The sequence below is a fragment of the Brevibacterium sp. genome, from assembly GCF_031179145.1.
Taxonomy (GTDB): domain Bacteria; phylum Actinomycetota; class Actinomycetes; order Actinomycetales; family Brevibacteriaceae; genus Brevibacterium.
In genome coordinates this window covers 1-103,813 of record NZ_JAPSIB010000018.1, presented here as the reverse complement: position 1 = coordinate 103,813, position 103,813 = coordinate 1, and the positions used below count along the sequence as shown (strand labels likewise).

General features: G+C 64.8%; 94 protein-coding genes. 45 read left to right on the top strand and 49 right to left on the bottom strand.

Going from position 1 to position 103,813, the window contains the following annotated elements; genetic code table 11:
• Window positions 1-446, top strand: a 446-nt coding sequence (locus RIT73_RS13575; RefSeq protein ID WP_309132619.1) for a helix-turn-helix domain-containing protein, incomplete at its 5' end; no start/stop codon positions are given.
• Between the two features lie 63 nt (window positions 447-509).
• Here RIT73_RS13575 and RIT73_RS13570 read toward each other — a convergent pair.
• On the bottom strand, window positions 510-1,109 hold the full coding sequence (locus tag RIT73_RS13570; protein ID WP_309132618.1) for a TetR family transcriptional regulator: 600 nt from the start codon (window positions 1,107-1,109) through the stop codon (window positions 510-512).
• 118 nt (window positions 1,110-1,227) lie between these two features.
• Between RIT73_RS13570 and RIT73_RS13565 the strand changes: the two genes are divergently transcribed.
• From RIT73_RS13565 to RIT73_RS13555, 3 genes are all read left to right on the top strand, one after another.
• A complete protein-coding gene (locus tag RIT73_RS13565; RefSeq protein ID WP_309132617.1) occupies window positions 1,228-2,934 on the top strand; it encodes an amidohydrolase in 1,707 nt (568 codons plus the stop codon).
• 88 nt (window positions 2,935-3,022) lie between these two features.
• Window positions 3,023-4,429, top strand: coding sequence for an APC family permease (locus RIT73_RS13560; RefSeq protein ID WP_309132616.1), 1,407 nt, complete (start codon window positions 3,023-3,025; stop codon window positions 4,427-4,429).
• Window positions 4,430-4,511: 82 nt separating this feature from the next.
• A complete protein-coding gene (locus RIT73_RS13555; RefSeq protein WP_309132615.1) occupies window positions 4,512-5,609 on the top strand; it encodes an urea transporter in 1,098 nt (365 codons plus the stop codon).
• On the opposite strand, the gene RIT73_RS13550 is transcribed toward RIT73_RS13555, so the two are convergent.
• From RIT73_RS13550 to RIT73_RS13540, 3 genes are all read right to left on the bottom strand, one after another.
• Complete coding sequence (locus RIT73_RS13550; RefSeq protein WP_309132614.1) at window positions 5,582-7,747, bottom strand: iron ABC transporter permease; 2,166 nt, start codon at window positions 7,745-7,747, stop codon at window positions 5,582-5,584. The two genes, RIT73_RS13555 and RIT73_RS13550, sit on opposite strands and share 28 nt — an antisense overlap.
• Window positions 7,748-7,750: 3 nt before the next feature.
• Window positions 7,751-8,797, bottom strand: a complete 1,047-nt coding sequence (locus RIT73_RS13545) for an iron-siderophore ABC transporter substrate-binding protein (RefSeq protein WP_309132613.1) — start codon at window positions 8,795-8,797, stop codon at window positions 7,751-7,753.
• Between the two features lie 88 nt (window positions 8,798-8,885).
• The gene (locus tag RIT73_RS13540) at window positions 8,886-9,776 is read right to left on the bottom strand and encodes an ABC transporter ATP-binding protein (RefSeq protein WP_375295013.1); all 891 of its coding nucleotides are present in this window, start codon (window positions 9,774-9,776) and stop codon (window positions 8,886-8,888) included.
• 179 nt (window positions 9,777-9,955) lie between these two features.
• On the opposite strand from RIT73_RS13540, the gene RIT73_RS13535 reads away from it, so the two are divergent.
• Entirely contained in the window at window positions 9,956-11,089 is a 1,134-nt protein-coding gene (locus RIT73_RS13535) for a metallophosphoesterase (RefSeq protein ID WP_309132612.1), read from the top strand.
• Window positions 11,086-13,695 carry an AAA family ATPase gene (locus RIT73_RS13530; protein WP_309132611.1) on the top strand — a complete coding sequence of 870 codons (2,610 nt, stop codon included), beginning with the start codon at window positions 11,086-11,088 and terminating at the stop codon, window positions 13,693-13,695. Before RIT73_RS13535 ends, RIT73_RS13530 begins: the two co-directional genes overlap by 4 nt.
• Before the next feature lie 3 nt (window positions 13,696-13,698).
• Here the strand turns inward: RIT73_RS13530 and RIT73_RS13525 are convergent, their stop codons facing one another.
• Genes RIT73_RS13525 through RIT73_RS13510 form a run of 4 tightly spaced genes read right to left on the bottom strand, consistent with a single transcriptional unit; the run spans window position 13,699 to window position 18,560 of the window.
• Complete coding sequence (locus tag RIT73_RS13525; protein ID WP_309132610.1) at window positions 13,699-15,411, bottom strand: AMP-binding protein; 1,713 nt, start codon at window positions 15,409-15,411, stop codon at window positions 13,699-13,701.
• A gap of 36 nt (window positions 15,412-15,447) precedes the next feature.
• Complete coding sequence (locus RIT73_RS13520; RefSeq protein ID WP_309132609.1) at window positions 15,448-16,653, bottom strand: acyl-CoA dehydrogenase family protein; 1,206 nt, start codon at window positions 16,651-16,653, stop codon at window positions 15,448-15,450.
• 33 nt (window positions 16,654-16,686) lie between these two features.
• Window positions 16,687-17,541 (bottom strand): SDR family NAD(P)-dependent oxidoreductase, encoded by an 855-nt coding sequence (locus RIT73_RS13515; protein WP_309132608.1) that lies wholly within the window; start codon window positions 17,539-17,541, stop codon window positions 16,687-16,689.
• Entirely contained in the window at window positions 17,538-18,560 is a 1,023-nt protein-coding gene (locus tag RIT73_RS13510) for a phosphotransferase family protein (protein ID WP_309132607.1), read from the bottom strand. The genes RIT73_RS13515 and RIT73_RS13510 overlap by 4 nt, the downstream gene beginning before the upstream one ends.
• A 119-nt stretch (window positions 18,561-18,679) precedes the next feature.
• On the opposite strand from RIT73_RS13510, the gene RIT73_RS13505 reads away from it, so the two are divergent.
• Window positions 18,680-19,651 carry an NADPH:quinone oxidoreductase family protein gene (locus RIT73_RS13505; RefSeq protein WP_309132606.1) on the top strand — a complete coding sequence of 324 codons (972 nt, stop codon included), beginning with the start codon at window positions 18,680-18,682 and terminating at the stop codon, window positions 19,649-19,651.
• Between the two features lie 6 nt (window positions 19,652-19,657).
• Here RIT73_RS13505 and RIT73_RS13500 read toward each other — a convergent pair whose 3' ends face one another.
• Window positions 19,658-21,274, bottom strand: a complete 1,617-nt coding sequence (locus RIT73_RS13500; protein ID WP_309132605.1) for an NERD domain-containing protein — start codon at window positions 21,272-21,274, stop codon at window positions 19,658-19,660.
• Window positions 21,275-21,352: 78 nt separating this feature from the next.
• Between RIT73_RS13500 and RIT73_RS13495 the strand changes: the two genes are divergently transcribed.
• Together RIT73_RS13495 and denD are read left to right on the top strand one after the other, a co-directional pair.
• Complete coding sequence (locus RIT73_RS13495; RefSeq protein ID WP_309132604.1) at window positions 21,353-22,354, top strand: NADP-dependent oxidoreductase; 1,002 nt, start codon at window positions 21,353-21,355, stop codon at window positions 22,352-22,354.
• A 5-nt stretch (window positions 22,355-22,359) separates the two neighbouring features.
• Window positions 22,360-23,322, top strand: coding sequence for a D-erythronate dehydrogenase (denD, locus tag RIT73_RS13490; RefSeq protein WP_309132603.1), 963 nt, complete (start codon window positions 22,360-22,362; stop codon window positions 23,320-23,322).
• Between the two features lie 35 nt (window positions 23,323-23,357).
• Here denD and RIT73_RS13485 read toward each other — a convergent pair whose 3' ends face one another.
• The 5 genes from RIT73_RS13485 to RIT73_RS13465 all read right to left on the bottom strand — a co-directional run bounded on the left by RIT73_RS13485 (window position 23,358) and on the right by RIT73_RS13465 (window position 28,461).
• Window positions 23,358-24,866: a tripartite tricarboxylate transporter permease gene (locus RIT73_RS13485; protein ID WP_309132602.1), complete on the bottom strand. Its 1,509-nt coding sequence runs from the start codon at window positions 24,864-24,866 to the stop codon at window positions 23,358-23,360.
• A 10-nt stretch (window positions 24,867-24,876) separates the two neighbouring features.
• On the bottom strand, window positions 24,877-25,491 hold the full coding sequence (locus RIT73_RS13480) for a tripartite tricarboxylate transporter TctB family protein (protein WP_309132601.1): 615 nt from the start codon (window positions 25,489-25,491) through the stop codon (window positions 24,877-24,879).
• On the bottom strand, window positions 25,481-26,548 hold the full coding sequence (locus tag RIT73_RS13475) for a 4-hydroxythreonine-4-phosphate dehydrogenase PdxA (protein ID WP_309132600.1): 1,068 nt from the start codon (window positions 26,546-26,548) through the stop codon (window positions 25,481-25,483). Before RIT73_RS13475 ends, RIT73_RS13480 begins: the two co-directional genes overlap by 11 nt.
• A gap of 96 nt (window positions 26,549-26,644) precedes the next feature.
• On the bottom strand, window positions 26,645-27,622 hold the full coding sequence (locus tag RIT73_RS13470) for a tripartite tricarboxylate transporter substrate binding protein (RefSeq protein ID WP_309132599.1): 978 nt from the start codon (window positions 27,620-27,622) through the stop codon (window positions 26,645-26,647).
• Window positions 27,623-27,720: 98 nt separating this feature from the next.
• A complete protein-coding gene (locus RIT73_RS13465; protein ID WP_309132598.1) occupies window positions 27,721-28,461 on the bottom strand; it encodes a GntR family transcriptional regulator in 741 nt (246 codons plus the stop codon).
• Window positions 28,462-28,561: 100 nt separating this feature from the next.
• Here RIT73_RS13465 and RIT73_RS13460 point away from each other — a divergent pair, with 100 nt between their 5' ends.
• Together RIT73_RS13460 and RIT73_RS13455 are read left to right on the top strand one after the other, a co-directional pair.
• The gene (locus RIT73_RS13460) at window positions 28,562-29,749 is read left to right on the top strand and encodes a CoA transferase (RefSeq protein WP_309132597.1); all 1,188 of its coding nucleotides are present in this window, start codon (window positions 28,562-28,564) and stop codon (window positions 29,747-29,749) included.
• Between the two features lie 14 nt (window positions 29,750-29,763).
• A complete protein-coding gene (locus RIT73_RS13455; RefSeq protein ID WP_309132596.1) occupies window positions 29,764-30,555 on the top strand; it encodes an enoyl-CoA hydratase in 792 nt (263 codons plus the stop codon).
• A gap of 52 nt (window positions 30,556-30,607) precedes the next feature.
• Here the strand turns inward: RIT73_RS13455 and RIT73_RS13450 are convergent, their stop codons facing one another.
• From RIT73_RS13450 to RIT73_RS13410, 9 genes are all read right to left on the bottom strand, one after another.
• Window positions 30,608-31,594, bottom strand: a complete 987-nt coding sequence (locus tag RIT73_RS13450; RefSeq protein ID WP_375295012.1) for an NAD(P)-dependent oxidoreductase — start codon at window positions 31,592-31,594, stop codon at window positions 30,608-30,610.
• Window positions 31,575-32,342: an SDR family oxidoreductase gene (locus RIT73_RS13445; protein ID WP_309132594.1), complete on the bottom strand. Its 768-nt coding sequence runs from the start codon at window positions 32,340-32,342 to the stop codon at window positions 31,575-31,577. The genes RIT73_RS13450 and RIT73_RS13445 overlap by 20 nt, the downstream gene beginning before the upstream one ends.
• Window positions 32,339-33,271 (bottom strand): TIM barrel protein, encoded by a 933-nt coding sequence (locus RIT73_RS13440; RefSeq protein ID WP_309132593.1) that lies wholly within the window; start codon window positions 33,269-33,271, stop codon window positions 32,339-32,341. The genes RIT73_RS13445 and RIT73_RS13440 overlap by 4 nt, the downstream gene beginning before the upstream one ends.
• On the bottom strand, window positions 33,268-33,987 hold the full coding sequence (locus tag RIT73_RS13435; RefSeq protein ID WP_309132592.1) for a GntR family transcriptional regulator: 720 nt from the start codon (window positions 33,985-33,987) through the stop codon (window positions 33,268-33,270). Before RIT73_RS13435 ends, RIT73_RS13440 begins: the two co-directional genes overlap by 4 nt.
• Entirely contained in the window at window positions 33,984-34,805 is an 822-nt protein-coding gene (locus RIT73_RS13430) for a triose-phosphate isomerase family protein (protein ID WP_375295011.1), read from the bottom strand. Before RIT73_RS13430 ends, RIT73_RS13435 begins: the two co-directional genes overlap by 4 nt.
• Window positions 34,796-35,251, bottom strand: a complete 456-nt coding sequence (locus tag RIT73_RS13425) for a ribose-5-phosphate isomerase (protein WP_309132590.1) — start codon at window positions 35,249-35,251, stop codon at window positions 34,796-34,798. The genes RIT73_RS13430 and RIT73_RS13425 overlap by 10 nt, the downstream gene beginning before the upstream one ends.
• Window positions 35,248-37,098 carry a dihydroxyacetone kinase family protein gene (locus tag RIT73_RS13420; RefSeq protein ID WP_309132589.1) on the bottom strand — a complete coding sequence of 617 codons (1,851 nt, stop codon included), beginning with the start codon at window positions 37,096-37,098 and terminating at the stop codon, window positions 35,248-35,250. The genes RIT73_RS13425 and RIT73_RS13420 overlap by 4 nt, the downstream gene beginning before the upstream one ends.
• Window positions 37,099-37,230: 132 nt before the next feature.
• Window positions 37,231-37,482, bottom strand: coding sequence for a hypothetical protein (locus tag RIT73_RS13415; RefSeq protein ID WP_309132588.1), 252 nt, complete (start codon window positions 37,480-37,482; stop codon window positions 37,231-37,233).
• Complete coding sequence (locus RIT73_RS13410; RefSeq protein ID WP_309132587.1) at window positions 37,479-38,132, bottom strand: sigma-70 family RNA polymerase sigma factor; 654 nt, start codon at window positions 38,130-38,132, stop codon at window positions 37,479-37,481. Before RIT73_RS13410 ends, RIT73_RS13415 begins: the two co-directional genes overlap by 4 nt.
• A gap of 232 nt (window positions 38,133-38,364) precedes the next feature.
• On the opposite strand from RIT73_RS13410, the gene RIT73_RS13405 reads away from it, so the two are divergent.
• Window positions 38,365-38,787: a hypothetical protein gene (locus RIT73_RS13405; protein WP_309132586.1), complete on the top strand. Its 423-nt coding sequence runs from the start codon at window positions 38,365-38,367 to the stop codon at window positions 38,785-38,787.
• Here the strand turns inward: RIT73_RS13405 and RIT73_RS13400 are convergent.
• The 9 genes from RIT73_RS13400 to RIT73_RS13360 form a co-directional block, all read right to left on the bottom strand.
• Entirely contained in the window at window positions 38,771-39,400 is a 630-nt protein-coding gene (locus RIT73_RS13400) for a LysE family translocator (protein WP_309132585.1), read from the bottom strand. The two genes, RIT73_RS13405 and RIT73_RS13400, sit on opposite strands and share 17 nt — an antisense overlap.
• The gene (locus tag RIT73_RS13395; protein WP_309132584.1) at window positions 39,400-39,963 is read right to left on the bottom strand and encodes a CGNR zinc finger domain-containing protein; all 564 of its coding nucleotides are present in this window, start codon (window positions 39,961-39,963) and stop codon (window positions 39,400-39,402) included. Before RIT73_RS13395 ends, RIT73_RS13400 begins: the two co-directional genes overlap by 1 nt.
• A gap of 66 nt (window positions 39,964-40,029) precedes the next feature.
• Complete coding sequence (locus tag RIT73_RS13390; protein ID WP_309132583.1) at window positions 40,030-40,755, bottom strand: DeoR/GlpR family DNA-binding transcription regulator; 726 nt, start codon at window positions 40,753-40,755, stop codon at window positions 40,030-40,032.
• A 67-nt stretch (window positions 40,756-40,822) separates the two neighbouring features.
• Complete coding sequence (pdxA, locus tag RIT73_RS13385; protein ID WP_309132582.1) at window positions 40,823-41,869, bottom strand: 4-hydroxythreonine-4-phosphate dehydrogenase PdxA; 1,047 nt, start codon at window positions 41,867-41,869, stop codon at window positions 40,823-40,825.
• Window positions 41,870-41,937: 68 nt separating this feature from the next.
• Window positions 41,938-43,359, bottom strand: a complete 1,422-nt coding sequence (locus RIT73_RS13380; RefSeq protein ID WP_309132581.1) for a four-carbon acid sugar kinase family protein — start codon at window positions 43,357-43,359, stop codon at window positions 41,938-41,940.
• On the bottom strand, window positions 43,359-44,834 hold the full coding sequence (locus RIT73_RS13375; RefSeq protein WP_309132580.1) for an SLC13 family permease: 1,476 nt from the start codon (window positions 44,832-44,834) through the stop codon (window positions 43,359-43,361). Before RIT73_RS13375 ends, RIT73_RS13380 begins: the two co-directional genes overlap by 1 nt.
• Before the next feature lie 118 nt (window positions 44,835-44,952).
• Window positions 44,953-46,242, bottom strand: coding sequence for a HAMP domain-containing protein (locus RIT73_RS13370; protein WP_309132579.1), 1,290 nt, complete (start codon window positions 46,240-46,242; stop codon window positions 44,953-44,955).
• Window positions 46,243-46,301: 59 nt separating this feature from the next.
• Entirely contained in the window at window positions 46,302-47,828 is a 1,527-nt protein-coding gene (locus RIT73_RS13365; RefSeq protein ID WP_309132578.1) for an SLC13 family permease, read from the bottom strand.
• The gene (locus RIT73_RS13360) at window positions 47,825-49,069 is read right to left on the bottom strand and encodes a glycerate kinase (RefSeq protein WP_309132577.1); all 1,245 of its coding nucleotides are present in this window, start codon (window positions 49,067-49,069) and stop codon (window positions 47,825-47,827) included. The genes RIT73_RS13365 and RIT73_RS13360 overlap by 4 nt, the downstream gene beginning before the upstream one ends.
• Window positions 49,070-49,410: 341 nt before the next feature.
• Here RIT73_RS13360 and RIT73_RS13355 point away from each other — a divergent pair, with 341 nt between their 5' ends.
• The 8 genes from RIT73_RS13355 to RIT73_RS13320 all read left to right on the top strand — a co-directional run bounded on the left by RIT73_RS13355 (window position 49,411) and on the right by RIT73_RS13320 (window position 58,396).
• Window positions 49,411-50,646 (top strand): amidohydrolase, encoded by a 1,236-nt coding sequence (locus tag RIT73_RS13355; protein WP_309132576.1) that lies wholly within the window; start codon window positions 49,411-49,413, stop codon window positions 50,644-50,646.
• A gap of 276 nt (window positions 50,647-50,922) precedes the next feature.
• Window positions 50,923-53,496: a hypothetical protein gene (locus RIT73_RS13350; protein WP_309132575.1), complete on the top strand. Its 2,574-nt coding sequence runs from the start codon at window positions 50,923-50,925 to the stop codon at window positions 53,494-53,496.
• 47 nt (window positions 53,497-53,543) lie between these two features.
• Window positions 53,544-54,530: a membrane dipeptidase gene (locus RIT73_RS13345; RefSeq protein ID WP_309132574.1), complete on the top strand. Its 987-nt coding sequence runs from the start codon at window positions 53,544-53,546 to the stop codon at window positions 54,528-54,530.
• 14 nt (window positions 54,531-54,544) lie between these two features.
• Window positions 54,545-55,357, top strand: coding sequence for an amino acid ABC transporter ATP-binding protein (locus RIT73_RS13340; protein ID WP_309132573.1), 813 nt, complete (start codon window positions 54,545-54,547; stop codon window positions 55,355-55,357).
• Window position 55,358: 1 nt separating this feature from the next.
• Complete coding sequence (locus tag RIT73_RS13335; protein WP_309132572.1) at window positions 55,359-56,003, top strand: amino acid ABC transporter permease; 645 nt, start codon at window positions 55,359-55,361, stop codon at window positions 56,001-56,003.
• Window positions 56,000-56,746, top strand: coding sequence for an amino acid ABC transporter permease (locus RIT73_RS13330; protein WP_309132571.1), 747 nt, complete (start codon window positions 56,000-56,002; stop codon window positions 56,744-56,746). The genes RIT73_RS13335 and RIT73_RS13330 overlap by 4 nt, the downstream gene beginning before the upstream one ends.
• Before the next feature lie 29 nt (window positions 56,747-56,775).
• Complete coding sequence (locus RIT73_RS13325; protein WP_309132570.1) at window positions 56,776-57,633, top strand: transporter substrate-binding domain-containing protein; 858 nt, start codon at window positions 56,776-56,778, stop codon at window positions 57,631-57,633.
• A gap of 73 nt (window positions 57,634-57,706) precedes the next feature.
• Complete coding sequence (locus tag RIT73_RS13320; RefSeq protein WP_309132569.1) at window positions 57,707-58,396, top strand: helix-turn-helix domain-containing protein; 690 nt, start codon at window positions 57,707-57,709, stop codon at window positions 58,394-58,396.
• Window positions 58,397-58,494: 98 nt separating this feature from the next.
• Here RIT73_RS13320 and RIT73_RS13315 read toward each other — a convergent pair whose 3' ends face one another.
• From RIT73_RS13315 to rraA, 3 genes are all read right to left on the bottom strand, one after another.
• Window positions 58,495-61,602, bottom strand: coding sequence for a hypothetical protein (locus RIT73_RS13315; protein WP_309132568.1), 3,108 nt, complete (start codon window positions 61,600-61,602; stop codon window positions 58,495-58,497).
• A complete protein-coding gene (locus RIT73_RS13310; protein ID WP_309132567.1) occupies window positions 61,599-62,132 on the bottom strand; it encodes a hypothetical protein in 534 nt (177 codons plus the stop codon). The genes RIT73_RS13315 and RIT73_RS13310 overlap by 4 nt, the downstream gene beginning before the upstream one ends.
• Window positions 62,133-62,219: 87 nt before the next feature.
• Entirely contained in the window at window positions 62,220-62,687 is a 468-nt protein-coding gene (rraA, locus tag RIT73_RS13305) for a ribonuclease E activity regulator RraA (protein ID WP_309132566.1), read from the bottom strand.
• Between the two features lie 118 nt (window positions 62,688-62,805).
• Between rraA and RIT73_RS13300 the strand changes: the two genes are divergently transcribed.
• Window positions 62,806-63,540, top strand: coding sequence for a DUF429 domain-containing protein (locus tag RIT73_RS13300; RefSeq protein WP_309132565.1), 735 nt, complete (start codon window positions 62,806-62,808; stop codon window positions 63,538-63,540).
• 85 nt (window positions 63,541-63,625) lie between these two features.
• On the opposite strand, the gene RIT73_RS13295 is transcribed toward RIT73_RS13300, so the two are convergent.
• Together RIT73_RS13295 and RIT73_RS13290 are read right to left on the bottom strand one after the other, a co-directional pair.
• Window positions 63,626-64,294, bottom strand: coding sequence for a response regulator transcription factor (locus RIT73_RS13295; protein WP_309132564.1), 669 nt, complete (start codon window positions 64,292-64,294; stop codon window positions 63,626-63,628).
• Window positions 64,295-64,349: 55 nt separating this feature from the next.
• Complete coding sequence (locus RIT73_RS13290; protein ID WP_309132563.1) at window positions 64,350-65,663, bottom strand: histidine kinase; 1,314 nt, start codon at window positions 65,661-65,663, stop codon at window positions 64,350-64,352.
• 369 nt (window positions 65,664-66,032) lie between these two features.
• Between RIT73_RS13290 and RIT73_RS13285 the strand changes: the two genes are divergently transcribed.
• Window positions 66,033-66,851, top strand: coding sequence for a DUF4352 domain-containing protein (locus tag RIT73_RS13285; protein ID WP_309132562.1), 819 nt, complete (start codon window positions 66,033-66,035; stop codon window positions 66,849-66,851).
• Window positions 66,852-66,973: 122 nt separating this feature from the next.
• On the opposite strand, the gene RIT73_RS13280 is transcribed toward RIT73_RS13285, so the two are convergent.
• A complete protein-coding gene (locus RIT73_RS13280; protein WP_309132561.1) occupies window positions 66,974-67,396 on the bottom strand; it encodes a VOC family protein in 423 nt (140 codons plus the stop codon).
• 138 nt (window positions 67,397-67,534) lie between these two features.
• Here RIT73_RS13280 and RIT73_RS13275 point away from each other — a divergent pair, with 138 nt between their 5' ends.
• From RIT73_RS13275 to RIT73_RS13235, 9 genes are all read left to right on the top strand, one after another.
• On the top strand, window positions 67,535-68,773 hold the full coding sequence (locus RIT73_RS13275; protein ID WP_309132560.1) for a DUF6361 family protein: 1,239 nt from the start codon (window positions 67,535-67,537) through the stop codon (window positions 68,771-68,773).
• Window positions 68,773-70,584, top strand: coding sequence for a phospholipase D family protein (locus tag RIT73_RS13270; protein WP_309132559.1), 1,812 nt, complete (start codon window positions 68,773-68,775; stop codon window positions 70,582-70,584). Before RIT73_RS13275 ends, RIT73_RS13270 begins: the two co-directional genes overlap by 1 nt.
• Window positions 70,581-73,781 (top strand): helicase-related protein, encoded by a 3,201-nt coding sequence (locus tag RIT73_RS13265; protein WP_309132558.1) that lies wholly within the window; start codon window positions 70,581-70,583, stop codon window positions 73,779-73,781. The genes RIT73_RS13270 and RIT73_RS13265 overlap by 4 nt, the downstream gene beginning before the upstream one ends.
• Before the next feature lie 332 nt (window positions 73,782-74,113).
• Complete coding sequence (locus RIT73_RS13260) at window positions 74,114-75,697, top strand: BCCT family transporter (RefSeq protein WP_309132557.1); 1,584 nt, start codon at window positions 74,114-74,116, stop codon at window positions 75,695-75,697.
• Between the two features lie 145 nt (window positions 75,698-75,842).
• Window positions 75,843-77,966: a CocE/NonD family hydrolase gene (locus tag RIT73_RS13255; protein ID WP_309132556.1), complete on the top strand. Its 2,124-nt coding sequence runs from the start codon at window positions 75,843-75,845 to the stop codon at window positions 77,964-77,966.
• Window positions 77,967-77,972: 6 nt separating this feature from the next.
• Window positions 77,973-78,908 (top strand): glycine betaine ABC transporter substrate-binding protein, encoded by a 936-nt coding sequence (locus tag RIT73_RS13250; RefSeq protein ID WP_309132555.1) that lies wholly within the window; start codon window positions 77,973-77,975, stop codon window positions 78,906-78,908.
• Window positions 78,909-78,939: 31 nt separating this feature from the next.
• Complete coding sequence (locus tag RIT73_RS13245) at window positions 78,940-80,019, top strand: ABC transporter ATP-binding protein (RefSeq protein ID WP_309132554.1); 1,080 nt, start codon at window positions 78,940-78,942, stop codon at window positions 80,017-80,019.
• On the top strand, window positions 80,016-80,735 hold the full coding sequence (locus RIT73_RS13240) for an ABC transporter permease (protein ID WP_309132553.1): 720 nt from the start codon (window positions 80,016-80,018) through the stop codon (window positions 80,733-80,735). Before RIT73_RS13245 ends, RIT73_RS13240 begins: the two co-directional genes overlap by 4 nt.
• Window positions 80,735-81,403, top strand: coding sequence for an ABC transporter permease (locus RIT73_RS13235; RefSeq protein ID WP_309132552.1), 669 nt, complete (start codon window positions 80,735-80,737; stop codon window positions 81,401-81,403). Before RIT73_RS13240 ends, RIT73_RS13235 begins: the two co-directional genes overlap by 1 nt.
• Here RIT73_RS13235 and RIT73_RS13230 read toward each other — a convergent pair.
• From RIT73_RS13230 to RIT73_RS13220, 3 genes are all read right to left on the bottom strand, one after another.
• Window positions 81,356-82,090: a DUF998 domain-containing protein gene (locus RIT73_RS13230; RefSeq protein ID WP_309132551.1), complete on the bottom strand. Its 735-nt coding sequence runs from the start codon at window positions 82,088-82,090 to the stop codon at window positions 81,356-81,358. The genes RIT73_RS13235 and RIT73_RS13230 overlap by 48 nt on opposite strands.
• 33 nt (window positions 82,091-82,123) lie before the next feature.
• A complete protein-coding gene (locus RIT73_RS13225; RefSeq protein ID WP_309132550.1) occupies window positions 82,124-83,107 on the bottom strand; it encodes a diacylglycerol kinase family protein in 984 nt (327 codons plus the stop codon).
• Between the two features lie 78 nt (window positions 83,108-83,185).
• On the bottom strand, window positions 83,186-83,713 hold the full coding sequence (locus tag RIT73_RS13220; RefSeq protein ID WP_309132549.1) for a DNA starvation/stationary phase protection protein: 528 nt from the start codon (window positions 83,711-83,713) through the stop codon (window positions 83,186-83,188).
• 245 nt (window positions 83,714-83,958) lie between these two features.
• On the opposite strand from RIT73_RS13220, the gene RIT73_RS13215 reads away from it, so the two are divergent.
• The 5 genes from RIT73_RS13215 (at window position 83,959) to RIT73_RS13195 (ending at window position 88,278) form a co-directional block, all read left to right on the top strand.
• Window positions 83,959-84,516, top strand: a complete 558-nt coding sequence (locus tag RIT73_RS13215; protein ID WP_309132548.1) for a hypothetical protein — start codon at window positions 83,959-83,961, stop codon at window positions 84,514-84,516.
• Window positions 84,517-84,582: 66 nt separating this feature from the next.
• Window positions 84,583-84,726 (top strand): GPGG-motif small membrane protein, encoded by a 144-nt coding sequence (locus RIT73_RS13210; protein WP_309132547.1) that lies wholly within the window; start codon window positions 84,583-84,585, stop codon window positions 84,724-84,726.
• Between the two features lie 68 nt (window positions 84,727-84,794).
• Window positions 84,795-86,306, top strand: coding sequence for an acetyl-CoA hydrolase/transferase family protein (locus RIT73_RS13205; RefSeq protein WP_309132546.1), 1,512 nt, complete (start codon window positions 84,795-84,797; stop codon window positions 86,304-86,306).
• 173 nt (window positions 86,307-86,479) lie between these two features.
• On the top strand, window positions 86,480-86,908 hold the full coding sequence (locus RIT73_RS13200; RefSeq protein WP_309132545.1) for a nuclear transport factor 2 family protein: 429 nt from the start codon (window positions 86,480-86,482) through the stop codon (window positions 86,906-86,908).
• Complete coding sequence (locus tag RIT73_RS13195) at window positions 86,905-88,278, top strand: cytosine permease (protein ID WP_309132544.1); 1,374 nt, start codon at window positions 86,905-86,907, stop codon at window positions 88,276-88,278. Before RIT73_RS13200 ends, RIT73_RS13195 begins: the two co-directional genes overlap by 4 nt.
• 77 nt (window positions 88,279-88,355) lie before the next feature.
• Here RIT73_RS13195 and RIT73_RS13190 read toward each other — a convergent pair whose 3' ends face one another.
• From RIT73_RS13190 to RIT73_RS13170, 5 genes are all read right to left on the bottom strand, one after another.
• Window positions 88,356-89,099: an MgtC/SapB family protein gene (locus RIT73_RS13190; RefSeq protein WP_309132543.1), complete on the bottom strand. Its 744-nt coding sequence runs from the start codon at window positions 89,097-89,099 to the stop codon at window positions 88,356-88,358.
• Window positions 89,100-89,140: 41 nt separating this feature from the next.
• Window positions 89,141-89,863: a DsbA family oxidoreductase gene (locus RIT73_RS13185; protein WP_309132542.1), complete on the bottom strand. Its 723-nt coding sequence runs from the start codon at window positions 89,861-89,863 to the stop codon at window positions 89,141-89,143.
• A 51-nt stretch (window positions 89,864-89,914) separates the two neighbouring features.
• The gene (locus tag RIT73_RS13180) at window positions 89,915-90,421 is read right to left on the bottom strand and encodes a flavin reductase family protein (protein WP_309132541.1); all 507 of its coding nucleotides are present in this window, start codon (window positions 90,419-90,421) and stop codon (window positions 89,915-89,917) included.
• A 117-nt stretch (window positions 90,422-90,538) separates the two neighbouring features.
• Entirely contained in the window at window positions 90,539-91,651 is a 1,113-nt protein-coding gene (locus RIT73_RS13175) for an Rv2578c family radical SAM protein (protein WP_309132540.1), read from the bottom strand.
• Window positions 91,652-91,721: 70 nt separating this feature from the next.
• Window positions 91,722-92,549, bottom strand: coding sequence for a hydrolase (locus RIT73_RS13170; RefSeq protein ID WP_309132539.1), 828 nt, complete (start codon window positions 92,547-92,549; stop codon window positions 91,722-91,724).
• 290 nt (window positions 92,550-92,839) lie between these two features.
• On the opposite strand from RIT73_RS13170, the gene RIT73_RS13165 reads away from it, so the two are divergent.
• From RIT73_RS13165 to RIT73_RS13155, 3 genes are all read left to right on the top strand, one after another.
• Complete coding sequence (locus RIT73_RS13165; RefSeq protein WP_309132538.1) at window positions 92,840-94,000, top strand: ImmA/IrrE family metallo-endopeptidase; 1,161 nt, start codon at window positions 92,840-92,842, stop codon at window positions 93,998-94,000.
• The gene (locus RIT73_RS13160; protein ID WP_309132620.1) at window positions 94,000-94,527 is read left to right on the top strand and encodes a DUF4411 family protein; all 528 of its coding nucleotides are present in this window, start codon (window positions 94,000-94,002) and stop codon (window positions 94,525-94,527) included. The genes RIT73_RS13165 and RIT73_RS13160 overlap by 1 nt, the downstream gene beginning before the upstream one ends.
• A gap of 99 nt (window positions 94,528-94,626) precedes the next feature.
• Window positions 94,627-96,147 carry an MFS transporter gene (locus RIT73_RS13155; protein WP_309132537.1) on the top strand — a complete coding sequence of 507 codons (1,521 nt, stop codon included), beginning with the start codon at window positions 94,627-94,629 and terminating at the stop codon, window positions 96,145-96,147.
• Window positions 96,148-96,188: 41 nt separating this feature from the next.
• On the opposite strand, the gene RIT73_RS13150 is transcribed toward RIT73_RS13155, so the two are convergent.
• Window positions 96,189-97,235 carry a gluconolaconase gene (locus RIT73_RS13150; RefSeq protein WP_309132536.1) on the bottom strand — a complete coding sequence of 349 codons (1,047 nt, stop codon included), beginning with the start codon at window positions 97,233-97,235 and terminating at the stop codon, window positions 96,189-96,191.
• A 174-nt stretch (window positions 97,236-97,409) separates the two neighbouring features.
• Between RIT73_RS13150 and RIT73_RS13145 the strand changes: the two genes are divergently transcribed.
• The 3 genes from RIT73_RS13145 to RIT73_RS13135 are packed head-to-tail and all read left to right on the top strand — an operon-like array spanning window position 97,410 to window position 99,794.
• Entirely contained in the window at window positions 97,410-98,627 is a 1,218-nt protein-coding gene (locus RIT73_RS13145) for a sensor histidine kinase (RefSeq protein WP_309132535.1), read from the top strand.
• A complete protein-coding gene (locus RIT73_RS13140) occupies window positions 98,624-99,259 on the top strand; it encodes a response regulator transcription factor (RefSeq protein WP_309132534.1) in 636 nt (211 codons plus the stop codon). The genes RIT73_RS13145 and RIT73_RS13140 overlap by 4 nt, the downstream gene beginning before the upstream one ends.
• A gap of 25 nt (window positions 99,260-99,284) precedes the next feature.
• On the top strand, window positions 99,285-99,794 hold the full coding sequence (locus RIT73_RS13135) for a nucleoside deaminase (RefSeq protein WP_309132533.1): 510 nt from the start codon (window positions 99,285-99,287) through the stop codon (window positions 99,792-99,794).
• Between the two features lie 29 nt (window positions 99,795-99,823).
• On the opposite strand, the gene RIT73_RS13130 is transcribed toward RIT73_RS13135, so the two are convergent.
• Both RIT73_RS13130 and RIT73_RS13125 read right to left on the bottom strand, forming a co-directional pair.
• Window positions 99,824-100,528: an ankyrin repeat domain-containing protein gene (locus RIT73_RS13130; protein WP_309132532.1), complete on the bottom strand. Its 705-nt coding sequence runs from the start codon at window positions 100,526-100,528 to the stop codon at window positions 99,824-99,826.
• The gene (locus tag RIT73_RS13125) at window positions 100,525-101,226 is read right to left on the bottom strand and encodes a GntR family transcriptional regulator (RefSeq protein ID WP_309132531.1); all 702 of its coding nucleotides are present in this window, start codon (window positions 101,224-101,226) and stop codon (window positions 100,525-100,527) included. Before RIT73_RS13125 ends, RIT73_RS13130 begins: the two co-directional genes overlap by 4 nt.
• A gap of 265 nt (window positions 101,227-101,491) precedes the next feature.
• Here RIT73_RS13125 and RIT73_RS13120 point away from each other — a divergent pair, with 265 nt between their 5' ends.
• The 3 genes from RIT73_RS13120 to RIT73_RS13110 all read left to right on the top strand — a co-directional run.
• Window positions 101,492-102,919 (top strand): MFS transporter, encoded by a 1,428-nt coding sequence (locus RIT73_RS13120; RefSeq protein ID WP_309132530.1) that lies wholly within the window; start codon window positions 101,492-101,494, stop codon window positions 102,917-102,919.
• On the top strand, window positions 102,909-103,562 hold the full coding sequence (locus RIT73_RS13115; protein ID WP_309132529.1) for an aspartate/glutamate racemase family protein: 654 nt from the start codon (window positions 102,909-102,911) through the stop codon (window positions 103,560-103,562). Before RIT73_RS13120 ends, RIT73_RS13115 begins: the two co-directional genes overlap by 11 nt.
• A gap of 35 nt (window positions 103,563-103,597) precedes the next feature.
• The coding region (locus RIT73_RS13110) for a PhzF family phenazine biosynthesis protein (RefSeq protein ID WP_309132528.1) at window positions 103,598-103,813 on the top strand (216 nt) is incomplete at its 3' end.

The window sequence follows — 103,813 nt, the reverse complement described above, 5'->3', positions numbered from 1 at the left end:
GCGACACGACGATCCCCGCCGCCGCCTGGTTCCCCACATCCGATGACCTGGCCGGCCTGGACGATCTCACCACCGCCGCCGAGGCGCTCGACCGGTGGCTGCTGGCGTACGAGCCGGAGATGACCGAGAGCTACTGCCGGTTCCGGCGCACCCTCGAGGTGATGGAGGATCCGGAGGTGACCCACCTCGGCGAGCTGGCGCAGCGGACCGGGATGGGTGAGCGAACACTGCAGCGGATGTTCCAGGAGCACTGCGGAGTCGGCGTCAAACGCCTTCTCGTGCGGGCGCGGGTGAGGGACGCTGTCGCGGCCCTTGACCGCGTGTGGGACGGAACATTGGCCGAACTCGGGGCGAGCCTCGGCTGGTTCGACCAGTCGCACTTCAGCAATGACTTCCGCCGGGTCACCGGGTACCGGCCGGGGGAGTACATCAGCCGGGGAGGGTGAGACGCGACAAGCCAACCTGCGAACTACTTAGTAGGAGTACATCAGCAGGGGAGAGTGAGACGCTTATGACGGCGGGGCGCCCAGGCCCGCGGCCGCCGCACGCATCGCCGACTCCGCCGAGGCGACGTCGATGAGACTGTTGCCGCCGACGATGTGCAGACCGTACGCGTCCTCGAGTGCGACGAGATTCATCGCCAGCTGTTCGAGCGGGATCGTCGGGGTGAACGCCCCTGCCGCGACTCCCGATTCGAGCACCTCGCGGTAGATCCGCAGCTGCCGGGTGTAGAGGTTCTCGACCAGCTCGTCATGGATCTGCGACGTGCCGGCGAGGACGTCGAACTCGTAGAGCAGACGCATGAGGGCATCGTCAGGACCGCTCGGCAGCCCCTCCCGGATCGCAGCTCGCAGCTGCTCGCGCGGATCGGCGAGGGCGGCGATCACCTCGTCGCGGCGGTCGCAGAACCGGGCCACACCCGCGCGGTGCGTCTCGACGAGCAGATCGTCGAGGTCGTCGTAGTAGTAGAGGATCGCGCCCCTGGTCAGCCCGGCTCTGCGGGCGACATCGGCAAGCGACAGCGACCTCAGCCCCGACTCACCGACCGTCTGAAGAGTCGCGGCGATGAGCGCTTCCCGACGCTGCGCCTGATTCTTGGTACGTGCCATGCCTTGACAATAGCGCGTGCGCAGTGTGACAGTTGAACCAATTCTTTGACGCTTCTGTCAAAGAATGGAACCGCTCACTGCAACGACGCTTCGTACGCAACGATGCACGGATACGAGGATGACCATGCTTGACCTCCTGCTCACCGGCGCCAGAGTGCGCACCTTCGATCCCGCCCGGCCCTGGGCGGAAGCCGTCGGAGTCCTCGGTGGACGCATCGCCTACGTCGGCCCCGCGAGCGAGGCGCCAGATGCCAGGGACACCCGTCACCTCGGCGGCAATCTCGTCACACCGGGGATCATCGACAGCCACAACCACCTGCTGCTCGGGTTCGACCCCGATGCCGTCAGCCTCGAAGGAGCCGAGACTCTGACTCAGGTGCGGACTCGGATCGCCCGGCTCGCCGAGGAGCGCCCCGACCTCGACTGGGTGTGCGCGGAGAACGCCGTCTACTCGATCGTCGAGAACCGCCGCCCCCAGGCCTCCGACCTCGAGGGGCTCACCGACCGCCCCATCTTCGTCACCACCTACGACCAGCACTCGGTGTGGCTCAACCACGCCGCACTGTCGGCCCTGGGGATCACCGCCGGGGCGGACATCGCCTGGGGCAACCCCGAATACGACCGTGACGGCCGACCCACGGGCTGGGTCACCGACTTCTACACCTCGGCGATGACGAGCGACGGACTGGCCGCGCTCCAGCGGGACATTCCGATGTACTCACCCGAACGCCGGTACAAGAAGCTCCTCGGCAGCCTCGAGATGGCCACCCGCTCGGGAATCACGACGATCGTCGAACCCCAGGTGCCGATCGCCGAGATCGACCTCTTCGGCAAGGCCCTGCGTGAGGGGAAGCTGAGCTCGCGCGTCATCGCCGCGCTCTTCCACCCCGTCGACTCCGCCCCCGAGTTCCGGCAGGACCTGCGCACCGCCGTCGACGACGGCCCGAAGAGCGACCGGCTCCGGTTCGGACCGATCAAGCTCTATGCCGACGACGTCATCGAACCCCACACCGCGTGGATGCTCGAGGACTACGCCAACCGGCCCGGCCACCGCGGACATCCCTCCGTGCCGGTCGGCGAGCTGAGCCGGATCGTCACCGAACTCGACCGACTGGGATTCCAGACTCACACCCACGCCACCGGCGACGGCGGAATCCGACTGGCGCTCGACGCCGTCGAGGACGCCCAGCGGACGAACGGCACCCGGAATCGCCGGCACGGCATCGTCCACGTCGAGTGCCTGGACCCCGCCGATCTGCCGCGCTTCGCCGAACTCGGCATCACGGCGGCCATGCAACCCCGGCACGCCTCCCCGGACCTCATCGAAGGCACGTGGATGGACAACGTCGGTGAGCACCGCTGGGACCGCGCCTGGCGAGTGCGGTCACTCATGGAGTCCGGCGCCCATGTCGCACTCTCGAGCGACTGGCAGGTGGGGGAGATGGATCCCCTCGTCGGCATGTACTCCGCGCTCACCCGCGCCGGGCTCGACGGAGGAAGCGCCTGGACCCCGGGGGAGATCATCACCCTCGATCAGGCTCTGGCCGGCTACACCCGCGAAGGCGCGTGGGCCTGGCATGCCGAGGACAGCCTCGGCGTCATCAGCGTGGGCGCTCAGGCTGACCTCGTCGCCTGGTCGGCCGATCTCTACCAGCTCGACCCGGCCGGTCTGCTCGATCAGCAGGCGGAGCTGACGATCGTCGGCGGTGAGATCGTCCACGACGTGCATGCCACGGACACGGCGCTGCTCGGCCAGACCCGGATCGACGTCGCCGCGAAGACACTCAACCACGGGCACAGCTGCTCGGGACACTCCCACAGCTGAGCCGCCCGGGCGCCGTCGCTTCCGGCGGCGCCCGACCGGTGGCGGGCACCGATGCCCGTCACCGACATCGCAAACCGAAAGGTCAGTCATGCGAACCGATTCGACGAAGAACAGTTCGACCCACCTCAGCGAGGACGACGCTGTCGATCTCGACCACGGCGGCACCGGACGAGTGCTGCGCAGGCGACTCAAGCTGCGGCACATCGTCTTCCTGGGGCTCGCCTACATGGCTCCCCTGGCGGTGTTCGACACGTTCGGCATCGTCGCCGAGGCGACCGCTGGCCGGGTCCCGCTCGCCTACATCCTCATCCTCATCGCGGTGGCGATCACCGCATTCAGCTACGCGAAGATGTCGCGGTACTACCCGAAGGCGGGATCCGCCTACACCTACGCCAGGGAGACCATCAATCCGCATGTCGGGTTCATGGTCGGGTGGGCGGCAACGCTGGACTACCTGCTCCTGCCGATGCTCAATGCCCTGCTCGCGGCGATCTACATGGGCGCGGTCCTGCCCGCGGTTCCGGCCTGGGTGTGGGTGCTGTCGACCATCGTCATCTGCACCGTCCTCAACGTCGTCGGCGTCAAGCTCGCGGCGCAGGTCAACGTCATCCTCGTCGTCGTCCAGATCGTCGTGGCCGTGGCGTTCCTGTTCTTCGCCATCCGCAACATCGCGGCCGGAATCGACGGCGCAACCGTGAGCCTGCTGCCGTTCGACCCCAGCGGAGTGCCGACCGGAGCGCTGCTGGGCGGCGCGTCCCTGCTGGCTCTGTCGTTCCTCGGCTTCGACGCGGTGACGACGATGTCGGAGGAGGCGATCCACCCGAAGACCGACATCCCGCGGGCGATCATGATCATCGTCGTGGCCGCGGGCGTCTTCTTCATCGCCATCACCTACACGATGCAGGTGCTGTTCCCCGACGTCGCCGAGGTGGGAGACATCGTCGGCGCCTCACCGGAGATCGCGAAGTACATCGGCGGGGCCCTGTTCCAGGCGTTGTTCGTCGGCGGCTACATGTTCGCCGTCCTCGGCTGCGGGCTGACCCAGCAGATGAGCGCGGCCCGGCTGCTCTACGCGATGGGCCGTGACGGCACCCTGCCGAAGCGGATGTTCGGACGGGTCAACGCCCGCACCGGTGTGCCCATCATCAACGTCGTGTTCATCGCCGTGCTGGCCTGTTCGGCACTGTTCCTCGATCTCGCCTCGGCGGCCTCGCTCATCAACTTCGGCGCCTACATCGCCTTCGGCGCCGTCAACCTGTCGCTGATCTTCGCCACCGTGAAGTACCTTCGCCCCGCCGGGCGGATCGGGGTCTTCGCCGGGATCGTGCTTCCGGGACTCGGTCTGATCATCAACTTCGCCCTGTGGCTGAGCCTCGATGCGAACGCGAAGATCGTCGGCCTCGTGTGGGCCGTGGCCGGACTCGTGTTCCTGCTCGTGCGCACCCGCATGTTCCGCGAGCCGGCACCGGCGATGGCCGAACCCGACATGGACTGATCTCCCTCGCCGAGGTGGGACGGGTTACCATTCGTCAGTGGCTGTTCGGCCGCATCGAGAACTGGACAGACGAGGGATGGAAGTGATTCGGCGACCCGCTGCGTTCGACACCTACTCCGGCACTTTCGAGGCCACGGCGGCCATCGACCGGAGGAGTTCGCTCATGGGAGCCATCGACAGCTCCCTGCGCGGGATCGGCCAGGTCATCCTCATCAACAACCCCGTCACCGGCCTCATCTTCGTCCTCGGCATCTGTCTCCACTGGCCATGGGCCGCCGTTCTCACTCTCGCCTGCGCCGTCGTGTCGACCCTCGTGGCCACGATGCTGCACTACGACCACGAAAGCATTCGCAAGGGGCTGTACTCCTTCAACGGGACACTGTTCGGAGTGCTCGGGGCGGTGTTCCTCCTCGGCGAATGGGCGATCCATGCGGTCGTCATCTCCCTCTTCGCCGCGGCACTGTCGGTTCCGGTCATGAAGATCACCGTCGAGATCCTCGTCGTCAAGCTCGACGCCCCTGCACTCACCCTGACCTTCGCCCTGCTCGGCTCCCTCACCCTGCTGCTTCTGCCCGCCACCGCCAACGGCCGGGCCAACCTCGCCCTTCTCCAACCGGTGACACGGTCGGAGGCTCCCACCGATCCGGGCCTGCGCGAACAGCTCACCGGTCCGTCCGTCGGCCTGCTCGAGGGCCTGTTCCATGCGACGTTCCGGGGGATCGGGCAGGTCATGCTCATGGACTCCGTGCTCGTCGGCGTGTTCATCGTGCTCGGCATCGCCGCGGCCAGCCGCATCGGCGCAGTGATGGCGGTGCTCGGATCGTTGGCAGGAGCCCTGGCCGGCCTCGGCATCGGTGCCGACGGCTACTCCATCTACCACGGGCTGTGGGGCTACAACGGAGCGGTCGTGGCGGTCGGGCTCTTCGGCGTCGTCCTCGAAGTCCGGCGGATGACGTTCGTCGCGTCGATCGTCGCGGCCGCGGTGTCAGGACTGCTCTACGGCGCGCTCAGCCAACTGATGGCCCCCTGGGGCATCGTGCCGCTGAGCTTCCCGCTCGTCCTCGCGATCCTCGGCACCGTGTTCGCGCTCAGAGGCCTTCCGGACGTCATCGTGCCCCTCGGCGAGCACTCGACGGCGGAGACCCGGCGGGCCTACGCCTTGGAGCGGGCGAGGAGGTAGACGAAGTATGGGGCGCCGATGAGGGCGATGATGAGACCGGCCGGGATCTGCGCGGGGGCGATGACCGTCCGGCCGAGTGCATCGGCGAAGACCAGCCCACCGGCCCCGAGCAGCATCGCGACCGGGATGACGCGGGCATGCCGACCGCCGACGAGGGCGCGCGCAGCATGCGGCGCGACCAGGCCGATGAAGCCGACCACTCCGACAGCGGAGACGCTGAGTGCGGCGAGCAGGGCGGCGGTGACGAGCACCGCGAAGCGCACGGGTTCGCGGGCGACGCCGACGAGCTTCGGCGTGTCGTCGTCGAGGGCGAGCAGGTCGAGCTCGCGCGTCCACACGATCGCCAGCGGAATCGCGAGGACGAGGACGGCGAAGACCGGGACGACGTCGGCCCACACCCGTCCATAGGTGGAGCCGGACAGCCACGTGAAGATCTTCGGCGTGTCCCAGGGGTTGACGCTGACGAGCAGCATGGTTGTCAGCGCCGTGAAGCCGTACCACAGCCCGATTCCGATGAGCACGAGCCGGTCCGTGTTCATCCCGCCGCGCCAGGACAGGCCGTAGACGATGCCGAAGGCGAGGAAGGCGCCGATGACCCCGGCCACCGACACCATCGCGACGCTGGGTCCTGACACGAAGGTGACGACGATGACCGCGCCGAGGCCGGCCCCACCGGTGATGCCGAGCAGACCCGGCTCAGCCAGAGGGTTGCGGGCGCTGGCCTGGACGAACGTTCCCGACAGAGCCAGGGCCGCACCGGCGCACAGGGCGGCCGCGACGCGAGGGGCACGGGAGTCGAAGGCGAATGTGATGACCGGTGCCGCCTGGTCGCGCCACCACAGGACAAGGTCGCCGAGGAGATAGAATCGTTCGCCGGACAGCAGCGCGAGCAGTGCGACGGCGACGAGCAGCACGGTCCCGGTGGTGACGACGACGATGAATCGGAGCCGGCCGCACACCGTCCCGCGCGCCGCGGAACCGGGCTGAGCCGGGCCCGAGGAGCGCATGGTCCGGGCGAGTGCCACGAGAACGATGGCGCCGAGGATCGTCGTCGTCACTCCCGAGGGCAGGGTGATCGCCTCGTCGGCGCCGAGGATGGCCCGCAGCACAGCATCGGCGCCGATGACGATGATGGCTCCGACGAGCGCGGTCGCCGGGATCATCACCGCATGCCGGCCGAGGGCGGGAATCAGGCGGCAGAGGAGACGGGTGACGACGGGCGCGCACAGCCCGACGAACCCGATCGGCCCTGCCAGCGTCACTGCGGTCGCCGTGAGCACCACGGCCAGCAGGATCCCGATCGCGCGCGTCGAGCGGATCGGCACCCCGAGCACGGAGGCCGCATCGTCGCCGAGGCTGAGCAGGTCGAGGCGTCGGGAGAGGAGGATCGCTGAGAGGACGATGACGGCGATGACCGGGATGCTGCGCACGGCGGCGGTCCCGTCGAGCTGGTTGAGGGTGCCCGAGCCCCAGGCGAAGAGGCTCTTGGTCTCCTCTGCGAAGAGGATGAGCAGCGCCGAGGTGGCCGACTGCAGCGCCAGTGCGGTGGCGGTGCCGGCGAGGACGAGGCGGGTCGTCGAGGAGGCCGCACCCCCGGCCAGGCTCATCACCAGGGCGGCGGCGAGCAGTCCACCGACGAAGGCGACCGCTCCTGACGCCCACACCGGGATGGCCAGCCCGAAGGCGGCGACGGCGGTGACCGCGAAATGGGCACCGCCGGTCACGGCGAGGGTGTCGGGGGAGGCCAGCTGATTGCGGGCCAGCGGTTGGAACAGGGCCCCGGCCACGCCGAGGGCGACGCCGACGAGGATGCCGGCCCCCACGCGCGGGAGCCGGGATCCGAGCAGGACATCGAGGGCCGAGGGCCCCACCTCGGCGGGGGAGGCGCCGGTGAGCAGACCGAGCAGGTCCCGGAATCCGATCGCCGAGGTGCCCTGGGTGATGTGCCAGGCGGAGATGAGGGTGAGGGCGGCGAGCAGGACCACGAGTACGCCGGCCGCGGATGCGGCCCCGCCGAAACCGAGACGGCGCAGTGGCGGGGCCGAGCCGAACTTCGCCGAGGCGACCGTGTCCGAGAGTGCGGAACTCGAGGTTCTCGCGGTGCGGGCGGTCGCCTCGGCGGAGTCGTGTGCGGGCATGGATTACTTGGTCAGTGCGTCGACATAGGCGTCAAGGGCCTGCTCGGAGGACTTCGGTCCGCCGAAGGTCCAGATCCCTTCCGGGAACGCATGGGTGCGGTCCTCCTTCACGGCAGGGATGTTGGCCCAGATGTCGTTCTTCTTCAGCAGTTCGACGTAGTTCTCCGACTCCGGGTCCTCGGTGCCCGTGTAGAAGAGCATGCCGTTGCCGACCTCGGCGAGACCCTCGATGTCGGTCTGCCCGAGACCATAGGCCGGGTCGACCTCGCCGGTCCAGGCGTTCTTCAGGCCCAGCGACTCGCCGAGCTCGCCCATGAGCGATCCCTGACCGAAGGGGCGCAGAGCGACGTTGGCGCCGTCGACGTAACCGTCGAAGTAGACGAACTCCTTGTTGGGGAGGTCGGCGGCGGAGACCTCCTTCTTCGATTCGGCGAGCTTGGCGTCAAAGCCCTTGAGTACGCTCTCGGCACGTTCGGTGCGCCCAGTGGCCTCACCGATCAGGGAGAAGGCGTCCTTCATGTACTTGATCGGGTCCTCGGCGTTCGCACCCTGGAGCGCGAGCACCGGCACACCCTGATCCTCGATCTGCTTGACGACCTTGTCGTTGCGCGAGGCCACCTCGGCGATGACGAGGTCCGGGTCCGCGGCGAGGATCGACTCGACGTTGGGCTCCTGGCGGGTGCCGACGTCGGCGACGCCTTCGGGCAGCTTCTCCGCGCTCACCCACGTGCTGTAGCCCTTGGCGTCGGCAACGGCGGAGGGGCTGACGCACAGGGAGAGCAGGTCCTCGGTGAACTGCCATTCCAGGGACACGACCTTGGCGGCCGGCTTGTCGAGTTCGACCTTCTCACCGAGGTCGTCGGTGACGGTGACCGGCTCGGTCGACGTCTTCGTCGAATCGTTCTCGCAGGATTCCGAGGCGGCGGCGGTGGCGTCTCCGGCGGGCTTCTCGGTGGAAGTGGTGCCGCAGCCGGCAAGCGTCAGGGCGCAGACGGCCGTCGCCGAGGCGACGGTGAGCAGAGAGGTGCGTGGCAGAGTCTTCAGTGACATGAGCTTCTTTCCTATTGGCAATTGGGCAGGAGGGAGGAACGGGTATGACGTGCTGTGATTGCTGTCGTGCGCTCGGTTGCGCGGACTCTCAGACCGCTGTGGCGACCTGCAGCCGGGACCCCGACGAGGCCGCGCGTTGTCGGCGCCGGGGCACGGCTTCGATGCGGACCAGTCCCGTGGCCTCATCCACGCGGCTCGTGATGGGCAGACCGTACACCTCGGAGAGATCGCTCGAGGTGAAGACCTCCTCACAGCTTCCGGCGGATCTCACCCGGCCGTTGCTGAGGAGGACGACGTGGTCGGCCACGGACGCGGCATGGTTGAGATCGTGGAGGACGACGCCGACGGCGGTCCCGTGCTCATCGGCGAGATCGCGCATGAGGTCGAGGATCTCGACCTGGTAGCGCAAGTCGAGATGGTTGGTCGGTTCGTCGAGGAGCAGGATGCCGGTGTCCTGGGCCAGGCAGGTGGCGAGCCAGACGCGCTGGAGCTCACCGCCGGAGAGCTGGTCGACGGACCGCTCTGCCATCGCAGCGGTCCCGGTCAGTCTCAGGGCCTTGTCGATCGCGGCCCGGTCGGCCTCGGTCAGCGAGGCGAAGCGGCGGCGGTGCGGGTGACGGCCGTAGGCGACGACTTCACGGACGCTGACACCGGAGGGATGCGGCCGGGACTGGGAGAGCAGAGTGACGGCGCGGGCGAATTCGCGCGCTGTCAGGGTGTGCGAGGACGTTTCGGAACCGTCGGCACTCAGGTGCACGGTACCCGAGGCGATCGGATGCAGCCGTGCCAGGGAGCGCAGGACCGTCGACTTGCCGCTGCCGTTGGGACCGATGAGGGCGGTGACCTGACCGGGAGCGATCGTCAGGGACACGTCGCCGACGACAGGGGTGCCGTCATAGCCCAGCGACAGGCCGACCGCACGCAGAGCGGTGGCCGTTCGGGACTCTGTTCCGGTCGGAACTGTTCGAAACGCATTCACGAAACATAGCCTAACCTAAGTCAGCGCGTCCTCGCTTGACAATCTTCCGCCAGATCTCTACTTCGGGTGAAGTTTCGGCAACCGCCTCGTCCGGCATGACCTGCGTCACGGCTCATGTCAGGGCCTGTCCGTAGGGTGGGAACCGCTACGTAGGATGGGTGCGAGCCAAGGAGGAGACCATGAGGTTCATCGCCACCGCGGACTGGCAGCTGGGCATGACGGCCCACTATCTCAGTGCCGAAGCACGTCCCCGATTCCACCGGGCCCGCCTCGACGCGGTCAGGCGGATCGGCGAGCTCGCGAGCGAGCACGGAGCAGAGTTCGTCGTCGTCTGCGGCGATGTGTTCGAGTCCAACCAGCTCGACCGGGCGATCATCTCCCGGACCTTCGAGGTGCTCAGCTCGTTCACCGTGCCCGTCGTGCTTCTGCCCGGCAACCATGACCCGCTCGACGCGGCGTCGATCTACGATTCCCCGGTGTTCGTCTCCCGCAGACCCGAGCACGTCCACGTCCTCCGTGATTCCACTCCCACCGAGGTGGTTCCCGGCACCGAGATCGTCGGCGCTCCGTGGTTCTCCAAACGTCCCCAGGGGGACCTCGTCGCCGAGGCGACCGGGGACCTCGCCGAAGTGCCGGCCGGAACCGTGCGCATCATCGCCGGGCACGGGGCGGTGAGCACCCTCAATCCCGACCGGGACTCGCTGGCGACGATCGACGTCGACCACCTGCGCAGGGTGCTCGGTGAGGGCCGGGCGCAGTTCGCCGTCCTCGGCGACCGGCATGCAACCTATCGGGTTGACGAGCGGATCTGGTACCCGGGGTCCCCGGAGGTGACCTCCCGCCGGGAGGACGATCCCGGCAATGTCCTCCTCGTCGACGTCGACGCCGAGACCCATGCCTGCTCTGTGGAGAAGCTGCAGGTGGGACAGTGGTCGTACCGAGTCCTCGATGCGGACCTCAACTCGATCGAGGACGTCGGCCGCTTCGAACAGCGGCTGGCCGAGCTGCCCGACAAGGACCGGACTGCGGTCTGGCTCATCCTCAGGGGAACCCTGTCGACGGCAGCGAAGACCAGGCTCGACGAGGTGATCGACCATGCCCAGGACCTCTTCGCCCTCGTCTCCCTGTGGGAGAGGCACACGGACATCGCCGTCATCGCCGCCGACGAGGACTTCGCCGGACTGGGCCTGAGCGGCTTCACCCAGCAGGCGCTCGACGACCTCTCTTCAATGGCCGTGGGCGAGGACGGGACCGCCCGGGCCGCCCAGGATGCGCTGGGACTGCTCTACCGATTTGCCAGGAGCGGATCATGAGACTCCATTCCATCAGGCTGCAGAACTATCGCGGCATCACCGATGCAACCGTCGAATTCTCCTCCGGTGTGACGGTGATCGAGGGCCCGAATGAGATCGGCAAGTCCTCGATCGCGCAGGCGATCAAGCACCTGCGAGAGGACAAATCATCCTCGAAGAAGCAGGGCATCAAAGATATCCAACCGGTCGGTTCCGACGTGGGGCCCGAGGTGGAGCTACACCTGACGACCGGCGCGTACGAGCTCAAGTACCGCAAGCGCTGGCTGCGGCAGCACACCACCGAACTGGGGATTCTGCGTCCGAGCCCGGAGCAGTTGGCCGGGGATGAAGCCCATGATCGGTTCCTGTCGATCCTCGCCGAGACGGTCGACGTCGACCTGCTCGTCGCTCTTGACGTGGCGCAGGGTGAGAGTCTCGAGCAGGCGTCGCTGGCCCAGATCAAGGCCCTGCACAATGCGCTCAGCGAATCCGGCGCCGAGGTGGGCGACCACGACGAGTTCCTCGAGCGGATCGAGGCGGAGCACTCGAAGTACTTCACGAAGTCGGGGAAGCCCACCGGTGAATACCGCGAGGCGATCGAAGCTCTGCCCGAGGCCGAGGCTGAGCACCAGGAAATGGTCGACCGCAGCCGGGGCATGGACGATCTGGTCGAGAACCATGCGCGTGCCCTCGCCGGCTTGGGGTCGGTGCGCGCTCAGCTCGCGGAGGCGACTGCAGACCTGGAGGAGGCAGAGAAGGCGGAAGCTGCTGTGGCCGAACTCAAGGACATGTTCGACACGGCCGCCGCTCGAGCGGCTGCCGTCGAGCGGGACCTGCAGATAGCGCGCGATGCCCTGGCCAGGCGCGAGAAGCTCGCCTCGGACTTCAAGGAGAGCGAGAACAGCCTGCTCCTCGCTCGTGAGGCCCTGACTTCCGTGGAACCTGACCTGACCAGGTACGAGGCGGAGTTCGCCGCCGCTCAGGATGAGCTCGAGGCGGCACAGCAACGACTCGACGAGTCACGTGAGGAGGAGAAACGCGCAGGCCGGCGGGTGGCTCGAGCCCGAGCGCGAGCCCAGAGGACGGTGCTCCGAGACCGTCTCGACGAGATCCGGATTCATGACGAGAAACGGGCCCAGGCGCAGGCGACGATCGGATCGATCGCTGTCACCGGGACCGATGTGGACCATCTGCGAGCCCTCGAGACGGATCTGCGCATCGCCGAGAACGCGAGGACATCCGCAGCAGCTCAGGTGTCGGTCGTCCGTCTGGGGGAGCGCGCCGTGCTCGTCGACGGAGCAGAGATCGGCACGGGCGCAGGCACTGACTTCGCCGTGACCAAGGATGTCCGGATCGGCGTCGACGGGATCCTCGATGTCACCGTCCGGCCGGGTGTGTCACCACGAGAGCTCGATGCTGCTGTGGAGAAGGCGCGGGCCGCCCTCGACGCCGAGCTTGACCGCCTCGACGTCGACTCTCTTGCGCAGGCGCGTGAGCGTGCACAGGAGCGTGCGGACGCGGAGGCGAAGCTGTCCGAGACCGATGCGACGCTCAAGGTGCTGCTCGGCAAGGACAGGCGACACGATCTCGAAGCCGCCCTCGCGAAGGCCGAACAGCTCCTGGGTGACGGTCCGGCCGCCCCCGAGTCGGACACAGTCGACGTCGAAGAGTTGGAGGCGGCCCAATCTTCTGCTGCGCAGAGATCGGAGGAGCTGCAGTCTGCGGTTGAAAGCCTCCGGACCCACATCGAACAGAAGCGGTCGGTACGCGACCGCGCTCGCGTCGACCTGGTGCGGGCACAGACCACCGAGCAGGAAGCAGCGACCCAGTTCGAGCGTCTGCAGGCAGCAGTGGCCGAAGCCCGCCGAGCCGAATCGGACGAGGTGCTGTCAGCTGCGGTCGAGATGCTGGTGTCGCGATCGGAGAGCGTAGGGGAGGAACTCGCCGAGGCGCGCGCCGCATATGAAGCGGCTGATCCGGAGTCGCTTGCGATGCAGTTGGAGAACGCCCGCCAGCTGGTCGTTCGCAGAGAGCGACAGCGCGAAGAGGACCGGCAGAGGGTTGACCAGTTGGCGGCGCTCATCGACGATCGCGCCAGCGAAGGCATCTACGAGAAACGCGCGGCCGCTGAGCAGCAGCTCGAGCACGCGCGATCGACCTTGGTTCGCCTGGAGCGGCAGGCGACGGCGATCGACCTGTTGCGGACGACTGTGCTCACCCGGAAGAACGAGGCGCAGCGGAAGTATGTGGCGCCGTTCCGCGAGCAGATCGAACGGTTGGGGAGGCTGGTGTTCGGTCCGGGCTTCAGCGTCGAGGTGTCGGAGGACCTGGAGATCGTCTCCCGCACTCTCAACGACCGGACGGTGCCCTTCGAATCACTCTCGGGTGGAACGAAGGAGCAGCTCTCCCTCATCGGACGCCTCGCGGTGGCCACTTTGGTCGACGCCGACACCGGTGCACCGGTGATCGTCGACGACGGATGCGGCTTCGCCGACCAGGAGAGGCTCAAGGCCCTGGGCGTCATCCTCAACGAAGTCGGCCGCAGCGCCCAGGTCATCCTGCTCACCTGCCAGCCCGAACGCTTCGCCGGCATCGGCGGCGCGATGAGCGTGAGCCTGGGGCGGTGAGGGTTACCGCGCCGCCCTTGCAGCCTCGAGCGCATCGGCGCGGATGGTGCGACGGAGGATCTTGCCCGAGCTCGTCTTCGGCAGTTCGTCGATGACCTTGACCAAGTGGGGTGTCTTGTAGGAGGCCAGACGCTGGCGGCAGTGGTCGACGATCTCCTCCGGGGTCACCTCGGCGCCAGGCTGCAGGGTGACGAATGCGCTCACGTCCTCACCTCGGTACTCGTCGGGGATGCCGACGACGGCCGCCTCCTGGATCGCCGGGTGAGTGTAGAGGACGTCTTCGACCTCGCGGGGCCAGACCTTGAACCCGGAGGCATTGATCATGTCCTTCTTCCGGTCGACGATGAACAGCCACCCGCCCTCGTTCATGTACCCGACGTCGCCGGTGCGCAGCTCACCATCCGGGATCTGCTCCTGGGTCGCCTGCCGGTTGTTGATGTACTCGCTGACGACCTGGGGGCCTGAGATCGCGACCTCCCCGATCTCGTTCGGTCCCACCGGTTCGCCGTGGTCATTGAGGATTCTGACCATGGTGTCCGGCTGGGGGAGTCCGCAGGAGAGATTGCCGCTCTCCGGATCAACAGGGGCCCGGAGGCCATGCGGCACGGTGACCGCCTGCGCACATGTCTCCGTCAGTCCATAGCCTTGTCCGACGTAGACGCCGACCTTGTCTTCGAACTTGTCGACCAGACCCTCCGGCAGAGGCGCACCTCCCGACATGAGCTTCTTGAAGGAGGCGACATGGTCCTGGCGGAAGTCGGGGTGGGCCATCATCGCCGTATAGACCGTGGCCGGACCGACCATGTACGTCGGCTTCTCCCGGGCGCTCAGGTCGAGGAGAGATCCGGGCTCGAATCGGCAGTTGAGGATCAGACGTGCCCCTCCGGCGACTGCGGCGAGGAACTGGCAGACGAAACCCGTGATGTGGAACAGCGGAGCGAGCGAGACGAATCCATCTCCGGGCTCGAAGTCAGGTCCACGCGTGACATAGCGGGAGTTGCTCGACAGAGCCGAATGAGCGGCCGCTGCACCCTTGGCCTTTCCGGAGGTTCCCGATGTGTAGGCGATCAGGGCGATGTCGTCGACGGAGGGACTGGCCGGCGCGAAGTCCTTGTCCAGGTGTTCTTCGATGACAGCCTGGAAGTCGGGAAGCACCGTCGCCGAGGCAGCTTCGACGGGTCCGCTGACGCCTGGTTCTCCTGGGAGCTGGTCGAACATCGAGAAGATCGCGTCCGGACCGTCGATCTGGAAGCTGCGGTCATCGCTGAGGACGACGACCGGCAGGTCAGCGGCATAGGGAGCTGCGCGGCTGAAGAACGCGGCCTTCGAAACGACGAGCCCCTTCACCGCGGAGTCGGAGAAGATATGCCGAAGCTCGTCCCGATACATGGGGTTGAGGGGGACGACGACCCCGCCGGCCTTCCAGATCCCGTAGGTCGCGAGGACGAAGGCCGGCGTGTTCTGGTCGTAGATGCCGATCTTGTCGCCTGGGTCGATGCCCTGGGATTCGAGGTACGAGGCAAACGCGGTCGAGTACCGGTCGAACTCCGCCCAGGTGAGGTGGTAGCCGTAGTAGGTGATCGCCTCCTCATCGCCGTAGGCGTCGACGGTCGCGGCCAGATCGGCCAAGGGTGTCGAGGAGTCCAGAGTGTACGGTTTCGGGGCGATGTCACCCCATGTGCTCAACCAGGGGCGGGTGTCGAACCAACTGCTCATTGCTCAATCCTCTTTCCGGAAGGACGACAGGGACGGTCAGGAGAGATGCTTCTTGATCTCATTGCGGGCGATGGACCGCTTGTGCACCTCATCCGGTCCGTCAGCCAGCCGCAGCGTGCGCATATGGGCCCAGAGCCGGGCCAGGGGAAAGTCCTCGGTGACTCCGGCAGCGCCATGGACCTGCACCGCGCGGTCGAGGACCTTCAGTGCCATCGTCGGAGCGACGACCTTGATCTCTGCGATCTGGTTCTTCGCGACCTTGTTTCCGTGCTTGTCCATCATGTCTGCGGCATGCAGGGTCAGCAGCCGGGCCTGATCGATCTCGATCCGGGCCTCGGCGATCCAATCCTGGATGTTCGCCCGCTCGGCCAGCGGTGTGCCGAAGGTGACGCGGGAGACGGCGCGCTTGACCATGAGCTCCAGGGCGCGTTCGGCCACCCCGATCGCCCGCATGCAGTGGTGGATGCGGCCCGGTCCCAGTCGGGCCTGGCTGATTGCGAACCCTTCGCCCTCGCCCTTGAGTACGTCCTTGAATGGGACACGGACGTCCTCGAAGGTGATCTCGGCGTGGCCTTCACGGTCGTGGTAGCCGTAGACGGGCAGATTGCGCACAACGGTGATACCGGGAGCGTCGATCGGCACGACGAGCATCGATTGCTGCCGGTGCTTGGGCGCGGTCGGATCGGTCTTGCCCATGACGATGAGGACCCGGCAGTTGGGGTGCATTCCGTTGGAGGCGAACCATTTGCGGCCGTTGAGCACATAGCCGTCGTCGGTGCGCTCCATGCGCATCTGGATGTTCGTCGCATCCGAACTCGCGACATCCGGCTCCGTCATTGCGAATGCCGAAGCCATCGTCCCCGCGAGGAGAGGTCGGAGGTATTTCTCCTTGTGTTCGTCCGTGCCGTAGAGGGTGAGCACTTCCATGTTCCCGGTGTCGGGGGCATTGCAGTTGATCGCTTCGGGCGCGAGGTCCGGGCTGCGTCCGGTGATCTCCGCGAGAGGGGCGTACTCGAGGTTCGTCAGTCCCGGTCCCCACTCAGGATGCGGGTGGAAGAGATTCCACAGGCCCTGCCTCTTTGCTTCGGACTTGAGGTCCTCGAGGATCTGCGGCTGCACGTGCGGGGAGCCGGCCTCGGCCATCTGCGCCGCGTAGATCGGTTCGGCGGGGTAGACGAATTCGTCCATGAATGTCGTCAGACGCTCCTGGTAGTCGAGCGAGCGTTCAGTCGTCTCCAGCATGGGTCTCCTCGTTGGGTCTCGTGGGCTGTGGCGTCATAGCTCGGTGTCACTGCTGGTCAGAGTGCGCTGGTAGCGGCTCATGCCGTTGAGCCATCGCTCGTAGTCGGAGGCCTTCATCCGGTACATGTCGAGCACTTCGGGGTGGGGGAGGATGAGGAACTCATCGGCCTCGACGGCGCCGAGGGCGACCTCGGCGACCTTGGCCGGTTCGAGCACGCGCCCCGCCGAGGTGACTGCCCGTTGTGCAGCCGACCTTCCATCCGATGGTGGGTGGTGGGGATCGCCGGTGGGAGTGACGGCAATGCTGCCGCCGTCGGTGTCGCCGATGCCGCGGAGCAGGTCCGTGTTCACTCCCATCGGACAGATCACCGAGGCGCGGATCCCGTCGTCGCGGTATGTGATGTCCAGCCATTCGGCGAAGCCGACCGCGGCGTGCTTGGTCACCGAGTACGCCGCCGACCCGATCTGGGTGAGCAGCCCCGCCGCCGAGGCGGTCGCCACGAAGTGCCCCTCTCCGGCGGCCTGCCAGTCGGGAATGAGCGCCTGGGCGGCGCGGATGTGAGCGCGCAGATTGACGTTGAGGATCCGGTCCCAGTCCCCGTCGCTGCTCCCGAGGCCGGGCGGCCCGGTGACGCCGGCGTTGGCGAAGTAGAGATCGACGCCGCCGAGGTCCGTCCGAGCGAAGTCGAGCAGGGAGGCGATCCCGTCGACGGAGGACACGTCGCCTGTCCAGCTGTGCTGATCGAGTGTCGATGCCGTGTGCTCGACCGCGGAGGAGACATCGGCGAGAACGACGCGAGCACCTCGGCGGGTGAGCTCGGCCGCGAGGGCCGCCCCGATTCCCTGCGCCGCGCCCGTGACGACAGCTGCCCGGCCGGCGACCTTCATGACTTCTCCAGCAGGTTCAGTGCCTGTCGGGCGAGGTCCTCGACTCCGGCCCCGGCGGCGACCGGATCCAGGTCGAGGTCGCCCATCGTCCCGGTGAGCAGGCGGGTGTAGACGCCTTCGCGGATGCAGGCGAGCTTCCACACGGCGAAGGCGGCGTAGTAGTTGACGTCGTGGACTTCGGTGCCAGTGCGGTCCTGATAGTGGTCGATGAGCTCCTCAACGGCGGGGAATCCGACTTCGGGCCCGGGCGTCCAGATGCTCGTGTACGTCTCTGGCACAGTGAGCATGGCGACGAAGTAGCCGAGGTCGGTGAGGACCTCTCCGACGGCGGTGAGCTCCCAGTCGACGACGGCGGTGACAGCGCCAGAGGGGGAGCAGATCATGTTGTTGGGCTTGTAATCGCCGTGCGCGAGACCCGTCGGGCTGCCGCCTGGGTCGGGCATCACCTCGACGAGGACGTCATGGACCGACCTGATGACCGGCAGGTCGCGAGTGGTGATGGCGTCGAACTGGCCGAGCCATCTGCGGAGCTGGCGTTCCACCAGTCCTCCGGGGCGGCGCAGATCACCGAGGCCCACCTCGTCGATGTCGACCTGATGGATCGCGGCCAGGGCATCGATCATGGCGAAGGCACACCTTGGGCCGTCGCCCGGAGCCAGTCGGGACCAGTCCTCAGGAGAGTCGATGACGAATCCGGGACAGTGCTCCATGAAGACGAACGGGACGTCCATCACCGCTGGATCGTCGACGATGTCGATGACGCGGGGGACGGGGACGACGCTGTCCCCGAGAGCCTGCATGATCCTGCCCTCACGGGCGACGTCATGCGCGTTGCCACCCGTGTGCCCCAGCGGCGGCCGGCGCAGCACCCACTGCGGCTGTCCGTCAACGCTGATCGTGTACGTGAGGTTGGAGCGGCCCACGGACATCGCCTCGACGCTGAACTCGGACACCCCGAAGTGTTCGCGCAGCCACGTTCCCAATGCGTTCGCGTCGATTCCCGCCGGCGCTGTGGTCAACCTCGACCTCCCGAGTGAACAGTCGTTCAGTTACAATCACAGTACCAAGGACTGCTGCCGAGTCAAGCCGAAATCGTGATGTGTGTCACCGACCGCCTGCCACAGTGAAGTGAGGAACGATGAAAGCCATCCATGTCACCCAGTTGACCGGTCCCGATGATGTCAAGCTCGCCGAGGTGGACCCTCCGGTTCCCGGCGATCGCGAAGTGCTCATCGAAGTCGCATACGCCGGGGTGACGTTCCCCGAGCTGCTGCAGACGCGAGGAATGTACCAGGTCAAGCATGACCTGCCGTTCGTCCTCGGATCCGAGGCCGCCGGCACGGTCGTCGACGCAGGGCCGGGTTCGCGCTTCTCCGTCGGGGACGGGGTGGCGGCGATCACCGGCAAGGGCACGTTCGCTCAGTACCTCGTCGCCCCCGACGCGCAGACCGTTCCGGTGCCGGGCGGAGTGGAGCTCAGGCACGCGGCGGGGATGCCGATGAACGTGCTCACCGCCGACTTCGCGCTGCGGCTGCGAGCGAAGGCTCAGCCGGGCCAGAGCGTTCTCATCCACGGCGCCGCCGGCGGTCTCGGGTCGGCAGCGGTGCAGCTCGGACTCGCAATGGGCCTCGACGTCGTCGGAGTCGTGTCAACGGGGGAGAAGGCCGAGATGGTGCGCTCGCTCGGCGCCCGCCATGTGGTTCTCGCCGAAGGGTTCAAGGACGCGGTCAAGGAGATCTTGCCGGATGGCGTCGACTTCGTCTTCGACCCCGTCGGCGGTGACCGGTTCACGGATTCGATCCGCAGCCTCGCAACCTACGGCCAACTCCTGGTGCTCGGCTTCACTCCCGGGCAGATCCCCGAGGTCAGGGTCAACCGGCTGCTGCTGAAGAACGCCTCCGTCGTCGGCGTCGCCTGGGGCGCGGCCACTCGCGACGATGACGCGTACATCGCCCGGCAGTGGGAGGCTGTGAGCGAGCACGTGGCTGCGGGCCGGCTCAACCCGCACATCCACGCCATGTACCCCTTCGCCGAGGCAGCTGCGGCCATCGGCGAACTCGACCGCAGGTCGGTGCTGGGGAAGGTGCTGCTCGAGGTCGCGGGGGAGTAGGTCTGATCATCCTGCGTGCACCGAGTCGAGCACCGTGGTGTCCCCGACGATGACGAGTTTCGTCGTCGCCCGTGACATTCCGACGTAGAGCATGTCCAGGGCGCGGTCAGGATCCCGGAATCCATTGATGCACAGCACGACGACGGGTCGCTCCAGGCCCTTGAAACCGAGGACATGACCGTAGAACACGTCCTCGGCGGCGAAGAACTGATCCCAATACGCCGACTGCCCTTCGGCTGCGACGATCTCGCGCTGCACGGGATGTCTGCTGCCGGTGGTGAGCAGTGCGATGTCGCCGGGATTCCAGCCGGCGTCCATGAGCGATTCCACCTGTTCATCCGCCTCGGCGAGGGAGTCGTCGGGATCGACCTCGATCCACTCGATCTCCTCACCCGGCCCATTCCGGGCGATCGGCGGCTCCAGAGCGAGATCGGCGAACCCGGCCACGATCTGCTCGGAGTTCCGCAGATTCTCATCGAGTTGGATCGGGTTCATCGTGATCGGCGACTCGCCTTGCCTGGCGAAGATCCTCTGCCTCTCATCGGTGAATACGTACAGCGTCCCTTCGACCTGATTGCGCAGGCACGACTGCACGGCCTCCCACCACAGGAGGCTGAAATCCTGGCCTTCGTCGATGACGATCGCATCGAAGAGCTCCCGCCGCGGACGCTCATCGGCAAGGTCTTTGAGCTTCTTGGGCAGATTCTGCTCCCAATACTCCGAATCGTCGTCGCTGCCTTCGGCCGCGCCCCACAGCACCGGCATATCGTGGAACAGACCGACGAATGCAGGCCGATCCTCCTCGGGCCACTGCGCGGTGAAGAGCTGCAGGAACCTGCCCAGACCACGTGAGTAGCACATCAGCGCCACCTTTGCGCCGGATTGGGTCAGCGCCCGAGCCTTCATCAATGCCAGATAGGTCTTTCCTGAGCCGGCACCGCCGCTGATCTCCGCCCGGTTCTGATGGCGCAGGATTCGGATGAGCTTCGTCTGTTCCTGAGTCAAAGCGTCGGCTCTGTTCTCAATGGTGACCGCGCGCAGGCGCACATTCTCCACGGCCCGGTTGGTGCGCCGCAGGTTCTTCAGGACATACTCGTGCGGGGCGGTGATGTCATGCCGGTCCGGATCGAAATCAAAGCGGAGCAGACTGCTGACGACCCCGGCGAGGGAGTCGAGCTGTGTCGCATCGGCCAGGTGCCGACGCGGGGCATCGGGCTGATCCCAGTCGCCCGGAAGCTGCGTGTAAGGCAGCACCGCGAGGTGGCTGATCGGGCCGGGCAATGCTGAGACTCGTGGCCGGAGATAGTCGATGAGAGTGTGTTTGGCGATCATCGCCTGCTCGACAGGAGAGACTCTGAGCCGGTTCCGGTGGCCTCTGCCGTCCTGCGTGATCCACGTGCCGTCCTCGACGCCGACGCGTCCGCCCTTGACTTCGATGACTGCGATCCCGACGCCCGGCCACAGCAGCAGGACGTCGATCTCCACGTCTTTGTCGTGACCGGTCAGACGCTGACTGTGGACCAGGGTGGCATCCTCGGGCAGCTGTTCGCACAGGGCCTTCCACACAACTGCCTCGGCGTCGGAGTGGGAGAAATCCGGCTGCTGCGGAATCTGCGTGACCATGACCTGAGATTAGCCCACAACGCGAACGAGGCACCCGAGACACTGGCGATCGATGCCGAAACCCGAAAGGATGGGCTCATGAGCGAAGCGAAGACGGCCACTGCCACCGAAGCCGCGACCGATTTGACCAACCACGAGCCGACAATGCGCGCGATCAGCCAGGACCACCTCGGCGGTCCCGAAGTCCTCCATGAGATCGAGCTGCCCGTCCCCAAACCCGCCCCCGGTCAGATCCTCGTTCGCATCCGCGCCGCCGGGGTGAACCCGACCGACTGGAAGCACCGCAGCGGGGCCGGGTTCCTGCCCGCCCCGCCGTTCGTCCTCGGCTGGGACGTCTGCGGCGTCGTTGAGAAGGTGGGCGTGGGAGTGACCCTGTTCAAGCCCGGCGACGAGGTCTTCGGCATGCTCCCCTATCCCTACGGAGTCGGATCTCACGCGGAATTCGTCGTCGGTCCGACCAGGGCCTTCGCGTCGAAGCCGAAGAACATCGACGACGTCGAGGCCGGAGCCCTCCCGCTCGTGTCGCTGACTGCTTGGCAGGCCCTCGTCGACACCGCCGAGGTGGGCCAGGGCGACCGGGTCCTCATCCATGCCGCGGCCGGTGGAGTCGGGCATGTCGCGGTGCAGATCGCCAAGGCCCGCGGTGCCCATGTCATCGGCACGGCGAGCGCGCCGAAGCACGACTTCGTGCGGGAGCTCGGCGCCGATGAGGTGATCGACTACCGGGAGACGGATGTCGCCGAGGCGGTCAAGGACGTCGACATCGTCCTCGACACCCTCGGTGGCGACAACCAGCTGAAGTCGCTCGAGTCGCTGCGGACCGGAGGAGTGCTGGTCTCGACCCTGCCATTCCCCAAGCGCGGCCTCTTCGCTGAGGCGGCCACGCGTGACATCCGTGTCGAACTCATCCTCGTCGAGGCCGATCACACCGGCATGCTCGCGATCAGGGAACTCGTCGAGACTGATCGGCTCCGCGCGAGAATCGACAAGACCTTCCCCCTGTCCCGGGCGGCTGAAGCGCACCGAGTGGGGGAGGCGGGCCACACCACGGGGAAGATCGTGCTGACCATGGAGGAGTGACCCCTATGAAGGTCGTCGTCACCGGGGGAGCTGGATTCCTCGGCAGCGCCCTGACCCGGCGTCTGCTCTCCGCCATGGACGACGGCAGCTTCGCGCTGCCCGTGGATCGCATCGAGTCGCTCGACCTGGCAGCGAGCCCGGTCGCCGATCACAGGGTGACGTCGACGGTCGGCGACATCGCGGACCGCGGGCTCCTTGAGCAGGTCATCACGAAGGACGCGGCGATCGTATTTCACCTCGCTGCCGTCCTCAGTGGTGGGTCCGAGGAGGACTTCGACCTCGCCCATCGAGTCAACATCACGGCCACCACCGAGCTTCTCGAGGCGGCACGTCTCGTGGGCACGGCCCCACGGTTCGTGTTCACCAGCTCCGTGGCCGTGTTCGGCGGCCTGCTGCCGGCCGTCGTGGCCGAATCCCACGCTCCCCAGCCGGAATCGACCTACGGGACGATGAAGGCGATCGGGGAGCTCCTCGTCAACGAGTACTCGCGCAAGGGGTACGTCGATGGCCTGACCTGCCGGTTGCCCACGATCTCCGTTCGTCCCGGCTCCCCGAACAGCGCCGTGTCCTCGTTCGCGAGCGGGATCGTCCGGGAGCCGCTCAACGGGAAGCCGTCCGTCTGCCCGGTCCCGCATGACACCCGGCTGTGGCTGTCCTCGCCGGACACCGTCGTCGACAATCTCCTCCATGCCGCAGCTGTCGATGCCGACCGGCTCGACGGTTGGAGGGTGGTGAATCTCCCGGGAATCTCCGTCACCGTCGCGGAGATGCTCGAATGCCTCGAGCGCATCGGCGGAACCCGGGCTCGTCGACTCGTCGTCGACGAGCCCGATGAGAACGTCACCCGCATCGTCCGCTCATTTCCGGGAGCCCTCGCCGTGGACAGGGCCTTGCACGCGGGATTCGTCCAGGACGGCTCCTTCGCCGAGGCGGTCGAGCGGTTCCGCGCTCACCATGTCAACCCGTGAAGTCCTGCTCACACACCTGAGCGCTGAGCCGGGAGTCAGGAATCGACCGCGACCTTCCCCTGCCTGCGCACTTTGAGATTGCGGATGACGGCGGCGACCAGGGGGTAGCCCATCGCAATGATCGCAGCCACGGTGAGGACGGCCGAGATCGGCTGCTGGAACATGATGAGCAGACTTCCCTCACCCAAAGCTGACGTCTGCACGAGGTACTTCTCCAACAGCGGACCGAGCACGAGGCCGAGGACGAACGGGGCGGCCGGGAAGTCGAAGCGCTTCATGAAGTAGCCCAGGAGGCCGGAGAAGAACACGACCCACAGCGTGAATGAGTTGTTGCCCAAGGCGAACGCCCCGACGAGGCTGGTGAACAGGACGATCGGATAGAGGTAGGGGTAGGGGATCCGGAGGATCTGGGCGAAGACCGGAGCCAGCGGAAGATTGAGCGCGAGCAGGATGAGGTTGCCGAAGAAGAAGCTGACGAGCAGACCCCACACGAGATCCGGTTCCTGCGAGAACAGCAGCGGTCCGGGTTGCAGACCGAAGATGATGAACGCACCGAGAAGGACGGCGGTGGTGCCGCTGCCGGGGATTCCCAAGGCCAGCGTCGGGATGAAACTGGCATTCGCAGCGGCATTGTTGGCCGCCTCGGGGGAGGCCACTCCCTCCGGAGCGCCCTTGCCGAGGAGCTTCCTGTACTTGCTCACCTGTTTCTCCACGCCGTAGGCGAGGAACGTGGCGAGAGTGGCACCAGCGCCCGGCAGCACTCCGACGGCGAACCCGAGGCCGGTGCCCCGCGATGCGGCCGGAAGCGAACGGGCCAGTTCTTCCTTCGTGACGATGAGGTCCTTGAAACCGGCACGGATCGGCTTTTCTCCACCTCGGCGGATCTGATGGAGCACCTCGCCGACGGCGAATATGCCGATCATGATCGCGACGAAGTCGATCCCGCTGAGCAGGTTGACGCTGCCGAAGGTGAATCGAGCGGTGGAGAACCCGGAGGCGACACCGACCATCGAGACGAGCAGGCCCGCGGCGGCCATAGTGATGCCGCGCAGGATGTTCTCCCCGGCGAAGGACACGATCGTCGCCATGCCGAGCAGGATGATCGCGAGGTTCTCCGCCGGACCGAAGTTGAGGGCGAACCGGGCGATCGGTCCAGCCAGGGCGATGAGTCCGATGAGGGAGATGATGGCGGCGAAGAACGAGGCGAGGGCTGAGATCGCCAGGGCGGCCCCGGCTCGTCCCTTCCGTGCCATCTGATAGCCGTCGAGGGTGAGCACCACGCTCGAGGAGTCGCCGGGAGTGGAGATGAGGATCGAGCTGATGGACGAGCCGTACTGGGAGCCGTAGTAGATGCCCGCCAGCATGATGAGTGCGGTGACGGGTTCGAAGGCCAGGGTGACGGGAAGCAGGATCGCCACACCCGTCGTCGATCCCAATCCGGGCAGCAGTCCGATCACGGTCCCGAGAAGCACGCCGACGAAGCACCAGAGGAGATTCTCCGGCGACACCGCGGTTTCGAAACCGAGCAGAAGATTGTCAATCATTTCAGACCCTTCAGATCAATCCGAGGATGCCCGTGGGCAGGGGGATCGAGAGGACGAGGACGAAGACGGTGTACACGAACGCGGCCGCCCCCAGGGTGATGAGCGCCGAAACCCACCAGATGCGCTTCTCGATGACGACGAGGACGTAGAGGACAGCTAGTGACAGCGCGATGATCAGGCCGGTGACGGGCACCAGGGCGAGTGCGACTCCGAAAGTGAGGAAGATGTGGAACGGTGCGCGATTGCGTTGCTTCTCCGTGCGCCCGAAGGTGTCGAGTCCGCTCGTCTCCGCGCTCTCCTCGCTCGCATTCGCATGAAGTCCGACCGACTCCGCGGCGGTGGCCTCGATATTCCCCACAGTGCGCATGATCCGACCGTCCGTGGTCCCGGTGCGGGCGAGGAAGAGCCTCGCGATCTCGGCCAGGGAGGCGAGGAGGACGAATCCACCGGTGACCACGGGCAGGAAGCCGGGCCCGACCTGACCGTTCTCGACCGTCATCCCGTAACCGAAGCCGGCAACCATGGCGGCGAGCCCGATGATCGCGAGGACCGTGGTGCCGATGACGTCGGAGAGCTCGGGCCTGTTCCTCGGCGGGATGGTCTCCTCGATCACCTCAGGACTCATGGCTGCCACCTCCGGGGCTGCCTGCTCCCGCGCTCGCGGTGGCGGGGAGGCCGGTATGCGTCTTCGCTTCGGTTGCCGCGGCGTGCCCCCGTGCGCTCCGGCGATGCGCGGCCATGCTGGCGGCCAGGTCGAAGGCGTGCTGGGAGGGGCCGAGATCGGCTCGCCCCGTGCCGACGATCTCGTGCGCCGTGCCATGGGCGGGTGTGGCGATCGGGATGGGAAGCCCACCATGGACAGTGACTCCCTGATCGAAACCGAGCAGTTTCATCGCGATCTGTCCCTGGTCGTGATACATCGTCACGACCCCGTCGTAGTCGCCGCCCATCGCGCGGCCGAAGAGAGTGTCGCAGGGAAAGGGGCCTTCGACGTCGATCCCGCGGGCCTGCGCCAATTCGACGGCCGGGGCGATGTCCTCGATCTCCTCGCGACCGAACTTGCCGCCTTCGCCTCCGTGCGGGTTCAGGGCGCAGACCGCGATCCGGGGAGACGCGGTCCGCGTCTCCCGAAGCACCTCGTCGAGGAGGGTGATGGTGTCGAGCACGCGGGAGGCTCTGATGCCGTGCGCGATCTGCGAGACCGGCACATGCGAGGTGACTCGTGCGGTGACGAGGGAGGAGATGAAATTGAGCTCCGAGGTGAAGCCTTCATGGCCGAGTCGCTTGGCGAACCACCGCAGCTCGTCCTCCTCGTTCATTCCCGCCCGCCCCAGCGCTGCCTTGTTGAGGGGAAGGAAGAGCACTCCGTCGGCCTCGCCGCCGGCGCAGAGATCGAGGGCGGTGCCGAGATCCGTGAGTGCACGCTTCCCGGCTTCCTCGCTCACGACGCCGACGGGAATCGATTCTCCTGCCCACTGCGTGCCCAGGCACGCGACCTCGGCGGGAACGTCGACAGAGTTCTCCGCGCTCAGCCTGCGCACCTCATCGGGAGTCGCTGTCACGAGAAGATCGGCACGAGCGCGGTTGGCGGAATCGGCGAGCAGTCTGACCATGAGTTCTGGTCCGATGCCCGAGAAGTCTCCGGGGACCACAACCAATCGGGGTCGGATGTCTGTCGTCATTGCGATGGTTCTCCAGTGTCGAGGGGCACGTCCGCGGCCCGAGCAGGGATGCCGTGACCGCGGACGTGCGGTGGGTCGGGTGACGAGGATCGTCGGCTACTTGCCGACTGCCTCCCTGAGGTCTTTGTCGTTCTGATCGAGGTAGGTGGCGAACTCGTCACCGTAGGCCGTGTTCGGCTGCATCATGTTGTCCTCGATGTACTGCGAGTAGGCGTCGGTCTCGGCGAATTCCTTGGCCTTGTCGATCCAGTACTGCTTCGCGTCCTCCGGGATGTCGCCGGGGGCGATGACACCGCGGAACTGCGCGAACGCCACATCGATTCCCTGTTCCTTGGCGGTCGGGATGTCTTTGAGCGCCGGGTAGGAGTAGCGCTCCTCGGCGGCGGCGCACAGGGGTTTGAGGTCGCCGGACTCGAGCTGACCGGAGACCTCGCCGGGATTGACCGAGATCGCCTCAACCTGCCCGCCCATGACTGCGGAGATCACTTCGGCGCCCGATTCGAAGGGCACCCGGTCGAACTTGGACTGGGTGGCCTTCTCCATCAGCGTGAAGGTGATGTTGTCGAGTCCTGTGGCGCCGGAGATGGCGACGACGGTGCGCTCCTTCTTGCCCTTCTCCGTGAGGTCCTCACAGGTGTTGAGCGGCGAGTCCGATTTCGCGACGATGAGGGTGTAGTCGTCCCCGAGTTTCATGATCGGGGTGAAGCTCTTGTGGGTGAACTCGACATCCTGGGTCGCGGGGAGGGCGAGCATTGCGGTCTCCGTGGCCAAGAGGTAGTTCGGGTCACCGTTGCGGCCGAGGAACTCCGAGTAGCCGACCGCACCGGAGCCGCCGTCGATGTTCTGGACGGTGATCGTGGTGTCGGTGACCTGCTCGAGCCCCGACGCGGTGGCACGCCCGGCGATGTCGCTGCCGCCGCCGGCTGCGAACGGCACGATCATCGTGACTTTGTCGGGGGTGAAGCCCTCTTCCGAACCTGAACTCTCTGAGCCGCCGCCGCTGCAGCCGCTCAGCGCCAAGCCGAGTGCGCTCACTCCGGCGACCGAGGCCAGCAGTGCTTTCTGATGTTTCATCGCTATCTCCTTTGACAGTGTTTTTCACGTGTGGTCTTGTTCGCTCTCTCACGCAATGGTGCCGGTCGTGCATCGGCCTCCGACCAGCCTGAGCAGGTTCACTTGGGCAGCGATGCCCGCAGCTGCTCGAGCCAGTGGGTGGATTCGGCGGTGGAGCCTCCGAGCTGGTCGACGACCTCGACGAGGAACGAGAGGTTGCCGTGACTGTCGAACTCGGCTTCGATCTCCTCCGCATCTCCGCGCAGGATCACGTCGAGCATGCGGGTGTGCCTGGCGACGTTGCCGGCGAGGTCCTCCACCTGCCGACGGGCCTTGTTGTTGAGGGCCATGCACAGCTGCAGCTGCATCGCCATCGCCCGGTAGGTGCTCTCGATCCGTGTGTGACCGGCCAGGCCGACAACAGCGAAGTGGAACTCGAACCCGGCTGAGACCATCTCACCCTCGGTGCCGTTCTCCGCGATCGCCTCCATCGCGACGAGCGCGTCCCGGCAGCGCTGGACCCTTGCCTCGTCCAGCTGAGGCAGCATCAGCTGCATGGCCATCCGTTCGAGCTCGCGGCGCAGCGTCGCGATCTCGAAGACGTCGTGCTGGGTGATCGACATGACGCGCACACCCTTGCGCGGCACGTGTTCGACGATGCCGGTGTGGGCGAGTTCTTTGAGCGCCTCACGCAGAGGAGGGCGGGAGATCCCGAGCTCATCGCAGAGCCGCTCCTCGATGAGGCGCTCGCCCGGCAGGTAGTCCCCGGACAGGATCGCGCGCTCGATCGCCTGCCGGGCGTAAGTGGCGAGGCTGGTCGGTGCTGTCAGGGGCGCGGTGGAAATGATCCTTCTCCTCACACAGTGTTTTGTATACAGTAGTGTGAAGACTGTAACGTGGATCACGTCTCATTGCAACGGTCGACGTTGCTCGGATCGAAGAGATCAGAAGGAGAGAACTATGGGTGCGACGACTCCGGGACCCCTGGCCGGGATCACCGTCCTTGAGCTGGGGGTGTTCATGGCGGGACCCTTCGCCACGATGCAGCTGGCCGATCTCGGGGCGCGGGTGATCAAGATCGAGAACCCGGAGGGCGGCGACCAGACGCGATCGACGGCGCCGCACGTCAACGGGGAGAGCGCACCATTCATGCTGCTCAATCGGAACAAGGAGTCCATCACCCTCGACCTCAAGACAGTCCTCGGCAGAGAGGCGTTCATGCGCCTGGCGGAGAAGGCCGATGTCGTCGTCGAGAACATGCGGCCGGGAGTGATGAAACGGCTCGGCGTGGACTACGAGAGCGTGCGAGAGCGCAACCCGACCATCATCTACGCATCCGCCTCGGGATGGGGGCAGGACGGGCCGCTGGCGCCATTGGCCGGACTCGACATCATGGCGCAGGCCCGCAGCGGCCTGATGAGCATCACCGGATACCCCGACGGGGCGCCTGTCAAAGTCGGAGTCCCGATCTGCGACCTCACCACAGCTCTGTACGTCGCCCTGGCGATCACCGCGGCTGTCGTCGAGCGAAGCCGCTCGGGCGAGGGGCAGCACATCGACATCTCCCTGCTCGAAAGCGGTGTGTCCTACGCGGTATGGGAGGCCGCGGCCTATTTCGTCGAAGGCAAGGTCGGCCGGCCCAACGGCTCCGCTCACCAGAATCAAGCGCCCTACCAGGCAGTCGTCACCAAGGACGGATATGCGACGATCGGGGCCAACACCGCTCGCAATTGGCAGAGTCTGTGCAGGGCTCTGGGTCTGGATGGGCTTCTGGACGACGCGCGGTTCCAGACATCTCGCGACCGTCTGGACAACCGTGTCGAGCTCATCGAGCTGATCGAGGCCAAGACCACGACGATGACGACCGATGAGGTCATCGATCTGCTCAACGAGGTCGGGGTTCCCTGCGCACCGATCAGCGACTACGGGGAAGTCTTCACCGACGACCACCTGGAGGCGCGGGACTTCTTCTGGGATTCCGAGCATCCGGTCGCCGGAACGATCCGTCAGATCGGATCGCCGATGCGCTTCTCGCGCACCCCGGCCCGTCGCGGTCCGGCCGGACCCGTGCTCGGAGCTGACAATGACGAACTCGAGAGCCTCGGCTTCTCCGAAGCCGAACTCAGGACACTGCGATCCCAAGCGTGAGCGAAGGCGGAGCCATGAGCACAGAGACCACCACTGAGACCACCTCGGATCTCCTCGTCGAGGAGACTCCCGGCGTCCTCACCGTCACCTTCAACCGACCCCATGCCCGCAACGCGATGACCTGGGAGATGTACACCGGTTTGGCGGCGGCCTGTGACCGGGCGGATGCCTCCGATGACATCCGGGTCATGGTGCTGCAGGGCAGCGGGGAGAAGGCGTTCGTCGCCGGCACGGACATCAGCCAGTTCGCCACCTTCGACGGGCCACGCGGAGTCGAATACGAACAGCAGATCTCCGCCATCCTGTCCCGCCTGCGTGCGGTGAATGTTCCCGTCATCGCGGCGATCAAGGGCTACTGCGTCGGCGGTGGCCTGGGGATCGCGGCGTGCACCGACATCCGCATCGCCTCCGCCTCGGCGAAGTTCGGGGTGCCGATCGCCCGCACGCTGGGCAACTGCCTCTCCGTCGACACTCTGTCACTGCTCAGCGAGCTGCTCGGACGCGCCCGGGTCGTCGACATGCTCCTGCGCGCCCGCTTCATCGAGGCCGAGGAGGCACGGGAAGCCGGGTTCGTCGGACTCGTCACGGATGCCGTGGATCAGGCAGTCGCCGACTGGACGACCACTCTGCTCGGACACGCACCGCTGACGATGTGGTCCGTCAAGGAGTCGATGCGCCGCCTCTCAGGTGCCCGCGGACAGGTAGATGACCACGACATCGTCGAGCGCATCTACGGCTCCCAGGACTTCCACAACGCCGTCGAGGCGTTCGTGTCGAAAACGCCCTACGAGTGGCAGGGCCGCTGAGGCGGTGTCCGTCCGGCCCGCGCACCTCCGGGGCAGGCGGAGACCCTGAACCTCAGCCTTCGGTCAGGTAGGTCCGGATCACCTGAGAATCGTCGCGGTCGAGGAGACCGGCGGTCGCCGCCTCGGCGAACTTCTGCTCTGCCACCGGCAGGAGAGCGAGTTCGATGTCGAGATCGGCGGCCTCGGCCGCGACGAGGCTCGTGTCCTTGACGAAGATCCCAATGGCACTGCGCACCTCGGCGTCGAGTCCCTCAAGCATCCGCGGACCCCGGTCGCCGAGCATCCATGACTCAGCGGCGCCGGCCGTCATCGCGGCCAGAACATGCTGCTGATCGAGGCCGAGCCTCTGCGCCAGAGCCAGCGCCTCCGCGGCGGCCACGATGTGGACGGAGCACAGCAGCTGATTGACCACTTTGAACGCCTGCCCGTCTCCCACGGACGCACCGCAGTCGATGACCGTTCCCAGTGCGTCGAGCAGGTACCTGCGGGAGTCGAGAACATCCGGATCGCCGGATGCCAGCAGTCTCAGGCGCCCGCTCTCCACTCCCGACACTCCGCCGGTGACCGGGACGTCCAGACAGGCGATTCCCCGTTCTCGGGCTGACTGAGCTGCGGCCCGAACCGCAGCGGGGCCGACCGTGCTCATCACCACGAGCACGCTGCCCTCGGACATCCGCGACAGCAGTCCGGTGTCGCTCCTGCCCGCCGAGCCATGGAGCACGGCGTCGAGCTGGCTGCCGGTGGCGACCATGACGATGACCGTGGCAGCTGAGCCGGCCGAGTCCAGTGATGCTTCTGCTTTCAGCCCGAGGTCCTGCGCGCGCTGCCGACAGTCGGGCGAGAGATCCACTCCGGTGATCTCGATTCCGGCCTCGTGGAGGCGCTGGGCCATGGGCAGCCCGATGGCGCCGAGTCCGATGAACATGGTGGAGTGCTGGGACATGTCTCTCCTTCGAGAATGCCGGATCCGTTCGGTGGCCGACGATGCGCCGTGCGCAGTCGTTCCGGTGCTCAGCTCGTCAGTGGAAGTGAAGCCCACCGTTGATGCTCAACGTCTGCCCGGTGATGTGGCCGGCTTCCTCGCTGAGCAGGAAGGCGGTGGCCGCGGCGACATCGTCGGTCGTCGAGATCCGGCCGAGCACCGTGTCGGCCGCCATCGCGTTTCGGCGTCCGTCATCGAGAGTGCCGCCCATGATGTCGGTGTCGACGGGACCGGGAGAGATGGAGTTGGCGCAGACTCCGAACGGTCCGAGCTCCCGCGCGACACCGCGGATGAGGCCGATGATCCCGGCCTTCGAGGCAGCGTAGGCGGTCTTCGAAAAGGTGCCCCCTCCGCGCTGGGCGGTCACCGAGGAGAGGCCGACGATGCGACCGACCCCCGCGTCGGCCATGATCCGACCGAACGTCTGAGTGACGATGTGGGTGGCGGTGAGGTTGTTCGTGAGCACCCGCGTCCATTCCTCGTCGGTGATCTCCAGATAGGGCACCGCCGAGGAGACGCCGGCGAAGTTCGCCAGTCCGACGATCTGGGGGAGTTCGGCTTCGAACAGTCTCGCCACCTCGGCGACCTCGGACGAGACCGTGACGTCGGCACCGGCACCGAGTGCCTGCACCCCGTAGCTCGCGCTGATCTCCTGCGCCAGATCCTGCGCCTGCTCGTCGGTGCGGGCCATGAGTCCGAGGTTCCACCCTCGCTCGGCGAGGAGGTGGGCCGTGCGGCGACCGATCCCGCGAGGGCTGCCGACGCCGGTGAGGACCGCGGTCCTGGCTTCGGGAAACGCTGTCATCGTGCACCACTCTCCGAGGACACCGGCGTCCTCCCCAGGAGCCCTTCGAGGTAGCGCATGTTCATCGCGCACACCCCCAGGCTGTCTCCACCGTACTGTTCCATGAGATAGGGACCTGTGTATCCCAGTTCCACGGACCGCTTCACCACTGCTCGGTAGTCGATGAGTCCGAGCTCCAGGGTGCTCGGATGGGACGTGAACCAGGAGCCGTCACCGGCCTCGTCGCGCTGGTAGTTCTTCATGTGCCAATAGTTGGCGTAGGGCAATGTCTTCTCGTACATCTCCCGCCAGTCCTCGATGGGACGGTGGAGCCGGATGAGGTTGCCGATGTCGGGGTTGAGGCCGACGTTGTCGAGGCCGATCTGCTCGACCAGGGCCACCGCACTGTCCGCGGTGCCCAGATAGGTGTCCTCGTACATTTCGAGCGACATCCGCAGCCCCACGGACGCTGCGTGCTCGCCGAGCTCGCGGAACCGTGTGACGGCCAGTTCCCTCACCTCTGGGTCGTCCGGGTCGGTCCAGCCCGGCGTCGTCCAGAACCACAGGGCCCGCTTCTGCTCCTCGGAGAACGGTTGGTGCAGGCCGGTGGAGAACACCGTGCAGCCCAGTGCTGCGGCCGCGTCGATCGTGGCGTGGGCATAGGCGAGGTTGTCCTCACCGAGGCAGGGGTCGATGATGCTCTTGCGCTGGACATGGACGGCGACCGGTCGCACGCCCGCCGAGGCTGCGGCCCCGGTGAGCTCGGTCAGGCGGCGGACATCCAGGTGGCCAGGACGGATATGACTGTCGGCGATCTCGATGGCGGAGAAGCCGAGTCCGGCGGCTTCGGCGAAAACTCCCGCCCAGGTCTCGGCGGGAGCGTCGTGGAGCGCCAGGCCGGAGCGGTCGACGGGGGCGAAGCCGTGCATGCAGGTCGCGATCTCGTTCATGCTTCCTCATTCTCAGCGAGGGCTCTCGCTGCAACGTTGCGGATGTGGGTGCGCATCGCCTCTTCCGGTGCGTCTGGATCCGCCGAGGCGAAGGCGTCGATGATCGCCTGGTGCTCGGCAACGGCCTCGTCAACGTCGGTCACCCCATGGGGCAGGGTCTGCCTGAGGCGGTGGATCTGCGCACCGAGACCGTGCGACATCTGCACGAGGTAGCGATTGCCGCAGCGGGCGAGGATCGCCTCGTGGAAGTCCTGGTCCCGGTGGAAGTAGTCCTGGGCGTCGGCGATGAGGTGGTCCCGCTCGGCGTCGGCGGATGTCCGGGCGGTTGCGACGCGTCGTCCAGCCTCCTCGTGGGCGGCCTGCAGTGTGCGCAGCTGCGCGAGGAAGCCGGCGTCGGCGGGGGTGGCGAGTCGTGCGGCACGGGCCTCGACGGTCTCTCGTGCCTCGCAGAGCTCGGCGAGCTGCTCACGGTCCAATGGGGGAGCCACGCGGTAGCCCCGCAATGCCTCGCGCACGACGAGGCCGGTGCGTTCGAGGTCGACGAGCGCTTCGCGGATCGGTGTGGGTGAGACGTTGAGGCGGCGAGCCAGCCCGTCGATGGACACGCGTTCTCCGGGACTGATCTCTCCGGTGAGGAGGATCTCGAGGAGCCGGTCATGGACGAGGTCCCGGAGACCGAGACGGGTGATGTCCTCGGGGGACGTCGTCGTGCTCATGCCGCATCACCGATGAGGTCGGAGAGCTCGTCGAGGACCGCCGCCACCGCGGCCGGGTCGTGGGCGAAGCGTCCGAGGAACAGTCCGTCGACCTCGGTGCCGATGCCGGTGAGCAGTCCGGGACCGGCGCTGCCTCCGTAGATGATGCGCAGGTCAGTCGTGGGCAGTTGGGATCTCAGACGGTCGCGAAGGATTGAGCACACCCGACCAATGTACTCGGGCCGCGCCGGTCGTGGAGCACCGATCGCCCAGATGGGTTCGTAGGCGATGACGAGGCCCGGCGGACCCCCGGCGGCCAGTGCCGAGTCCGGGAGTGCGGAAGTCACCTCGGCGAGAACAGCCCTGGCGGCCTCGGCCGGGGATGTCTCCGCATCCTCTCCCACACACAGGACAGGGACGAGGCCATTGCGGACGGCGGCGTGGACTTTGGCCCGAACCACCTCGACGGTCTCCCCGAAATGACGTCGGCGCTCGGCATGCCCGACTTCGACGAGCCGACAGCCCAATTCGGACAGGACAGCGCCGGAGACCTCGCCGGTCCAGGGTCCCTCATCATCGGCGGCCAGATCCTGGGCGCCGATGAGGATGGGCCCAGCCGCGTCGAGGCAGGCGGGGATCGAGGGGAACTGCGGCATCAGGAAGAGCCCGACGGCACCGGTCGTGACCAGTGGGTGCCGTCCGGCGGTGGCCGCAGTCTCGACCGTCCAATCAAGAGTGCGGGCATGGCCGAAGTACATCTTCAGGCTCGTTCCGACGAGGTACCGGGGCAGTGCTGCGACACTGCTCGAATCCGGGTTCGAATTCGAGTTCACTGACATTCGTACGCACTGATCTCGGCGACCTTGTCGTTCGAGGCGCTGCGTGGGTCGAACGTGTAGCCCAGCCATTCGTCGACGAGCCGCCTGGCCAGTTCCCTGCCGATGACGCGCTGGCCCATGCACAGGATCTGGGCGTCGTTGGACAGGACGGAGCGTTCGACGCTGTAGGAGTCGTGAGCGGTGACGGCGCGGATGCCCCTGACCTTGTTGGCCGCAATGGCGACGCCGAGGCCGGTGCCGCAGATGAGGATGGCGCGATCGGCCTCTCCGCCGGCGACGAGCTCGGCCGCTCTGGTGGCGATGCTCGGATAGTTCGTGTGGGAGTCGGCGTCGACGCCGACGTCTTTGACCTCGGAGACGCGGGGGTCGGATTCAAGGTCGGTTCTGATCGCTTCTTTGTAGTCGAATCCGGCGTCGTCGGACCCGATGACGAGTGTCAGGCTCATGAGAGGGTTTTCTCCTGGGAGGTGAGGACGGCCGTCCGGGCGCCGTCGTTCGGATGCTGTGGTTGAGGGTGCGACGAGTGCGGTGGCGAGGTCTCCGTCAGGAAGTCGGCAAGAGTACGGGCGATGAGTGCGAGGGAGACGGCTCCGGGGTCGGGGGTGCCGAGGCTCTTGGCTCCGTGTGATCGAGAGCGGCCCTTCTTCGCGACGATGTCGGCCGTGGCCTCCGCCGCGGTGCCGGCGGCCCGTGCGCCTTCCCGGGTCGCCGCGGCGAGGGTGCGGCGGAGACTTCCCGAATCGGTCGCCTCGGTGCCGGGGAGCGAGCTCGTGAACGCATCCGCGAAGGGCACGAGCGCATCGACGAGGGTCTTGTCTCCCACCTCGGCGCCGCCGAACTCACGAACAGCGGTCGACACCTGCGCCACGGTCTCCGCGACGTCGTGCAGACGGGGGACCGACGAATCCTCGCACGCGGTGGCGAGACCGGAGATGATCCGTCCCCAGATCACTCCCGAGGTTCCGCCCCCGGCGTCGCTCCACGCCGCTGCCGCACGCATGAGGACGGTTCCGGCACCGGCACCATCGGCGATGAGCGACCGGGCAGTGCGGGCGGCGGCTTCGGAGCCGCGTTGCATTCCGATCCCGTGGTCTCCGTCGCCGGCGATCTGGTCGATTCGGCCGAGCTCGTCTGCGGCGTCGTCGAGAGTGTCCGCGATCAGGCAGACCGCCTCGGCGATGCGAGCAGCCAGCGCGCGGGACTCCGGGGTCGCTGAGGGAATCGCCTCGGCGGTGGTCCGGGCCGAGTCCTCGTCGGCGGCTGACAGCTCGACAGCGCTGTGTCCCGAGATGCTGCCACGGCGGAAGGCTGCAGTGTCGCAGGGCGCCGACCACAAAGGTTCGAGCTCATCGTCGAGCCACAGAAGTGTCAGGGAAAGTCCTGCCATGTCGAAGCTGGTGCAGAACTCGCCGACTTCTGGGCTGACGACCTCGAGACCGGCTCTGCTCAGGAGCGTGTCGATGTGACCGTAGAGCAGATAGAGCTCCTCGTACTTGATGGTGCCGAGACCGTTGAGGATCGGGACGACCCGCGCGCTCTGACGTCCGGCGCCGTCGGGAACCTCGTGGAGAAGCCGAGCGACGAGGATCTCTGCGAGCTCACCTGCAGTGGGCATGTCGATCTCGTCGATCCCAGGCTCTCCGTGGATGCCCAAGCCGATGGCCATGCGTCCGGGAGGCACCTCGAACAGGGGTTCGGCAGCGCCGGGCAGTGTGCACCCTGAGAATGCGACTCCGATCGATCGGGTGCGGTCATTGGCCAGGCGAGCCAAGCGTTCCACCTCGTCGAGGTCGGCTCCGGCCTCTGCCGCGGCTCCGGCGATCTTGAAGACGGTGAGGTCACCGGCGATGCCGCGCCGGTTCTCCGCCTCGGTCGCCGCTGCGCTGAAAATGTCATCGGTGACGACCACGGTGCGAGCGTCGATGCCTTCGCGGCGGAGGATGGCCTGCGCCTGGTCGAAGTTGAGGACGTCGCCGGCGTAATTGCCGTAGCTGAACAGGATTCCCCGGCCCTGCTGGCAGGCGCGGGCGACGCTGAGGATCTGCTGCGTCGAGGGAGAGGCGAAGACGTTGCCCATCGCCGCTCCGTGAGCCAGTCCAGGACCGACGAGTCCGGAGAAGGCGGGGAAGTGGCCGCTGCCGCCCCCGATGACGAGTGAGACGGTCGGCTCTGCGGCTCGGGTGGAACGCACGACTCCGCCAGGTGCTGCCCGGACCCACCGGGCTGAGGCCGCGGCGAATCCTCGGAGCATCTCCGCGACGAAGTCGTGGGGGTCATTGAACAATCGCGTCATTACGATCTCCGCTGCTGGAAGAAGTGTTTCAAAGATCCTATAGGATCTTTGGCCGGGAGGGAGGTCTCGGACGAATATTTCTCAGAGATGAGGGATTTTCACGGTCACTCGCTGTCCCGACCAGCTGTGGTATCAGCTCAGCAGCACGGTCAGTGTGCGGGCCTCCTCGGCGCAGGCCTCACATCCGGCGAGGTGGACCTCCATGAGCTCATCCCCGTAGTCGGGGTCGGCGATGCGCTGTTCGACGTATTCGTCGAGGCGGTCGAAGCAGTCGTCGCAGGACAGGTAGGGGCTGGTGTCGACGAGCATCCTCTCCGCCGCGTCGCGCGACAGGTCGCGGGACTGCTCGTCGGACTTCTCGCCGGGTCTCGGGATGCCGGTCATGACGTTCTCCTGCCGGACTGCGGCTCGAGGTGACCGGTGACGATGAGTGCGTGGCGCAGGCGCTGCCGGGCATCGTGGACGGTCTTGTACAGGGAATTGCGGGTGGTGCCGAGCCGTTCGGCGAGGACGTCGATGGGCACCTGCTCGACGAGCAGCGCGAGCATGATCCTGCGCTGATGGGGCGTGAGCGCGGACTCGATCGCTCGCCTCACAGCCCGCACCAGGTCATCGCCCTCGGCGACCTCACTGGGCAGGTGATCGTGGTCGACGACGGGCAGGGAGTCGGAGAGCATCACCTCGCGGTGCCGCCACGCCTGCCGGCGCACGGCGGCTCCGGCGTGCAGGACGCCGAACTTGTACACCCAGGTGCTGAACCTGCTGCGTCCCTCGAACGTGTCGAGCTTGCGCAGCACGGCAAGCAGGGCATCATCGGCGGCCTGCTGAGCGAGGTCCTCGAGATCCGTAGGCCCGGCTCCCGGCAGCTGACTGCGCAATCGCCAGACCTGCGTCCGGGTCGCCCGCACCAACATGTCGTGCAGGGTGCGCTGAGCCGCGGAACCCGCAGGATCCTGATCGCCGAGGTGGCGGAACCACTCGTCATCATTGACGACACCGCCGACGTCGGCAGAGACGTTGTCCACAATCGTCATTGTGTCACCGCCGGGCACCGCCGTGGAAGAGTCATACCTCTTTGGTGTCGGGGGAAGTGGAGTGTCTTACTTCGGGGGCGTGATTGTTCCTCCGGAGGTCACTGGCGCCGGTTCCTCGATTACGGAACGGGCACGGTCCGCGGATCCGGGTAAGAACCCGGGTTCGCGTCGACACAGAGCAGTCAAGGAATGCCCACCGGCATTCTCCGCTTTCTCTGCAAAGGACAACGCCATGCTCAACGCAACCCCGGCCTCGACATCGGCAGGAACAGGAGTCGGCGTCGAACGCGCCTACCTGCTGCTGCGCACCGTGTTCATCGTCGCGCCGATCCTGTTCGGCCTCGACAAGTTCTTCGACCTCCTCGTCGACTGGACGATCTACCTCGCACCCTGGATCGACTCGCTCCTGCCCGGAACCGCCCAGCAGGCGATGTATGCCGTCGGCGTCGTCGAGATCGTCGCCGGCATCGTCGTGGCGATCGCTCCGAAGTGGGGGTCCCTGCTCGTCGCGGCGTGGCTGTTCGGCATCATCGTCAACCTGGTGTCGATGGGGCAGTTCCTCGACGTCGCGCTGCGTGACTTCGGTCTGTTCGTCGGAGCGCTCGCTCTGGCAGCATTGGCCTGGGACCGTCCCAGCGTCAGACGAGCTGACTGAGGAGATCGACGATCACGGCCCCGGCCAGCAGGAGATAGACAGCACAGGCGATGATGCTCAGCACCATGCCCGCGCGGCCGTCTGCGGCGAGCCGTGTATGGAACCGTGCCGCGAACAGGCCCACCGCTCCGTAGAGCACCAGCTCGATGAGGACGTCGAGGATTCCGAGCATGGCCATCTGCACAGCGGGGCTGTCTGCATCTCCGATGAACTGGGGAAGGAAGGCGAGGAAGAAGAGGGCGATCTTCGGATTCGTCAGGCTGACCACAGCGCCCCTGAAGTACCAGTTCTCCGATGGCGGATGCTCACGGTCCGCGGCCGTCTGCTTCCCGCGCCGCAGGACGCTGACTCCCAGCCACAGCAGGTAGCCCGCACCGAAGATCTTCAGGGCGGTGAGCAGCCAGGGTTGGGAGCTGACGAGAGCCCCGAACCCGGCGACGACGGCAAGGACGTAGACGACCATGCCGGAGCACACACCGAGGATCGCCCTCACCGCAGCTCGTCTGCCGCCCTCGATTCCGACAGCGACCATGTAGGCCATATCGGGCCCCGGAGCGATGAGGACGAGGACAACCGCAGTGACGAATGTCGGCACCACGGTCCAGTCGATCATCACCGACCGTCCTCGCTCGGGGAGTTCCGCCGGTGCCGGTGGCGGTCGACTCGAGCGCGATTGCCGCATCCGGGGCTGCACCACCGTTGATTCGGCCGTGCCCGGTGGAAGAACTGTCCGCAGTCAGGAGCCGGGCAGACCGCGAGATTGGCGATGTTCGGTTGCGCGAGCAGATCGACGACTGCAGAAGCAAGCACTCCGGCCAGGGCGGGAAAGTCGTCGCCTGCCTCCAGTCGCGTCGATCCCACTGTCGCCCCGAGGACACGACTGATGCTTGAGGCCCGGACCGTGCGATTGATCGAACTGACGTCCTCGGTGTCCAGCGCCTCGCCGGCGGCGGCAGCGTGCAACAGGCGCAGGGCGACGTCGCGCAGGGTCCGAAGTGAGACGAGCTCGCTGTCGCGGATGTCGATGTGCGGCAGCGGCGCCGGTACGAGCTCGTACCAGCTGTTGAACTCCTCCCGAGTTCCTATCAGTTCGACGGTTCTGCCGTCGACGACTTTGACCGTGTTCGCGAAGTCGACGGCGAGATGATCACCGAGCCACACCCATGACGTGTTCATGGTTCGAGTCTGTGCGTGTAACGGATGATCTGTCAAAAACCATTACACCGGTCAGGTGAGAGGCACTCAGCCGAACGTCCGCGATCCCGTCTCGTCGATCCACACCCAGCCGTCCGGCATGGGCGCCCACGCGGCGACCTCCCGACCGGTCTTCGAGCTGTCGGCCATGACGATGACGGCACCCGCACGTTCGGCGACGAGCTCCTTCGTCCGGGCCTCCTCGAGCGTCGGCTCTCCCAGACCGGCAGCCGGGTCGACGGCATCGGCGCCGAGGAATGCGACGTCCACCCGGAGTCGGTCGAGGGCGTAGTCGCTGAGCGCCCCGGTCGTGCCGTGCGACATCGTCGAGACCCGGCCGCCGATCATCACGACCTCGGGGCCTGCGGGATGGGCGAGGGTGAGGGCGATCTCGAGACCGCGGGTGTAGACCGTGAGGTCGCGCCGGGAGCGGATCCTCTCGGCCAGGCGCACTGTCGTCGACCCCGCGTCGAGGAACACGGACCGGACTCCCGGATCGTCGAGGAAGCGCTGGGCGGTCGCCGCGATCGCGTCCTTCGCCTCGGCGTTCTGCTCCATCCGCTGACCCAGAGGAGGTTCGACATAGCCGGCCGCGGCGGCGCCGCCGATCGTGCGGATGATCGCTCCGGTCTCTGACATTTCGCGCAGGTCCCGGCGGATCGTCGACTCGGAGGTCCCCAGTTCGGCGGCCAGGCGCGCGATGCTCCATGATCCGGTCTTGAGCAGTGAGGCGATGGTCTCTCTCCGCTTCTGCGTTCCGCTGCGAACCGCCATCACTCCATCACCTCACAGTTTTCAACCGCCTCTGCCGGCGACCCAACCTCCGACCGAAGCACGATCCTCACTTCGGCAGGTACTCTGCCCGGATTCCGTCGACGAAGGGGGCATAGCCGATCGCGGCGGCGTAGGCCGAACGCATGGTTCCGGCGTCGGCGATGCCCTTCCCGGCGATGTCGAAGGCGGTGCCGTGGTCGACGGAGGTGCGCAGGATGGGCAGGCCGACGGTGACGGAGATCGTGCCGTCGAAGTCATAGGTCTTCGAGGCGATGTGACCCTGGTCGTGGTACTGGGAGAGGATCCCGTCGTAGCGTCCGATCAGCCCGTGGTGGAACACCGAGTCGGCCGGGATGGGGCCGGCGACCTCGAAGTCGGAGCCGGCGTTGACGCGGTCGACGGCGGGTCGGAGGATCTCGATCTCCTCGTCGCCGAACGCCCCGTTCTCCCCGCCGTGGGGATTGAGAGCGGCAACGGCCAGCCGGGGGGAGTCGACACCGTAGAGCTGCAGGGCGCGGTGGGCTCGCTGGATCGAATCGACCTGGGTGTCGACGGTGAGAGCGTCGAGCGCCTTGCGCAGCGACATGTGGCGGGTGGCGAAGAAGATCTGCAGCTTGTGGTCGGCCACCTTGGTGTCCTCGACGACGAACATCGTGTCCTGCTTCGTCACGCCGGTGAGCTCACCGAGCATCTCCGTGTGTCCGAGGTGCTGCGAACCGGACTTCCATACTGCTTCCTTGTTGATCGGTCCGGTGACGATTCCGGCGATCTCCTCGTCCATCGCCGCTTTCGCAGCGATCTCGATCGCCTTCACCGAGGCGTGACCGGCGCGAGCGTCGACGACGCCCCAGTCGGGCAGGTCGGTCCCGAGCACGTCGATGTCGAAGACGTCGATGACCCCGGCGCCTGCCGCCGGGGTCGACCAATCCGTGATGGGACGCAGTTCGACGTCGAGTCCGAGGACGTCGACGGCGCGCTGCATGACGGCGAGGTCGGCGACGGCGACGCCGTGCTGGTCGTCCCGGCCGGCGAATTCGCTGAGCACCTGAGCGGTGATCTCGGGTCCGATTCCGACGGGGTCGCCCACGGTGACGGCGAGTACGGGAGCGGTCATGTCAGTCTCCTTGACGTTGGGTTCCAATGATTATGCCTGTGCGGGTCTTGAGTTGCCGGCGGGCAAGGTCAGCGGTGCTCGGCCCTGCGCAGCCGTGCGGCCTGGCTCAGGTAGTCCAGGCACAGTTCGGCCGTGCCCGAATCCCCGATGAGTCCGCCCTTCGTCACGATGGGCACCCCGGAATGAGGTCCGCCGATGAGCCGCCCGCCGACGGCGAGAGGGATGATCTCGGTGTCGAGCTCCATCCCGAGGGCGTCGAGTTCGGACAGAACGGCCGCGGTGACGTCTCCGCCTGTCGTGTAGAGCCCGGACACGGTGCTCGCGGCCATCACCTCGGCGGCGATCCGGGCGAGTCTGCGGGGGAGGAGCTCCGACTGCTCGGTTGTGAGCTCGCGGAGGTCGGAGGCGTCGACGACGGTGGCGACGATGATCGCCTTCGCCGAGGTGACTCCCGCGACCTGTGCGACCGTGGCCTCGACATCGGGCAGGTTGTCCTCGTCGAGGACCGCGCGCAGAACTGTGACCGCGGGGTCTTCGGCGAGTTTCGCCAGCTGGCTCCGGGTCACCTCGGTTGCCGATCCCGAGAGGCCGAGGATCACCTCGTCGTGGTGTGCCGGCAGCAGGGCCTGAGCCAGAGCCAGGCTGCCCGGTCCCGGATCGATGGCCAGCCATTCGAGTCTCTCGCCGTGGCGCAGGCGCGCGTGGAGCCGGGCGTTCTCGCCGGGAGCATCGGCCGGGGTGGCAGCGATCTCCCTGCTGAGGTCGACGACCACCTGGCCGATGAGGTCCACGTGCTCGGTGGTCAGGGCGTCGCAGACGATGACGTCGGCGCCCATACCGATGCCGCTGAGCACGGCGGCGCGCAGGGCCCAGCGACCGTCGAGGACGGTCTCGAGCTCGATCGTGTGAGTCGCGAGTTCGGTTCCGGTCTCGAGGATGTCGGCGACCACCGAGGTGCGCATCGGGGAGCGCACGTCGTGGCGCAGTTCGGTCTGCTCGAGCAGGCTGCCGTGCAGCAGCTGCCGCCCGCCGACGGTGATCCGTCCGGCTGAGGGGAAGGCCGGAACACACAGCCCGATGACCTTCACTCCATCTCCGGCCAGCTCCCGCCGGGACGCCAGGGCCGCCTCGGCGGTGGGTCCGACGTTCCCACGCAGGGTTGTGTCGATGCGGCAGGTGGCGAGGTCGACGGGACCGGCGGCGCGGACGATCGCCGAGGTGATCTCGGCAGCCGTCTCGGGCGGCAGGTGGCGGGTCTCGGCGTTGACGACGACGGCATCGTAGTCGTCGAGCAGGTCGCTGAGGCTCACGCGCTCGTTCCCGCCGGTGCCGGTGACGGTCATGGTGCGCAGACCCGCCTCGGCGAAGAGGGCGCCGCAGGAGTTCCCGCCGGTGAGGTCGTCGGCGACGATGACGAACCGCGGTGACGAGGCCGCATCCGCCGTCGAGCCTCCGCGGGATCCTGTCGGCTGCTGGGAGGACAGGGGCATCACACGACCAGGTCGAGCACGAACAGCAGCGGCAGGGAACCCGCCCATACGGCGGTGGTGATTCCGGACCAGCCCCTGATCGCGGAGACTCCGTCGAGTCCGGCGAAGCGGGTGACGACCCAGAAGTAGGAGTCGTTGAAGTACGAGAAGACCATCGACCCGGCGGTGCACGCCATCACGGCCACGAGAGGGCTGAGCCCCAGGGGTGCGATGAGTGGGGCGGTCACGGAGGCGGCGGTGATCATCGCGACCGTGCCCGAACCCTGTGCCAGGCGCACGAGCGTGGCGATGATGAACGGCACGAGGAGGGCGGGCAGGCTGATCGAGGCGATCGCCTCGGCGAGGGCATCACCGACGCCCGACTCCCGCAGCACCATGCCGAAAGCGCCGCCGGCACCGGTGATGAGGAGGATGAGACCAGCGGAGGAGGCTGCGTCGGCGAGCCACCCCTGCACCGTCGAGCGCGGGGTCACGCGGGGCAGGAGGATGTAGACGGCGAGGACGAGTCCGATGATCAGGGCGATGACGGGGTTGCCGATGAAGGCGATCGGGGCGACCCAGGCCGAGGCTTCGTAGGCGTCGCCGGAGAGCTGGCCCTGAGCGTTCTTGTCGATCGCGGTGCACACGGTGTTGGCGACGATGAGCAGCAGCGGCACGATGAGGGGGAGGAACCCGAGGAAAGCCCCCGGTTTCTTCGCCGAGGTGGTCGTGTCATTACCGTCGACCGCGACGTCGTCGGACGCCGCTGAAGGGGTGCTCTCATCACCGGTGAGAGTGTTGATTCCGCCTGAAGCGCGGGTGCCCGACGAGGTGGCGCCGACGGTGCCGTAGACCTGTTCGCGGACCTCGGTGTTGAGCAGGGGTTCGAGCTTCGGCCCGATCCACCGGGCGTAGATGACGACGACGGGCAGGAGGATGACGGTGAAGACGACACCGGTGAGGATGACCGCGCCGATGTCGGCGCCGAGGATGCCCGTGGCGGCGAGTGGTCCGGGGGTCGGCGGCACCATGTGGTGGGTCAGCGTCATTCCACAGCCGAGCGCCAGCGCGAGGGTGACGTAGCCGCCCCTCTTCACGCGGGCGATGGAGCGGGCGAGCGGGTTCATGATGACGTATCCCGAGTCGCAGAAGACGGGGATCGACACCAAGGATCCGACCGTGCCCATCGCCCAGGGCTCGCGGCCCTTGCCGAAGGCGCGCAGGAAGGCCTGGGCAAGGGAGTCGGCGGCGCCGGAGACTTCGAGGACCTTGCCGATCCCGACGCCGAGGCCGATGACGATGCCGATGCTGGCCAGGGTGTTGCCGAAACCGGTGGTGATCGAATCGACGAGAGCGAGCAGGTCCTGGCCGGCGACGACGCCGGTGACCACGGCCGCGACGAGCAGAGCGATGAAGGCGTCGAGGCGGGTGGCCAGGACAATGACGACGATCGTCGCGATCCCGGCGACAAGCGCCAATATGAGTTGCAGATCCACAGTGTCCTCCACGGTGAGGCGGGTCGGTTGAGTGAGCAGAAGTTGAACAGTATGAGCAAGTATGTGTCATTCCTGCTCAACTTGGCAAGGTTTGGCTGGGATTCACACCAACTCGACTTCAGCGCGTGATCAGCGACAGTTCCATCCGGGCATAGGTGCCCTGAGCGCCGAAGTCCTCGAGGACCAGTGCGCCGCCGTGCTGCTGGGCGACTGCCCTGACCAGGGCGAGGCTGCGCGTCCGGGGCTCGGTTGCCACCTGTCCGTCGTCCAGAGGGGATGACGGCGAGGCGGGCACGGTCGATGCTGCAGTGTCGGCGGGCCGGGTGCCGCCGACCTCGATGACCAGTCGCGGATCATTGTCGACGCCCGTGTCGCTGATCCTCAGGCCGAGGTGAGTGCCGGTTCCGCCCGCTCTCTCCATCGTGTCGACGATCAGTGCGCTCAGCGCCTGTTGGACGGGGAGATAGTCGACGGGCACGTGGCTCGCCGAGGTGTCGAACGTGACGTCGAGATCCGCTGAGCGCTCGGCGAGTTCGGAATGGAGACGGCTGACCACCTCGTAGACGAGCGGACGCACGTGAGCGCGTTCGACCGTCAGTGCCGGCGCGGACCGGCCCGGATGCACGAGCGGACTCGCAGTCGAGTCCTCCGCCTCTGCGAGGGTGTTGACGAGTCGGTTGAACTCCTGGTTGACCTGCCCGAACTCGTCGTGGCGCTCCTCGTTGAGACGCACCGAGCGATCGCCCTTGCGCACCTGCGCCAGTGCCCGTCGCACGTCCCGCAGCGGGGTGAAGACGTCGCTGATGAGGTAGGCCGCGAGGAGCAGAGCGATGCCGAAGGCGCTGATGGCGGTGATGATGAGCATCACCTCGGCGGTGTGCCGGGTCTGCTTCGTCGCGTCGTGGATGACTTCGCGGCGCTCCGCGTCGGTAGCTTCGGCCTGGTCGGTGACGGCTTGGAACGACTCCGAGCTCGCCTCCTCGATCTGTTCGTCGAAGAGCCGATCCGCCTCGGCGAAGCTGCCGGCCTCGATGTGGTCGAAGGCCAAGTGCGAATCCGCGACGAGGGCGTCGAAGGCCGACTGCACCTGCTCGACCTCTTCGCGTTCCTCGGGAGTGTCGACGAGCTGTGCCCACGTCTTCAGGGAGTCGGCGGCAGGGGCGATCGTCTCCTCGAAGTCCTGCCGGGCGTCGGGATCGTTGCCGGTCAGCCCCTCGGGCACCTCGAGCACGGCTTGAAATGTCAGAGCGCGGACGTTCTGCAGCTTGAGGCTGCGCTCGTAGTGGCGCTGGAGGTCGTTCTCGGTCGTCTTCCAGTTGATCACCGCCCACGTGGTGATCCCGGCAGCCAGGAAGGTCATGGCCACGAGCGAGCCGAAGAGGATGAAGAGTTTGCGGCGCAGAGTCATCGGCTAAGTCCTTGAGTGAAGGGGCGAGGAGACGAGAGGCGAAGTGGCGGGCAGGGAGGTCATAGGGCGAGTCCGGTCCATTGCCAGAAGCCGAAGTAGAAGACCACCATGAGCACGGCGTGGACGACTATGAGCACGGCGCTCAGCCGCATCAGATCGCTCGGCGTGAAGGTGTCGACATCGGTCTCCTGGAACACGAGGATCGCCTTCGAGCTCACCGGCAGGGTGAGGCAGAAGTCCATCCCGACCGTGGCGATGAACAGCACAGCGACGGGGTTGAGGTCCATGCTCGCGGCGAGGTAGAGGAACGGCGGCACGAGCGCGATCGCGCGGACGGTGTGTGAGGTGAGGTAGAGATGCGAGGTCAGGGTGAGCAGGGCGATGAAGAGGACGACGACGAGGGTCGGGCTCGTCGCACTGAGACCGCCGAAGGAGAACAGGCTGTCGATGATCCACTGCCCGGCCCCGGATTCGATGAGCGCGCCGCCCAGGGTCAGCGCCGCTCCGACGAAGACGACGAGGTTCCATGACACCGAGGCGAGTCCCCGTTTCCAGGAGATCACCCCGATTCGCGGCATCGTGAGCACGAGTGCCCCGACAAGAGTGACGGTGGCGACCTCGAGGCCGTGGACGGGCTCGCTCAACCACAGCACGACCATGGCGATGAGCACCGTCGAGGTGATGCGTTCGCTGCGACTGAGGCGATTCCGTCGCTGGATGTGCTGCGTCTGCGGGCCGCCCTGCTGTGCCCGCGTGCTCGAGGCCGGGGCCGGCAGCCGCCGCGCCCGGAGTTCCGGGTCGAGGAACATGCGGGTGACGACCCAGCAGGAGGCGAGCGCTGCGGCGAGTCCGAAGGGCACGCCCCATAGAGCCCAGTGGGCGAAGGTGATGGTGTCGCCGGTGAGTTGGCGCAGGAGGTCGACGGCGATGAGGTGGGACGCCGCCCCGATGAGCGTCGAGATCGTCGTGACGAGGATGATCGTCGGCATCAGCAGGGCCAGCGCCCGGGTGATCCGGCGGTCGGCGAAGAGGTCGGACAGGGTCCGGAACAGCGGCAGGACCACTGCGGCCCGGCCGGAGGTCGAGGGAATGAAGACGGAGAGCGGCAGGAGGACAATTGTGACCAGCCAGAACGTCTCACCGACCGTGCGGGACCTGCGCAGAGCGAGTGCGGTGAGACGCTCGGCCAGCCCCGAGGTCCGCAGGGCTCCGCCGAGGACGAAGGCACCGATCATCAGCCAGATGACGTCGGAGGCGAGGGAGTCGAAGAGGTGCTCCTGACTGGCTCCGCCGAGGAGCACAACGAGCACGACCACGGCGAGTGCGACGTAGGCAGCGTTCATCGAGGTCAGCGACCACAGGATCGTCGCGAGGGCGAAGCCGAAGAGGGTGATGCGGGCGGCGTAGGGGAGGGATTCGGGAAGCATCACCGCAACCCCTGCCGACGCGGTCAGGGTGAGGGGGACTATCGCGGACACGACCCACCGGAAGCGGCGCCGGGCACCGATCGTCACCGGGGCAGCGCTGGTCGATCCGGCCCTCAGCTCATCGATTCTCGACCACAGCGCGGAGGCGGGACCGCTCATATGCGTTCCAGGAGCCGAGGTGCGACAAGGCCGGGGACGAGCGGCGACGGCGAAGACATCCGTGAGCCGATCGAACAGCCGACCATGATCAGGCGCATCGCCTGTTCGGCCGCTGCGGCGAGGAGTTCGCTCCCGGCGGAGATCGCCTCCTCCAGCGGCATCGGAACGGACAGGATCGAGGAGAAGGCGTCGATGCCGACGTTGTGGACGTCCCTGGCACCGCCGCCGATGCTGCCGGCCAGCGCGAAGACCGGCTTGCCGTGGAGTTTGGCACGGCGGGCCACCTCGGCGGGGATCTTGCCCTTGGGAGTCTGGAAGTCGACGGCGCCCTCGGCGGTGATGACGAGGTCGGCAGCGGCGATGAGCCCGTCGAGGTCGACGTGACTGAGCATGACCTCGAAGCGCGGCAGCAGGGTGGCCCCGATGCCGCCGGCCAGTCCGGCGCCCAGTCCGCCCGAGGCGCCGGTGCCGATGCCGTGTCCGTAGTCGTATCCCTCGTCCTGAACGCCGGAGCGCTCGAGGATGGCCGCCCAGTTCTCGAGACCGAGCGCGAGGTGTTCGACCTGGTCGGGGGTGGCGCCCTTCTGCGGGCCGAAGACTCGGGCCACGCCTTTCTCGCCGAGGAGAACGTTGTAGGGGTTGCAGGCGACGAAGACGTCGACCTCATCGAGGCGGGGGTCGAGTCCGGACAGGTCGAGAGTGCGGACGTCGGCCAGTGCGTTGCCGCCGAAGCCGACTTCGGCGCCGAGTTCGTCGCGGGCATGGGCGCCGAGCGCCTGCAGCGCCCCGAGCCCTCCATCGCAGGTGCCCGAGTCACCGCAGCCGACGAGGATCCGCTGAGCGCCGGCGTCGAGGGCCGCGCGGATGAGCTCGCCGACGCCGTAGGTCGTCGTGGCGCCGGGATCGCGGAGATCGCGGGGGACGAGGGCGAGTCCGGCTGCAGCGGCCATCTCGACCACGGCGGTGCCTGTGCCCGCCCCACCGAGGAGGGCGAAGTGGCTGGGCACCAGTGAGCCGACGGGTCCGGTGACGAAGGCGTCGACGATGCGGCCCCCGGTGGCGTGGGCCAGTGCGGCGGCTGAGCCCTCGCCGCCGTCGACGAGGGGGACGGTGTCGATGTGCGCGGCGGGCAGGGCACAGCGGATGCCCTCGGCGATGGCACTGGCGACTTCGACGGTGTCCAGGCTCTCCTTGAACCCACTGGGGGCGATGAGAATTCGGTGCGGGACGAGCATCGTCATTGGTGTCCTCTTCCGGTTCGAGTGGCGGGAATCCGACCACGGCCGATTGTCGCGGTGTTCGAATGTGAGCTTGGCATAGTTGTGGCGTCGATCGCCTGTTTATAAGGACTTTCTCATGTGAACAACAGGTGAACCGGCTTCAGGTGTTCGAATAGGTCCACCGGTCCGTGCCTTCGTTCGCGATGAGTGTTTCCGGCGCTCTGATCATGGCCGAGCCACCACCGGGCACGCACCGGACGAACAGTCGTGTGCGTAGGATTCAGATATCGGATTCTGTCAGCGGACGAACCGCGAATCGCGCAGTATTGACGCTGAGAGCCCTGTCGAAACGAGGAGTGGATATGACGATGCCGTCGATTGCCGAAGCGAAGAATCGCACCAGTGCCAAGGTCGATTCCCTGCGTGAACTGCTGCTCACCCTCAGCCACACGATTCACGCGCACCCGGAGCTGTCCTGGGAGGAGTTCGAATCGGCGAAGCTCATCGCAGAGACCATGTCGGCCGCCGGGTTCGACACCAGGACAGGGGTCTACGGTGTGGAGACGGCGATCGAAGCCGTTCGCGGCAGCGGCGACTTCGTCGTCGCGATCTGTGCGGAGTACGATGCCCTGCCCGGGATCGGTCACGGATGTGGTCACAACGTCATCGCCTCCGCTGGGGTCGGCGCTGCCCTGGCGCTCGCCGAGGTGGCCGATGAGCTGGGGTTGACCGTGAAGCTGCTCGGCACTCCCGCCGAGGAGCACGGCGGCGGCAAGGTGGCGATGCTCGAAGCGGGTGCGTGGGAGGATGCGGACATCTCCCTGATGATCCACGGGATGACCGAGACGCCGGAGATGACGGCCGACAGTCACGGTGCCCGGTCGATGAATGCGACTGCGGTCGACCGGTTCAAGGTGGACTACACAGGAAAGACGGCGCATGCGGCCGGCATGCCGGAGCAGGGTATCAATGCGAGCAACGCCGCAGTGCTGGCCCTGAATGCGATTGCGATGCTGCGCCAGCATCTGCCCAAGGAGGTCAATCTCAACGCCTTCATCTCCGAAGGCGGGCAGGCGACGAACATCATCCCCGAGCACACGACGGTCCAGGTCGAAGTCCGGGCCTTCGACCTCGACGTCTGGCGGGAGACGAAGCAGCGGGTTCTCAAATGCTTCGAAGGAGCCGCGATCGCCACCGGCTGCCGGTGGGAATGGGAATCGACGGAGTACGCCTATGCGCCGATCGACCACGACGAGACCCTCGCCGATCTGTGGGATGCGAACTTGCCCCTGACCGGTCGCACCGTTGATTCCTCGACAGGTCTGGGCGGCGGCTCCACGGACATGGGCAATGTGTCCCAAGTGGTGCCCTCGATCCACCCGATGATGACGTTCATCGGTGAGTCGGCTCCCGCCCACAATCCTGCATTCACCGCCGCAGCGATCACCCCGGCCGCCGACGCCGCCGTCATCGACGGAGCCAAGACGATGGCCGCCACGGTCATCGACATCGCCGCCACCCCTGAGCTGCGTGCGAAATACCAGGAGCTCAAGGCTGCGCGTCCCAAGGGAGCCACCCAGGTCGAGTTCCGCGCGTGAGCTGACCCGCGCTGGGTTCCTCTGCTGAGGCCGCACCTGATCTCAGGTGCGGCCTCAGTTCGTCTGCGTCTGCTCACGGCTCCATTCGAAGCGACCGGTGCTGATGGTCGTTGCGAGTGCTGGCTCGAATGATTCTGAGCCCCTTCGAGTCGGCTGAAGAAATATCTGAATTCCCCTTGTTCGAGCATTGTCGACTTTGCTAATCTCAAAAGTACGTCAACAGACACTAGATGAGCGTCAAATATAAATTGACGTACGGTTGAAGGGCAGTGCAGAGTGGCACAGAACCAAGTCGGGACATTCGACGATCCGCATTTCGTGATGGACCCCCGGAACCTCGGCGCCATGCAGCCGAATCGACTCTCCGCTTCACGGAGCTTCATCGCAAAGATGATCCGAGAGAAGTGGCGCATCGAGAGAGAGATCTTCGCAGTCGACGCTCGAGGAAATGGCGAAGCTCGCTATTCCATCACCACACCCGAGGGCGCACTCACCTTCCTCGCATTCATGCAGGAACCCTCGCATGAGAACCGCACCGGTCGAATCATCGGCACCAGCTGGGACATGACCGGAGCTCTTCTCGACGGAGTGGCCACCGCTGAAGAGGTGCGCATCACCAAGGAGGAGATTCCGCGGCTCTATGAAGGGCGAGCCACAAGCAATACTCTGGTCTGGTTCCGGTCCAATCAAAGCCTGAGGATATTCAGGTCGGTTCGACAAGCTCTCGCCAGTGGTGAACAGCCGGACACCAAGGATCTCCGCAATGTCGGTTACGTCATGCGCAATACCGGTCTCGACGGCAACGGCACGTTCGGCACGATGCCGTTCGCCGGGATCCGCCCAGGGCACCCGCTCAAGACCTCCTACCATGCTCAGATGCTCTCCGCCTATCTCATGCGAGAGCTCTCGGTCGACCTCGTCGAAGAGCTTGCCCGACTGGACGCACCGGAAACGGCTGTCCGCCTCGACCAATCGGTCAAGCGTCTCATCGGAGTCGGAAACGGTTCAGCTCTGGGCCTGGCGATGCTCTTCTACAATCGTCCCGTTCTGGTCCACTCCTACATTGCCGCCTACCTCGAGGTCATCGGACATGTGCTCACCAACGATGAGATCGGCCCTTCAGAATTCGCCGCTTTGGAACGGCACCTGAATCGCACCATCACCTATCGGTCGTTCCTTCCAACCTCGTATCGATTCTTCACCAGCAACATGGAGATCGTCGCCGACTTGCGGCGGATCAGAGCGAAGGTTCGAGCTGCCGCTCGAGGCGAAGTCGTTCCATCACCCGGACGGACTGTTCTCGGCACCATTCATCGGGAGTCGATGAATCAGGTGAGCAAGGAGGCATTGCACTCGTTCAATGCTCTTCTCATGGAACTGGTCCCTGACTACTGCGACAAGGTTGCAGAGGAGCGGCTGAACTTCGAAGAACACCTCGATCTCGATCCGACTACCCGCGTGTCGACGATCGCTGACATCATCAACACTGACTACCGATGGGCACTCGAACTGCCGCTCAATGACGATGAGTTCAGGGACCGGGTGTGGTATCAGTCGCGAGCTGCCGAGGAACCGCGGTCGGGGCCACGCGAAGAGGTGCCGGAAGCCCACGAGCTCATTCAGAGCTACCCAATGCAGATTCGGGCACTGCAGTCCGCGATCGAAGGCACCGATCTCATATTTCTCGGTGAATTGCTGACAGAGCACCCTGAACTTGAGTACATCGCGCGACTCGTGCTGTCTCTCCAGGACAAACCATTCGCCACCGCTCACGCCGATCCACACGACATCGACTTCGTTCCTGTGTGGGTGATCCGGTTCGTCAATTCGTTCATCCACGGTCTCGATCGCACCGAGGATCATATGGGCAGAGACGTTCGTGGATTGATCTTCGAATCGGCTCCGTATCGCGATGAGATCGCAGGGGCGGACGATTCGACATGGTGGTGGTCGTACGAGAAGCCGAACGTTCCCACTCGACGACCTCGAGCCCAACTGGAGGCTCCCGAGGTCCGGCCATCGGATCAGTCGAAGGTCAAGGTCGTCCTCACTCCGGTGCAGACACCTATCACCCCGCCGTCAGGACATGCGACTGACACGATCGCGATGAAGTATCGAGAGATCCGACTGATGGCCGGTCGAGCCTTCCAAGCGCTCAATGTCCCGCAAGGGTCATGGCATGGGGCTCGGGAGTTCGTCGTCACAGCCATGACGGCCAATATCGAGGCTGCCACGACATTCGGCGACTTGCTCATCGAATCACTCGATCCCAAGACCGGAAAGGCGGAAGCCTGGCAGGCTCCCACCCACAGATTCGAGCACGATGTCCTTGTCATCGACAACCTCGGCCAGAGCCTCCTTGTCACCGGGCACGTCCTCGTCAATCTCATCGGAGCCCACGCCGACTCCGAACCGCTCCGAGTGGAGATCCGAAACGTCGTCCCCGACCATGCCGTCGCAGGAATCCAGCTCGAACTGTACCGATACGGAATCGTCTTCGACGTCGAGGAGAAGCCGGACAAGTTTGTCGGACGCGTGAGGAAAGGGGATGATCCCGAGCTTCTGCGGAGCTCATACTTCGCAACAATGGGAGACTTCTGCGCCACGGGCCGAGAAGTCGATGCGACAACATTCTGGAATATCTACTACCGAGGCAACGCCGGACTTGACGTCGACACCCCGATCTCACGACAGCATACGGGCGGAACGGTTCTCGATGTCATTCGGCCCGGAGAGCGGATTACCAAGCAGTTCACCAGCGAGGAGCTCTACCTGCTCACTGACCCGGACGAACTCGACAACCAGAACATCGCCGCATTCATCGCTGCCCACGGACCGTCTCCGCGATGACCACAGACCCCACCACGTCCACGGACACCCGAACGAAGGAACGCACAATGCTGTACGTCGACAGCCTGCTTTGCACCCCGCTGGAAAAGGAGAAACCCGACCACAGACCTGCCCTTGACGAGATTGCCGCGGGTACTGTCGGATGCGCCACGGTCACCGTGGGGTTCTGGGAAGATGCGACCGAATCAATGGATCAAATCGTCAAATGGCGTCACATGGCTGAAGACAACGCCGACCTGGTCGAGATTGCCTACACTGCCGATGACATCACTCGGATTGCGGATTCGGGTCGATGCGCCATCCTCCTCGGATTCCAGAATGTGGCTTTCCTGCAGGGACGGTTAGGATACGTCGAGCTCTTCGCCCGCATGGGCACTCGGGTTGGGCAGTTGACGTACAACATCCAATCCGACATCGGAGGATCCTGCTACGAACCGCACGATTCCGGGTTGTCGAGATACGGAAAGTACGTGGTGCGCGAGATGAACAGATGCGGAATGGTCATCGACCTCTCGCACGTCGGGAATACGACGACCATGGATGCGATCAGGCACTCGCAGGAACCGGTGGCGATCACTCATTCCAATCCGGCGGAACTTGCCCCGCATCCACGGAACAAGCCGACCGAGGTGCTCGACGCGCTCAAGGACAATGGGGGCGTCATCGGGTTGTCGATCTACAGAAACATCGCGGGTGACTACACCACATCTCAGAAGTGGTCTGAACTCGTCGCTTGGACAGTCGATCGCATCGGCATCGACCATGTCGGCATCGGTACCGACTTCGATCAGACGGGTGGTATGGAGTATCTCGAGTGGATGCGGCAGGGGCGGTGGGCCAGAGAGATCCAGTACGGAGCCGGCTCCAGCACGAATTCGGGTCCGCAGCCTCGATTGGGCTGGTTCGACGATCCATCACAATTCCCGAACGCGGAGCGGTGCCTGCGCGAACGGGGATTCGACGACCAGGAAGTCGCCAAGATCATGGGCGAGAACTGGCTGAATTTCTATCGCAGAACGTTCAAACAACTCTGAAGGAGTCGTGGAACATGTCCATTTCCCATCTGTCCCCGAATTCCTCGGCTCTCGAAGAAGGTGCCCCGGCAATGGAAGGTTCATTCGTTTCAGCTGTGCAGCTGACCAAACAGTTCGGCGAACACAAGGCAGTGAACGACGTCTCACTCGATGTCGCCAAGGGCGAAGTGATTTCGATCATCGGACCATCGGGTGCCGGCAAGTCGAGCCTCATTCGCTGTCTCAATCTCTTGGAGGTGCCCAGCAGCGGAAGGCTGCGCATTGGAGACGCCACAGTCGATTTCGACACGGGTACGCCGTCGAAAGCATCCGTACGCAACCTGCGCAACTATACGGGAATGGTGTTCCAATCATTCAACCTCTTTCCCCATTTCACCGCTTTGAAGAACGTGACCCTGCCGCAGATGCGGGTGCACCGACGATCCAAGGCAGAGGCAGAGGAAAGGGCGATGCAAGAGCTGAAGAGAGTCGGACTCGAAAGCAAGGCCGGCGCATATCCCGCACAGTGCTCAGGGGGCCAGCAGCAGCGCATCGCCATTGCTCGCGCCCTCGCGATGGATCCGCAGCTCATGCTCTTCGACGAACCGACCTCCGGACTCGACCCCGAGATCGGCGCCGAGATCCTCCAGGTGATGAGAAAACTCGCCTCCGACAATATGACGATGCTCGTCGTCACGCATGAGATGGAGTTCGCACGCCACGTATCCAATCAGGTCGCTGTCATGGTCGAGGGCTCCATCATCGAGCAAGGGCCACCTGAACAGATCATGACTGCGCCGAATAATATCCGCACGCAGAAGTTCCTCTCCGCGGTCCTAGGGCGCTGACATGTTCGAGATCTTCGCGTACATTGCGCGCGGAGCCGGGTGGACGATCGTCATGACTTTCGGCTCCGCCGCGATCGGGATCGTGCTCGGGCTGCCACTCCTCGTCCTCGCTGAGAGCAAGTTCGCTCTTATCCGCGGAATCTACAACTCCATCGTCCATGTGATCCGCGGCGTTCCCACGCTGGTCTGGCTGTTCATCTCCTTCTTCGGCGTAGGACAGCTCGGAATAACCCTATCGCCAGTCACCGCATCGCTGCTCACCCTGTCGATCATCGCGACTGCCTATATGTCTGAGATCTACCGTGGGGGTATGAAAGCAATCCCTGCCGGGCAATGGGAAGCTGCCGGGGCGCTCAACCTCGATCGATGGTCGACCCTGCGGTTCGTCATCGGTCCGCAGCTCTTCAGAGCGGTGAGCCCGTCCGTCGCGACTCAGATCATCGGTCTGCTCAAAGACTCGGCGCTGGTCTCGACGATCGGAGTGGCCGACCTGGTATTCCGTGCGGGAATCATGACGCAGTACCACGCGCACGGCCTGTACATGTTCGGAATCGCCGGTGCGGTGTACCTGCTTCTGAGCCTGCCGATCGCCGTTTTCTCGCGCACCGTCCACACGCGCATCACGAGGAGGTATGCCGTCGCATGAACGATTTCGCTTGGCTCTATGATTGGCCACAGTACATACCTGATCTGCTTCCCGGCCTGTGGGTCGCCATCGCAATGACCTGCGTGTCGTGTCTGTTCGGGTACGTCCTCGGGTTCTTCCTCGCGCTCCTCGTCGAGGCACCATCCAAGCTCGTGAGCTATTCGGCCCTGGTGGTGGTGGAACTCGGACGGGGCATCCCGATTCTGGTGCTGCTATTCCTGTTCTATCAGGGTCTGCCGCAATTGGGAGTGTTGCTCGCACCCTATCCTGCCGCTGTTGCAGCATTGACATTCTCAGCTGCCGGGTACTCCTCGGAGATGATCCGAGCCGGGCTGGGTGCCGTTCCAAAAGGACAGTCCGAAGCGGCGAATTCGCTGTCGATGTCGGTGGTGGACACCTACCGATTCATTGTGATTCCGCAGGCCGCCCGGATCTCGATACCGCCCTTGGTCAATCTCACGATCATCATCTTCCAGGCCACCTCGCTGGCGACTGTCATCACTGTTCCGGAGATCATGCAGCAGGCAGGAATCATCGGATCGGCGACGTTCGAATACATGTCCGTCTACACGGCGGCAGCCGTCCTCTACCTGTGCATCACGATTCCAGGGGCTGCGCTCAGCGGCTACCTTGAAGAGCGGATGGGCACGCCAAAGCAGAGATCGAAGAAGCAGGCGATCAAGGCACTGCTGCCCGCAGCCGGCAAACTCCGTACTGCGGAAGAACGCCAACTCACCAATTGACACACTCACCGACTGACAAAGGAGTCATCATGAATAGAATCCTCGCCATAGCCTCGGCGGCAGCGACCGCTCTGATCGTTCTCAGCGGATGCGGTGGAACTCCACCAGGAGCTCCCGATGCAGCTGCGGAGGATTGCAAACCGCGGCACGAGGGATTGAAGACACTGGAAGAGGGTGTTCTCACCGTCGCCCAGTACGAGTACACTCCGTTCTCGATGTCCGAGGGACCTGGGACCCTGACGGGACTCGAGGGCGACATCTTGACGAAGTTCGCGGAGCAAGAATGCCTCACACTCAAGATCAACAAGGGCGATTCGGCGGCAATGATCACTTCTGTCGCCACCGGTCGTGCCGACACGACATTGGGCTCGTGGTACCGGACGAAGGAACGCGCGGAGAAGGTGCGGCTCTCTGCTCCGGTCGTGACCTCGCCGTTCTCCTCCGTGACGAAAGAGGGAATCGACAATGTCGACGAACTCGAGAAGCTGACGATCGGCGTCGGCCAGGGTCTCGTCGGAGTCGACGATCTCAAGGAGATATTCGGCGGAGAGCTCAAGATCTACCAGAACGACGATGCCGTATTCGAAGACATCGGCGCCGGGCGCATCGACGGCACGGTTCAGGGCTACATCGCGGGTACCGAGTACCTCAAGAAGCATGAGATCGAAGGGTACAAGGTGACGCCGCTCAAGCCGGATGACCGTCTGCCCGCGACGAAAGCTCCCGGCCAGACCAACTTCCCTGTGTCGAAGGACAACGAACAGCTCGGCAAGGCGATCGACGAGGTTGTCGCCGATCTTCGTGAGTCCGGAGAGCTCGACAAGATCGCCGAGAAGTACGGTCTGGACCCGCAGGTGATGCATCCGGGCGAAGCGAATCTGCTGTAGACACTCATGCATGATGCCCGGCAGCCTATCGCTGTCGGGCATTGTGATGGCGAGATGGGAATAATGGCTAAGCATGAGCCTGCAATCTGTGAGCAAGACGATCCTGGTCCTCGAGACATTCCTCAAGTTCCCCGTAGGAAGAACCAGCGTTTCCGAATTGTCTCGCGAACTCGGATGGTCACGAGCTGCCACTCACCAGTACGTATCGACGCTCGCTGAGGCCGGATGGCTGGTGCAGAATGAGAAGCGCGACTATCAGCTTTCACCCCGGGCAGCGATGTTCGGCCGTTTCGCGATCGAGTATTCCGCCGTTCCGCCGGAAGTGACCCGAACCATGGAGGCTTTGGTCGCAGAGCTCAATGAGCCGATCTCCTATGCGGTGCTCAACGGCAACGAAGCGATCATCATCGAACGGCACGAACCGAAACGGCCCTTTGCCATCAGCCGGGCAGCTGAGCCGCACTTGGACCTGACGACATCGGCGTCAGGTCTCGTGCTGCTCGCTTTCGACACACATGTCGACACGAGCAGGTGGGAAGGGATGGACGACACCCTCGCCGAGGTGCGGGACCGAGGATTCGCCCAGTCCCATTCGGAATGGCTCGGTGATGTCGTCGACGTCGTCGCTGTTCCAGTGATTTCTGCCGGCGAGTGCTTGGGGGCGCTGAGCGTCATCGCTCCCGCAGGGCGGTTCGACATCCCGACCGCGCGCGACGCGCTGTTGGCTGCGCGGGAACGAGTGGAGAAGGCGCTCGCGAAGTGACCCGAAGTCGGCACCCTCGTCATCGCGCTTCTCCGACCATGTGAGGAGCTCCTCCTCAGTGGCTGCGACTCCCGCCCCTGGTCTTCGCTCCCCGCGCGTTACTTGTGATCGCGGTACGTGTGGAGGTGCTCGAGCAGTGCCGTGCGGTCCCGGGAGTGGGGGAACCGACCTGCTGCCACGTATTCGGCCACGGTCTGTCCGTCTCGTCCGACAGGGAGGTCGAGGTTGAGGTAGTGGCCGAGAGTGGCACCCCCGCTGCCGTCGACCGTCGAGACGGCGCCGTCGAAGAACGCTTCGTAGAGGGGCTGGAGATCGGCATCGTCAATGTCGCGGTCGCAGAGTTGCATCAGGGGATGTCCACCTCCGCGCACCCGCGGTGCCACGGCGTGGACCATCTGTGCCGCACCGCGTGCGAGCAGCTCATTGACGAGGATCGCATCCGAGTCCGGGTCGAGGACCTCATTGTCGAGAAGGATCGTGAGGTTCGTCGAGCGGGTGTACTGCACTGTCGCCGAGGCGCCCGAACCCAGCAGCCACAGGAACAGTTCCCGGCGACTGCGGGGGTCGGGGTTGCTCAGAGCAGCCGGCACCAAGCGGTCGAAGTCGGTGGCGTGGACGCGCACATTGAGAAATCCTTCGAGGTTGCCGTACATGACCACGTTCTCCACGGTGCCAAAGGAATCCAGAGCTCTGCTCACCTCGTCGGGCTGCGGAACCCGACCCAAGGCGATGGTGGAGTACTGGGAGTCCTCGAGGAAGAGCGTGGCGTTGAACCGGTTCCCCGCCGCAAGCACGAAGGCCGCCGTTCGCAGGCCATCCGACCCGCCCATGAGGACGTTCGCGGCCGTCATCGGCGGATCGCCCTCGTCATCGGCACCGGCTTCGGAGCTGTCAACGTAGTCGTGGACCGCTGTCAACAGCCCGGTGGGCACGATCCAGTCGAGTCCGTCGTACCAGAGCACTCCGGTCGCAGCGGCCAGGGAGCGGCCTTCTCCGTCGGTGACGGTGAGCATTCCTGTGTCCTCAGACCGGTCGGCGAGGAGGGACAGCAGATCCGGGGGCAGTCCGTCGTAGAGGGCGGCCTGCTTCTCATAGGCGGTGGCTGCCCCGCCGTACGTCACCGAGGCGGCACGGGCATCGCGCGGGCGCGCGAACACATTGAACGGACTGTCCTCGCTCCAGGTGAGAAGCAGTGCGCGATTGTCATGGGTGAAGTGCCAGGCGTGGTAACCGTCCGAGGGCGGAGCGCCCTTGAGCCGCGGTGCCGGCAGGACCCAGCGGACCGCCTCGGCGGTGGTGTGCTCGAAGAGATCGCGGATCTTTTCCGGGTTGTTCGCACGGTCTCCGATTGGAGTGGAATCCCAGGTCACAGACTGTGAGCAGACTCCCTGCAGGGCGGCGACGCAGTGGGCCCGGTAGCGCAGCGCGTCCACGCGGGTTCCGCAGATCGGGTCGATGACGGCATCGGCGGGAAAGATGTAGGCCACAGCGATCGGTCCCGGGCGGGTGCCGGGCAGGTGCCAGCCGTCGGGGGCCATGTCCCAGTGGGGCGGGGAGCCATGGTTGAAGGAGACGACCAAGCCGTTGACCCACCACGCTGGAGCCGACGCGAATCCATTGCCGCGCAGCGTGCGCGCCGCAGGGATGCGGATCGGCCGTCGGCCATCGGAGTCGTGGGCTTCGATGGTGAAGGGCTGTCCCCATCTCTCAGTGGCGGCCTCGATGAGGGACCCCATCCAGTCCGCGAAGACATCCGCGGTCCATTCCTCGGCGTTGCCCAGGTGCGCCATGAGTTCCCTGCGACCGAAGCTCTCGAATGGGCGGCCGATCATCGTGAAGGGGCTTCCGGACTTCTCATAGGTCTCGAGTCCGGTGTCCCACCAGCTCGTGACAGCGGTCTCGATGTCGTTGAGGATCGCAGTGGCTCCGTGAGCGGGAGTGGCAGGGCCGAGGCGAATGAGTCCTTCGGGGCGAGCGCCCTCCGGGTGCGGAGAGTTCTCGAATGCTGCCTCGAAAAAGGTGAGAGCGCGCGCAATCTCATCGGGATCGGCGAGGTTGACGTGTCCTGGCAGAAGGAGATGCTCGGGCCGGAAGTCGCCTCCCAGGCGCAGGGGGCGGCGGACGGCGTCGTCGAAGCCGACATCGCCGAACCCGACGGAATGCCGGTTGGCGTATTCCATCAGCCCGGGGGACTTGTGCCAGTCTTCGCCGTCGAACCAGAATGCACCGGAGATCCGCGGCAGAACTCGCCCGTTGACCGGAAATCCTTCGACCGTGCTGACTGTGCCCTTGACCGAAGAAGCGGGTCGTGACATCAGTTCGAGGAGGTCGTCCGGAACTCCGTAGTAGAGGCGGCGCAGTTGGTCCATGGCCGCCTCGTGATCCTCGTCCTCGTCGCCCGGGTCGAGGAGTCCATGAGTGGTGGTGTCGAGGATGAGCAGGAGTGCGCGGGAATCCGCAGTGAATATCCAGTGCGCCCACGTGTATCTGTTAACGCGGTAGCAGCACCGGGTCGCGCCGGTCTCGTCGGTGCCCGGGGTGAGCACGGTCTCCTCGCCGCGTCCCGCGGCATAGGACATGAGCGCGGCTCGACGGTGCAGTTCGCCAAGTTCCTCACCATGGAAGAGCCGGGACTCGATGGTGGCTTCTTCGGTGAAGAGGGTGACCTGGCCACCGGAGTAGACAGCCTCTGGCACGATCAGCAGAAGCAGATCGAAGCGGCTGGCACCCGGTTCGTCGATCCACCGGGACGAGAGCAGGACGATCCGGTCATCGTGCCTCCACTCCAGAGCGTCCTTGATTCCGAGCGAGTTGAAGATGACATCGATGACTCCGTCCGGGTCGCCCGTTTCAGGATCGAACCGAGGGACGAACGTCTCGGGGGAGCCCCAGGCCGCGACGAGTGCATCGCGGTAGTCGTCTGCCCATCGAACGGCGGGGTGTCCGGCCCAGTCCGCGACCGGATCCTCAGGGTCCCAGGTGGACGGGCTGAGCGCCCACAAGCCGTTGAGGGGGAAGACTGTGGCGTCGCCGATGTCGAACTCTTCGTCCGTCCACTCGCGACTGAGCAGCTCATCGGTCAGGGAGACGAACTCCGCAGGAGTGTGGTCGACGATCTCGAAGTCGGGCCCGCCGTCCTGAGGCACCTCGTCGAAGTCCCTACGGTCGGAGTGGGCACCGTCGCTGGGGGAGTCGTCGGAGGTCATGCGTGCGGCACCTCGGATGCGTCTGCCCGAAGGATGCGCACCTCGGCGCCGAGGCTGTCCGCCGTCTCGGCAATTGACGCTGCCCTGTCTGTGGGCACCGCGATGAGGGGATAGGCGTCGGAGTCCTCGTCGAGGATCGCCACGGTGACGTCGGAGTCCGCGAGAAGGGCGTTGATCCAGCCGACGACGGTCTCGACATCGGCTTCCTGCGGGTACCCGGGTTCGACGAGAACCTCGAGGTTGATTCCGGTGTCCTTGACGCGGGGAATGCGCTCGAGCAGTCCGACCACTTCGTCGACCGGGGACTTCCAACCCATGTAGGCCACCTCGTCGACCTTGCCGAGGGCGTCGATGACGACGACGGCTCCGGTGACTTCTTCGGAGTCCTCGATCCCGCGTTGGATGAGGTCATCCTCGTGGTCGGCGAAGTACGCGTCAGGGTCGGCGGTGAACTGCCGAACCGCAGCGAGCGCGGATTCGTCGGTGGTCACCAGGCGGGCGAACGTGTCCCACGTGAACTCATCAGTCATAGCGACATCGTAGATGACGCCTGCGACCCGGGCTGCTGCCCGCGGCCCCTTGTTGCCGAACGGGAACACCTGCCGATCAGTCGAGCATCACCTGTCGACGACGACGCCGTCAGCATCCGCGAAGACCATGGCACCGGGGCGGATCTCGGCTCCGCCGATGGTGAGTACGACGTCGAGCTCTCCCGCGCCTGTCTTTCCGCTCTTGCGAGGATTGCTCGCGAGCGCCTTGATGCCGAAATCCAAGGTCGCAAGGACCACCCGGTCACGGACGGCACCGTTGATGACCACGCCCGACCAGCCGTTCTCCATGGCAGTGGCGGCAACCATGTCGCCCATCAGGGCAGTGCCGATCGAGCCACCGCCGTCGATGACGAGGACAGCACCGTCTCCCTCCTCGGCCACGAGGGACTTGACCAGTGCGTTGTCCTCAAAACAACGGACGGTGCGAGCCGGTCCGGAGAACGCGATCTTGCCCCCGAAATCGGTGAAATTCAGTGCGATCGAGTTGAGCTCGGACCCGCGTTCGTCCCAGAGGTCTGCTGTCGATACGGTCATGGGCTTCCCTTCGCAGTGGTGGGCTCTCACGATCGAGTCTCGCACATCCGAGCCTCGCCGAGGAGGTCCGGCGGTGTCCGGTGACCGCCGAATCACGTTGGCAGCGCTGTGACGGACAATGGTGCCCGTGACGTCATATGTGGGTATTGATCTGGCCGCTGAAGCTGTTCGCACCGGGCTGGCCGTGGTCCGTGGGCAGGGCGAGTCGTGCATCGTTGAACATGTGCAAGTGGGTGCGGACGATGAGGCTCTCGTCGCTGAGGTCCGGCCCGGGGGCCGAACAGGTATTGATGTTCCGGTGGGATGGCCCATGAGATTTGTCGACTTCGTCAGTGCCCATGCTAGGGGAACACTGCTGCGGCCGGTGTCCACTGGCAGTGAGTGGAGGCGGAGCCTCGCGATGCGGGCGACCGACCTGGAGGTTCATCGGCGGACGGGGATCACCCCTCTCAGTGTCGCAACCGACAGAATTGCCCGTGCCGCCATGCGGTGGGCAGGAATCGAAGCACGATTGCGGGACGAAGGCGTCGAAGTTGCTCGAGACGGTTCGGGCGTCATCTGTGAGGTGTACCCTGCGGCGGCGCTGAAGTGTTGGTCTCTGCGACACAACGGATACAAGGGGCTGAAGAACGCCGCTCAGCTCTCGGTTCTGGTCTCGGCGGTGTCGGAGCGATTTCCCTGGCTGGACTGGAACGGGAATGAAGGGCTCTGCTCTCGAGACGACAACGCGTTCGACGTAGTGGTGGCCGCTTTAATCGCGCGAGAAGCAGAACTGGGCAGATGCGAGCCGCCGCCTCAGCATCTGCAGGAAGCCGCCCGGCGGGAAGGTTGGATCTGGCTTCCTCGGCACTGACGGAATCGGGCTTCGCGGATGCCCCTCAATGAGGATAGGTGGCCTGCCACGAGAAGTCGGCGTCCAGCCGACCGGTACCGATTGCCTATACCAGTCGGGCCCGCTCGGCGATGACCGCGATCTGCACCCTGTTGTTGGTGTCGAACTTGATTCCGATTCGGTTGAGATGAGTCTTCACGGTTGCTTCGCTGATGAATGACGCCTCGGCAACCTCTTTGTTCGACAGGCCCTGTGCCACCAACGACGCGATTTCGCGCTCCTTGGATGTCAGAGTCGCCATGAGCGCGGCGGCATCCTGCTGGGCCCGTCGCGCTTCGTTCCCCTGAGAGTGCGCGATCAGCTGCCGAAGAGAGAGTGGGGAGAGGAATGGTTCGCCCTTGACCACCGTGCGAATCGCCACCGGCAGATCTCCGGGAGCGATGTCCTTGAGAATGTATCCGGCAGCACCGGCGTCGAGAGCTTGCAGGAGATGATCGTCGGTGTCGAAGCTCGTGAGGGCAACGACCTGAGGCGCTCGGACGCTGTTGGCGAGTCGTCGGATGGCCTCGATCCCTCCCATGCCCGGCATCTGGATATCCATCAGGACAAGATCGGGGAAGTGCAGGTTCACCGCGTTGATCGCCTCTTCCCCGGTCGATGCCGTCCCGACGACCTCAATGTCGTTCGCGTTGCCGAGGATGCTCCGAAGTCCGCTGACGACCATGTGGTCGTCGTCAACGAGGAGAACACGGATTCGGCCAGCGTTTTCGGTCATGGAGACGACATTACAGGAGGGCTAGGACATGACGTTCGAGACGTGAAGCAGGTGGTCAGCGGGGTCGGGGAAGCGGGAAAGGAGGAAGCGCGACCTCCACGAAGAACGATCCGTTCCGAGGGCCGATTGTTGCTCTGCCGCCGAGCATTCTGACGCGTTCTCGGATGCCTACCACCCCAGTTCCTGAACCGGTTGCCGCAAGATGTTCTCGATTCCCATAGTTGGCCTCGGCAGAGGAGCTTTCCGGTCGCATGAATCGGGCATGGGGCTGCGACAGGGGGTTCTCGACAATGACAGTCGCGCCGTGCGCCGCCGAGACGGTGACGGTGAGTGCGACTGGGGCACCGGGAGCATGCTTCATCGCGTTGGTCAGCGCCTCCTGGACGATGCGATAGACACTTCGGTGGAGTTCGGTCGGGGCGAACTCCACATCCTGCAGGATCATCGAGGGACGCACCTCGGTGCCGGTGGCTTGCACCGACGCGATCAGCTGCGGCAACGAGTTGAGCGACGCAGAGTTCGGGGGAAGAGAGTGGGGTTGGGGCGTGGATCTCTGGCCGAAATTCCCCTCCCTGACGCCACCGACCAATTGACGCAGATCCTCCAGGGACGCCCGTGCCTCTTCGCCCAATGCATGAGCGGTGGCGGAGATCTCGGAGTTGGCGTGAGTTCCGACTTCCAAGGCGCCGCTGTGCAGCGAGATCACCGAGAGCCTGTGCGAGAGTGTGTCATGGAGTTCGCGTGCGAGGAGTTCTCGTTCGGTCTTCCGGGCGAGTTCGGCGGTCAGGGATTCGTTGCGCTTCGTCTCCCGGTCGGCGAAATTCTCGACTGCCTTCATCCGTCGGGTTCGCCTGAGGAGGTAACCGAACCCGACGCTCACTGCGAGTCCGATCGTGCCGGCAAGAACGGTGAAGACGTTCATACCGAAGACAGACTCATCGGCGGGGATTGACGCTTCGACTCCCGGGATCTGATTGGGGTCGCTGAGGAAGAGCAGACCGAACGGGTTGAAAGCCGGACTCTGAAAACAGAGACGCACCACTCCGACGATGATCAGCACCGAGCCGATGATCGTGGTCGCGATCGCCTTGTTGCGCGGGGCTCGAATGATGAGGTGAAACATGCCGACGAGCAGAAGAAGCCCGTCGCCCCAGGCAGCGGCAAGGACGGCACCGGCGATGTACGGGACCATGGGCCAGCGCTGACGGACGAAGACGGACACCCACAGAACGCTGGCGAGCAGTACGTAGACCACCCCCAGCATGTTCAGTTCACCGCTGTCATCGAACGCCGTCGGAGCAGCGATCACTGCCATCCACGACAGGGGTACGCATACCAGCCACATGACAACACCGATGACAAGGCTCATGACGAGACGCCAGGTTCGCCGGCGCCGTGGCCGGCCCGTGGCCGTGCGTGGATCGACATGGAGTGGCACCGGAGACGCGGTCAGTTGCGGGCGCGCCGGAGGCATCGCTCGACCAGCTGGGCCCTGCGCTGACGGAAATGATTGACCTGACACGGATGCATCGTATCCCTCGTCACTGACACAAGTAGTCCACCTTTGAGATGGCCGAGTTCCACCGATCGGTCACCACAGTCGAGCCGAAAGATGGGTTCCGGAAGTCTGAGGATCCGAGACGCTTGGGTGGTCGAAATCCGAAGCTCGGCCTGCAGCAGCGATGCCAGGCATCAGCACTCCTGGTGCTGAGAGCTCTACCGCACCAATAGGAGCATCATGTCGAATTCTCCCGGTCCGCAGCAGTCCGGAAACTACCCACACAACCCGCAGCAAGCCCAGCCGACGCCCGGACATTATGGGCCGCCCGGGCAAGCCGGGCCGCAGCAGGGACAGACTCAATGGGCTCCGGCCTATGCGCAGGCGGGATCCGGACCCGTCGCTCCTCACTACGGCGGGCAGATGGGTCAGCCACCGATGGGTCAGCCACAGAAGCCTGTGAAGCAGAAGAAGCCACTGCTCAAGCGGTGGTGGGTCTGGGCGATCATCATCGTCCTTCTCATCGTCATCTTCGCAAATCTCGGTGGCGGTGGAGGAGACGAGACTGCGGACTCAGCTTCCACCTCGGCGACGGAGGAGAAGGGCGAGGCCAAGGACGCCCCCGCAGCAGAGGAACCCGTAAAAGAGGAGGCTCCTGCTGAATACGGAATGGGCGAGGCCGTCACCGCCGATGGCTGGGAGATCACCGTCAACGAGGTCGAAGACGGCGTCTCCACGATCGGCAACGAGTTCCTCAACACGAAAGCTCAGGGGCAGTTCGTCACCGTCAACCTGTCAGTGAAGAACACCGGCTCCAGCGCAGAACTCTTCTGGGAGGACAACATCAAGCTCACCGATGAGGCCGGCAACACCTATTCCTCGGATTCGGAAGCCGGCATCTACGCCGAGGAGGAATCCGCCCTCTTCCTGGAGGAGATCAACCCCGGAAACACAGCCGAAGGAGTACTCGTCTTCGACGTCCCCAAGGACGTGGCTCCCAGCACGCTCGTCCTCGAGGGTGGACTCTTCTCCGAACCGGTGGAGATCACGCTGAAGTAACAAGGCTGAAGAGAGCAATCCAGAGGTCCGGGGCGCAATGGCGACTCGGACCTCTGCAGTTCCTGCGGAGCCTGGCGGCCGCTGCCAGTCGACGGCTGCTCTCAGCCCGGCATGCGAATCCGTCATTCACCGTCGCAGGAGAACGACCACATCACTCCGAACCGATCGAATGCCTGACCGTACCAGCCTCCCCACGGCGCCATCTCGAACGGCATGCCTTCGCGTCCACCGCCGTCGAGGAGCTTCTGGATATAGCCGCGGGCCTCGTCCGGAGTGTCCGTGGTGTAGAGCATCGAGTATGCGGTGCCTTCCACGGAGTAATCATTGCCGTCGTCCATGGCATCTCCACCGGCGATGGTGCCGGAAGGCATGACCAGCGTGGCATGCGCCACCGCTTCCGGATCCGGCTCGAACGGCATGTCGGGCATCGACATGTCGCCGTAGCGCATGATGGTGAGGTCTCCGCCGAAGACCTCATGCCAGTGCTCCATCGCCTCGGCGGTGGTGCCGGGCAGTGAGATATAGGTTGCCAGTGAATGTGCCATGTGGGACTCCTTCGTCGGTATGGTTCCGGACTTCCCAGTATGCTCGCACTCCTCGGGGAGGGGAATACACAGGCCGATTGATTGCGCCAGAGCAGCGAATTCCCGTCAGCTGTAGTCAGTTGCTGATAATCTCCCGTCATGACATCGACGTTCGGGTGGCTCGACAGGAACGACGAGCAGAGCAAAGCGGTGCTCGACCTCATCGCACAGTACAAGGTCAGTGAAACCATTGACGAAATCGGCATCGGATCCATTCGTGACACATTTGCAGATGCGCTCTTTCCCGGCACTTCCACTCTGCACACTCGATTGAGATACGCACTTTTCATCCCCTGGCTGTTGCAGAGGTCTGCACAGCAGCAGACCCCCGATGCGATGGAAGAAGCCATGCGCACTCACGAGATCTCCCTCATCTATGCCCTTCTCGACAAAGGCGAAGACGGAGTGATCGGAGCGCAGGCCAAAGCCACGCTCAAGCGAATGCCCAGCGCGGTCTATTGGGCCCAGCTGATGACATGGGGTGTGGTTAGATCGCCGAGCGGCAGGTACATGTCGATGAAGAGATTCTTCCGTCACGCTCACGCCTCGAAGTCAATACGCGCTCGAGCCATGACCACCGATGATCCTGAATCGTGGGAGCGGTCGCCGCTGACCGCGCTCGACCCCGATCTCCCCGAGGCGCCCAGCAAATTGCTCAGCAGTGTAACCTTCGATCTCACCCCGGACGAAGGGGCATACCTGTCGACGAGAATCGTCGAGTCGGTTCCCGAGTCGCTGCTGGCGTGGTTCGTCAATCATCCTCCGACGAAGGACGCACATTTCGTATGGGATCTCGAACCAGATGAGATAGCCGAGTTTCCGCCACGTCTGCGATCCCTGGTAGACCATGGGAGACGATTCCACACGATCATCCACGGGGCGGGACTCGTCTACAACCTGCTGCTGACAGAGAAATCAGAGGAAATGGGCTGGGGCGAACAGGTCGAAGGGTGGGTCGATCACTATCAGAGCCGGTTGGACGATTGGCGAGCTGACCTCGAAAGCTCCGGGGCAATGATCGGATGGAATCGTCGCGAATTCTGGCACGCGCTCACACGCGAGAACCCACGAATTCCACCCCGAACTCGCGCGTTCGTCGATGACTGGTGGGACATTCTCACTCATACAACGCCAGTCGTCGATTCTCCTGCAGCTCGCAGACTGATTGCCGAGAGAGAACGGCAGATCAAAGGCCGGCGTGCCCGACTGGCCAATGCTCAGGCACTCGAAACATGGCGAGGAGACAGCGGGCTGACACCATTGGACTACCGGTGGCGCACAGCCCGCCAGTTTCTCAGCGACCTCCACGCTGCCGGCGAGACAACGGATGGCGCCTGATGCTCACTCCCGAAACCCGCGCGGTCTACAGCGACGTTCTCAGGCCGCCCGCCGGATTCCACGTCGATATCGCGATCGGCACCACCTATTCGCTCGACCTTGAGGAGGTGCTTTTCGCGCCGTTGTCCTTCGCGCTCTTCGACACTGGAGTCGAGCAGCCCGCGGCTACCGACAGCATCAAGCTCCTCGAAGCCGTCCGCCGTTACAGCGACCGTATGACGATTTACTGTCAAGCCGGCGCAATCGCAGCGTCCACGAAGCCGATTGCGCCAGTTCTGACCTTCGTCGAGGACTGCATTGTCGAGGTTTACCCGAGAGATGGAGTCTTCCATCCCAAGGTCTGGGTCCTGCGTTTCGCCGATCACAATGGCAATCTCCTACACCGAGTGCTCGTGCTCAGCCGCAACATCACCGCTGACCGTTCCTGGGATACTCTGCTCAGTCTCGACGAGGAGTCTGACCTCGACACCCCGATCCAGACCACACCTCTGATCGAGTTCCTCACGTCGGTCGCCGGGATCACTGCGGGAGATCCGCGCGAGCATCTGCTGACCGACATCTGCTCGACACTGCGCATCGCTCGACTCGGGCCTCCATCGCCATTCACCTCTGCCGAGTTCGTTCCTCGTGGCTTCGCCGAATCGGGATACGCATTCCCGAAATCGGCCGACGAGGTGCTGGCCATCACACCATTCATCTCACTCGGCGCACTGAAGCAGCTCGGTTCGGTCGCGGATTCTCGGACCTTGGTGTCCAGACCCGAGACAATAGACCATTGCGGCTCCGCATCGCTCGAAGCTTGGACGACCTGGACCCTGCGTCCCGACATTGATGCTTCGGCCAGAGATGAGAACGACGGCAAGTCCGGCACCGGGCACAAGTGGGCGGTTCCGAACGCTGGATTGCATGCTAAGACCTTCATTTTCGATATCGGTCAAGAGTCCGAAGTTCTCACCGGAAGCGCCAACCTCACCTATTCGGCATGGCACCGTAACGTCGAGTTCGACGTCCGACTGCGCGGACCCAAGAAGTCCTGTGGAATCGACGCAGCCTGGGAGGAAAGCAAAGGTGGGGCCGGCTTGTCCTCGGTCCTTGAAGAGCACATTCCGCAGTGCCGCGCAACACAACCTGACATTGCCGAAGTGATATACAGCGAGATAGAAAGGGCCCACGCCCTGCTGTCGCTCGCTCACCCCGTGCTCACGGTCATCGGAGACGATGGTGACGGAGTGAAAGTTTCCCTGAGCATCGAAGGGTCGTGGACTGACCCCGGAACGACCACAGTGGCTCTTGCCACTTCACCGGCTCTGAAAAAGCGATTGCCGTCTGGTTCGGTCGAAGCCGGATGGGATTTCATTCCTAGGGAAAGGATCACTCCTTACATCATCGTCGAGACCACCATTGTCGAGGGCGACATGACAGTGGCCCGAGGATGCACAGTCAAAGCTCGACTCACAGGAGACCTCGGCGACCGACAGCTGCTTGCCATGGGACAGTACTTCTCCTCTAAAGAAGACGTGATCCGGTACCTCATCCTGCTCCTTGGCGATCCGGCGTACGATACCTGGGCCTCAGAACTCGACAGCCTCGGGTGGGACGGCTGCGCTCCGGCTGTCGGTTATGGCGTTGATGATTATGCTCTATTCGAACCACTGGTTCGCGCTGCGGGACGAGACGATGCGGCGCTGGCTCGAATCAGTGCCGCGATCGACGACCTCGAACGACTCGACAACAGAGACCAACTCGAGCTCGAGGGTTTTCGGAATCTGTGGGCCGCTATCTGGACAGTCCACAAGGAGGTGTTGCCATGAGGCTGCCGGATGTCGAAGCGATCTTGGATTCCCTCAAGGACTTTCAACGGAACACGGTCGATTACGCCTTCCGCAGGCTGTGGACCGACCCTGACGCCACACGAAAGTTTCTGGTCGCCGACGAAGTCGGGTTGGGCAAAACGATGATCGCCAAAGGCGTCATCGCCAAGACAATTCACGAACTCCACGATAAGGTCGAGCGAATCGACATCGTCTATATCTGCAGCAACGGACAGATCGCCGCCCAGAACCTCAATAGGCTGCGCGACGTCATCGACGAATCCGCCGGCAGCACGATGGTTCTGCCCAACAGGCTGACAATGTTGGCGACAGCCACTTCTGCTCTCAAGAATCAGAAGGTCAACTTCATCTCGCTGACCCCTGGGACTTCCTTTTCGACGCGAGGCACCCTGGGCACCGCCGACGAACGGATTCTCATCTACTGGATCCTTGCCGAACTCTGGGGTCGAAGGGAAGTGGCCGCCAATAGATGGTTTCGGTTCTTTGAAGGTCGGATGGATTCCGACAACTTTCGCTATCGACTGCGCGAACGGCAGACGCAACCGCTCGACCCAGACATCGTGGCGGACTTCGGCCGCCGTCTGCAGACGAAGCCGGGGCCTGAGGGTGGAACGCTCGAAGACGAGCTGAGAGCATGTGTCGCGAAGTTGAACTACAGGAGAGGACCCCTGCGTCCGAACAGCTCCGACCCCGAGGATCCCGACTCGAAACTCTCCGCGAGCCGGGCCGGCCTGATGGGCAGACTGCGATCCGAACTCGCTCTCGCCTCTGTCGACGCGCTGGAGCCCGATCTTGTCATCCTCGACGAATTCCAACGGTTCAAGGACTTGCTGACGACCGACGATCAGGAGAGCGAGGTCTCGCAGCTGGCCGATGCCGTCTTCAATCACCGGGACTCACGGACACTGCTGCTTTCGGCCACTCCATACAAGATGTACACTCTGCCGGACGAGCCTGAAGGCGATGATCACTATGCAGATTTCACTCGAACGGTGAAGTTCCTCGCTGGGGAGGATCAGGCACGTGACATCACCGAAAACCTCAAGATTCTGCGCGAGACCCTCGTCATAGATGGAGACATCGCGACTGCTCATGAAGCAAAGGCTCGAGCCGAGGCAGGATTGCGCACCGTGATGTGCCGAACCGAACGGATGTCGGCTACACCGGAGAATGACAACATGATTCGCGAGGTCGAAATGCCCGGTGTCTCACTCAGCGCTGAGGACGTCCGAGTATGGAGGTCCATGGATTCGATCACCAAGGCGATCGACCACCCGGACGCCTTCGAATACTGGCGTTCCATGCCCTATCCGTTGAGTCTCATGGACAGCGATTCCTACGTCTTCAACAGGAAGTTCCGCGAAGCGGTATCGGATGCAGACCCCTTGATCAGATCCGTCGTTGCCGATGGCCACGGGTTTCTGTCCTGGGACGACATACGCACTTACCGCCGGCTCGACCCGGGCAATGCCAAAGCCCGCGGAATGGTGGCCGATGTCCTCGACCGTGGTGTATGGAAGCTGCTCTGGCTTCCTCCTTCGTTGCCGTACTACCCCCTGAGCGGTGCCTACGCGGAATCGTGTGACTTCACCAAACGGCTTGTCTTCTCCGCATGGAACGTCGTGCCCAAAGCCATCTCCATGATCCTGTCCTATGAAGCCGAACGACGTGCCATGGAACAGGCCCACTCTGCGCTCAATTATGATCAGCACGAGAAGATCGCCACCCCGCTCCAATACAAACTGCGAGATGGTGAGCCGGCGACCATGTCTCTCTTCGCCCTGACTTATCCCTCGACGGTGCTTGCCCGCATCGGCGATCCGCTCAGCTTGGCCCGTGAGTGGGGACGTTTCGACGTTCCCACGGCCGAAATTATTGCCGTGGTCCGTGACAGGGTCGCCGAGGTGCTCTCACCGCTGACAGAGGACGCTCCCGTCGAGGGCCGAGCCGACCAGTCATGGTACTGGGCTGCGCCTATATTGCTCGACCGCCTGTCGGAGACAGCCGATCAGAACGAGTTCGAGGAGATTCTCGGCAGCACGGTTTCGGAGGACACTGAGAGCGATACGGTGTCTGCGTTCTCAGCCCACCGGGACCGACTGGTTTCCGTGGATTTCATGCAGTTGGGGCGGGTGCCCGAGGATCTCATAAATGTGCTGGCCACTGTCGCACTGGCCGGGCCGGCTGTCGCCTCACTGCGGGCACTGTCGCGCTCTTGCGGGGGAGATGAGGCATTGGCATCCCCGGAATTGCGGATGCAGTCGATCACAATCGCCAGAAGCTTTCGCCGCCTCTTCAACTCTCCCGAGGCCGTCGCGGTGCTGCGAGGGGGCGAGACTGAGGACCGGTACTGGCAGACGGTGGTGCAGCATTGCCTCGACGGATGCCTGCAGTCAGTTCTCGACGAGTACTTCCACAATCTTGTGGAGAGCCTGTCCCTGCAGAATATGGATGACATCTCTCGCGCCCAGAACTTGACCGCAGAGTGCCGATCCACGCTGGGGCTCAACACCGTGAGCAATGTTTTCGACGAATATCGCGTGGGCGAAGACGGCACTCTGCTCACCGATAGCCATCGGATCCGACTCAACGTCGCAACTCGACTCGGTCAGGTGGTCACCGACGGCAAGAAGGTCGAACGGGAGGCGTCGGTGCAGAAAGCATTCAATTCGCCGTTCCGACCCTTCGTCCTCGCTTCCACTTCCGTCGGGCAGGAAGGCCTCGACTTCCATACTTACAGCCACGCAATCGTTCATTGGAACCTGCCGACCAATCCCGTCGATCTCGAACAGCGGGAGGGACGAGTTCACCGATACAAAGGTCACGCTGTGCGTAAGAATATAGCCATTCAGCACGGCGCCGAGGCTTTGTGGTCGACAGTCGACGACCCGTGGCACGCGCTATTCTCCGCTGCCGAAGCCCAACGACCGGACGACGAATCGGAGCTGACTCCGTTCTGGGTTTACACGGTTCCTGGTGGGGCCGTCATCGAACGCTATGTTCCAGTGATGCCGATGAGCAAGGAATCGAGGAAGTATCAACGACTGTTGCGCAGCGTAGCGGGGTATCGGATGGTCATCGGACAGCCGCGCCAGGAAGACCTGCTCCGATACCTCGGGTCCAAAGAACTCGACCCAGCGCAGCTGGCGATTAACCTGCAACCGCCGCTCGGGTGAGATGGCGGTAGCTGGGACGGCAGGGGCCGGAGGAGTGCGGACATGGCGTAGCCGGAAGTTTCTGCGTCGAGCAGAGCGCGGACGTCTCAATCACCAATTTCGCCGTCAGTGCGAGTTGTTCAAAATGGTGCCGACGTCTGATCCTCGATTTCCCGGTGTGAGATCCAGTTGGACTATCTGAGTTCATTCTCACGCCCATACCATTTTCTGCTCCGAGACTCACACTTCGAATTGTTTTAGGGTGGAGGCTTGTGTTTTTCGCCAGTCGCCGACAGAAACGAAGTCCCAGCCACAAGTCGTCTTGATGCTGGGGCCGAGAGAGCAGATATTCGATGAGTACGACGACCACCGCCCCTCCCGCATCTCAGAGCACGGCGCTGCCGGACGCCGAGAAGCCAACCCAGTCAGTTCCGAACCGTGGCATCGATCTCACCGTGACCGCTGCGAGCGTAGGAATCCTCGCCGCTTTTGTGGTTCTGGCACTCGTTCTTCCCTCCCAGACTTCGAATTGGGTGGAAACCGCCTTCTCTGTCAGCGCTGAAGTATTCGGCATGTATTGGCAATTGCTGCTCCTGGTGACTTTCCTCATCGCACTGGTGCTCATTTTCACCCCATGGGCAAAAGCGCGGTTGGGGAACCAAGCGAAACCGGATTTCAATCGGTTCAGCTGGATCGCAATGATCATGACGACATTGCTCGCCGCCGGAGGTGTCTTCTGGGCCGCCGCCGAACCGATGTACCACTATTCTTCGACGCCTCCCTATTTCACCGGCACTTCGAACGGTCAAATCGATGCAGTGGCCGCGGCCTTGGCGACGAGCTTCGTCGACTGGGGATTCCTCGCCTGGGCGATACTCGGCTCATTGGGAGCCATCGTGATGATGCGCGCAGCCGAGAAGGGGATGCCCCTGCGCCCGCGCAGCCTCCTGTACCCGATCCTCGGAAAGAGAGCCGCATCGGGTCCCATCGCCGTGGCAGTCGACGTCGTGTGCGTGATCTCCGTGGCCGCGGGAACCATCGGACCCGTCGGCTTCCTGGGCCTGCAGGTCTCCTACGGACTCGAATCTCTGTTCGGGATCCCCAACGTGTACGGCGTCCAACTCGCTGTCATCGCCGTTCTCACCGCTATCGCCGGTGTCAGCGTCTTCTCTGGCGTCAGTCGTGGTATTCAGTTCCTCAGCCGAGTCAACGTGTGGCTTGCGCTGGGACTCATGGCCCTGGTTCTCCTGCTTGGATCTGCCTGGTTCGTGCTCAGGGCGTACGCCAGCGGTTTCGCCCTGTACATGACCGACTTCTTCAGCATGACGCTCTATCGCGGGGACACCGAATGGCTGTCGGGCTGGACCGTGTTCTTCTTCGGCTGGTTCCTGGGATACGCGCCTCTCATGGCCATCTTCGTCGCTCGCATCTCGCGCGGTCGCACGGTTCGCGATCTCCTCGTCAGCACAACGGTGCTGCCGCCCGTCGCCACGACGCTGTGGTTCGCCGTCCTGGGCGGTACCGGCATCTACCTCGAACAGCAGTCCACCGGTTCGATCTCCACCCCGTTGATGGAGGAGGGGCTGCCCGCGGCAGTGATGGCGATCAGTGCCAACCTGCCGCTGTCGCTGCTCGTCAGCATCGGATTCCTGGTGCTGACCATGACCTTCGTGGCCACGACCACGGACACGATGTCGTACGCCATGTCGCAGTCATGTATGACCTCGGGAGAGCCGTCGCCGATCCTCCGCGCCGTTTGGGCCGTCCTCATCGGGGTGACGGCAGCGGTCTTGATCAGCCTGGGTGAGGGCGGCGTCAGCGCCCTGCAGTCTGCGATTGTCGTCACCGCGGTGCCCGTCGCGTTCGTGATGCTGCCCTCGCTGTTCGCAGCGCCGATGTATGTCAGGCAGATGGCCAAGGAGCAGAACCTGATCTGAAGCGAAACTTCCGTCGCCTCAGCGGCCACTGGGCCACACGGCCGCCGAGGCGATGGGCTGGCAGGCAATCGCAGACCTCGAAGAAGTAGTCCACATCACACAATAACTGAACGACCGTGCAGGCAGTATGTTACCGTGGTTCACCATGGCGACAACTTCTCATAGGTACCGCGCAGCACCCCGTCCGGTCCGCGTGATCGAGCACACCCGGATCCCCTTGGCCGACGGCATCGAACTGGCCGCCCGCGTCTGGCTTCCCGCCGACCTCGCCGAGGACGCGGTCCCCGCCGTCCTCGAATACATTCCGTACCGCAAGAACGACATGACCGCGGGCCGCGACCAGACGATCCACACCGAATTCGCCCGCGCCGGCTACGCCAGTGTCCGCGTCGACCTGCGCGGAGCGGGCGACTCCACCGGCGTCATGACCGACGAATACTCGGCCACCGAGCTCGACGACGGACTCCAGGTCCTGACCTGGATCGCGAACCAGGAGTGGTGCAACGGCAAAGTCGGCATCATCGGCAAGTCCTGGGGTGGCTTCAACGGACTCCAGCTCGCTGCCCTGCAGCCACCGGAGCTCGCCGCAGTCATCACCGTCTGCTCCACCGATGACCGTTATGCCGACGATGTCCACTACAACGGCGGCGCCATCGTCGGAGACCAGATGCTCTCCTGGGCCTCGACCATGTGGGCATACAACGCCCGCCCCCAGGACCCCGCAGTCATGGGCGAAGGCTGGGAGTCCGACTGGAGGCGCCGGATCGACGAGGCGCCGGTCAACATCGACGAGTGGCTCGGTCATCAGCGCCGTGACGACTACTGGAAGCACGGGTCGGTGTGCGAGACGCCTGAGGCGATCCAGGTCCCGGTCCTCGCCGTGGGCGGACTCCTCGACGAATACCGGACGACGCTGTTCCGCCTCATGGACAACGCGAACGAGCAGCGCAGGACCAACCCCGACTACCCGCCGATCCACGCGCTCCTCGGGCCATGGGCCCACAACTACCCCCACCAGGCGGCACCGGGACCCGGCATCGACTTCATCGCCGAGGCGGTGGCCTGGTGGGATCAGTGGATGTCCGGAATCGACAACGGAGTCAGGGAGCAGCCACAGCTGCGCGCCTTCGTCCCCGACAGCGCCCCCGTCCACTCAGACCGGGCGATCCGCGAGGGCCGTTGGATCGCCGAGGACTACTGGCCCTCGGAACAGGTGACCGAGACGACCCTCGACACGAGGGCGGCGATCCTGGCCGGTCCGACCGAACTGAACAGCACCGAGCTCATCGGCTTCAACGGCGGCAGCTGGCTGCAGTTCGGCGAAGCCGCAGGAATGGCCGGTGACCAAGCCGCCGACGACGCCCGGTCCTACACGGCGACCTGGGACCTTGAGGAGAGCCTCGAGATCGTCGGCACCCCGACTCTCAAGGCGACGCTGAGCTCGAGCACTGACCGAGGCGTCGTCGCTGCCAGGCTCTGCGACGTCGCCCCAGACGGCAGCTCGAGACTGCTGACGATCGGGCTGTTCAATCTGACCCACCATTCAACTCATGAACACCCCGAGGCACTGACCCCGAGAGAGCCCGTCGAGGTCGAGTTCCCGCTGCTGGCACTCACCCATCGGTTCACCCCCGGGCACCGGCTGCGGCTGAGTCTCTCGGCGAGCTTCTGGCCGAACCTGTGGCCCTCACCCGAAGCCACGACGATCAGCGTTCTCACGGAGCCGGAACTGACGCTGCCCATCCGCACGGTCACCTCGGCGGCCGAGGACGCGGAGCGCACCCGCGAGCTCACCGCGGCACTGGGCACCCCGCCAACACCACCGGCCTCGACGATCGACGCGGGTGGGGCACCCATGACTCGCGAACTGGTCACCGACCTCGTCGCCAGAACCGCCACGGTCACGACCGTCGTCGAAGACTGGCAGACGAATTCCAGCGATGGACTCTTCTACTCCACGCTCGAACGCGACTCCTACGAACGCAGTGAAACGGATCCGCTCTCCCCGCGGGCCGTATGCGAACGCATCGTCCGCTACCGCAGGCAGGCACTCGCCGCCCCGGTCAGTGACACCGCTCGGTCCCGGCAGGCGGCCGCGGACGCCACGACGGCGGACGACCTCGGCTGGGACGTCGAACTGCGCACCCGCAGCACGATGACCGGCGACGCCGAGAACTTCCTCGTCACCAACGAACTCGTCGCCTACAAGGATGGGAAGCAGTTCCACTCGCGGACCACCTCGGCGAGCATTCCCAGAGAACTGAACTGAGGGTTCATGCGCACAATCAACAGACGCACCGCTCTGTCCGCACTCGGCACACTGAGCGCCGGTGCCGCCGCGGTCGCGCTGGCCGGATGCACTCCGCCGTCGGCCGCGACGGTCGGTAAGCGGAAGAAGGACGTCCGGACGATCACCGTCGGGTCGAAGGGATTCGCGGAGAGCTGGATCATGGGCGAGCTGTACGCCCAGGGACTGAGAGCACTCGGCTACCAGGTCGACCTGAAGACGAACGTCGGCTCCAGCGACATCATCAGCGCCGCGCTCACCTCGGGACAGATCGACGTCTATCCCGAGTACACCGGAGTCATCCTCGTCAGCTTCATGGGGGAGGAGAGCCTCATGGACTCCGCCGAGGCCACCTATGACCTGGCGGGGAAGTGGGCGAAAGGGAACTCGATCCGGATGCTCAAGGCGACTCCGTTCGAGAACAAGAACGCGATCGCCGTGCGCCGGGAATTCGCGGACGAACACTCACTGGCGAAGATCTCCGACCTCCAGGGCATCGGCGACTTCCTCTACTCCACCTACCCCGACAATGTCACGGGAGCCCAGGGGTACGAAGGCATCGTCGAGAGCTACGGCCTGGACAACATGGAGCTGAAAACCCTGAGCATCGGACTCAATTACCAGGCGATCGAACGCGGAGAGATCCAGGCCGCGGACGTCTTCACCACCGATCCGCAGCTCCTGCGCTCCGATCTCGTGGTGCTCGACGACGACAAGAAGCTCTTCGGGTTCCAGAACGTCGTACCCCTGATCAGGGACGACGCCTACGCGGCGATGGACGACGATGCCCCGGCGTTCCTCGACACCCTCCACTCCCTGCTCACCCTCGAAGCCATCCAGGCTCTCAACGAAGCCTCGGCCATCAACAGGATCGATGCCGCGCAAGTGGCCAAGGTCTTCCTCAAAGACAACGGATTGATGTGAGAACACCATGACAGAATCAGCGACCACCACCATGCCTGCGACCTCAACGGCGAGGTCGACGAGGAACTCGTCCATCGTCTTCGACAACGTCACGAAGACCTACCCGGGGCAGACCGCGCACGCGCTCGACTCCCTGAGCATTGAGGTGAGGTCGGGGGAGCTCGTCTGCCTCGTCGGTCCCTCCGGAGGCGGAAAGACCACGGCGCTGCAGCTGGTCAACCGCCTGGTCGACCTCAGCAGCGGCGAGATTCGGATCGGCGACACGAACATCATGGACCTCTCACCGATCGAGCTGCGCCGCACGATCGGGTATGCGATCCAGCAGTCCGGTCTCTTCCCGCACTACACGGTCGCCGAGAACATCGCCACCGTCCCCACGATCCTCAAATGGGACAGGAAGCGGATCGAGGCGCGCACGAAGGAGCTGCTCGAACTCGTCGGTCTCACACCGGTCGAGAACTGGCTGAAGAGGTACCCGGGTCAGCTGTCCGGTGGGCAGCAGCAGCGTGTGGGCATCGCCCGGGCGCTGGCCGCCGATCCGCCGGTCATGCTCATGGACGAGCCCTTCGGCGCCCTTGACCCGATCACCCGTGTGGCCGTCCAGGACGAATTCCTCGACATCCATCGCGCCGTGGGCAAGACGACGCTGTTCGTCACCCACGACATCGACGAGGCGATCAAGATGGCCGATCGCATCGCGATCCTCAAGCCCGGGGGGCTCCTCGCCCAGTACGACACCCCCGCCGAGGTGCTCGCCCGTCCCGCCGATGACTTCGTCGCGGAGTTCCTTGGCGCCGAGCGCGGACTCAAACGCCTGGCTCTCACGACCGTCGCCGAGGTGCTCGCCGCCGGTCGGGACAGGCGCGGCAGTTCCCCCGTCGCTGCCGCAGCGGGCTCAACCGAGGCAGGCAACCCGGTTTCGGCTGCCGAATGGCCCGAAGTCTCCGCAACGATGACTCTGCGCGAGGCACTGTCCCTGGTCTCGGCTGCCCATGCTCAAGGGGCGCGGGTCATGGACGCCGGCAGCCACCTCGGTGACGTCACTCTGCACGAACTCATCTGCCCGCCGGCGGACGATCCGGCGCGAACGACGGAAGGTGCCCGGATATGAGCGGATTCGCACCTGCCGGGGACCCTGTCATCCCCGATTACGGTCAGGCCTCGGACTGCGTCATCAACAACGGGTTCTTCTGCACCGACTGGTTCGCCTCCCAATGGTCAACAGTGTTCTGGCCACCCTTGGTCGACCACATCTACATGGTGCTCATCGCCGTGGTGGTGGGATTCCTCATCGCCTTCACCGCAGCCCTCATCGCCTATCGGAAGAAGTGGCTGGCCGGTCCCATCGGCGTCGCCGCCACGTTCCTCTATACCCTGCCGCCGCTGGCGCTGTTCCAGCTCCTGGTCCCGTTCACGGGGCTGACGCTGCTCACGGTCGAGATCGCGCTGGTCTGCTTCACTCTCGTCATCATCTTCCAGGCGGTGCTCGCCGGACTGGCGGCAGTGCCCGACGACGTGAAGAGGTCAGCCGTCGGCATGGGCCTCGACACCAAGCAGCTCATGCTCAAAGTGGAACTGCCTCTGGCGCTCCCGTCGATCATCTCCGGTCTGCGCATCGCCACGGTGCTGACCGTGAGCGTGGCCACCATCGCAGCCTTCGTCGTCGACAGCGGGCTGGGATCACCGATCCTCAAGGCCGTGTCGTCGCCCTTCAACACACAGTTCATCGCAGCCGGTGCCCTGGCTGTGCTGCTCGCGTTCGTCCTCGACGGGCTGTTGGTGCTCATCGGCAGAATCCTGACCCCCTGGACGAGAGTGAGAATCTGATGGATGTCTTAGTCGGAGCGTTCCCGTTCATGACCGCGAACTTCGCACTCCTGCTCGAGAAGACCGGCGAGCACCTGGTGATCAGTCTGATCCCGCTGCTTGCGGCCATCGTCGTGGGGGTGCCTCTCGGGGTGTGGCTCGGCCACATCCACAAGGGCGAGTTCCTGGCCGTGAGCATCACGAACATCGGTCGCGCACTGCCGAGCTTGGCACTCATCGCCATTCTCATCGGCATCGTGGGCATCGGGATGCTCAACGCGATGATCGCACTGTTCCTCCTCGCCTTCCCACCGATCCTCAGCTACGCGTTCCAGGCAGTGGATTCCGTCGACGCCGATCTCACCAAAGCGGCTCGCGGGATGGGTCTGGCACCGATGCAGGTCCTGACGAAGGTCGAACTTCCTTTGGGTCTGCCGATGATCATCAGCGGGATCCGCACCGCCGCCGTGCTCACGGTGAGCTCGGCGACGATCGCGACGATCGCCGGCAGCGGGGGACTGGGCGACGTCATCCTCAACCAGGTCGCCTACGGCATGGAAGGCGTCATCGCCGCCGCGCTGTGGGTAGCAGTGCTCGCGATCCTCGTCGACCAGGTGTTCGTGCTGCTGCTCAAGATCGCCTCACCCGCCGGAGTCAAGCACCTGCAGAGGGCGGCCGTGGCTGCGTAGCAGCATTGCCCCACCCATGGCAGCCTGCCAGATGAGGATCGCGTAGAAGGTGATGCGCTCCCAGAACCCGTCCGGGAGCAGCATCATCGATGGCGTTCGAGCGTCGACCTGGAGCATGACGAGCCCGAGAAGACCGACAACGCCGAGGATGACGCTGCCCCAGCCGATCAGGCGGGAGACTCCGACGCGGAGTGCGGAGACCCCGGCGACGACGGCGGTGAGGTTCCCGGCGATGAACGCGGCGAAGGCCCCGAGCATATGGAATGTATCGAGACCGAGCTCGACATTCTGTCGGCCGCCATGGATCGCTGCGATCATCACCATTCCCAGGGCGTGAATGGAAGCCAGCGTGATGAAGATTCGACGCTGGGGAAACCGAGCCTGCCGGGTCAGGCACACCGCGCCGAGTGCGAACAGCAGTCCCTGCACGACGAAGGCCGTGGTCACGAGCGGATGGAGAGGGGAGTCGATTGCTCTGCCGCTGAGGACTTCGACATCGGGAACGGAGAGGTCGCTGATGTAGTTCGTCGCATACGAATAGTGTGGGAACGCCGAGGCGGCCACCGCCTCGGCGAGGAACCAGACGACCGCGGCCGCGATCCAGCAGACAGCAGCGGTCGTCGAACGGGTCGGACCGGTTACGGATTGCGCAGGCGAAAGCGGCATCTCGGGTTGATTCGAGCGCATACCGTCCATGCTAAATGTCGTCGGGTGGGCTCGTCAGCCCTTGCTGCCGTCGACGCAGACCTCCAGCGTCGACGGGCGGACGCTGATCCGGGCGCTGATGATGTGCCCGAAGCTGTCGCCGTCGAGCTGCACGACGTGGGGCACCTCGAAGCGAGCTTCGAATGCCGCGCCCTTCCCGTAGGGCAGAGCCTGAATGTCGCCGTTGAACTGGACGAGGCTGCGCCCGAACCGCGACAGGTTGGCGATTCCCTGGGTCGTCAATCGTGTGCCGATCTTCGTCCAGCCGAACCAGTTCTTCGGGCGGAAGACGATGACGTCCAACTGCCCGTCATCGACCACGGCGCCGGGCAGCAGGAGCATGTTGCCCGTCAGCGTTCCGCAGTTGCCGACGATGACCGTGTGCGCATGAGTCGACTTCGCCGGACCGTCATCGACCCGGTAGTGCATCGTGAACAGCCGGTTCGCGAAGATCGAACGCGCAATCGGTGAGACGTAGGCGAACCAACCGAGGTGCTTCTTCACCAGGGCATTCGTATTGGTCGCCATCTCCGCGTCGAGTCCGATCCCGGCCATGACGAGGAATCGGTGAGCGGACCGGGCACCGTCTTCATCCTCGAACTCGGCGATGGCCGTGTCCACCCTCCGAGTGGTGAGGGCGAATGCGGTGCGAACGGAGGCGCCGATGTTCGTCAGCGGAAGACCGAGGTTGCGCGCGAGCAGATTGCCCGTGCCGAAGGGGAGCAGAGCGATCGGAATCCCGCTGTCGACGACCGCTTCAGTCACGGTGCGCACGGTGCCGTCTCCGCCGGCGATGATCACCACACTCGGACGGGTGGACACCGCATGGAATGCTGCAGCTCGACCGGAGTCATCACTGCTCGTCGCATACCATCGCGTCTTCTCCCAACCGAGCGCGAGCTCCTGCGCCTCGACTGCCCGGCGGACCCGTTCGAGAGGAACCTTGACCGGGTTGTAGACGATCGCCGCATGATTGAGGGAGTCTTCGCGATTGGGCATACCTGAAGTCTATTGACAACACCGGACCACCGACGATCCGTGATCGCCGGTGGTCCGTCGACTCACAGTCGAGTGCTGTCAGTCAGAGGGTGTGCGCGTTTCCGCGCTGAGGAACCAGGCCTGCTGCTCGAGCTTCGAAATGTACTCGTGGAAGATATCGGCCGTGGTCGGGTCCGCCGAATCGACTTCGTCATGGACCTGGCGCATCGTTCCCACCGTCGATTCGACGGCTCGCACGGTGAGATCGATCGCGTCATGCGTGGAAATCTCACCGGCAGGGAATTCGGGCAGCGCGGTCTGCTCGGCGACGACGGCCGGCCGGCCGTCAGCGGTCGCGTGCAGGGCGCGCATCCGTTCGGCGATCTCATCCGCCCCGGCGCGGGCGATGTCGACGACCTCATCAAGGTTGAGATGCAGGTCGCGGAAGTTCGGCCCCACGATGTTCCAGTGGGCCTGCTTGGCGACCAACTGCAGGGCGATGAAGTCGACCAGGACGGTCTGCAGGTTCTTGGCCAGCGATGGAGAGGCGGTGAATCCGCGTTCGGCGTTCTCGCGTTCCGTGGTCGAAGTTCCCTTCGGCTCGGGTACTTTGACGGTATCTGTCATGATTCGTTCCTCCCTGATGAATGCAACGACGTGTCACTGGGGGACACTGACAATCGTCACCATAATTCGCGTTCTTGAGTATTCGGTCAGTGCTCCTTGGATCACCGTGCCGCAGGTTTCTCCACCGCTATAGCACTGGCAGGACGCGTTCACAAAGGGTCTTGTCACGAGATGACAACCGTGCAACTATGAAACGAATCGCCCTGATTGCCGACATATCGGATATCTAGCAAGGGAGAGTTTCCATGAACACTTCGACCATCATCTGGATCATCGTGGCGATCGTCGTGGTTCTGATCATCATCGGGATCATCGTCGCGGTCAAGCGCAAGGCGCCGGACAAGAAGCGGCATCAAGCCGCCCGGATCCGCGAGGAAGCCGCCCAGGAACAGTCCGCGGTTCAAGCCCGAGAAGCCGAAGTCCAGGAACAGCGAGCTCAGGCGAAGAGGGCAGAGGCCGACGCCGAGGCCCAGGCCGCCGAGGCGAAGAGGCGCGAGGCCGAAGCGGAACAGCGCTCCGTCGAAGCCGACCAGCTCAACCACGAAGTGGGACAGCGCGATCAGGAGGTGGAAGCCAAGCGACGCGAGCAGGAGGAACGCCTCAAGCGCGCTGACGAACTCGACCCCGACGTCGACACCCGCCGAGGTGAAGGAACCGAACTCCGCCGAGATGACCGTCGCGATGGCGGAACCGGCGCCCGGGATGACGACTTCGACCGCCGCGGCGACAGCGGCGACGGTGGTGGAGCGCATCCCGAACGACGGAGCGACCTTCCCCCGGACACCGACCGCGGTCGGCACTGACCATCGTCAAGTATCCAAACTGCTGTGCCGACGCTCGTCTACACAGCTGAAGAATCGAGGTGAATCATGGCAACTGTCCTGTGGATCATTGCGGCACTCCTGGTGATCTCCGGCATCTTCGCCCTCTTCCGACGCCAGATCGTGTGGGGCATCGTCCTCATCGTCCTCGGCTGCCTGGTCGGGCCGGGAGGGGTGAGCCTGTTCGCCTGAGCCGGCCGCATTCGCGCGGGCGGATGCGGCCTCGAGGGGCGGAAATCTGATCGGCTAGACTGCCGATGATGTCCAGAATCACATGCTCAGAACTGTCTCAGAAGATCACTACCGCTGCCGCCGCCGCAGCTGAGATCAAGGACGGCGACCGAGTCGCCATGAGCGGCTTCACTGGCTCCGGGTACCCGAAAGTGGTCCCCGGAGCCATTGCCGATCGTGCCCGCTGCGCCCACGATCGCGGCGAGGATTTCGCCGTTGAACTGTGGACGGGGGCGTCGACCGCGCCCGAGCTCGACGGAGTGCTCGCCGAGGTGGGAGCAGTGAGCAAACGGCTGCCGTTCCAGTCCGATCCGGCGATGCGCAGGTCGATCAATGCCGGCGACACCGAATACGTCGACACCCATCTCAGTCATTCGGCGCAGCAGGCCTGGTTCGGGTTCTACGGCAAACTCGACGTCGCTGTCGTCGAAGTGGCCGCGATCCTGCCCAACGGTCTGCTCGTCCCCGGCAGTTCGGTGGGCAACTCGAAGACGTGGTTGGACCTGGCCGACAGAGTCATCCTCGAGGTCAACTCCTGGCATCCGCGTGCCTATGAAGGCTTTCACGACGTCTACTACGGCACGAGGCGTCCGCCGGAGCGGCTGCCGATCCAGCTCCTCGAACCGATGCAGCGCATCGGCGATCCTTACCTGCGCGTCGACCGAAAGAAAGTCGTTGCCGTCGTCGAGACGACCGCCCCCGACCGCAACCTTCCCTTCAAACCCGCCGACGAGGACTCGAAGGCGATCGCCAGTCACCTCGTCGACTTCCTCCGGTATGAGATCGACGCCGGTCGTCTCCCGAAGGAGCTGCTGCCGCTCCAATCGGGAGTCGGCAACGTCGCCAACGCGGTCATGGCGAACCTCGCTGACAGCGAGTTCGCAGGACTGACCGCCTACACCGAGGTGATCCAGGACGGGATGCTCGACCTCATCGACAATGGGAAGCTGAAGTCGGTGTCGGCGACGGCGTTATCGCTGTCTGCGGAGAGGGCTGCAGACTTCAACGAGAACATCGAGGCCTACAAGGGACGGATCCTGCTGCGCACCCAGGAGATGTCGAACCATCCTGAAGCAATCCGCCGCCTCGGCGTCATCGCCGTCAACGGGATGGTCGAAGCCGACATCTACGGCAACGTCAACTCGACCCATGTGATGGGCAGCTCCATCATCAATGGGATCGGCGGTTCCGGCGATTTCGCCCGCAACGCCTACCTCAACTTCTTCGTCACCAATTCACTGGCCAAGGGCGGAGCCATCTCCTCGATCGTCCCCTTCGCCAGCCATGTCGACCACACCGAGCACGACACCCAGATCCTCGTCACCGAACAGGGGCTCGCCGACCTGCGTGGTCTCTCTCCTCTGGCCCGAGCCCAGCGGATCATCGACAACTGCGCCCACCCGGACTACCGGGAGCTGCTGCAGGACTACCTGGATCGCGCAATCGTCGCCAACCCGGCGGGGAGACACACCCCGCACCTGCTCAGCGAGGCGCTGTCCTGGCACGCCCGTTACCAGGAGACCGGGTCGATGCGGGACTGAGAGGCCGCAAACCGCTGAGCGGGCGGTTCGCCCTGCTTGTCCAATGTGGACGGGATAGGCGGATTTTTCTCCATCGGGGACAGTGCTGGTGGTCACATACTGACTAAAGTTCGTACCGCTCACCTTTTCGTTCCAGTCGAACTCCAGTTCGCTCCAGCCGAAAGCAGCTGATCATGGAAGCCACCCCCACTGTCGACGAGGTCAGTCGGGCCGCCGACGACATCGTGACCGCGTTCTCGAACACGGACACCGAGGCCTACTTCGCCCACTTCGCCGAGGATGCCACGTTCATCTTCCATCCCGAAGCCCGGCGGTTCGATTCCCGGAAGGAGTATGAGGACACCTGGGCCTCGTGGATCGACGACGGGTGGTCGGTGGTCGAATGCCGCTCGTCGAGTCCTCTCATTCAGACGTTCCCCGGTGGTGCCGTCTTCTCCCACACCGTGGACACAACGGTGAGCACGACGTCGGGGATGGAGTCCTACCGCGAGCGCGAGAGCATCGTCTTCCGTCGCCGTGACGACGGTCGCCTCCTCGCCATCCACGAACACCTGTCCACCGTGCCGGAAGAACCGGACGCGACGGAGGAAGTGACATCATGAACTGGTATCGCCGACTTGAATCCCGGCTCGAATCGAGCGTGGACGAAGGGGGAATCATCCGCGGCACCCTGACCATGCGGCGAATGCTGATGATCTGGTTGGCGGCGAACCTCGTCGTCACCACACTGCTCACCGGCACTCTGTTCGTCCCCGGAATTTCGTACCCGACTGCGATCATCGCGATCGTCGTCGGAACTCTCATCGGCACCGTCGTGCTCACGCTCATCGGAAACATCGGCACCCGGACGGGCCTGGCGACCATGGCGATCACCCGTGGAGCGTTCGGCTCCAAAGGCAGCTACCTTCCTGTGGCCGCCAACGTCATCATTCTCATGGGGTGGAGCTGGGTGCAGGCGATGCTGGCAGGTGTCACCGTCAACTTCGTCGTCGAGCAGGCGACCGGGTTCTCGAATCCGATCCTGTTCTCCATCCTGTGCCAGACCCTCGTGGTGTGCTTGGCGATCCTGGGTCACAAGGGGATCGAGAAGGCAGAGCCCTGGTTCGCCGTGCTCATCCTCCTCGTCATGGCCTACGTCTTCATCGTCGCGTTCGCCGGCCACAGTCCGGCAGCCTACGCGGAGATCCCCAGCGACCCCACGCTCGGAATCACTCCGGCCATCGCCTTGGACATCGTCATCGCGACAGCGATCTCCTGGACCGTTCTCTCCGGCGACCTCAACCGCCTGGCCTCATCGCAGAGGGCCGGGATCGTCGGCTCCGGGATCGGCTACGTCCTCTCGACAGTCCTCTCCATGAGTCTGGGGCTGACGGCTTTCTGCTACGTCCTGATCGAAAGCGGTGAGGCTGCGCCATTCGACCCGACCGTCCTCGTCGCCGAGTTCGGATGGGCCCTGGCGATCGTCATCTTCCTGTCCGTCATGGCCACGAACACCATGGTCGTCTACGGAATGGTCAACTCAGTCGTCAACGCCCAGTCGAAGTTCACGCTGAAGTTCCTGCCCACGGCGCTGGTCCTCGGCGCCATCTCGATCCTCGGTGCGATGTGGCTCGACCTGCTCAACCAGTTCACCGACTTCCTCGTGATGATCGGCGCTTTCTTCGTCCCGGTCTTCGCCATCGTCATCGTCGACTACTACATCATCAAACGACGCACCTATTCGCGAGACATCCTCAAGGACTCCGGCGGCGTCTACTCCTACCTCCGCGGGGTGAACTGGTCCGCGGTGGGAGTCTGGATCATCGGGGCCGCGGCCTCCTACATCCTCACGTACACGTTTCCGAGTGCCATCGGCGCAACGATTCCCTCGTTCGTCATCTCATTCGTCGTCTACCTGGCACTGTCCTGGCCGACGCGGAGGCGATTCGACGGGCAGACCGGCGGTCATCTGGCCTTCACCGGTCACTACTGACAATACTGAGCGGAGGATCACCTCGGCGGGGAGACGGCCTGCTGAACCGGCGGCGTCGCGCAACTGTGCCCGAGCGCTCACATGCGGTCATCGTCGCTGGAGTGGGCCTGATCCTCGCGGAGATTGACCTTCTCCACGCCGTCGATCTCCAGGAGCTCGGGCACGAGCGCCTGCAACGGGGGCTTGCCCAAGAACTTGACGTCGATCTGGACGAGGCGAGTGCCGCCTTCGCCTTCGATCCTGCTGGTGTCGAGGATCGAGTTCGTGAAGCCCATGCTGCTGGCGACGCCGAGGATCTTGCGCAGGACTCCCTCACCGTCGACGTACGTGATGCGGAGGAGCCTGTGGCTGTTGTGGTCTGGCAGCTTCGCGATGAGCGGGGCGATGACGAACAGGGTGAGCAGGTGGACGGCCGTGACGATCGAGGCCAGGGACAACATACCTGCCCCGCACGCCATGCCGACTGCCGCAGCCACCCAGATCGTGGCTGCCGTCGTGAGACCGCGGACGACGTTGTTGCCCTTGAAGATGACACCCGCGCCGAGGAAGCCGATGCCGGACACGATCTGCGCGGCGATGCGCGACGGATCCAGGACTGTGTCCTTGTCGAGGACGGCGGCGAATCCATAGGTCGAGACCAGGGTGAATGCGCAGGAGCCGATGCCGACGAGGACGTGCGTGCGATAGCCGGCCGCCTTCTGTCGGAACTGCCGCTCGAATCCGATGAGCGAGCAGAGGACGAAGCTGACCAGCAGCAGCTGCGCCTCGACGAGGCTCGTGGATTCGAAGAATCCGACCAGCGACTGCGCGGAGATGTCCATAGTGAGCTACATTATCGCGCAATCGCTCATGCCGGAACGTCTCAATCGCAGCCGTCGGGGCCGCAGACGGCACCCCCGTGCGCAGCGGAATCGGAGCGAGTCGAATCACCGGCCAGAACCGTGAGCTTCTCACTCTCCTGCCATGCCGTCTCGAGCGCCTCGACGAAGGTCTCAGGTGACTGGGCGCCGGAGATTCCGTATCTGCGGTCGAAGACGAAGAACGGGACTCCACTGACTCCGAGGGCACGGGCCTCGGCGATGTCGGCCTCCACCTCGGCGACGAACTCATCGGAATCGAGCACGCGACGGGTGAGAGCAGGGTCGATGCCCAGCGCATGGCCCACCTCGGCGAGGTAGTCGTGATCGGAGATGTCCCGGCCGTGTTCGAAGTGGCCCGACAGGAGGGCCTCTTCGGCCTCGCTCATGACACCCTGCGTCTTGGCCAAGTGAAGGAACCGATGCGCGGTGAAGCTGTTGGCGACGACGATGGAGTCGAAGTCGTAGTCGAGACCCTCGCCTTCCGCCTGCGCGGAAACGTGATCGAACATCTGCTTGACCTGCTCGATCGGCATGCCCTTGGACCGGCTGAGGTACTCGGCCTCGGATCCGTCGAAATGCTCGGGCAGGCCGGGGTCGAGCTGATAGCTGTGCCACGTGACGTCGACGTCATCCTTGTGGTCGAACCGCTCCAAGGCGGTCTCGAACCGGCGTTTGCCGATGAAGCACCAGGGGCAGGCGATGTCCGACCAGATCTCAATCCTCATGTCGGTGCCAACCGGGACCTGGGGCCGGTTTATTCCTCACCGGCGATCAGGTCACTCAGCGGTGATGTTCTTGAAGGAACTGCGGTGGAAGACGAGAGCTTCCGGGCTCGTCGAGGTGGTCACGTCGAGGATCTCCAGCAGAGCCAGGGTGTGATCGCCGGCCGGCATCTCGCTGTGGACGCGCGTCCAGAGGTGCGCCGGGCTGTCGGTGACGGTGAGCGCTCCGTCGAGGTCGACGGCGGTCTCGATTTCGGCGAACCTGCGGCTGCGGTCCGGGGAGGCGAGCTGCCGCACGAGCCCCGATTGGTGGGAACCGAGGAGCGAGACTCCCAGGGACGGCGCCGAGCGCAGCAGCTCCCAGGTGGAGGATCCGAGCTGGATCGCGACACTGGCCAGCGGCGGGTCGAGGGAGATGCCGACGGTGAATGTGGAGGCAATCAGACCGTGCCGGGTGCCGTCGACTTCTGCGCCGATGAGAACGACGCCCTGCGGGAAGTGGGAGAACGTCTCGCGAAGGGCGTCGGGGGTTAGTCCTGTGTGGCCGATGATCGTCGTCACCCAATCGCTCCTGGTACTGACTGTGCTGTCGATAGGGAACAACTGCCGAACAGCTCCTTTTATTTCATTCGCTTCCCGTGATGCCGAGGACACTCGCGGAACACTCGCGCGTGAGCGTCAGAACAGCGCTTGCTGAGCTGGCGGAGCGAGGCTTGCACCGAGGCTCTCGTTTCCGCTCACCCGCATCTGCTCGCGTCGGGCCCGGAACCTCTGCCAGCTGATCGTTCTCCCTGAGCCTGAGACCGAGCCTGGACCGGCGGTCGAGCCCAAGGCCGACGTGTCGCGCGGAGACGGGTCTTCCTCGTCAGCTCCCCGGAGGCTGTACCTGTCGATGAGGGGGTTGATGCGTTCGGCGAGCCACTTCCGATACTCCTTCGATGCGTATGAGGAGTTCGCATACATCCGGCGATAGCGGGGGAGGAGGTCGGGGTGTTCCCGCTCGAGCCAGGCGAAGAACCATTCGCGAGCGCCGGGACGCAGATGCAGGGCACCGTAGACCACTCTGGTCGCGCCCGCGTCGCGGATCGCCTTGAGTGCCTGGTCAAGGTGGTCGATCGAATCGGTGAGCTTGGGCATCACGGGCATGAGGAACACCGAGACATCGAATCCAAGGTCCGCGGCGGCCTTCACCGTCGCGAGCCGGGCGGTCGTCGTCGGTGTCCCCGGCTCGATCGATTGCTGGAGTTCGTCGTCGTGAACGGCGATCGACATTCCGAGCTCGACCGGCACATCCTCGGCGGCTCGGGCGAGCAGAGGGAGGTCACGGCGCAGGAGCGTGCCCTTGGTCAGGATCGACATCGGGGTGTCATGTTCGGCGAGTGCGGTGATGATTCCCGGCATCAGACCGTACCGGCCCTCGGCGCGCTGGTAGGGGTCGGTGTTGGTCCCCAGCGCGACCAGCTCGTGCGTCCATTTCGGTTTCGCCACCTCCGCGGCAAGGACCTCAGGGGTGTTGATCTTGACGATCACCTGCCGATCGAAATCGGCCCCTGGGTCGAGGTCGAGATACCGGTGGGTATTGCGGGCAAAGCAGTAGACGCAGGCATGAGAGCACCCGCGGTAGGGATTGATCGTCCAGGAGAACGGCATGGAACTCGATGTCGGCACTTTGTTGAGCGCGGACTTCGCGAGCACCTCGTGGAAGGTCATGCCGGCGAATTCGGGGGCGGTGACGCTGCGCACCAGCCCCTTGACTCCGAAGAGCTGTGCGCCCGGCTGTACCCATCTCATGCCTCTATTCGAACACGCGTTCGAGGAGCGGTCAAGGTCGAGCATGGTGCGCACAAGGTCGGCCGGCGGATCAGGCGAGGTCGTCGTGAACGCCCGAGACCCATTCGGCGTAGCGCTCGGCCGATTCCTGCACCGCTCGGTGGGCTCCTTCCGGGATCTGCTGGCCGAAGTTGCCGTACATCCGGTCGAAGTCGAGATCAGCCACCGAGGCGGCGATGCGTCGGACGACCGTCGCCGACAGCGGCAGATAATTGGGGAAGCTGCGCATGAACGTCACCCAGCCATCGCGCGCCACGGGTCCGATCGAATCGCCGCTGAGCATCACCCCGTTGCCGTCCGCACCGGTCCACAGAGCGATGGCGCTGCCGAGGAAGTGCCCGCCGACTCGCTGCAGCCGAACTCCCGGCAGCGCTTCGACGACATCGACGTAGGACACGATCGCCTCGCCTCGGCGCTGGAGCCACTCGGAATCCGGGGAGCAGACGTAGATCGGAGCATCGTCGAAGGCGGCACTCCATTCGAGCTGGACGCCGAACATGTGAGGGTGGCTCGGTGCGATGGCCGAGACGCCACCGAGGTCGCCGATGGCGGCGATCGCCTCGGCGTCGATGAAGGATGGGACGTCGAAGAGCAGATTGCCGTGCTCGGTCTGCGCGAGGTAGCAGGTCTGGCCGATGCCGAATCTCGGTTCGACGTGGAGGGCGAAGAGGCCGGGCTCGCGCTCTTTGACGATGACCGAGTGGCCCTCGGCCTCGAGTCCATCGCGACTCGTCCACACCTGGCCGCCGCTGGGCACGAACTGCCTCTCGTCCTCACAGATCGGGCAGACCGGGGGAGTGGGCTGGGCGAATTCGACGCCGCAGGTCCTGCAGATCGTGACGTTCGTCAATCGGGTCATCGGCCGTCACCTCCTGACCTCCGAGCATAGTGTCGGCGGGGAGCATTGGGCACGGTCTCCTTGGAACAGCACGGTGTGCAACCCGGCAGGTGCCGCGATTGACACGACTTGCTTTGAGCAGCTCGATTCTCAACCAAGACCATTCAAAGTGGACAGTGCCAAATCGTCGGGATCCCGCTCCAGATGCACGACCGCAATCAGCGCATCCGCAATCAGCACATTCGATGCGATTCTGCGTCAGTGTCCGTCGCTAGACTGTATAGATAGCGCTTGGTCAATGGAAGCCGGAGGTGATCGAAGTGACCGTCAGAGTCGACGTGGCTCCGGCTTTGCTCAAGTGGGCGGTCGAACGTGCCGGCTGGGACGATGAAACAGTCGACAGAAGAGCTCCCCGACTGCACGAGTGGGTTGCGGGGACGGTGAAACCGACACTCAAGCAACTGGAGAAATTCGCTCACGACACACATGTGCCGTTCGGCTTGCTGTTTCTGCCCGAGCCTCCGGTTGAAGAGCTGCCGATCGCGGATATGCGCACGTTCCGCAACGACCCAGTTCGGCGCACCTCTGCCGATCTACTCGAAACGATCTATTCATGCCAAGAACGCCAAGAATGGTACAGGGCTCACGCTGAGGAATCAGGCATTGACGATCTGGACTTCGTCGGCAGTGCTGCGATCAAGGATGATCCTGTCGCAGTCGCTGACGTCATTAGGACTCGACTGAATCTTGAAACCAATGGGGCTTTTCGCGACTGGTCGACGGCTCTCCGAGAACTGCGAAACTCGATCGAGAACACTGGAGTCCTCGTGATGATCAGTGGGATCGTCGGCTCCAACACTCATCGTGTTCTCGATCCTCAGGAGTTTCGCGGTTTCGCATTGGCAGACCCAATCGCGCCGCTGATCTTCGTCAACGGTGCCGACACGAAGGCAGCTCAGATCTTCACTTTGGTTCATGAGCTGGCGCATATCTTCTTGGGAACCAGTGCGGTCTCCGACGCCGATGTGAAGCTGACCGTCAAGGCGCCAGAAGAACAATGGTGCAACCGGATTGCTGCTGAAGTCCTCGTGCCGCTCGAGGACCTGAGAATCGAAAGCTTTGGTCAAACCGATGTCGTCGAACTCGATCGACTGGCTGCGAAGTTCCGAGTCAGCACCCTCGTCATAGTCAATCGGCTGCTCGAAGCAGGGACTCTCTCCTGGGACGAGTACCTGCGCGTTTTCGATGCAGAGCGCGTAAGAGTGCTCAGCTTCCTTGAGGACAGGCAAGAGGGGGGATCGGGCGGTAACTATTACTACACTCAGCCAGTTCGGTTGAGCCGCAGGTTTGCGCAGGCCGTCATCGGCAGTACCTTCGAAGGTACGACAACCTACCGGGAGGCATACCGGCTGCTCGGAACACGTTCCCATTCGACGTTTCAGAGAATGGCCGAAGAACTCGGGGCAGCGTGATGTACCTCCTTGATGCCAACGTCTTGATCGAGGCGAAGAACCGTTACTATTCGTTCGAGACCGCTCCAGGCTTCTGGGATTGGCTCGAGTTGATGCACCAGAAAAGCGGTGCCTGCAGTATCGATGCTGTCTTCGAAGAGCTCACCGTGGGAGATGATGAACTTGCTCACTGGGCTCGTCAGCATCAAGATTTCTTCCGCGAAGTCGATAGACATGCAACGAGACATTTCGCCGAACTGACAGGATGGGCTGTGTCTCAGAGCTACACCGATGCTGCTCTTGCGGGTTTCACCGGTAACAACGCCGATTATCTGCTGGTCGCCCACGCAAGAGGCCATGACTTCACGGTAGTGACACACGAGCGGTCGAAACCACTCGCGCGAAAGCGCGTGCTCATTCCTGATGCATGCCAGGCAATGAACGTCAAGACTTTGGATACGTTCGAGATGCTGCGAAGGACGGAAGCTCGCTTCGACCTCAGGCAGGGCACCGGAATTTCAAACTTGGATTCCACCACGCTCTTCTGACTCGGCCGCACCAGCCCGAGGGCGAATGCGAAACCTACCGTGACGGAGTGTGACGTGCTGTGACCGAGATTGAAGCGCCCGGCCTCACACTGGTCTGCCGTGACTGAATCAGAATCAAAGACCGCCTCACCCGGCGGCAGCGCAAGGGCCACCTCGGCGAACACCACCTCCAGCACCTCGGCGAACGAAGCCTCCGCGAACCCAGGAACCGCAACCGCGGCGAAGCGGGTCGCGCGTTCGGCCGCGGACGTCAACTCACTGCTCGCCGAGTTCGGATCGCAGGGCACGAAGACGAAGGCTGTGATCATCCTCGCTCTCGGCGGGATCTTCATGGACGCCTACGACTTCTCGTCCCTGGCGTTCGGGATCACCGCGATCAAGGAGCAGTTCGGCCTGTCCGGTTTCATGACCGGCCTCGTCAACGCCTCGATCATGGTCGGTGCGGTCATCGGCGCCCTGTTCGGCGGATACCTCGTCGACCGCTTCGGCCGCTACAAGCTCTTCATGGCCGACATGGTCTTCTTCGTCGTCGCGGCGATCGGCTGCGCGCTCGCCCCGGAAGAGTGGACGCTGATCTTCTTCCGCTTCATCATGGGCATCGGCGTGGGCCTCGACCTGCCGGTGGCGATGGCCTTCCTCGCCGAGTTCTCCAAGCTCAAGGGCAAGGGCAACCGGTCGCAACGCGTCAACGCCTGGTCACCGGCCTGGTACATGGCGACCGGGATCGGCTACCTCATCGTGCTCATCTTCTTCATCTCCCTGCCCTACGATCAGCACGACATCCTCTGGCGGGTGGTCGTCGGCTTCGGCGCGGTCCCGGCCGTCATCGTGCTCCTCGTCCGCCGGCGCTACCTCGCCGAGTCGCCGCAGTGGCTGGCCGACCAGGGTGACCTCAAGGGTGCCGTCGACGTCATGCGCTCCCACCACGGACTCGACGTCGAACTCGCCCCCGAGGCCGTCACTCCCACGGCGGCCGACCGCGCCGACAAGCGCTGGGCCGTCTTCGCGGAGCTGTTCTCGCCCCAGTACCGCATCCGCACGATCGTCGCCCTGTGCGTGTCCGTGTTCTCGACCTTCGGCTACAACGCCGTCGCATATGGCACCCCGCTGATCATCTCGACCCTGTTCCAACAGGGGCCGTTCGTCACCATCGTGTCCTCGTTGGTCATCAATCTCGGGTTCGGGGCGATCGGCGGTCTGCTCGGGATGTCGATCGTCAACCGCTTCGGCAGCCGCAGGATGACCCTGGTCGGCTTCTCGATCCAGGCCGCCGCGCTGATCCTGCTCGCGATCGTCGGCATCCCGTCCGGCGCCTTGGTGCTGGTGTCGGTGGCGATGCTCGCCGCCTTCGTCTTCGCCCAGGCCGGCGGACCGGGCGCGAACCTGATGAACTACGCAACCCTGTCCTACCCGACGAGGCTGCGCGGCGTGGGCATCGGATTCAATCAGTCCGTGCTGCGGTCGTTCTCGATCGTCTCGCTCATCATGTTCCCGATCCTCGCCGCGTCGATGGGCACGGGCGTGTTCTGGATCGTCGCCTGCGCCCCGCTGGCGGGAGCGATCGCGGTCGGAATCATCAAATGGGACCCGACCGCGAAGGACGTCGACGCCGAGGTGTGAGCCTTCGCACCGACGCGAGGCGAGACAGCAGGAACTGGATCTCAGCCCAGGAATGGGTCGGTGATGACCTCGAACGGCCCGGTCGGGGGAGTCTCGCGGAAGTGGGATTCGACGTAGAGCGTCTGTCCGCGCAGCTGCGCCGCCGTGGTGAGGACCCGCTCGGGGTCCGTGTCCCGCTGCTGCACCGCACGAACCTGCGAACCGTCCGCGTTGATGGCCAGGGTGCTCAACTTGTGGTTGAAGTTCTGGACCACCTGCAAGGTGTTGCCCTGGAGGACGAGCCCGTCGGCGTTGACCAGGTCGGCTCCCCGGGTGTCGATGGCGGTGGCTTCGCCGGTCCGGGCGTCGAAGCGCCACAGCTGACCGGTGTTGCCCTGGGCGACGACGAAGCCGGACTGATCCTGGCTGAGAATGATTCCACCCAGGTTGAAGCCGGCCTGCCTGGTGATCGTGTCGGAGGCGTCCGACCACAGTTCGACGCCGAAGCTCTCGGATCCGACCTGGTCGTCGGATTCCGCCAGGTCGGCGGAGACGCGGAAGATCCGCGGGTCGTTGGAGTCGGTGAAGTAGGCAGCGCCGTCGGCGCCGATCGTCACGTCGTTGAGGAACACGTCCTCGCCCGGGGCCTCGAGCGCGGCGAGGAGTTCGCCCTCGGGGGAGTAGACCCAGAGATCCGGTGAACCGGGATTGGCGGTTCCGTTGGGGCCACCGGCGATGTAGAGGTTGCCGTCCGCATCGACGGTCATGCCGCGGGCGGTGAAGCGTCCATCCGTGCCGTCGCCGGCGAGCCATTCCTCGGTGTCCTCGGAGCCGGACTGCCCGCGGTGGATCTCACCGCCGGTGGTCTCGCTGACATAGAACGAACCGGTCTTCTCATCGGCCGCGATGCCTTCGAACATGGACCCGCCCTCATCGGCGTCGAGAAGGTAGGTCGAGGCGCGGCCTGAGCCCGAGGCAGGCTGCGCGTCCGCCGCTGAGTTCGGCTGGACGGCACCGGCGGGCGCGGTGCTGATGGTGGCGGCAGTCAGGGCGCCGGCGAGGACGGCTCCGGACAGCAGGGTGCTGGTGACGACATGGTTGCGATTCACTGCGATCTCCTTGATCGGTGGGACGGACACTTGATCGGTGGAACTGAAGCCTGGTGGCCGGGTCACGATCAATTCTTCTCGCTGCCCCGCATCCTCACGTCTGGCACCCGGCCAGCAAAGATTGGCCGATCGGATGATGCCGAAGGCGCTGGCGCGTCCCTATGCTTGAGTACAATGTCCGCTCTGCTCGCTCCCGTCCGCCGTCTCGACGTGTGGCTGTTCGTCGTCCTCGTCGTCCTGCTGGCGACGAGCTCCCTGCGCTACGTCGTCCGCCACGGTCTCTCACCCGTCGGCGTGCTCATCCTCCTCGGCGCGGCGGCCCTGCTCGCCTGCTCCGCGCTGCGACCGATTCTGCCCGCGAGGCCCATCTGGGCCCGATCGTGGGCAATCACCCTTGCCGTGCTCGTCGCCTCACTCACCTATGCCGCACCGTCGTTCGCGTGGTGCGCGGTCCCCGTCGCGTTCTCCGTGCTGCGCACCCTGTCCTTCGCCTGGGCGACGGTGTGCGTGAGCGGACTCATGATCGTCATCACGGCCTCCTGGCTGCGCATCAGCACCCACCCGGACCCGACCCTCATCGTCGGCCCGCTGGGAGTCGCCCTGGTCACCGTCATGTCCTTCCGCGCCCTCGACAGGGAGGCGAAAGTCCGCGCCGAACTCATCGACCGCCTCGTCGCGGCCCAGGACGAACTCGCCGCTGAGCAACGTCGTGCCGGTGCCCTGCGCGAACGCACCCGGCTCTCCCGCGACATCCACGACTCCATCGGCCAGGACCTCTCCAGCATCCACCTCCTCCTGCAGGCGGCAGAACGCTCCTGGGACACACAGCCCGACACAGCCCGGGCGAACGTCTCGACCGCGATCGACGCCGCGCGCACCGCCTTGGAGGAGATTCGCGCCGTCATCCACGACCTCAGCACCGAGGTGCAGAGCGCGGACCTCGTCGACGGTGAGGAACTGCGCCGCCGCCTCGGCGATCTCGTCGACCGTCGTCATAGCCCCGCCGAGGTGGGACTGCGCATCGACGGCACCTCCGTCCTGCTTCCCGCCCGCATTGCGGCGGCGCTCATTGCGACCACGCGCGGCGCGCTGGCCAATGTCGACGAACACGCGGCCGCGACTCGGGTGATGATCACGCTGACCTACACCTCCGCCGAGGTGCGCCTCGACATCCGTGACAATGGTCGTGGGTTCGATACCCGCGGCGTTACGGTCGACTCGTCGTCCACCTCGCCGAGGCGGGGGCTGGGGCTGCGGGGCCTGTGCGCGCGAGCGGAGGAACTGGGAGGAGGAGCCGAGATCGACAGCGAACCCGGCGACGGGACGATGGTGTCCGTGTGGTTCCCACTCGAGGACGCGATGAGGCAGAGAACGAGTGAGGACGACCGATGAGCGAGGACGGGATCCGGATTCTGCTCGTCGACGATCACCCGATCGTCCGCGCGGGATTGGCGGCTCTCATCAACGGACACGGGGACATGAGGGTCGTCGCCGAGGCCCAGGACATGGACTCGGCCCTGCGCGCGGTAGCCTGCCACCGTCCCGACATCGTGCTCATGGACCTCAATCTCGGCGCGGCCGAGCACTCCGGGGCCGAGATCACCGCCGCCATCAGGGACAAACCTTCGCGCGTCCTCGTCCTCACCACCTATCAGACGGAGTCCGACATCCTCCGCGCCCTTGACGCCGGCGCCAGCGGATACCTGCTCAAGGACGCTCCGGCCGAGGAGCTCTTCGCCGCGATTCGGGCCACCGCCCGCGGGGAGACCGTGCTCTCACCTGCCATCGCCTCGACCCTGGTCCGGCGCAGCTCCCGGCCGGGGCCGACAGTCACGGAGCGGGAGGTCGAAGTGCTCGAACTCCTCGCCCGGGGACTGGGCAACAAGGAGCTCGCGAAGGAGATGCTCGTCTCCGAGGGCACCGTCAAGGCTCATCTCGCGCACATCTACACCAAACTCGGGGTGGACACTCGTGCCGGCGCCGTGGCAGCTGCCATCGAAAGACGCATCATCCGCCCCACCTGAGAGCGAGTGTTGGTACTCTCGCCTCATGACTGTTTCGCTGACTGAACTGAGCGAGGCGGACGCCGAACATCTGCGTCGCTGCATCGAGCTGGCTGCCGAGGCGCTCGAAGCGGGCGACGAACCCTTCGGCTCGGTTCTCGTCGACCCGAGCGGCACGGCCGTGTTCGAAGACCGCAACCGCGTCTCCGGGGGAGATCGGACCCGGCATCCCGAGTTCGAGATCGCGCGCTGGGCGGTGGCGAACATGACCCCGGAGGATCGGGCGCGCAGCACCGTGTACACCTCGGGCGAGCACTGCCCGATGTGCGCGGCCGCGCACGCCTGGGTGGGCCTCGGACCGATCATCTATGCCACCGGCACCGAGCAGACCCGCTCCTGGTACGACGACTGGGGGATCGAGTCGGGCCCGGTCAGCCCGTTGCCGATCCGGCAGGTGGGACCCGGGATCGAGGTCCGCGGCCCGGTGGAGGAATTGGCCGCCGAGGTGCGCGGGCTGCATGCCCGCATGCTCGGCATCAGCGACGAACTCTCGTAAGGGATCCGCGGCGCTCGCCGCGGTTCCACTCAGTTCGCGGCGTCGATGAGGGCGACGATCTCGGTGTAGCCCCTCTCTTCGGCGAGTTCGCGTGGCAGGACTCCCTGGCCGTCGGCGATCGTCACATCCGCGCCGGCGTCGAGGAGCAGTCGCACGGTTTCGATGTGGTCCTGACTGCCGTCGCCGAGCACGATCGCTTCATGGAGCGCCGTCCAGGACAGGTCATTGACATGGTTGACCGGCACGCCGGCGTTGAGCAGGATCCGGACCGTGCTGACGTGGCCGTGTTCGGCCGCCGGGATCAGAGCGGTGCCGCCGTAGCGATTCGTCGACGTCACGTCCGCTCCGTGAGCGAGGGTCGCGGTGAGGATCTCGTCGAGCCCCTCTGCCCCGGCGTAGAGGAATGCCGAATCCTCGATCGAATCCTTGGCGTCGGGATCGGCTCCGGCTTCGAGCAGTGCCGTGGCCACCTGGAGGGAATTGCTCCGAGTCGCCAGCAGGAGGGCGGTTCGCCGGGACTCGCCCCGGGCGTCGACATCGGCGCCCGCTTCCAAGGCTTGCCGGACGCCGTCGACGTCCTCTGCGGTGACGGCGTCGAGAAGTGCCGCGTCGGCCTCTGCCGAGTCGGGATGTCCGCTCGTCCTCGATCCCACGCAGGAGGTGAGGCAAGCTGCGAGGAGGGCGGTGACAACCGCGAACAGGGACAGACGCATTCTCGTCCCGCGGGTTCTCACGATGCCGCAGTCTCCTCGATGTTCTCGAAATCGCTCTCATCGTCGTCGCGAAACCGCTCTGGATCGTCGGCAGGTTCTGCAGGTGGTTCGCGGTGCTTGAGTTCGTTGTGCTGAATCTGGCGTTTCTGGCTCGACTCGAGGTGCTCGAGAACGAGGCTCTTGATTCCACCGACATCTCGCCGCGCGATTGCGTCGAAGAGGCCGGAATGCTCCTCGGCAACATGACTGAGGTCGTCGTGCTGGCTGAGCAGCCAGCGCTTGCGCGAGCTGAGCAGCCCGCCGATCTCCACCAGCAGGGCGTTGCCGGAGATCTTTGTGACGATCTCATGGAAGTCGGCGGCAGCTCGCCGTGCGCCGATCGCATCTCCGCGTTCGGCGAATTCCAGACCGCGCCGAACGACCGTCTCGAGCTCGGACAGTGTTTCGCGAGTGTGCCGCTGCGCGGCGAGTTCGAAAGTCATCACCTCGAATGCTGAAAGCACCTCGTTGAGATCCGCAATGTCGCTGGTGGTGAATTCGCGAACAGTCGACCACGTATTGGGACGCGGAGTGACCAGCCCCTCGGAGGCCAGCTGTTTGAGCGCTTCGCGGATCGGAACCCGGCTGACGCCGAGGTCCATTGCGAGATCACGTTCGACAAGCCTGCTTCCGGGTTTCCGGATGCCGTCGATGATCTCGTCGCGGAGTGCCGTCGTCACTCGTTCTGTCTCTGATCGGGCTGAGGCGCTGGTCTTCATCGTGGAATTCTCTCATTGATCAAGTTCTGTGGAGGAGGAGCGAGGTGCCGGACACTGCCACCCACGGGTGACGTCATAAGAAGATTGTCTCATTCTGGTATACAAAAAGGAAGATTTGTTCCGCGGAATTACGTAATGTATTGACTTCAAGAGCCCTCTACTCTAATTTTGGAATACCATTTATGCTTCAGTGACGAAGTGCAGATCTCAAAGAGGAGACCAGGCGATGACCATGTCCCAGCAATCCGGGCCGTCCACGGGCAGAGTCCCGATGGCCGACCAGATCGAAACAGCCTACGACCGGATCGGAGTGACAGGAGCGCACAAGCACGTCGTCCTCATGATCCTCCTTGGCGTGTTCTTCGATGCCCTGGAGCAGAACGCCGTCGGCATCACCGGGCCGGTGCTGCAGGAGCAGTGGGGAATCGGTGGCGCCGAGATCGGCTTCCTCAACACGATGACCTTCACCGCCACGGCCCTCGGACGAGTCGCAACGGGACTGATCGTCGACAAGTTCGGTCGGCGCAACATGCTGCTCATCAACCTCATCATCTTCGCCGGCGGCTCTCTGCTCTGCGCTCTCGCACCGAGCTATGCGGTCCTGGCCATCGGCCGATTCATCGTCGGGTTCGGCCTCGGCGGTGAGATCGCGGTGGCCGTGATCATGATGGCCGAGTACTTCTCGGCCAGGCACCGCGGTCCTGCCGTCGGCCTCATCAACATCACGGCCGCCGGTCTCGGCAACATGCTGGCGCCGGCCTTCGGCATTCTCGTCTTCGCTCTCTTCCCGGGTGACGACCAGTGGCGCTGGGTATTCGGACTCCTCTTCCTCCCGGCACTGATGGTCCTCTGGTTCCGTCGCAATGTCCCTGAGACACCGCGCTACCTCGCTGCGAACGGCCGAGTGCACGAAGCGAACATCGTCATCAACCGGTTCGCCCGGGGCCAGCTGCGCGGACCGATCAACGCCCCAGAGCAGTTCCTCACCGAACCCACCGTCAACGGCGTTCCCCTACCGATCGAACCGTCCCGACGCGGACTGTGGAAGATGGTCTTCAACAAGAAGTACCTGCTGCGCACAGTCTTCCTCGTCATCGCTGTGGGCATGTCCTACGCCGCACAGATCTCGATGCTCACCCTGATGCCGTTCATCCTGGTCAGCACCGGCTACGAACTCAACCAGAGCCTGTGGTTCACGCTGATCATGCAGTCGGGATCGCTGCTCGGCGCTGTCTCCGCGTCTTACCTGGCCAGCAAGCTGCCGCGCAAGAAGGTGACCACGATGGCCGCAACCCTCGGTTGTGCTTCCGGCCTGTGCATCGCCTTCCTCGGCTCCGACATCGTCTTCGTCCTCATCTTCGGAGCGCTGTTCAACTTCGCGATCATCGTGCAGAACACGACGATCTGGCTCTTCGCCCCCGAGCTCTACCCGACGCGTGTCCGCGGGTTCGGCACCTCGATCATTCTCGCCGCAGGTTCGCTCTCCGGTGGGCTGTTCCCACTGGTCGCCGGTGCCGTCTTCGATTCGCATGGACTCGTCGGCATGTTCAGCGTCCTCGCCGGACTGTTCGTCATCATCGCGATCGCCATCCAGTTTCCGCCGGAGACCTTCGGCAAGCCGATGGAGGAAGAGGAACTCGTCGATGTCGTCTGATCAGCGGACCATCGCTCTCATCAACCCGAACACAAACGCCGCCACGACCGACATGATGGTCGAACTGGCGCGGGAGGCGATCCCGGAGTGGACTGTCGACGGCTACACCGCTCCGTTCGGGCCGCGGATGATCACGGAACCCGTCGCTCTGGAGGAATCTGTCGTGCCCGTCGTGGAGCTGGGTCACCAAGTGGCCGATCATGCCGATGCGATCATCGTCTCCGCCTTCGGGGACCCGGGCCGGACGGAGCTGGCCGAGTCCCTGACGATCCCGGTCATCGGGATCGGGCAGGCCGCAATTCTTCGGGCCTCCGCCGATGGTCCCTTCGGGATCGCTACGACAACGCGGAGGCTGGCGGACTCGCTGCACCGCCTCGTCGAGGCCCATGGCGGTCAGGGCGATTTCACCGGGATCGAACTCACCGAGGCGGATCCGCTCGACCTGGCTGCCGACCCGGACGAACAGTTCCGGCAGCTGCTCGCGGCTGTCCGCCGCGGACGCGAGCACGGGGCGGAGTCGATGATCATCGGCGGCGGACCGCTGAGCGCGACGGCCCGCCGCCTGCGCGAGTCGGTCGACATCAGAATTGTCGAACCGATTCCCGCGGCCTGCGAGCTTGTGCGCAGTCTCCTGCCCAGTTGAACCGGGTGTCGCGGCAGTGTGACGGTCCGGACTGAATGGCGGTTCAGCGAAGCGAGGGCGTTTCCCGTATTCTTCGATGCATGGAGCGACGATTCTCACAGGTGGATGTGTTCGGCGACGATCTCTGTACGGGCAACCCGGTGGCGGTGATCCTCGATGGGGAAGGACTCGACGACGAGAGCCTGCGACGGTTCTCGGTCTGGTCGAACCTGTCAGAATGCACTTTTGTCCTTCCTCCGACCGTGCCGGGC

What these genes read in the sequence shown, in the direction of transcription:
- RIT73_RS13570 (WP_309132618.1), bottom strand. Translation starts at nt 1,109, where the DNA reads ATGGCACGTACCAAGAATCAGGCGCAGCGTCGGGAAGCGCTCATCGCC.
- RIT73_RS13565 (WP_309132617.1), top strand. Translation starts at nt 1,228, where the DNA reads ATGACCATGCTTGACCTCCTGCTCACCGGCGCCAGAGTGCGCACCTTC.
- RIT73_RS13560 (WP_309132616.1), top strand. Translation starts at nt 3,023, where the DNA reads ATGCGAACCGATTCGACGAAGAACAGTTCGACCCACCTCAGCGAGGAC.
- RIT73_RS13550 (WP_309132614.1), bottom strand. Translation starts at nt 7,747, where the DNA reads ATGCCCGCACACGACTCCGCCGAGGCGACCGCCCGCACCGCGAGAACC.
- RIT73_RS13545 (WP_309132613.1), bottom strand. Translation starts at nt 8,797, where the DNA reads ATGTCACTGAAGACTCTGCCACGCACCTCTCTGCTCACCGTCGCCTCG.
- RIT73_RS13535 (WP_309132612.1), top strand. Translation starts at nt 9,956, where the DNA reads ATGAGGTTCATCGCCACCGCGGACTGGCAGCTGGGCATGACGGCCCAC.
- RIT73_RS13530 (WP_309132611.1), top strand. Translation starts at nt 11,086, where the DNA reads ATGAGACTCCATTCCATCAGGCTGCAGAACTATCGCGGCATCACCGAT.
- RIT73_RS13525 (WP_309132610.1), bottom strand. Translation starts at nt 15,411, where the DNA reads ATGAGCAGTTGGTTCGACACCCGCCCCTGGTTGAGCACATGGGGTGAC.
- RIT73_RS13520 (WP_309132609.1), bottom strand. Translation starts at nt 16,653, where the DNA reads ATGCTGGAGACGACTGAACGCTCGCTCGACTACCAGGAGCGTCTGACG.
- RIT73_RS13515 (WP_309132608.1), bottom strand. Translation starts at nt 17,541, where the DNA reads ATGAAGGTCGCCGGCCGGGCAGCTGTCGTCACGGGCGCGGCGCAGGGA.
- RIT73_RS13505 (WP_309132606.1), top strand. Translation starts at nt 18,680, where the DNA reads ATGAAAGCCATCCATGTCACCCAGTTGACCGGTCCCGATGATGTCAAG.
- RIT73_RS13500 (WP_309132605.1), bottom strand. Translation starts at nt 21,274, where the DNA reads ATGGTCACGCAGATTCCGCAGCAGCCGGATTTCTCCCACTCCGACGCC.
- RIT73_RS13495 (WP_309132604.1), top strand. Translation starts at nt 21,353, where the DNA reads ATGAGCGAAGCGAAGACGGCCACTGCCACCGAAGCCGCGACCGATTTG.
- denD (WP_309132603.1), top strand. Translation starts at nt 22,360, where the DNA reads ATGAAGGTCGTCGTCACCGGGGGAGCTGGATTCCTCGGCAGCGCCCTG.
- RIT73_RS13485 (WP_309132602.1), bottom strand. Translation starts at nt 24,866, where the DNA reads ATGATTGACAATCTTCTGCTCGGTTTCGAAACCGCGGTGTCGCCGGAG.
- RIT73_RS13480 (WP_309132601.1), bottom strand. Translation starts at nt 25,491, where the DNA reads ATGAGTCCTGAGGTGATCGAGGAGACCATCCCGCCGAGGAACAGGCCC.
- RIT73_RS13475 (WP_309132600.1), bottom strand. Translation starts at nt 26,548, where the DNA reads ATGACGACAGACATCCGACCCCGATTGGTTGTGGTCCCCGGAGACTTC.
- RIT73_RS13470 (WP_309132599.1), bottom strand. Translation starts at nt 27,622, where the DNA reads ATGAAACATCAGAAAGCACTGCTGGCCTCGGTCGCCGGAGTGAGCGCA.
- RIT73_RS13460 (WP_309132597.1), top strand. Translation starts at nt 28,562, where the DNA reads ATGGGTGCGACGACTCCGGGACCCCTGGCCGGGATCACCGTCCTTGAG.
- RIT73_RS13455 (WP_309132596.1), top strand. Translation starts at nt 29,764, where the DNA reads ATGAGCACAGAGACCACCACTGAGACCACCTCGGATCTCCTCGTCGAG.
- RIT73_RS13445 (WP_309132594.1), bottom strand. Translation starts at nt 32,342, where the DNA reads ATGACAGCGTTTCCCGAAGCCAGGACCGCGGTCCTCACCGGCGTCGGC.
- RIT73_RS13440 (WP_309132593.1), bottom strand. Translation starts at nt 33,271, where the DNA reads ATGAACGAGATCGCGACCTGCATGCACGGCTTCGCCCCCGTCGACCGC.
- RIT73_RS13435 (WP_309132592.1), bottom strand. Translation starts at nt 33,987, where the DNA reads ATGAGCACGACGACGTCCCCCGAGGACATCACCCGTCTCGGTCTCCGG.
- RIT73_RS13430 (WP_375295011.1), bottom strand. Translation starts at nt 34,805, where the DNA reads ATGTCAGTGAACTCGAATTCGAACCCGGATTCGAGCAGTGTCGCAGCA.
- RIT73_RS13425 (WP_309132590.1), bottom strand. Translation starts at nt 35,251, where the DNA reads ATGAGCCTGACACTCGTCATCGGGTCCGACGACGCCGGATTCGACTAC.
- RIT73_RS13420 (WP_309132589.1), bottom strand. Translation starts at nt 37,098, where the DNA reads ATGACGCGATTGTTCAATGACCCCCACGACTTCGTCGCGGAGATGCTC.
- RIT73_RS13415 (WP_309132588.1), bottom strand. Translation starts at nt 37,482, where the DNA reads ATGACCGGCATCCCGAGACCCGGCGAGAAGTCCGACGAGCAGTCCCGC.
- RIT73_RS13410 (WP_309132587.1), bottom strand. Translation starts at nt 38,132, where the DNA reads ATGACGATTGTGGACAACGTCTCTGCCGACGTCGGCGGTGTCGTCAAT.
- RIT73_RS13405 (WP_309132586.1), top strand. Translation starts at nt 38,365, where the DNA reads ATGCTCAACGCAACCCCGGCCTCGACATCGGCAGGAACAGGAGTCGGC.
- RIT73_RS13400 (WP_309132585.1), bottom strand. Translation starts at nt 39,400, where the DNA reads ATGATCGACTGGACCGTGGTGCCGACATTCGTCACTGCGGTTGTCCTC.
- RIT73_RS13395 (WP_309132584.1), bottom strand. Translation starts at nt 39,963, where the DNA reads ATGAACACGTCATGGGTGTGGCTCGGTGATCATCTCGCCGTCGACTTC.
- RIT73_RS13390 (WP_309132583.1), bottom strand. Translation starts at nt 40,755, where the DNA reads ATGGCGGTTCGCAGCGGAACGCAGAAGCGGAGAGAGACCATCGCCTCA.
- pdxA (WP_309132582.1), bottom strand. Translation starts at nt 41,869, where the DNA reads ATGACCGCTCCCGTACTCGCCGTCACCGTGGGCGACCCCGTCGGAATC.
- RIT73_RS13380 (WP_309132581.1), bottom strand. Translation starts at nt 43,359, where the DNA reads ATGCCCCTGTCCTCCCAGCAGCCGACAGGATCCCGCGGAGGCTCGACG.
- RIT73_RS13370 (WP_309132579.1), bottom strand. Translation starts at nt 46,242, where the DNA reads ATGACTCTGCGCCGCAAACTCTTCATCCTCTTCGGCTCGCTCGTGGCC.
- RIT73_RS13365 (WP_309132578.1), bottom strand. Translation starts at nt 47,828, where the DNA reads ATGAGCGGTCCCGCCTCCGCGCTGTGGTCGAGAATCGATGAGCTGAGG.
- RIT73_RS13360 (WP_309132577.1), bottom strand. Translation starts at nt 49,069, where the DNA reads ATGACGATGCTCGTCCCGCACCGAATTCTCATCGCCCCCAGTGGGTTC.
- RIT73_RS13355 (WP_309132576.1), top strand. Translation starts at nt 49,411, where the DNA reads ATGACGATGCCGTCGATTGCCGAAGCGAAGAATCGCACCAGTGCCAAG.
- RIT73_RS13345 (WP_309132574.1), top strand. Translation starts at nt 53,544, where the DNA reads ATGCTGTACGTCGACAGCCTGCTTTGCACCCCGCTGGAAAAGGAGAAA.
- RIT73_RS13340 (WP_309132573.1), top strand. Translation starts at nt 54,545, where the DNA reads ATGTCCATTTCCCATCTGTCCCCGAATTCCTCGGCTCTCGAAGAAGGT.
- RIT73_RS13335 (WP_309132572.1), top strand. Translation starts at nt 55,359, where the DNA reads ATGTTCGAGATCTTCGCGTACATTGCGCGCGGAGCCGGGTGGACGATC.
- RIT73_RS13330 (WP_309132571.1), top strand. Translation starts at nt 56,000, where the DNA reads ATGAACGATTTCGCTTGGCTCTATGATTGGCCACAGTACATACCTGAT.
- RIT73_RS13325 (WP_309132570.1), top strand. Translation starts at nt 56,776, where the DNA reads ATGAATAGAATCCTCGCCATAGCCTCGGCGGCAGCGACCGCTCTGATC.
- RIT73_RS13320 (WP_309132569.1), top strand. Translation starts at nt 57,707, where the DNA reads ATGAGCCTGCAATCTGTGAGCAAGACGATCCTGGTCCTCGAGACATTC.
- RIT73_RS13315 (WP_309132568.1), bottom strand. Translation starts at nt 61,602, where the DNA reads ATGACCTCCGACGACTCCCCCAGCGACGGTGCCCACTCCGACCGTAGG.
- RIT73_RS13310 (WP_309132567.1), bottom strand. Translation starts at nt 62,132, where the DNA reads ATGACTGATGAGTTCACGTGGGACACGTTCGCCCGCCTGGTGACCACC.
- rraA (WP_309132566.1), bottom strand. Translation starts at nt 62,687, where the DNA reads ATGACCGTATCGACAGCAGACCTCTGGGACGAACGCGGGTCCGAGCTC.
- RIT73_RS13300 (WP_309132565.1), top strand. Translation starts at nt 62,806, where the DNA reads ATGGTGCCCGTGACGTCATATGTGGGTATTGATCTGGCCGCTGAAGCT.
- RIT73_RS13295 (WP_309132564.1), bottom strand. Translation starts at nt 64,294, where the DNA reads ATGACCGAAAACGCTGGCCGAATCCGTGTTCTCCTCGTTGACGACGAC.
- RIT73_RS13290 (WP_309132563.1), bottom strand. Translation starts at nt 65,663, where the DNA reads ATGAGCCTTGTCATCGGTGTTGTCATGTGGCTGGTATGCGTACCCCTG.
- RIT73_RS13285 (WP_309132562.1), top strand. Translation starts at nt 66,033, where the DNA reads ATGTCGAATTCTCCCGGTCCGCAGCAGTCCGGAAACTACCCACACAAC.
- RIT73_RS13280 (WP_309132561.1), bottom strand. Translation starts at nt 67,396, where the DNA reads ATGGCACATTCACTGGCAACCTATATCTCACTGCCCGGCACCACCGCC.
- RIT73_RS13275 (WP_309132560.1), top strand. Translation starts at nt 67,535, where the DNA reads ATGACATCGACGTTCGGGTGGCTCGACAGGAACGACGAGCAGAGCAAA.
- RIT73_RS13270 (WP_309132559.1), top strand. Translation starts at nt 68,773, where the DNA reads ATGCTCACTCCCGAAACCCGCGCGGTCTACAGCGACGTTCTCAGGCCG.
- RIT73_RS13265 (WP_309132558.1), top strand. Translation starts at nt 70,581, where the DNA reads ATGAGGCTGCCGGATGTCGAAGCGATCTTGGATTCCCTCAAGGACTTT.
- RIT73_RS13260 (WP_309132557.1), top strand. Translation starts at nt 74,114, where the DNA reads ATGAGTACGACGACCACCGCCCCTCCCGCATCTCAGAGCACGGCGCTG.
- RIT73_RS13255 (WP_309132556.1), top strand. Translation starts at nt 75,843, where the DNA reads ATGGCGACAACTTCTCATAGGTACCGCGCAGCACCCCGTCCGGTCCGC.
- RIT73_RS13250 (WP_309132555.1), top strand. Translation starts at nt 77,973, where the DNA reads ATGCGCACAATCAACAGACGCACCGCTCTGTCCGCACTCGGCACACTG.
- RIT73_RS13245 (WP_309132554.1), top strand. Translation starts at nt 78,940, where the DNA reads ATGCCTGCGACCTCAACGGCGAGGTCGACGAGGAACTCGTCCATCGTC.
- RIT73_RS13240 (WP_309132553.1), top strand. Translation starts at nt 80,016, where the DNA reads ATGAGCGGATTCGCACCTGCCGGGGACCCTGTCATCCCCGATTACGGT.
- RIT73_RS13235 (WP_309132552.1), top strand. Translation starts at nt 80,735, where the DNA reads ATGGATGTCTTAGTCGGAGCGTTCCCGTTCATGACCGCGAACTTCGCA.
- RIT73_RS13230 (WP_309132551.1), bottom strand. Translation starts at nt 82,090, where the DNA reads ATGCGCTCGAATCAACCCGAGATGCCGCTTTCGCCTGCGCAATCCGTA.
- RIT73_RS13225 (WP_309132550.1), bottom strand. Translation starts at nt 83,107, where the DNA reads ATGCCCAATCGCGAAGACTCCCTCAATCATGCGGCGATCGTCTACAAC.
- RIT73_RS13220 (WP_309132549.1), bottom strand. Translation starts at nt 83,713, where the DNA reads ATGACAGATACCGTCAAAGTACCCGAGCCGAAGGGAACTTCGACCACG.
- RIT73_RS13215 (WP_309132548.1), top strand. Translation starts at nt 83,959, where the DNA reads ATGAACACTTCGACCATCATCTGGATCATCGTGGCGATCGTCGTGGTT.
- RIT73_RS13210 (WP_309132547.1), top strand. Translation starts at nt 84,583, where the DNA reads ATGGCAACTGTCCTGTGGATCATTGCGGCACTCCTGGTGATCTCCGGC.
- RIT73_RS13205 (WP_309132546.1), top strand. Translation starts at nt 84,795, where the DNA reads ATGTCCAGAATCACATGCTCAGAACTGTCTCAGAAGATCACTACCGCT.
- RIT73_RS13200 (WP_309132545.1), top strand. Translation starts at nt 86,480, where the DNA reads ATGGAAGCCACCCCCACTGTCGACGAGGTCAGTCGGGCCGCCGACGAC.
- RIT73_RS13195 (WP_309132544.1), top strand. Translation starts at nt 86,905, where the DNA reads ATGAACTGGTATCGCCGACTTGAATCCCGGCTCGAATCGAGCGTGGAC.
- RIT73_RS13190 (WP_309132543.1), bottom strand. Translation starts at nt 89,099, where the DNA reads ATGGACATCTCCGCGCAGTCGCTGGTCGGATTCTTCGAATCCACGAGC.
- RIT73_RS13185 (WP_309132542.1), bottom strand. Translation starts at nt 89,863, where the DNA reads ATGAGGATTGAGATCTGGTCGGACATCGCCTGCCCCTGGTGCTTCATC.
- RIT73_RS13175 (WP_309132540.1), bottom strand. Translation starts at nt 91,651, where the DNA reads ATGAGATGGGTACAGCCGGGCGCACAGCTCTTCGGAGTCAAGGGGCTG.
- RIT73_RS13170 (WP_309132539.1), bottom strand. Translation starts at nt 92,549, where the DNA reads ATGACCCGATTGACGAACGTCACGATCTGCAGGACCTGCGGCGTCGAA.
- RIT73_RS13160 (WP_309132620.1), top strand. Translation starts at nt 94,000, where the DNA reads ATGTACCTCCTTGATGCCAACGTCTTGATCGAGGCGAAGAACCGTTAC.
- RIT73_RS13145 (WP_309132535.1), top strand. Translation starts at nt 97,410, where the DNA reads ATGTCCGCTCTGCTCGCTCCCGTCCGCCGTCTCGACGTGTGGCTGTTC.
- RIT73_RS13140 (WP_309132534.1), top strand. Translation starts at nt 98,624, where the DNA reads ATGAGCGAGGACGGGATCCGGATTCTGCTCGTCGACGATCACCCGATC.
- RIT73_RS13135 (WP_309132533.1), top strand. Translation starts at nt 99,285, where the DNA reads ATGACTGTTTCGCTGACTGAACTGAGCGAGGCGGACGCCGAACATCTG.
- RIT73_RS13120 (WP_309132530.1), top strand. Translation starts at nt 101,492, where the DNA reads ATGACCATGTCCCAGCAATCCGGGCCGTCCACGGGCAGAGTCCCGATG.
- RIT73_RS13115 (WP_309132529.1), top strand. Translation starts at nt 102,909, where the DNA reads ATGTCGTCTGATCAGCGGACCATCGCTCTCATCAACCCGAACACAAAC.